The organism is Corynebacterium hindlerae (genome assembly GCF_014117265.1).
Taxonomy (GTDB): domain Bacteria; phylum Actinomycetota; class Actinomycetes; order Mycobacteriales; family Mycobacteriaceae; genus Corynebacterium; species Corynebacterium hindlerae.
Map to the genome: position 1 here is coordinate 2,353,127 of NZ_CP059833.1, position 114,336 is coordinate 2,467,462.

110 protein-coding genes, 3 tRNA genes, 1 other RNA gene and 1 riboswitch (2 of these 115 only partly in view) are annotated in these 114,336 nt (G+C 59.1%); of the genes, 74 read left to right on the top strand and 40 right to left on the bottom strand.

Annotated features, from left to right (window positions below):
• The 11 genes from hemW to HW450_RS11385 all read left to right on the top strand — a co-directional run.
• On the top strand, positions 1-79 hold the 3' portion of the coding sequence (gene hemW, locus HW450_RS11335; RefSeq protein ID WP_182385722.1) for a radical SAM family heme chaperone HemW. The gene continues 1,028 nt to the left of window position 1, outside the view; only the last 79 of its 1,107 coding nucleotides appear in the window; the start codon falls outside the window, past its left edge; its stop codon occupies positions 77-79.
• A gap of 14 nt (positions 80-93) precedes the next feature.
• Complete coding sequence (gene hrcA, locus HW450_RS11340; protein ID WP_182385723.1) at positions 94-1,098, top strand: heat-inducible transcriptional repressor HrcA; 1,005 nt, start codon at positions 94-96, stop codon at positions 1,096-1,098.
• Positions 1,099-1,114: 16 nt separating this feature from the next.
• Positions 1,115-2,236 (top strand): molecular chaperone DnaJ, encoded by a 1,122-nt coding sequence (dnaJ, locus tag HW450_RS11345; RefSeq protein WP_182385724.1) that lies wholly within the window; start codon positions 1,115-1,117, stop codon positions 2,234-2,236.
• Positions 2,233-2,991 carry a 16S rRNA (uracil(1498)-N(3))-methyltransferase gene (locus HW450_RS11350; protein WP_182385725.1) on the top strand — a complete coding sequence of 253 codons (759 nt, stop codon included), beginning with the start codon at positions 2,233-2,235 and terminating at the stop codon, positions 2,989-2,991. Before dnaJ ends, HW450_RS11350 begins: the two co-directional genes overlap by 4 nt.
• A 70-nt stretch (positions 2,992-3,061) precedes the next feature.
• Positions 3,062-4,048 (top strand): PhoH family protein, encoded by a 987-nt coding sequence (locus HW450_RS11355; protein WP_182385726.1) that lies wholly within the window; start codon positions 3,062-3,064, stop codon positions 4,046-4,048.
• Position 4,049: 1 nt separating this feature from the next.
• Positions 4,050-4,595: an rRNA maturation RNase YbeY gene (gene ybeY / locus HW450_RS11360; RefSeq protein ID WP_182385727.1), complete on the top strand. Its 546-nt coding sequence runs from the start codon at positions 4,050-4,052 to the stop codon at positions 4,593-4,595.
• On the top strand, positions 4,595-5,890 hold the full coding sequence (locus tag HW450_RS11365; RefSeq protein ID WP_182385728.1) for a hemolysin family protein: 1,296 nt from the start codon (positions 4,595-4,597) through the stop codon (positions 5,888-5,890). The genes ybeY and HW450_RS11365 overlap by 1 nt, the downstream gene beginning before the upstream one ends.
• Positions 5,887-6,807 carry a GTPase Era gene (era, locus tag HW450_RS11370; RefSeq protein ID WP_182385729.1) on the top strand — a complete coding sequence of 307 codons (921 nt, stop codon included), beginning with the start codon at positions 5,887-5,889 and terminating at the stop codon, positions 6,805-6,807. Before HW450_RS11365 ends, era begins: the two co-directional genes overlap by 4 nt.
• Positions 6,807-7,544, top strand: a complete 738-nt coding sequence (gene recO / locus HW450_RS11375) for a DNA repair protein RecO (RefSeq protein ID WP_182385730.1) — start codon at positions 6,807-6,809, stop codon at positions 7,542-7,544. Before era ends, recO begins: the two co-directional genes overlap by 1 nt.
• A gap of 1 nt (position 7,545) precedes the next feature.
• Positions 7,546-8,280, top strand: a complete 735-nt coding sequence (locus tag HW450_RS11380; RefSeq protein WP_407926309.1) for an isoprenyl transferase — start codon at positions 7,546-7,548, stop codon at positions 8,278-8,280.
• Between the two features lies 1 nt (position 8,281).
• Entirely contained in the window at positions 8,282-9,343 is a 1,062-nt protein-coding gene (locus HW450_RS11385) for a VIT1/CCC1 transporter family protein (protein WP_232843259.1), read from the top strand.
• 5 nt (positions 9,344-9,348) lie between these two features.
• On the opposite strand, the gene HW450_RS11390 is transcribed toward HW450_RS11385, so the two are convergent.
• Positions 9,349-9,768, bottom strand: coding sequence for a Fur family transcriptional regulator (locus tag HW450_RS11390; protein WP_182385731.1), 420 nt, complete (start codon positions 9,766-9,768; stop codon positions 9,349-9,351).
• Positions 9,769-9,845: 77 nt separating this feature from the next.
• Positions 9,846-10,145, bottom strand: a complete 300-nt coding sequence (locus HW450_RS11395; RefSeq protein ID WP_232843260.1) for an ArsR/SmtB family transcription factor — start codon at positions 10,143-10,145, stop codon at positions 9,846-9,848.
• A 278-nt stretch (positions 10,146-10,423) separates the two neighbouring features.
• On the opposite strand from HW450_RS11395, the gene HW450_RS11400 reads away from it, so the two are divergent.
• Genes HW450_RS11400 through HW450_RS11410 form a run of 3 tightly spaced genes read left to right on the top strand, consistent with a single transcriptional unit; the run spans position 10,424 to position 12,780 of the window.
• The gene (locus HW450_RS11400; protein WP_182385732.1) at positions 10,424-11,803 is read left to right on the top strand and encodes a glycine--tRNA ligase; all 1,380 of its coding nucleotides are present in this window, start codon (positions 10,424-10,426) and stop codon (positions 11,801-11,803) included.
• A gap of 4 nt (positions 11,804-11,807) precedes the next feature.
• The gene (locus HW450_RS11405) at positions 11,808-12,320 is read left to right on the top strand and encodes a hypothetical protein (RefSeq protein WP_182385733.1); all 513 of its coding nucleotides are present in this window, start codon (positions 11,808-11,810) and stop codon (positions 12,318-12,320) included.
• A 10-nt stretch (positions 12,321-12,330) separates the two neighbouring features.
• Positions 12,331-12,780: a hypothetical protein gene (locus HW450_RS11410; protein ID WP_182385734.1), complete on the top strand. Its 450-nt coding sequence runs from the start codon at positions 12,331-12,333 to the stop codon at positions 12,778-12,780.
• Here the strand turns inward: HW450_RS11410 and HW450_RS11415 are convergent, their stop codons facing one another.
• On the bottom strand, positions 12,781-14,757 hold the full coding sequence (locus HW450_RS11415; protein ID WP_182385735.1) for a TPM domain-containing protein: 1,977 nt from the start codon (positions 14,755-14,757) through the stop codon (positions 12,781-12,783).
• Between the two features lie 83 nt (positions 14,758-14,840).
• On the opposite strand from HW450_RS11415, the gene HW450_RS11420 reads away from it, so the two are divergent.
• Positions 14,841-16,103: a deoxyguanosinetriphosphate triphosphohydrolase gene (locus tag HW450_RS11420; RefSeq protein ID WP_182385736.1), complete on the top strand. Its 1,263-nt coding sequence runs from the start codon at positions 14,841-14,843 to the stop codon at positions 16,101-16,103.
• Here HW450_RS11420 and HW450_RS11425 read toward each other — a convergent pair.
• Entirely contained in the window at positions 16,100-16,336 is a 237-nt protein-coding gene (locus tag HW450_RS11425) for a hypothetical protein (RefSeq protein WP_182385737.1), read from the bottom strand. The two genes, HW450_RS11420 and HW450_RS11425, sit on opposite strands and share 4 nt — an antisense overlap.
• Positions 16,326-16,757, bottom strand: coding sequence for a ribonuclease domain-containing protein (locus tag HW450_RS11430; RefSeq protein WP_182385738.1), 432 nt, complete (start codon positions 16,755-16,757; stop codon positions 16,326-16,328). Before HW450_RS11430 ends, HW450_RS11425 begins: the two co-directional genes overlap by 11 nt.
• Positions 16,758-16,794: 37 nt before the next feature.
• Between HW450_RS11430 and dnaG the strand changes: the two genes are divergently transcribed.
• The gene (gene dnaG / locus HW450_RS11435; RefSeq protein ID WP_182387529.1) at positions 16,795-18,648 is read left to right on the top strand and encodes a DNA primase; all 1,854 of its coding nucleotides are present in this window, start codon (positions 16,795-16,797) and stop codon (positions 18,646-18,648) included.
• A gap of 73 nt (positions 18,649-18,721) precedes the next feature.
• On the opposite strand, the gene HW450_RS11440 is transcribed toward dnaG, so the two are convergent.
• Positions 18,722-18,964, bottom strand: a complete 243-nt coding sequence (locus HW450_RS11440) for a hypothetical protein (protein WP_182385739.1) — start codon at positions 18,962-18,964, stop codon at positions 18,722-18,724.
• 64 nt (positions 18,965-19,028) lie between these two features.
• Here HW450_RS11440 and HW450_RS11445 point away from each other — a divergent pair, with 64 nt between their 5' ends.
• Positions 19,029-19,832, top strand: coding sequence for a cytochrome c biogenesis CcdA family protein (locus HW450_RS11445; protein WP_182385740.1), 804 nt, complete (start codon positions 19,029-19,031; stop codon positions 19,830-19,832).
• Positions 19,833-20,029: 197 nt separating this feature from the next.
• Here the strand turns inward: HW450_RS11445 and HW450_RS11450 are convergent.
• Positions 20,030-20,102, bottom strand: a tRNA-Asn gene (locus HW450_RS11450).
• 148 nt (positions 20,103-20,250) lie between these two features.
• Here HW450_RS11450 and HW450_RS11455 point away from each other — a divergent pair.
• From HW450_RS11455 to HW450_RS11470, 4 genes are all read left to right on the top strand, one after another.
• A tRNA-Ile gene (locus tag HW450_RS11455) sits at positions 20,251-20,324 on the top strand.
• Positions 20,325-20,477: 153 nt separating this feature from the next.
• Positions 20,478-21,755: a dicarboxylate/amino acid:cation symporter gene (locus HW450_RS11460; protein WP_182385741.1), complete on the top strand. Its 1,278-nt coding sequence runs from the start codon at positions 20,478-20,480 to the stop codon at positions 21,753-21,755.
• 17 nt (positions 21,756-21,772) lie between these two features.
• Positions 21,773-22,570 carry a serine hydrolase domain-containing protein gene (locus HW450_RS11465; protein ID WP_182385742.1) on the top strand — a complete coding sequence of 266 codons (798 nt, stop codon included), beginning with the start codon at positions 21,773-21,775 and terminating at the stop codon, positions 22,568-22,570.
• A gap of 160 nt (positions 22,571-22,730) precedes the next feature.
• The gene (locus tag HW450_RS11470; RefSeq protein WP_182385743.1) at positions 22,731-23,048 is read left to right on the top strand and encodes a hypothetical protein; all 318 of its coding nucleotides are present in this window, start codon (positions 22,731-22,733) and stop codon (positions 23,046-23,048) included.
• Here HW450_RS11470 and HW450_RS11475 read toward each other — a convergent pair.
• Positions 23,045-23,293 (bottom strand): acyl carrier protein, encoded by a 249-nt coding sequence (locus HW450_RS11475; RefSeq protein ID WP_182385744.1) that lies wholly within the window; start codon positions 23,291-23,293, stop codon positions 23,045-23,047. The two genes, HW450_RS11470 and HW450_RS11475, sit on opposite strands and share 4 nt — an antisense overlap.
• Positions 23,294-23,354: 61 nt before the next feature.
• Between HW450_RS11475 and HW450_RS11480 the strand changes: the two genes are divergently transcribed.
• The gene (locus HW450_RS11480) at positions 23,355-24,320 is read left to right on the top strand and encodes an alpha/beta fold hydrolase (protein WP_182385745.1); all 966 of its coding nucleotides are present in this window, start codon (positions 23,355-23,357) and stop codon (positions 24,318-24,320) included.
• 35 nt (positions 24,321-24,355) lie between these two features.
• Here HW450_RS11480 and aceE read toward each other — a convergent pair whose 3' ends face one another.
• Complete coding sequence (gene aceE, locus HW450_RS11485; RefSeq protein WP_182385746.1) at positions 24,356-27,103, bottom strand: pyruvate dehydrogenase (acetyl-transferring), homodimeric type; 2,748 nt, start codon at positions 27,101-27,103, stop codon at positions 24,356-24,358.
• A 303-nt stretch (positions 27,104-27,406) separates the two neighbouring features.
• On the opposite strand from aceE, the gene HW450_RS11490 reads away from it, so the two are divergent.
• The 3 genes from HW450_RS11490 to cbiB all read left to right on the top strand — a co-directional run bounded on the left by HW450_RS11490 (position 27,407) and on the right by cbiB (position 28,977).
• Positions 27,407-27,832 carry a DUF3052 domain-containing protein gene (locus HW450_RS11490; RefSeq protein ID WP_182385747.1) on the top strand — a complete coding sequence of 142 codons (426 nt, stop codon included), beginning with the start codon at positions 27,407-27,409 and terminating at the stop codon, positions 27,830-27,832.
• A 79-nt stretch (positions 27,833-27,911) separates the two neighbouring features.
• Positions 27,912-27,984, top strand: a tRNA-Val gene (locus HW450_RS11495).
• Positions 27,985-28,065: 81 nt separating this feature from the next.
• Positions 28,066-28,977 carry an adenosylcobinamide-phosphate synthase CbiB gene (gene cbiB, locus HW450_RS11500; protein ID WP_182385748.1) on the top strand — a complete coding sequence of 304 codons (912 nt, stop codon included), beginning with the start codon at positions 28,066-28,068 and terminating at the stop codon, positions 28,975-28,977.
• Positions 28,978-29,040: 63 nt separating this feature from the next.
• Here the strand turns inward: cbiB and HW450_RS11505 are convergent, their stop codons facing one another.
• From HW450_RS11505 to HW450_RS11515, 3 genes are read right to left on the bottom strand one after another with little or no spacing between them, the layout of a single operon-like run.
• Positions 29,041-29,928 carry an SURF1 family cytochrome oxidase biogenesis protein gene (locus HW450_RS11505; RefSeq protein ID WP_182385749.1) on the bottom strand — a complete coding sequence of 296 codons (888 nt, stop codon included), beginning with the start codon at positions 29,926-29,928 and terminating at the stop codon, positions 29,041-29,043.
• Between the two features lie 12 nt (positions 29,929-29,940).
• Positions 29,941-30,471 carry a low molecular weight protein-tyrosine-phosphatase gene (locus tag HW450_RS11510; RefSeq protein ID WP_182385750.1) on the bottom strand — a complete coding sequence of 177 codons (531 nt, stop codon included), beginning with the start codon at positions 30,469-30,471 and terminating at the stop codon, positions 29,941-29,943.
• Positions 30,449-31,102, bottom strand: a complete 654-nt coding sequence (locus HW450_RS11515) for an HAD hydrolase-like protein (protein ID WP_182385751.1) — start codon at positions 31,100-31,102, stop codon at positions 30,449-30,451. The genes HW450_RS11510 and HW450_RS11515 overlap by 23 nt, the downstream gene beginning before the upstream one ends.
• Positions 31,103-31,136: 34 nt before the next feature.
• Between HW450_RS11515 and cobC the strand changes: the two genes are divergently transcribed.
• The 6 genes from cobC to HW450_RS11545 all read left to right on the top strand — a co-directional run bounded on the left by cobC (position 31,137) and on the right by HW450_RS11545 (position 36,984).
• The gene (gene cobC, locus HW450_RS11520) at positions 31,137-32,153 is read left to right on the top strand and encodes an Rv2231c family pyridoxal phosphate-dependent protein CobC (protein ID WP_232843261.1); all 1,017 of its coding nucleotides are present in this window, start codon (positions 31,137-31,139) and stop codon (positions 32,151-32,153) included.
• Positions 32,150-33,277, top strand: a complete 1,128-nt coding sequence (locus HW450_RS11525) for a Nif3-like dinuclear metal center hexameric protein (protein WP_182385753.1) — start codon at positions 32,150-32,152, stop codon at positions 33,275-33,277. The genes cobC and HW450_RS11525 overlap by 4 nt, the downstream gene beginning before the upstream one ends.
• Before the next feature lie 11 nt (positions 33,278-33,288).
• Positions 33,289-33,996, top strand: coding sequence for a zinc ribbon domain-containing protein (locus HW450_RS11530; protein WP_182385754.1), 708 nt, complete (start codon positions 33,289-33,291; stop codon positions 33,994-33,996).
• The gene (locus HW450_RS11535; RefSeq protein WP_182385755.1) at positions 33,993-35,081 is read left to right on the top strand and encodes a bifunctional RNase H/acid phosphatase; all 1,089 of its coding nucleotides are present in this window, start codon (positions 33,993-33,995) and stop codon (positions 35,079-35,081) included. Before HW450_RS11530 ends, HW450_RS11535 begins: the two co-directional genes overlap by 4 nt.
• Positions 35,082-35,139: 58 nt before the next feature.
• Positions 35,140-35,534: RNase P RNA component class A (rnpB, locus tag HW450_RS11540), an RNA gene on the top strand.
• 46 nt (positions 35,535-35,580) lie between these two features.
• Positions 35,581-36,984, top strand: a complete 1,404-nt coding sequence (locus tag HW450_RS11545; protein ID WP_182385756.1) for an RNB domain-containing ribonuclease — start codon at positions 35,581-35,583, stop codon at positions 36,982-36,984.
• Here HW450_RS11545 and HW450_RS11550 read toward each other — a convergent pair.
• The gene (locus HW450_RS11550; protein ID WP_182385757.1) at positions 36,981-38,225 is read right to left on the bottom strand and encodes a galactokinase family protein; all 1,245 of its coding nucleotides are present in this window, start codon (positions 38,223-38,225) and stop codon (positions 36,981-36,983) included. The two genes, HW450_RS11545 and HW450_RS11550, sit on opposite strands and share 4 nt — an antisense overlap.
• 153 nt (positions 38,226-38,378) lie before the next feature.
• Here HW450_RS11550 and HW450_RS11555 point away from each other — a divergent pair, with 153 nt between their 5' ends.
• Complete coding sequence (locus tag HW450_RS11555) at positions 38,379-38,591, top strand: hypothetical protein (RefSeq protein WP_182385758.1); 213 nt, start codon at positions 38,379-38,381, stop codon at positions 38,589-38,591.
• Positions 38,592-38,594: 3 nt separating this feature from the next.
• Here HW450_RS11555 and HW450_RS11560 read toward each other — a convergent pair whose 3' ends face one another.
• On the bottom strand, positions 38,595-40,241 hold the full coding sequence (locus HW450_RS11560; RefSeq protein ID WP_182385759.1) for a CYTH and CHAD domain-containing protein: 1,647 nt from the start codon (positions 40,239-40,241) through the stop codon (positions 38,595-38,597).
• A 153-nt stretch (positions 40,242-40,394) separates the two neighbouring features.
• On the opposite strand from HW450_RS11560, the gene HW450_RS11565 reads away from it, so the two are divergent.
• The 4 genes from HW450_RS11565 to HW450_RS11580 all read left to right on the top strand — a co-directional run bounded on the left by HW450_RS11565 (position 40,395) and on the right by HW450_RS11580 (position 45,560).
• Positions 40,395-41,735, top strand: coding sequence for a glutamine synthetase family protein (locus HW450_RS11565; RefSeq protein ID WP_182385760.1), 1,341 nt, complete (start codon positions 40,395-40,397; stop codon positions 41,733-41,735).
• A gap of 12 nt (positions 41,736-41,747) precedes the next feature.
• The gene (locus tag HW450_RS11570; protein WP_182385761.1) at positions 41,748-44,834 is read left to right on the top strand and encodes a bifunctional [glutamine synthetase] adenylyltransferase/[glutamine synthetase]-adenylyl-L-tyrosine phosphorylase; all 3,087 of its coding nucleotides are present in this window, start codon (positions 41,748-41,750) and stop codon (positions 44,832-44,834) included.
• A 10-nt stretch (positions 44,835-44,844) separates the two neighbouring features.
• Positions 44,845-45,123 (top strand): hypothetical protein, encoded by a 279-nt coding sequence (locus HW450_RS11575; RefSeq protein WP_182385762.1) that lies wholly within the window; start codon positions 44,845-44,847, stop codon positions 45,121-45,123.
• Positions 45,124-45,260: 137 nt separating this feature from the next.
• Entirely contained in the window at positions 45,261-45,560 is a 300-nt protein-coding gene (locus HW450_RS11580; RefSeq protein WP_182385763.1) for a hypothetical protein, read from the top strand.
• A 1-nt stretch (position 45,561) separates the two neighbouring features.
• Here the strand turns inward: HW450_RS11580 and HW450_RS11585 are convergent, their stop codons facing one another.
• From HW450_RS11585 to HW450_RS11595, 3 genes are read right to left on the bottom strand one after another with little or no spacing between them, the layout of a single operon-like run.
• On the bottom strand, positions 45,562-46,794 hold the full coding sequence (locus tag HW450_RS11585) for an MFS transporter (protein ID WP_182385764.1): 1,233 nt from the start codon (positions 46,792-46,794) through the stop codon (positions 45,562-45,564).
• Entirely contained in the window at positions 46,791-47,480 is a 690-nt protein-coding gene (locus tag HW450_RS11590; protein ID WP_182385765.1) for a sortase family protein, read from the bottom strand. Before HW450_RS11590 ends, HW450_RS11585 begins: the two co-directional genes overlap by 4 nt.
• Positions 47,481-47,486: 6 nt before the next feature.
• Entirely contained in the window at positions 47,487-48,182 is a 696-nt protein-coding gene (locus HW450_RS11595) for a hypothetical protein (protein ID WP_182385766.1), read from the bottom strand.
• 24 nt (positions 48,183-48,206) lie between these two features.
• Here HW450_RS11595 and HW450_RS11600 point away from each other — a divergent pair, with 24 nt between their 5' ends.
• Positions 48,207-48,836: a cation transporter gene (locus HW450_RS11600; protein ID WP_232843262.1), complete on the top strand. Its 630-nt coding sequence runs from the start codon at positions 48,207-48,209 to the stop codon at positions 48,834-48,836.
• 50 nt (positions 48,837-48,886) lie between these two features.
• Here HW450_RS11600 and HW450_RS11605 read toward each other — a convergent pair whose 3' ends face one another.
• Positions 48,887-49,315 (bottom strand): hypothetical protein, encoded by a 429-nt coding sequence (locus tag HW450_RS11605; RefSeq protein WP_182385768.1) that lies wholly within the window; start codon positions 49,313-49,315, stop codon positions 48,887-48,889.
• Positions 49,316-49,624: 309 nt separating this feature from the next.
• The gene (glnA, locus tag HW450_RS11610) at positions 49,625-51,058 is read right to left on the bottom strand and encodes a type I glutamate--ammonia ligase (RefSeq protein ID WP_182385769.1); all 1,434 of its coding nucleotides are present in this window, start codon (positions 51,056-51,058) and stop codon (positions 49,625-49,627) included.
• 200 nt (positions 51,059-51,258) lie between these two features.
• Here glnA and HW450_RS11615 point away from each other — a divergent pair, with 200 nt between their 5' ends.
• Positions 51,259-51,729, top strand: a complete 471-nt coding sequence (locus HW450_RS11615) for an RDD family protein (RefSeq protein ID WP_182385770.1) — start codon at positions 51,259-51,261, stop codon at positions 51,727-51,729.
• 75 nt (positions 51,730-51,804) lie between these two features.
• On the opposite strand, the gene HW450_RS11620 is transcribed toward HW450_RS11615, so the two are convergent.
• Together HW450_RS11620 and HW450_RS11625 are read right to left on the bottom strand one after the other, a co-directional pair.
• The gene (locus HW450_RS11620; RefSeq protein WP_182385771.1) at positions 51,805-53,421 is read right to left on the bottom strand and encodes an aspartate:alanine exchanger family transporter; all 1,617 of its coding nucleotides are present in this window, start codon (positions 53,419-53,421) and stop codon (positions 51,805-51,807) included.
• Between the two features lie 4 nt (positions 53,422-53,425).
• Positions 53,426-54,205 (bottom strand): DUF4191 domain-containing protein, encoded by a 780-nt coding sequence (locus HW450_RS11625; protein WP_182385772.1) that lies wholly within the window; start codon positions 54,203-54,205, stop codon positions 53,426-53,428.
• Positions 54,206-55,033: 828 nt separating this feature from the next.
• Here HW450_RS11625 and HW450_RS11630 point away from each other — a divergent pair.
• From HW450_RS11630 to HW450_RS11640, 3 genes are read left to right on the top strand one after another with little or no spacing between them, the layout of a single operon-like run.
• Positions 55,034-56,185, top strand: a complete 1,152-nt coding sequence (locus tag HW450_RS11630) for an RtcB family protein (protein ID WP_182385773.1) — start codon at positions 55,034-55,036, stop codon at positions 56,183-56,185.
• Between the two features lie 9 nt (positions 56,186-56,194).
• Complete coding sequence (locus tag HW450_RS11635) at positions 56,195-56,827, top strand: AAA family ATPase (RefSeq protein WP_182385774.1); 633 nt, start codon at positions 56,195-56,197, stop codon at positions 56,825-56,827.
• Positions 56,827-57,531, top strand: a complete 705-nt coding sequence (locus HW450_RS11640; RefSeq protein WP_182385775.1) for an AAA family ATPase — start codon at positions 56,827-56,829, stop codon at positions 57,529-57,531. Before HW450_RS11635 ends, HW450_RS11640 begins: the two co-directional genes overlap by 1 nt.
• Positions 57,532-57,724: 193 nt before the next feature.
• On the opposite strand, the gene lipA is transcribed toward HW450_RS11640, so the two are convergent.
• The 3 genes from lipA to HW450_RS11655 are packed head-to-tail and all read right to left on the bottom strand — an operon-like array spanning position 57,725 to position 60,022.
• Positions 57,725-58,768, bottom strand: a complete 1,044-nt coding sequence (gene lipA / locus HW450_RS11645; protein ID WP_232843263.1) for a lipoyl synthase — start codon at positions 58,766-58,768, stop codon at positions 57,725-57,727.
• A 10-nt stretch (positions 58,769-58,778) separates the two neighbouring features.
• The gene (gene lipB / locus HW450_RS11650; protein WP_182385776.1) at positions 58,779-59,537 is read right to left on the bottom strand and encodes a lipoyl(octanoyl) transferase LipB; all 759 of its coding nucleotides are present in this window, start codon (positions 59,535-59,537) and stop codon (positions 58,779-58,781) included.
• A gap of 11 nt (positions 59,538-59,548) precedes the next feature.
• Positions 59,549-60,022, bottom strand: coding sequence for a MarR family winged helix-turn-helix transcriptional regulator (locus HW450_RS11655; protein WP_220463899.1), 474 nt, complete (start codon positions 60,020-60,022; stop codon positions 59,549-59,551).
• Between the two features lie 93 nt (positions 60,023-60,115).
• Here HW450_RS11655 and HW450_RS11660 point away from each other — a divergent pair, with 93 nt between their 5' ends.
• Together HW450_RS11660 and HW450_RS11665 are read left to right on the top strand one after the other, a co-directional pair.
• A complete protein-coding gene (locus HW450_RS11660) occupies positions 60,116-60,976 on the top strand; it encodes an EamA family transporter (protein ID WP_182385778.1) in 861 nt (286 codons plus the stop codon).
• A gap of 41 nt (positions 60,977-61,017) precedes the next feature.
• Positions 61,018-61,746, top strand: a complete 729-nt coding sequence (locus HW450_RS11665) for an AIM24 family protein (RefSeq protein ID WP_182385779.1) — start codon at positions 61,018-61,020, stop codon at positions 61,744-61,746.
• Between the two features lie 746 nt (positions 61,747-62,492).
• On the opposite strand, the gene gcvH is transcribed toward HW450_RS11665, so the two are convergent.
• From gcvH to sucB, 4 genes are all read right to left on the bottom strand, one after another.
• Positions 62,493-62,870, bottom strand: a complete 378-nt coding sequence (gene gcvH / locus HW450_RS11670) for a glycine cleavage system protein GcvH (RefSeq protein WP_182385780.1) — start codon at positions 62,868-62,870, stop codon at positions 62,493-62,495.
• Positions 62,871-62,875: 5 nt separating this feature from the next.
• Positions 62,876-63,949, bottom strand: a complete 1,074-nt coding sequence (gene gcvT / locus HW450_RS11675; RefSeq protein WP_182385781.1) for a glycine cleavage system aminomethyltransferase GcvT — start codon at positions 63,947-63,949, stop codon at positions 62,876-62,878.
• Complete coding sequence (gene gcvP, locus HW450_RS11680) at positions 63,950-66,790, bottom strand: aminomethyl-transferring glycine dehydrogenase (RefSeq protein ID WP_182385782.1); 2,841 nt, start codon at positions 66,788-66,790, stop codon at positions 63,950-63,952.
• A gap of 189 nt (positions 66,791-66,979) precedes the next feature.
• Positions 66,980-68,995 carry a 2-oxoglutarate dehydrogenase, E2 component, dihydrolipoamide succinyltransferase gene (gene sucB, locus HW450_RS11685; protein WP_182385783.1) on the bottom strand — a complete coding sequence of 672 codons (2,016 nt, stop codon included), beginning with the start codon at positions 68,993-68,995 and terminating at the stop codon, positions 66,980-66,982.
• A 127-nt stretch (positions 68,996-69,122) separates the two neighbouring features.
• On the opposite strand from sucB, the gene HW450_RS11690 reads away from it, so the two are divergent.
• Positions 69,123-69,509 carry an oxidoreductase gene (locus HW450_RS11690; RefSeq protein WP_182385784.1) on the top strand — a complete coding sequence of 129 codons (387 nt, stop codon included), beginning with the start codon at positions 69,123-69,125 and terminating at the stop codon, positions 69,507-69,509.
• Positions 69,510-69,590: 81 nt separating this feature from the next.
• Here the strand turns inward: HW450_RS11690 and HW450_RS11695 are convergent, their stop codons facing one another.
• Positions 69,591-71,084: a leucyl aminopeptidase gene (locus HW450_RS11695; protein ID WP_182385785.1), complete on the bottom strand. Its 1,494-nt coding sequence runs from the start codon at positions 71,082-71,084 to the stop codon at positions 69,591-69,593.
• Positions 71,085-71,212: 128 nt separating this feature from the next.
• Here HW450_RS11695 and HW450_RS11700 point away from each other — a divergent pair, with 128 nt between their 5' ends.
• Positions 71,213-72,316: a branched-chain amino acid aminotransferase gene (locus HW450_RS11700; RefSeq protein WP_182385786.1), complete on the top strand. Its 1,104-nt coding sequence runs from the start codon at positions 71,213-71,215 to the stop codon at positions 72,314-72,316.
• On the opposite strand, the gene HW450_RS11705 is transcribed toward HW450_RS11700, so the two are convergent.
• Genes HW450_RS11705 through HW450_RS11720 form a run of 4 tightly spaced genes read right to left on the bottom strand, consistent with a single transcriptional unit; the run spans position 72,309 to position 75,350 of the window.
• A complete protein-coding gene (locus tag HW450_RS11705; protein WP_182385787.1) occupies positions 72,309-73,127 on the bottom strand; it encodes an adenosylcobinamide-GDP ribazoletransferase in 819 nt (272 codons plus the stop codon). The genes HW450_RS11700 and HW450_RS11705 overlap by 8 nt on opposite strands.
• On the bottom strand, positions 73,128-74,168 hold the full coding sequence (gene cobT / locus HW450_RS11710; RefSeq protein WP_182385788.1) for a nicotinate-nucleotide--dimethylbenzimidazole phosphoribosyltransferase: 1,041 nt from the start codon (positions 74,166-74,168) through the stop codon (positions 73,128-73,130).
• A gap of 24 nt (positions 74,169-74,192) precedes the next feature.
• Complete coding sequence (cobU, locus tag HW450_RS11715) at positions 74,193-74,720, bottom strand: bifunctional adenosylcobinamide kinase/adenosylcobinamide-phosphate guanylyltransferase (protein ID WP_182385789.1); 528 nt, start codon at positions 74,718-74,720, stop codon at positions 74,193-74,195.
• On the bottom strand, positions 74,721-75,350 hold the full coding sequence (locus HW450_RS11720) for a DUF3043 domain-containing protein (RefSeq protein WP_182385790.1): 630 nt from the start codon (positions 75,348-75,350) through the stop codon (positions 74,721-74,723). It abuts the gene before it with no gap.
• A 127-nt stretch (positions 75,351-75,477) separates the two neighbouring features.
• On the opposite strand from HW450_RS11720, the gene HW450_RS11725 reads away from it, so the two are divergent.
• A complete protein-coding gene (locus HW450_RS11725; protein WP_182385791.1) occupies positions 75,478-75,822 on the top strand; it encodes a HesB/IscA family protein in 345 nt (114 codons plus the stop codon).
• Between the two features lie 1,163 nt (positions 75,823-76,985).
• Here the strand turns inward: HW450_RS11725 and HW450_RS13165 are convergent.
• Together HW450_RS13165 and asnB are read right to left on the bottom strand one after the other, a co-directional pair.
• Positions 76,986-77,111 carry a hypothetical protein gene (locus tag HW450_RS13165; RefSeq protein ID WP_269149329.1) on the bottom strand — a complete coding sequence of 42 codons (126 nt, stop codon included), beginning with the start codon at positions 77,109-77,111 and terminating at the stop codon, positions 76,986-76,988.
• A gap of 91 nt (positions 77,112-77,202) precedes the next feature.
• Positions 77,203-79,119: an asparagine synthase (glutamine-hydrolyzing) gene (asnB, locus tag HW450_RS11730; RefSeq protein ID WP_182385792.1), complete on the bottom strand. Its 1,917-nt coding sequence runs from the start codon at positions 79,117-79,119 to the stop codon at positions 77,203-77,205.
• Positions 79,120-79,467: 348 nt separating this feature from the next.
• Here asnB and ctaC point away from each other — a divergent pair, with 348 nt between their 5' ends.
• The 17 genes from ctaC to HW450_RS11815 all read left to right on the top strand — a co-directional run bounded on the left by ctaC (position 79,468) and on the right by HW450_RS11815 (position 95,989).
• Positions 79,468-80,577, top strand: coding sequence for an aa3-type cytochrome oxidase subunit II (gene ctaC / locus HW450_RS11735; RefSeq protein ID WP_182385793.1), 1,110 nt, complete (start codon positions 79,468-79,470; stop codon positions 80,575-80,577).
• 22 nt (positions 80,578-80,599) lie between these two features.
• A complete protein-coding gene (gene ctaF, locus HW450_RS11740) occupies positions 80,600-81,031 on the top strand; it encodes an aa3-type cytochrome oxidase subunit IV (protein ID WP_182385794.1) in 432 nt (143 codons plus the stop codon).
• Positions 81,032-81,437: 406 nt separating this feature from the next.
• Positions 81,438-82,052: an aa3-type cytochrome oxidase subunit III gene (ctaE, locus tag HW450_RS11745; RefSeq protein ID WP_182385795.1), complete on the top strand. Its 615-nt coding sequence runs from the start codon at positions 81,438-81,440 to the stop codon at positions 82,050-82,052.
• 63 nt (positions 82,053-82,115) lie between these two features.
• Positions 82,116-83,006, top strand: coding sequence for a cytochrome bc1 complex diheme cytochrome c subunit (qcrC, locus tag HW450_RS11750; RefSeq protein WP_182385796.1), 891 nt, complete (start codon positions 82,116-82,118; stop codon positions 83,004-83,006).
• Positions 83,003-84,217: a cytochrome bc1 complex Rieske iron-sulfur subunit gene (qcrA, locus tag HW450_RS11755; protein ID WP_182385797.1), complete on the top strand. Its 1,215-nt coding sequence runs from the start codon at positions 83,003-83,005 to the stop codon at positions 84,215-84,217. The genes qcrC and qcrA overlap by 4 nt, the downstream gene beginning before the upstream one ends.
• Positions 84,217-85,839 (top strand): cytochrome bc1 complex cytochrome b subunit, encoded by a 1,623-nt coding sequence (qcrB, locus tag HW450_RS11760; protein ID WP_182385798.1) that lies wholly within the window; start codon positions 84,217-84,219, stop codon positions 85,837-85,839. The genes qcrA and qcrB overlap by 1 nt, the downstream gene beginning before the upstream one ends.
• A 206-nt stretch (positions 85,840-86,045) precedes the next feature.
• Complete coding sequence (locus HW450_RS11765; RefSeq protein WP_182385799.1) at positions 86,046-86,456, top strand: hypothetical protein; 411 nt, start codon at positions 86,046-86,048, stop codon at positions 86,454-86,456.
• 8 nt (positions 86,457-86,464) lie between these two features.
• Positions 86,465-87,130 carry a DDE-type integrase/transposase/recombinase gene (locus HW450_RS11770; RefSeq protein WP_182385800.1) on the top strand — a complete coding sequence of 222 codons (666 nt, stop codon included), beginning with the start codon at positions 86,465-86,467 and terminating at the stop codon, positions 87,128-87,130.
• Positions 87,131-87,173: 43 nt separating this feature from the next.
• Positions 87,174-87,434, top strand: coding sequence for a hypothetical protein (locus HW450_RS13260; RefSeq protein WP_407926310.1), 261 nt, complete (start codon positions 87,174-87,176; stop codon positions 87,432-87,434).
• A gap of 431 nt (positions 87,435-87,865) precedes the next feature.
• Positions 87,866-88,026: riboswitch (cyclic di-AMP (ydaO/yuaA leader) on the top strand.
• A gap of 11 nt (positions 88,027-88,037) precedes the next feature.
• Positions 88,038-88,664, top strand: coding sequence for a C40 family peptidase (locus tag HW450_RS11780; RefSeq protein WP_182385802.1), 627 nt, complete (start codon positions 88,038-88,040; stop codon positions 88,662-88,664).
• Between the two features lie 168 nt (positions 88,665-88,832).
• Positions 88,833-89,888, top strand: a complete 1,056-nt coding sequence (locus HW450_RS11785) for a C40 family peptidase (protein ID WP_182385803.1) — start codon at positions 88,833-88,835, stop codon at positions 89,886-89,888.
• Between the two features lie 15 nt (positions 89,889-89,903).
• Entirely contained in the window at positions 89,904-91,004 is a 1,101-nt protein-coding gene (locus tag HW450_RS11790) for a glycosyltransferase family 4 protein (protein WP_182385804.1), read from the top strand.
• Positions 91,005-91,047: 43 nt separating this feature from the next.
• Entirely contained in the window at positions 91,048-91,983 is a 936-nt protein-coding gene (locus tag HW450_RS11795; protein WP_182385805.1) for an ROK family protein, read from the top strand.
• 73 nt (positions 91,984-92,056) lie between these two features.
• Complete coding sequence (locus HW450_RS11800) at positions 92,057-92,791, top strand: lysophospholipid acyltransferase family protein (protein WP_182385806.1); 735 nt, start codon at positions 92,057-92,059, stop codon at positions 92,789-92,791.
• Positions 92,792-92,889: 98 nt separating this feature from the next.
• Entirely contained in the window at positions 92,890-94,035 is a 1,146-nt protein-coding gene (locus tag HW450_RS11805) for an acyltransferase family protein (protein ID WP_182385807.1), read from the top strand.
• A 32-nt stretch (positions 94,036-94,067) separates the two neighbouring features.
• Positions 94,068-94,574 carry a polyadenylate-specific 3'-exoribonuclease AS gene (locus HW450_RS11810; RefSeq protein WP_182385808.1) on the top strand — a complete coding sequence of 169 codons (507 nt, stop codon included), beginning with the start codon at positions 94,068-94,070 and terminating at the stop codon, positions 94,572-94,574.
• A 26-nt stretch (positions 94,575-94,600) separates the two neighbouring features.
• Positions 94,601-95,989, top strand: a complete 1,389-nt coding sequence (locus HW450_RS11815; RefSeq protein WP_182385809.1) for a class II 3-deoxy-7-phosphoheptulonate synthase — start codon at positions 94,601-94,603, stop codon at positions 95,987-95,989.
• Here HW450_RS11815 and HW450_RS11820 read toward each other — a convergent pair.
• Together HW450_RS11820 and pknB are read right to left on the bottom strand one after the other, a co-directional pair.
• Positions 95,922-96,992 carry a glycosyltransferase 87 family protein gene (locus tag HW450_RS11820; protein ID WP_182385810.1) on the bottom strand — a complete coding sequence of 357 codons (1,071 nt, stop codon included), beginning with the start codon at positions 96,990-96,992 and terminating at the stop codon, positions 95,922-95,924. The two genes, HW450_RS11815 and HW450_RS11820, sit on opposite strands and share 68 nt — an antisense overlap.
• Positions 96,992-99,208: a Stk1 family PASTA domain-containing Ser/Thr kinase gene (pknB, locus tag HW450_RS11825; RefSeq protein ID WP_182385811.1), complete on the bottom strand. Its 2,217-nt coding sequence runs from the start codon at positions 99,206-99,208 to the stop codon at positions 96,992-96,994. Before pknB ends, HW450_RS11820 begins: the two co-directional genes overlap by 1 nt.
• Positions 99,209-99,264: 56 nt before the next feature.
• Between pknB and HW450_RS11830 the strand changes: the two genes are divergently transcribed.
• On the top strand, positions 99,265-99,639 hold the full coding sequence (locus HW450_RS11830) for an Rv2175c family DNA-binding protein (RefSeq protein WP_182385812.1): 375 nt from the start codon (positions 99,265-99,267) through the stop codon (positions 99,637-99,639).
• Here HW450_RS11830 and HW450_RS11835 read toward each other — a convergent pair.
• Positions 99,636-101,096, bottom strand: a complete 1,461-nt coding sequence (locus HW450_RS11835; protein WP_232843264.1) for an alpha-(1->6)-mannopyranosyltransferase A — start codon at positions 101,094-101,096, stop codon at positions 99,636-99,638. The genes HW450_RS11830 and HW450_RS11835 overlap by 4 nt on opposite strands.
• Position 101,097: 1 nt before the next feature.
• Positions 101,098-102,192, bottom strand: coding sequence for a polyprenyl synthetase family protein (locus HW450_RS11840; RefSeq protein ID WP_182385814.1), 1,095 nt, complete (start codon positions 102,190-102,192; stop codon positions 101,098-101,100).
• Positions 102,193-102,282: 90 nt separating this feature from the next.
• Between HW450_RS11840 and HW450_RS11845 the strand changes: the two genes are divergently transcribed.
• The gene (locus tag HW450_RS11845) at positions 102,283-103,209 is read left to right on the top strand and encodes a methylenetetrahydrofolate reductase (RefSeq protein WP_182385815.1); all 927 of its coding nucleotides are present in this window, start codon (positions 102,283-102,285) and stop codon (positions 103,207-103,209) included.
• On the opposite strand, the gene HW450_RS11850 is transcribed toward HW450_RS11845, so the two are convergent.
• Positions 103,206-103,745: a GNAT family N-acetyltransferase gene (locus HW450_RS11850; RefSeq protein WP_232843265.1), complete on the bottom strand. Its 540-nt coding sequence runs from the start codon at positions 103,743-103,745 to the stop codon at positions 103,206-103,208. The two genes, HW450_RS11845 and HW450_RS11850, sit on opposite strands and share 4 nt — an antisense overlap.
• Positions 103,746-103,944: 199 nt before the next feature.
• Between HW450_RS11850 and HW450_RS11855 the strand changes: the two genes are divergently transcribed.
• The 9 genes from HW450_RS11855 to mraY form a co-directional block, all read left to right on the top strand.
• Positions 103,945-104,373, top strand: coding sequence for an SAV_6107 family HEPN domain-containing protein (locus HW450_RS11855; protein WP_182385817.1), 429 nt, complete (start codon positions 103,945-103,947; stop codon positions 104,371-104,373).
• 115 nt (positions 104,374-104,488) lie between these two features.
• Positions 104,489-104,881: a DUF3040 domain-containing protein gene (locus HW450_RS11860; RefSeq protein WP_182385818.1), complete on the top strand. Its 393-nt coding sequence runs from the start codon at positions 104,489-104,491 to the stop codon at positions 104,879-104,881.
• Between the two features lie 1,072 nt (positions 104,882-105,953).
• Positions 105,954-106,385, top strand: coding sequence for a division/cell wall cluster transcriptional repressor MraZ (gene mraZ / locus HW450_RS11865; protein ID WP_182385819.1), 432 nt, complete (start codon positions 105,954-105,956; stop codon positions 106,383-106,385).
• Positions 106,386-106,530: 145 nt separating this feature from the next.
• Positions 106,531-107,544 (top strand): 16S rRNA (cytosine(1402)-N(4))-methyltransferase RsmH, encoded by a 1,014-nt coding sequence (gene rsmH / locus HW450_RS11870; protein ID WP_182385820.1) that lies wholly within the window; start codon positions 106,531-106,533, stop codon positions 107,542-107,544.
• Complete coding sequence (locus tag HW450_RS11875; RefSeq protein WP_182385821.1) at positions 107,545-108,186, top strand: hypothetical protein; 642 nt, start codon at positions 107,545-107,547, stop codon at positions 108,184-108,186. It abuts the gene before it with no gap.
• A gap of 21 nt (positions 108,187-108,207) precedes the next feature.
• On the top strand, positions 108,208-110,271 hold the full coding sequence (locus HW450_RS11880; protein WP_182385822.1) for a peptidoglycan D,D-transpeptidase FtsI family protein: 2,064 nt from the start codon (positions 108,208-108,210) through the stop codon (positions 110,269-110,271).
• Between the two features lie 31 nt (positions 110,272-110,302).
• Positions 110,303-111,814, top strand: coding sequence for a UDP-N-acetylmuramoyl-L-alanyl-D-glutamate--2,6-diaminopimelate ligase (locus tag HW450_RS11885; protein WP_182385823.1), 1,512 nt, complete (start codon positions 110,303-110,305; stop codon positions 111,812-111,814).
• Positions 111,815-111,817: 3 nt separating this feature from the next.
• The gene (locus HW450_RS11890) at positions 111,818-113,299 is read left to right on the top strand and encodes a UDP-N-acetylmuramoyl-tripeptide--D-alanyl-D-alanine ligase (RefSeq protein WP_182385824.1); all 1,482 of its coding nucleotides are present in this window, start codon (positions 111,818-111,820) and stop codon (positions 113,297-113,299) included.
• Positions 113,300-113,366: 67 nt separating this feature from the next.
• Positions 113,367-114,336, top strand: partial view of a phospho-N-acetylmuramoyl-pentapeptide-transferase gene (mraY, locus tag HW450_RS11895; protein WP_182385825.1) — the 5' portion only. The gene runs 131 nt beyond the window's last position; the window shows 970 of its 1,101 coding nt (coding positions 1-970); the start codon lies at positions 113,367-113,369; the stop codon falls past the right edge of the window.

Below are 114,336 nucleotides of genomic sequence, written 5' to 3' on the forward strand. Positions count from 1 at the left end.
CGGCGAACGCCTTGCCGTCACCGACCGTGGGCGCTTGCTTGCCGACGGCATCATTGCGGATCTCCTGGTGGGAGTCTAGCTAGACTAAGGCACATGGCTTCCTCAACCAAAGCACGCCGGCAACAGGTGCTCAACGCCATCGTTGCTGACTACATCGCATTGCAAGAACCTGTCGGATCGAAGGCTCTGGTGGAACGGCACAAGCTGCAGGTGTCTTCTGCCACGATCCGCAATGACATGGCTGTGCTGGAAGCTGAGGGGCTCATCGCCCAGGAACACGCCAGCTCAGGACGTATCCCTACGGAGAAGGGGTATCGGATGTTCGTGGATTCGATCCACGAAGTCAAGCCCATGTCGCCCGCTGAGCGTAAGGCAATCCTGGGGTTTTTGGAAGGTGGCGTGGATCTGGAAGACGTGCTGCGTCGCTCTGTTCAGCTGCTCGCGCAGCTCACTAGGCAAGCGGCGGTGATTCAGCTGCCATCGCTGCGGACTTCGCGCGTCAAACACTGCGAGGTGGTGGCGCTCACCCCGACGCGCCTGTTGCTGGTGATGATTACGGACTTGGGGCGTGTGGAACAACGCAACGTGGAGCTCATGCGGCCCATCGAGGATGTGAGTACGTTGCGGTCGCTGCTCAACAACGCGCTAGCGGAAAAAACTATGGCCGATGCATCGCTGGCGTTGGCTGATTTGGTGGAGCACACCCCGAGCGAGTTGCGGGATGAAATGTTGCGGTGCGCTACCGTCCTCATTGAGACGCTGGTAGAGGCGCCCTCGGATCGGTTGATTTTGGCGGGCACCTCGAATTTGTCTCGAATTTCGCCCTTAAGTGCATCCGTATTGGAAGCGTTGGAGGAGCAGGTAGTAGTTTTAAAGCTGCTATCACATGTGCAAGAGGGCCAAGTGAACGTCAGCATTGGTGCGGAACACCAAGAGCAAGGACTCCAATCAGCGTCCATCGTCTCCACTGGGTATGGTGACGAGGATGCCACCTTTGGTGCTCTGGGTGTGGTGGGGCCGACGTACATGGACTACACCGGAACTATTTCGAAGGTGTCCGCTGTTGCACAATATGTCAGCGAAGTGTTGAAGAATTAACGAAAGGTTTGAGTGAATGGCGCGCGACTATTACGGCATTCTTGGAGTCGACAAGGGGGCTTCCGACTCGGAAATCAAGAAGGCTTACCGTCGACTCGCCCGGAAGTACCACCCGGACGTCAACGACACTGAAGAAGCCGCGGAAAAATTCCGCGAAATCTCCCTGGCCAATGAGGTCCTGACTGATCCAGACAAGCGTCGCATCGTTGATATGGGCGGAGATCCGCTAGAGCAGCCGCAGGGATTCGGTGGCGCGCCCGGTGGTGGATTCGGTGACATCTTCGAAGCGTTCTTTGGTGGCGGTGGGCAGCGCGGCCCACGTTCCCGCGTACAGCCCGGTGCCGACGCACTCCTGCGCACCCGCATCACCCTGGAAGAAGCCTTCGCCGGCGCCAAGAAAGACATCACCGTGGACACCGCCATCCTGTGCGATGTGTGCGAGGGCACTGGCAGCAAATCCAAGGCCAAGCCGATCACCTGTAGCCATTGTGGCGGAATGGGATCCGTCCAGGAAGTGCAGCGTTCCTTCCTTGGCAACGTCATGACCACCCGCCCCTGCCACGTTTGTAACGGCACGGGCGAGATCATCCCTGACCCGTGCGAAAAATGCGCAGGTGATGGGCGTATCAAGGCACGCAAGGATCTGACCGTCAATATCCCCGCCGGCATTGCCGACGGCATGCGCATCCGCATGGCCGGTCGCGGTGAGGTTGGCCCGGGTGGCGGTCCAGCGGGTGACCTGTATGTGGAGATCAACGTGGCACCGCACCCAGTGTTCGTGCGTGAGGGCAACAACCTGCACGTCACGGCTAAGGTTCCGATGCTTGACGCAGCGCTGGGCTGCGATGTGGAACTGGAAGGGCTGGACGGAAATCCGACCACCATCACTGTTCCCGCCGGTGCGCAACCGGGGCAGCAGGTGCACATGGCTGGTGCAGGCATGCCCGTGCTGCGTGCGGAAGAAAGCTACGGCGATCTCATCGCACACGTGGACGTTCAGATCCCCACCCACCTGGATAGCCACACGCGCGAGGTGCTGGAAAAGCTCCGCGATCACCGTAATGACACCGCCGCGATCCACAGCGAGGGCGAGTCTGAGTCCATGTTTGACCGCTTTAAGAACCGCTTCCGCCGATGAGTCTGCCCGCATTCGTCTACGACCTGGACACGGTCCTTGCCGGGGGTCGTCCGGTTTTGCCGGAAAACTCCGGCGTGCTGGACGGTGCGGAAGGTAAGCACGCCGCCACCGTTAAGCGCCTGGCCGTGGGGGAGCAGCTGTTGCTTATCGACGGCCACGGCTCCGGAATCGAGTGCACTGTCACTGACGTGGCCAAAGGATCGCTCCGGTTCACCGTCGACCGGCGTGTGGAGTTTCCGCAGCGCGCCCCCGTGACGATCGTGCAGGCGCTACCAAAATCGGAGCGTTCGGAACTTGCAGTCGACCTTATGACGCAGGGTGGCGTGGATGTGATTGTCCCGTGGCAGTCCGAGCGCACGATTGCGAAGTGGGGTGCCAAGGCTGAAAAAGCTGCTGCGAAGTGGCGTTCCATGGCGGTGTCTGCGGCGAAACAATCGCGCCGCATGGTCATTCCACAGATCGCAGCTCTGGCCGATACCCGCGGCGTAGCTGACCTGGTCGCAGAACTTACCAGCCGTGGTGGTCTCGCCGTGATGCTGCACGAAGCCGCGGCAGTGCCGGTTACCTCCCTGGAGTTCGGTGACCGCGAGGTGATGTTTGTGGTGGGGCCTGAGGGAGGGCTGTCCCCGGCGGAGCTCGCCCAGCTACAGGAGGCCGGTGCCGTGACCGCGCTGCTCGGCCCGGAGGTGCTGCGCACTGCGAGCGCCGGACTCGTGGCACTCGCTGCTCATGGAGCGCTCGCCCGGTGGCGGTAGCTGCTTACGGTAAGTTTAAAGAACAATCGATCGAAGAAGCGCATCGAAGAAGCACAAGGAAAAGGTTCACTTGGCCATTTACCAGCGCAAGGACATCATCACCCAAAATTATGTCCTTGATGAAACGTACGCGCAGACCGTCCTCGGAATCTCCGACGACAATTTGCGGGTACTGGAAAACCTGATCCCCGTCGATATTTTCGTCCGTGGCACGGAGGCGACTCTCACCGGACCGGCACATGAGGTGGCCCGGGTGACCAAGGTGCTGGATGAGCTGCAAGCGATCGCCCGTCGTGGCCACGTGATCAGCCCGGTATCGGTCAAGAATGCGGTGAAGATCGTTACCCAGGAAGCACCGCAGTCCGTTCGGGAGGTTTTGGCCTCGGACATCATTTCCCGCAAAGGGAAGGTGGTGCGCCCGAAGACCCTCGGACAGAAAGAATACGTCGACGCGATTGATGAGAACACGATTGTGTTCGGTCTCGGGCCTGCCGGTTCCGGTAAGACGTACCTGGCGATGGCGAAAGCCGTGCAGGCGCTCCACGCCCGCCAGGTCAGCCGCATCATTCTGACTCGCCCTGCCGTGGAAGCGGGGGAGAAGCTCGGGTTCCTGCCGGGCACGCTGGATGAGAAGATCGACCCGTACCTGCGCCCGCTGTACGACGCGCTCCGAGACATGATCGACCCGGAGATGATCCCAAAGCTGATCGAATCGGGCATCATCGAGGTAGCACCTCTGGCCTACATGCGCGGTCGCACGCTCAGCGATTCCTTCGTCATCCTCGACGAAGCACAAAACACCACACCAGCCCAGATGAAAATGTTCCTCACCCGGCTTGGCTTTGGCTCCAAGATGGTGGTCACCGGCGACATCACCCAGGTGGACCTGCCCGGTGGTCAAAAGTCTGGTCTGCGCGTGGTGCGGGACATCCTGCGGGGCGTGAACGACGTATTCTTCATGGAGATGGGCAGCGAAGACGTTGTCCGCCACGACCTCGTGGGCCGTATTGTGGATGCATACGAAGAGTACGAAGCGCTCGCGCGAGAGGACTATTAAATTGAGCATCGAGGTTTTCAACGAATCCGGTTACCCGGGGGTCAATGAGGAGATGCTCATCGACGTCGCCTCCTACGCCCTCACCCGCATGGACATTCACTCCGCAGCCGAGATGAGCCTGCACATCGTCGACCTAGACACCATCGCTGACCTGCACGTACGCTGGTTGGACCTCGAGGGTCCCACCGACGTCATGAGCTTCCCCATGGACGAGCTCACCCCGGGTTCCGGCCGCCCCGATGCCGCTCCGATGGGACCCGCCATGCTCGGCGATATCGTGCTGTGCCCAGAGTTCGCTGAAAAACAAGCCGCCAAAGCGGGGCACGACCTCGGCCATGAGCTGTGCCTGCTGACCGTCCACGGGTGCCTGCACCTGCTGGGATACGATCACATCACCCCAGCTGAGGAGCAAGAAATGTTCGCGCTCCAAAACGAACTTCTGGCGGACTGGTATGAGGACGTCGATAAGCGCGGCGTGACGTACCAGCCGAAGCCGACCGGACCCGGTGCCTTCCCTAGCGCGGCAGATCGCGAGCAGTTGGGCTAATGCTCACTGCCCTCGGACTGCTGCTCGCCCTCGTCATCTCAGGTGCCCTCACCACCGTCGAATCCGCCGTCTCGTCCATCTCTCGCGCCCGCGTGGAGGAACTCCTCAAGGAGGAACGACCCGGCGCAGACGCGCTGCTCAAGGTGGTCACGAAGCGCGCCGAGCACATCAACCTGCTGGTGCTGCTCCGCACGCTTCTTGACGCCATTGCCGCCGTCTTCACCGTCTCCCTGTGCATCGAACTGATCGAATCCCGGCCGCTGGCCATCACGGTGGCGGTCGTGGCACTGACGCTGGTGACCTTCGCCGTGATTGGCGTGTTCGCCCGCACCGCCGGCAGACAAAACCCCTACACGGTGTCGCTCAACTCCGCGTTGATCCTGAACACCATGTCCTACATTCTGGGGCCCATTCCGAAGGTGTTGATCTGGTTGGGCAACCTACTCGCGCCCGGCACTGGCTTCCGCGATGGCCCGTACTCCACCGAAATTGAACTGCGCGAAATGGTGGATATTGCGCAGGAGCACGGCGTGGTGGAGCTGGAAGAGCGCCGCATGATCCAAAACGTGTTCGACCTCGCCTCCACCACAGCTCGCTCGGTGATGGTGCCCCGCCCGGAAATGATCTGGATCGAGAGAGATAAACACGCAGGTCAAGCGACCGCACTGTGCGTGCGAAGTGGCCATTCCCGTATCCCGGTGATCGGGGAGACCGTCGATGACATCGTGGGCGTGGTGTACCTGAAAGACCTGGTGCAAAAGACCTACCACGCCACCGACGGCGGGAAATCCGTGCGGGTAGACGAAGTGATGCGGCCAGCTACCTTTGTGCCAGACTCCAAACCGCTGGACAGCTTGCTGCACGAAATGCAGCTGCACCGCAACCACATTGCCATGTTGGTGGACGAATACGGCGGTATTGCCGGGCTTGTCTCCATCGAGGACATCCTGGAGGAGATCGTCGGCGAAATCGCTGACGAGTATGACCACACCGAGGTCGCACCGGTGGAGCGCCTGGGAGATCAGCAGTTCCGGGTGGTCTCGCGCCTATCCCTGGATGACCTCGCGCAGTTGATGGATGAGGAACTGGACCTGGACATCGACTTTGCGGAATACGCTGAACAAGTGGATACCGTCGGTGGCCTCATCGCCTATGAGCTTGGTCGTGTTCCGCTGCCAGGCGCGCAGGTTGAGGTGTGTGGTCTGAAACTGACCACGGAGGGCAGCAGAGATCGGCGCGGACGTATGCGCGTGACCTCAGCGGTTGTTGAAGTGGTTGATACACTCGAACCATGACAGAACTTGGATTTACCGAAGATGGCTTTCGTTCCGGCTTCGTCAGTTTCGTAGGCCGGCCCAATACCGGTAAATCGACGCTGACCAACGCCCTGGTGGGCGAGAAAATCGCCATCACTGCCAACCAGCCTGAAACTACGCGCCACCCGATTCGTGGTTTGGTTCACCGGCCGGACGCCCAAATCGTGGTGGTGGATACTCCGGGGCTGCACCGCCCACGCACTCTACTTGGCGAGCGGCTGAACGAGATGGTGAAAGAAACCTACTCGGACGTGGACTTGATCTGCCTGGTGATTCCCGCCGATGAGAAGATCGGGCCGGGGGACCGCTGGATCCTGGACGCTGTGCGTCAGTCCGCGCCCAAGACCCGGCTCATGGGTGTGGTGACCAAGATCGACAAGGTAAGCCGCGATGAGGTCGGCGCGCAGCTCATGGCACTGCACGAACTGCTGGGCGGCGAGTGCGAAGTGGTACCGGTATCGGCGAAGAAGGCCGAGCAGCTGGACGTGCTGGTCGATGTGATCACCTCTCAGCTGCCCGAAGGACCGAAGTTCTACCCGGACGATCACGTCACGGACGACGATACAGAAAAGCGCATGTCCGAGCTGATCCGGGAGGCGGCACTATCGGGTTTGAAGCACGAACTGCCACACTCAGTGGCCGTGGAGATTGACGAGGTTCTCCCGAACGAGGACCGTGAGGGCGTGCTGGATGTTCACGCGGTGATCTACGTGGAACGCCCAGGACAGAAGACCATTTTGATGGGCAAAGACAACCGACGCATGGGGCGGATTATTCATAACTCCCGGCAGGAGATCATGAACCTGCTGGGCCAGAACATCTACCTTGACCTGCGCATCAAGGTGCTCAAGGACTGGCAATCTGACCCGAAGGCACTGGGGCGCCTCGGCTTCTAATGCACTCTTACCGCGAACGCGCCTTGGTGGTGCGCACCTATGATTTTGGGGAGGCTGACCGCATCGTGGTGTTGCTGACTCCACGAGGCCTGGTGCGGAGTGTGGCCAAGGGCGTGCGTCGGGCGAAGTCCCGGTTTGGTTCGCGGGTGCAGCCTTTTGTGCTGCTTGACGTGCAGTTATATCCCGGCCGGAACCTTGACACGTTGACGGCGGCAGACACCGTCGAGTACTTCGGTTCCGGCATCATCGAAGACTATGACTCATATACCGCTGCGAGCGCTGTGCTAGAGGCCGCCGAACAGCTCAGTTTCCACGAGGGGGAGTTGTTTGACCTCACCGTGGCGGCGCTGCGTCGGATGCGGGATTCGGAGTTGCCCACGGCCGTTCTGGATGCCTTTTTGTTGCAGGCAATGGAGATCGCGGGGTGGGCCCCGAGTCTGTTTGACTGCGCTCATTGTGGCGCCCCTGGTCCACACCATGCGTTTCATCCAGGGGCAGGGGGCGCGCTGTGTGAAAACTGCCATCTAGCGGACTGCGCGACGCCACCGACGGAAGCCTTGCGGCTGATGTGGTGGCTGGCGCACGAGGCGTGGGATGCAGTGGAAGCTGCAGCGCAGCACCCTGGGTTCAGCGATTTGTTGTCCACGGCGCACCAGCTGACCAGGGCACATTTGCAGTGGCACCTGGAGCGGTCCGTGACATCCCTCAACTTCGTGGACTCTGGGTGGAGCAACTAAGATAGGTCGGGTGACTGCACCAAATATTCCCGCCGAGTTTCGTCCCCGCCACATCGCGCTCGTGATGGACGGCAACGGGAGATGGGCCCAAGAACGGGGCATGAAGCGTACAGAGGGGCACAAGCGTGGCGAGGCCGTGCTCATGGACGTCATCGATGCCTGCCTGGAGCTGGAGGTTCCGTACCTGTCCGCCTATGCATTTTCTACGGAGAATTGGCGTCGTTCAGCGGATGAAGTGCGATTCTTGATGGGATTTAACCGAGACGTGTTGCGTCGCCAGCGTGATGTGCTCAATGAGAAGGGGGTTCGTGTTCGGTGGGCAGGTCGCCGTCCACGGCTCTGGCGCTCGGTGATCAGGGAATTGGAGGCTGCTGAGGAGCTGACCAAGGACAACACCCGCATGACCCTGGCGATGTGCGTCAACTATGGCGGTCGGGCCGAGATCGTCGATGCGGCTCGTGAGATTGCGCGTCGCGCTGCTGCTGGCGAGCTGCGCCCGGATGACATCCATGAGAAGAACTTCGGCCAGTTCCTCGACGAACCTGACATGCCGGACGTGGACCTGTTCTTGCGCCCTTCGGGGGAGAAGCGCACCTCTAATTTCCTGTTATGGCAGTCGGCATATGCGGAAATGGTGTACCAAGACAAGTTGTTCCCGGATTTCACTCCGGAGGACTTGTATGCCGCGGTGTTGGAATATGCGCAGCGGGATCGCCGTTTCGGAGGGGTGAAGTAAGGTGCCGGACAAGGCACAACTCAAGCGCTGGCAACGCCACTTGGCTAATGAGCGCGCCGAAGCTGCGGTGTACCGGAAGCTGGCGGAGCGCAAGGAGGGCGAGGAACGCAACATTTTGCTCGCGCTTGCCGACGCCGAATCCCGCCACGAAGCTCACTGGCGACGCCTACTCGGGGATGAAGCCCGCGACATCCGCCCGGATCTTTCCACCCGAATTAAAGGGTTTTTGGCTGGTCATTTTGGTTCCGTGTTCGCGCTGGCGCTCATGCAGGCCGCGGAGACCCGCAGCCCTTATTCACATGACGCCGATGCGACGGAACAAATGTCTGCTGATGAACGCATTCACGCTGAGGTGGTGCGTGGTTTGGCGGAGCGGGGACGGGAACAGATGTCCGGCAATTTCCGCGCAGCCGTGTTCGGCATGAACGACGGTTTGGTATCAAACCTCGCGCTGGTTTTGGGCATTGTGGGGTCCGGGGTGTCCAACCACTTTGTGCTGCTAACGGGCATTTCGGGGTTGCTGGCCGGCGCGCTGTCAATGGGGGCGGGCGAGTACATCTCGGTGTCGTCGGCACGCGAGCTTCTCGACGCCTCAAAGCCGAATCCACAGGCTGCTGACGCGATCCCGGCGCTGGATGTGAACGCGAATGAACTCGCGCTAGTGTATCGCGCCCGGGGGATGAATCCGGAAGAAGCGATGCAACGGGCTTCGCTGGTGATTCAGTCGATCCATCACCCGTCGGCCTCACAGGCGTTGGACACCGACCAGAATAAGGGCGAAGTGGTCGGTAGTGGTTTGGCCGCTGCGGTCGCGTCGTTTTTGTTCTTCGCTTCGGGAGCTCTGATCCCCATTGTCCCGTTTTTCTTCGGGCTTTCCACATCGTTGGCGGCGATTATTGCCTGCGTGCTGGTGGCGATTGCGTTGATGCTCACCGGCGGTGTGGTCGGTGTGCTCTCGGGCGCGCCACCGCTGGCGCGGGCATTGCGCCAGGTGGCGATCGGGCTGGGGGCAGCCGCGATCACCTACGGGCTGGGATGGATCTTTGGGGTGTCAGTAGCGTAGGCAGGTTATGCTGCGCATTTCGGGCACAGCCCGAAGATTTCCGCGGTGTGCCCTTCGAGGGTGTAGCCGTTTTCCTTGGCCACTCGATTGGCCCACTGCTCAACTTCGCTGCCTTCGATTTCCACGGTGGCGCCACACTTGGTGCACACCAGGTGGTGGTGATGGTGCTCGGATTCACAGTGGCGGTAGAGGGTTTCCCCGGTAGACATGTGGAGGACATCCACCGCGTTGATCTCAGAGAGCGATTGCAGCGTACGGTACACCGTGGTGAGCCCTACCTTGAGGTCACGCGCGGTGAGCTCATGGTGGATCTGCTTCGCGGAAGAGAAGGTGTCAGTGTCGCGGAGCACTTCAATCACCGCGGCGCGCTGGCGGGTGCTGCGCTGGCCTAACTTAGGAATTGGAGACTCGCTGCGAGGGGTCATGGCCGACGTCATGCCTTTCCATTATGGTTAAACAGTCGTTGAAAAATTAAGTTACCACGTCTACAACCTTTGTATCATCACGATGGTGCAGATATTTTCAGGGCTGCATCCAGAATGGACATTGCGTCGATATTGGTCAGGGAATAATACATCTCCCGGCCGTGGCGGACGTTGTCGACCAACCCAGCCGTGCGCAGTACTTTGAGGTGCTGGCTGATAAGAGGTTGGCTTGATCCGAGTGTTTCAACTAGCTCGTGGACGCACTTGGGGGATTCATTGAGCAGGTACACAATCTTCATACGTAGCTCTGAATCCAGCGCACGAATGATCTGTTGGGCGCCGGAAAAATCTGTAGCAAGGTTTACAGTGTCGCTCACTGTCACTCACTCCTGACCGTAACTGAAGTGAACAGGCAAGAATTGCCTTATATGTCCAGTTAATCCCACCTTGGAATAGCAGGTCAAGGGCTAGTTGAGGGACTTTGAGCACACTTGGTTACACTTGAGAACACAAGTCAAGCTCGGCAGCCAGTCGAGTCAAACCTTAACTTCATCGCAGCCGCCGTGGAAGCATGCGTCGCCGGTTCACTCCGGAATTGGGCGAACATGGTTACCTCGGTGTGTGAAAGCGGTGGGACAACCCCTCAAGGAGTGTCGTGGCTTCAGTAATCGATTCCGTAGTTAACCTGGCGAAACGCCGTGGATTGGTCTACCCATGTGGTGAGATTTACGGTGGTACTCGTTCGGCGTGGGACTACGGCCCGCTGGGCGTTGAACTCAAGGAAAACATCAAGCGCCAGTGGTGGCGGACGTTTGTGCAGGCCCGTGAGGACGTTGTGGGCTTGGATTCTTCCATCATTTTGCCACGCCAGGTGTGGGAAGCGTCCGGCCACGTGGAGACGTTCACCGATCCTTTGGTGGAGTCACTTCACACCCATAAGAGGTACCGTGCGGATCACCTGATCGAGGCCTACGAGGCGAAGCACGGCCACCCACCGGCAAACGGATTGGCCGACATCAATGACCCTGAGACGGGGCAGCCTGGTAACTGGACCGAGCCGAAGCTGTTCTCCGGTCTGATGAAGACCTACCTAGGTGCGGTAGATGACAAGGAAGGTCTGGCCTACCTGCGTCCAGAGACCGCCCAGGGTATTTTCATCAACTTCAAAAACGTTGCTACCACTGCGCGTATGAAGCCACCGTTTGGCATTGGCCAGATGGGTAAGGCGTTCCGCAATGAGATCACCCCGGGTAACTTCATCTTCCGTACCCGCGAGTTTGAGCAGATGGAGATCGAGTACTTCGTTCACCCATCTGAGGTTGACACAAAGTTCGATGAGTGGGTTGAGGCTTGCTGGAACTGGTTCATTGACCTGGGGATTAACCCAGAGAACCTGCGTCAGTTCGACGTTCCTGCTGACGAGCGCGCGCACTACTCGGATCGCACGATTGACTTCGAGTACCGCTTCGGCTTTGGTGGCAATGAGTGGGGCGAGCTGATGGGTGTGGCGAACCGTACCGATTACGACCTCTCCCAGCACACTGAGCACTCTACCGATGACATGAAGTACTTTGACCAAGTTTCTGGCGAGAAGTACCACCCTTACGTGATTGAGCCATCCTTCGGCTTGACCCGTTCGATGATGGCCTTCCTCATCGACGCCTACACCAAAGACGAGGCACCAAACGCCAAGGGCGGTGTGGATAAGCGCGTGGTGCTGAAGCTGGACCGCCGTCTGGCTCCTGTGAAGGTGGCGGTGCTGCCACTGTCGAAGAAGGAAGAGCTGGCGGGTCCTGCAACGGAGATCGCGAACCAGCTGCGTGGCCTGTGGAACATCGAGTACGACACCTCCGGTGCGATCGGTCGCCGGTACCGTCGTCAGGATGAGATTGGTACGCCGTTCTGTGTCACCGTTGACTTCGACACCCTGGAGGACCAGGCTGTGACGGTGCGTGAGCGTGACACCATGAGCCAGGAGCGTGTCCCACTCGCTGAGTTGCAGGGCTACCTCGCGCAGCGCCTGGTTGGTTGCTAAGCGCATGACAGCAATGCAATGGGGCAAGCGTCAGGACCACGCGATCACCCTGTCCGAGGACGGGCGCGAGGTCACGACGTTCCAGCTGGAAAATGACACCACCGCCACCGCCGAGGTCGCGGGGCGCACGTGGAGCTTCGAGCTTCACGACGCCACTGCCCGCGCAACCTGTGGCGACGTGGAATGGGTTGCCGAAGCAGAAAAGGGCTTCAAGCGGTCGAAGCGTTTCGTGGCGCGCATGGGCGAGCGTTCCATCGACTTCATCAATGAACAAAAGTCCGATTGGATCATCGATGAAAACGATGTGAAGCTGGGCCAGTTTACCGGCGCCAACCACGGCGTGCGCCACGTAGCGGTGGATTTTGAGCCGGACGCGAAGTTAGATGAAGAGCAACGGGTGTTCCTGGCGTGGCTGTCACGCATCGCGCTGGAACAGCGTTTGGTGGGTTCCAGCTGGATCCTCACGGTAATCCTGCTGATCCTGAGTCCCTTTATCCTGTTGTACTTCTTCCTCTAAGGACGGCTACATGTCGGAGCAGTATCCGCGCTGGACGTGGACCGGTAATGAATTGCATGATTCGACCGGTCTGCTCCTGGCGACGGTTCGTTCCGATGTCATTGATATTGAGGGAGACAGGCTGCTCATTGAGTCGTCGCCGGGCCCTCTGCGCTTTCGGGCCCGGGCGACCTCCACGAACGGGGACGTGTACACTGTCTACCAGCGTGGTTTCACCGTGAGCACGCTGGTGGCCAATTGTGGCGACACTTCCTACGCCCTGGAGCGGACCTCGGTGTGGCGTAAAGAGCGGGTGATTCGGGGCGCTCGGGGTGTGCTGGCGCATGTGCGCCCCATGATTAGCGGCAAGGTCGAGCTGATCGGCACCGAGCGCGCTGAAATCTTACCGACGGTTCATGCGGTGTTCCTGAGCTGGGCATGCGTTCTTGTGGATTCCCCGGTTCGCAGGCCCCGGGTGTAGTTAGAATTTCCCGCCGGTTACGCCACCGCCGCCACCGAAGCTACCGCCCCCGAAGCCTCCTCCGAATCCACCACGGTTGCCACCGCTGAGCATTTCATTAATCAACATGCCGGTGATGATGCCACCCATATTGGAACCACCTGAAGACTGGCGGCGACGGTAATCATCAATATCGTTCTGAGCCGATTGAGCGGCACGTTGCGCAGCGGTCAGCGACTGGCGGGCGAAGTCAATGCCTTGGCGCGTATTACTCGTCCGAATGTTCAGGGCTTGGGCGAACAGGCTCTTGGCGTCGGCAAGCTGTGTGCGTGCCTGAGAACGCACCACCCGGCCACGCGTGGAAATTAGGTCCTCCGCGGCTTGGATGGCGCTGTTGGCGGAGCGCATGGTGTTGTCGAAGACCTGCAGGGTGCGGGCTTGGTCGGTGGCGGATGCACGGACCGCGTCGAGGTGCTCATCCAAGTGCGTGTCGGCGGTGATCAGGGCGGCGTAGGCGCTGAGCGGGTCGGTGCTGAATTGGGCTTCGGCGCTGGTCAACGCGGACTGCGCAGCGGCGACGGCCTTGCGCAGCGCCGCCCAATCGGCTTGCGTTCCCTGTTGCTTGCCTTGCTGCTCCAACTGGTCGGCTTCGGAGATCTCCGCGGTGATTTCAGCGACCAGGCTGTGGTACTTATCGCGGGCGAGCGCGATGTTTTCCTCCGCGTGCTCGACACCAGCCAGCAGCTTGTCGGCTTTCTGGACGGCGGTTTCTGTCCGGCGGATATCCTCAATCAGCCGGCCCTGCTCGCCGGCCGGCAGATGAACCACGGCTCGAGCGGATTCGAGGGACTTTTCCGCCTCGTCGAGCGCCGCAGCGGCCAGTTCAGCATTGTCGGAAATACCCGCGATGACCGTGGACTCGTAGCGGCCTTGCAGCTCAGTGAGCGTCGCCTCGGCCTGCGGGATCCGTGTCCTAAGCTCAATCGTGGTTCGGGTGAGCTCTTCCACCCTGGTATCGGCGTGAATCAGCAGGTTGCGCATTTCCGCGAACTCGGCGGCTTCCCGGTCCAACGCGTCGTCCGCCTGGCCACAGCTGGAAATAATATCTACCAGCATCGCGCGGCGCTCGGCGTCGGATTCGGGGATGGCGTCGTCAAGCCGCTGCTTCAGCCCGAAGGCGCGCTGCAGCGTGGTCGTGGAGTGGTTCATCGCCTTGGTGAACGGCCGGGCGCGCTCCGCCCCGAATTCAGCAATCGCAAGGTCTAGCTCTTCGCGGCCACGGCGGATCGACTCATCGGTAGACACGAGCTCCTCCCGGGCGCGCTCCTCCAATACTTCGATCGGCAGCTGGCCAATAGCCCGAGTATCCTTCGGATCGATCTTCCGGGCGTCCGAAACCATCGCCACGTTCGCTTTGGTTTTAGAGCGCCGGCGCATCGCGTAAGCACCGATACCGAGAGCGCCCACGGCAGCGGCGCCGCCACCCAACCAGCCGAGCGATTCCCCGTCCAGGCCGGAGCTGGAGTTACCCGCGACCTCATCCGCGGCGGTCATACCGGCACCGAAATAATCCTCATCTACCAGCTCGCTGTACACAGCCTTATCGATGCGCTTAAGGTCGGAATCACTAAAATCCTTGCCCGCCGCAATGCCATAGTCACGCGTTTGCGGGGAAATGCCTACGATCAGCACATTGGTTCCCGCATTCGCACGCTGTGCCTGCTTCGCCCACGCCGTGCCCTCTAACCCAGCGAAATCCGTGGCATACACCACGTAAATCTTCTTCTGGGTGTCCTTTTGCACCTGTTTAATCCTTGCTTCCAGCTCCTGTTTCTGCGCTGGGGACAACACATCCGCGTTATCAGTTACGGTAGAGGAGTAGGTAGTCGGGGCCTGCGCCACCACTTGATACTCTGCCGCGACGGCAGGCCACGCACACCCCAGCCCAAGGCTGATCGTGCACAAGGAAAGAGCGCTGAAAGTACGAAGGCTTCTCATACTGGTTAAGGATACTGCAGCATTTCGCCTTACGACGGCGAGGTGCGCCCCGATTTCCCAGGAAAAGGGGCACAATCTTGGGTGTGAATACGCAGTACCAGTACACCGAGGTCGATACTGAGCGACGCTTCGTTGAACCCACCAAAGGCAGCGCCATGGCCGGGGGCGACGAAGAACACCGTGGCGCTTTTTCCCGCGACAGAGCCAGGGTGCTGCACTCCGCTGCACTGCGACGCCTAGCAGACAAAACCCAGGTTGTCGGCCCGCGCGACGGCGACACCCCGCGAACCAGGCTGACGCACTCCCTGGAAGTTGCCCAAATCTCCCGCGGTATCGGTGGCGGACTGGGGCTGGATCAGGATCTGTGCGAACTCGCAGCGCTTTCCCATGACATCGGCCATCCACCCTATGGGCACAACGGGGAAGTGGCACTGAACGAACTCGCGGACCTGTGCGGCGGTTTTGAAGGCAACGCTCAAACGCTGCGCATCTTGAGCCGACTGGAGCCCAAAGTTATGCGTGGCCCCGAAAGCCTCGGCCTCAACCTCACCCGTGCCTCCCTCGACGCCGCCTGTAAATACCCGTGGACCCGCGAGCACAATCCCCGCAAATACGGGGCCTATGATGATGACGCTGACCTGCTGGCTTGGCTGCGCGCCGGGCACGAGGATCACCGCAAACCTATGGAAGCACAGGTGATGGACTGGTCGGATGACATCGCCTATTCGGTGCATGACGTGGAGGACGGCATCGTGTCCGGGCGCATCGACCTGGCGGTGCTGTGGGATTTGGTGGAGCTAGCAGCACTGGCGGAAATAGGCGCGCGAGCTTTCGGGGGAGAGCCGGAGGCACTCGTCGACGCCGCCGACCGCCTCCGCCAGCTCGCCGTGGTGCGCGCTGCTTCAGAGTACGACGCGTCGCTGAGTTCACTGGTGGCGCTTAAGGCGATGACCTCGGAACTCGTGGGACGCTACGTGGGGATCACCATCGCCTCGACGTTGGCGGGAAACGACCACATTGGGCGCCAACATGGGGACTTGATCGTTCCGGAGGCTGCGAGCAATGAAGTGAAACTGCTCAAAACGATCGCGGTGCTGTACGTGATGGATGATCCGGGGCACTTGGCACGCCAAGATCGGCAGCGCGAACGCATCTGTCGGGTGTACGACTACCTCATGCTTGGCGCCCCAGGAACCCTGGACCCGATGTTCCAGTCCTGGTTCGCGCTCGCTGATTCCGATGCGGCGCGGCAGCGGGTGGTCATTGACCAGATCGCCTCCATGACGGAAACCCGCTTGGAGCGAATCGCCCGCAACTCGGCGGAGGTCTCCGGGTTCTTTGTCTAGCGGGTTTCTACCCGTACCCCGAGGTCGCGGCACACATTAGCCAGGGCCGTGTAGTCGGCGATCTGCAGGCGGCAGCCTTTTAATACGAGTGCGGCTAGGTGGGCGTCGCGCACGAAGTCAGCGAAGCCGTCGAGGTTTCGCGGGGTGGGCTGGTGCGCGCCGGCCACCAGGGCAAAAAGCTGGGGGAGAGTGGTGGCGCGGCGGGCGTCGATAAGCAGCGTTTTATTCGGCATCGGGGATCTCACAGAAACTCTCGTAATGGTCATCGGTGTAGTACCACACCTCAGGGTCGGCCTTGGTACCGCCCCCGGTGATGATGCGGCGCTCGCCCCGGTGATTCAGGCCCGGGGTGTCCACGGTGTATTCGCGGTAGTAGTTCTTGTCTTTTTTGGGCAGGTGCCCTTCGTAGTTGCCGAAGCGAACCCCATCGTTTTCCGGGTACTTCGGCTTTTTACCGCCCAGGATGCCGTCGATCACGGGGTTGACCTCGGCAGGAAGCGTGGCGACGGGGCATTCGTTGTCACTGCGCACCACCGATGTCTGCTTCGGCTCCTGGTCTGGTGCGTTCTCTCCCAGATCAAGGCCGAAAAACGCGGCAGCCAGCACAACGGCCGCGCCGCCGAGCCCAGCTAATGTTTTAAAGGTTGATGCCATGACTCCCATTTTGACACAACCAACTATGGTAGAAGCCATGGCCAAAGGCAGGATCCCACAAAGCGACATCGAAGCGATCCGTGAACGAACTCCCATCGAAGAGATTGTCGGCGAATATGTGCAGTTGAAGCCTGCCGGCGCAGACTCCATGAAGGGGTTGTCTCCGTTCAAGGACGAAAAGACCCCGTCTTTCCACGTTCGCCCCAACCGTGGCTACTTCCACTGTTTTTCCTCCGGGGAAGGCGGCGATGTCTTTGCGTTCCTGATGAAGATGGAACATATTTCCTTCCCGGAAGCGGTGGAAATTTGTGCGGACAAAATCGGGTATCACATTAACTATGAGGGTGGGGGACCGGGGCGTCGTGAAGAGCCCGGCACTCGGCAGCGCCTTATCTTGGCTAACCGCTACGCCCACGAATACTACGTCGCCCAGCTGGAAACCCCGGAGGCCGCTCCTGCCCGCGACTTCCTCACCCAGCGCGGGTTCTCCGCGGACCACGCCCACCAATTCGGCTGCGGCTACGCGCCCGCCGGCTGGGACACCATGACCAAATACATGCTGCGCAAGGGCTTCACCTTCGAAGAACTTGAGGCGGCGGGCCTGTCCAAAATGGGCAAACGCGGTCCCATCGACCAGTTCCACCGCCGCCTGCTGTGGCCAATTAGAAACACGGCTGGTGACGTCATCGGCTTTGGTGCGCGCAAGCTTTTCGACGACGATAAGCTCGGCAAATACATGAACACGCGTGACACCCTGCTTTACAACAAGTCACGCGTCCTCTTCGGACTCGACATGGCCAAAAAGTCCATCGCGGCTGGCCACCAAGCAGTAGTGGTGGAGGGGTACACCGACGTCATGGCAATGCATGCCGCCGGCGTGACCACCGCCGTCGCCTCCTGCGGTACCGCGTTCGGCGACGAACACCTGCAAATGCTGCGTCGCATCATGCTCGATGACAACTACTTCCGTGGCGAGCTGATCTACACCTTCGACGGCGACGAAGCCGGCCAAAAAGCCGCGATGCGCGCCTTCGAGGGCGACCAGAAATTTACCGGCCAATCGTTCGTGGCTGTGGCCCCTGAAGGGATGGACCCGTGCGATCTGCGCCTCGCGCGTGGCGACGGCGCCGTCCGTGACCTCATCGCCTCCCGCATCCCGATGTTTGAATTCGTGCTGCGGGCCACCATTTCCGAATTTTCACTCGACTCAGCGGAAGGACGACTGCAAGCGATCCGCCGCGCCGTCCCCGTCGTCGCCGGGATCCGCGACACCACCTTGCGCAAAGAATATGCCCGACAGCTCGCCGGCTGGGTGGGCTGGGCAGACCCCACTGATATCGTGCGCCAGGTAGAAAAGGAAGCGCGCCGACCGGGCGCCGCCGTGGTTTCTGCCCCCGCAGCCCCCATAGGCCTGCCAGATCCCCGTGATCCCGCGCTGTGGCCCGAACGAGAATCCTTAAAGATCGCCCTGCAGTACCCGCTGCTAGCCGGAGAATACTTCGACGGACTAGCTGCAGAATGCTTTACGCAGCCCCAATATTCCGCACTCCGTGCCGCGATCATGGCTGGTGGCGGAGTTGTCGCGGGAGCAGCGCAAGGCATGGAGTGGTTGCCAACCATCGCAGAACAGCTAGACCTGCTCGGCCGATCACTACTGTCTGAGCTTGCCGTCGAACAGATCAATTGCTCCGAAGAAGAGCTGGAAAAGTACACCGACAGCGTGCTCTCACGCTTGCAGGAAGTCCGCGTCGGGAACCAAATTGCGCAGCTCAAAGGGCAATTGCAGCGCATGCGCCCCTCCGACGACGAGGAAGCCTACAACTCCCTCTTCGCGGACTTATTAGCACTGGAGCAGGCCCGACGAGAGCTGTTGGCGCGAGCTTTTAGGTAGGTCGAATTTGTGGTTCTATTTGGCCACAGCGGGGGTGGTTTTTGGTCAATTGAAGCCACAAATTCGCCAGCGGTTAATCGTGGTCGGGCTCGAGGATCTGGGAGCCGTCGTCCCGGCGCAGGTTCTTGACTTCCTTCATGCGCGGTTCTGGGTCAAGTTTGTTGGCGATGGCGCGGCGGGTGGCGCGTACCGCAGCCTTGGATGCGGGGGAATTGACGGCGAGTTCGTAGCCTTTTTTGATTTGTTCGAATCGGCGTCGTCCTGCTTTTGTGCCTAAGACGTAGCCGGCGGCGGCACCAACAACAAACTGAATCATGCCAGCCAGCGTACCTCACGACGCAACGCGTCGGCACCTGGGTGGGTGCTCTATGGTGAGTGTCATGATTGAAATAGGTATCGTTGGGGCGTTGGTAGCGGGGGTGTTTTCGCTGCTTAGCCCGTGTTCGGCGTTGCTGCTACCGGCGTTTTTCGCGTACGCGTTCAGCTCGAAGCGTCAGCTTGTGGCCCGTACCGCCGTATTTTTCCTGGGGCTTGCGGCGGTGCTTGTCCCGCTCGGTGCAGGTGTGGGGTGGTTCGGGCAGGCGCTGTTGGTGCACCGTTCGACGCTGATCTTGATCGGTGGCCTCATGATGATCCTCTTCGGCATCATCTCTTTCTTCGGCAAAGGCTTCAACATTCCAGGCCTGTCCCGCCTCAACAGCCGAGTGCGTGGCACAAGCTGGCTGGCGGTATGTGCGCTAGGTGCGGTGTACGGCTTCGCGGGCTTTTGTGCTGGCCCGCTGCTCGGCGCGGTGCTCACCACTGCCCTTGTCTCCACCAGCGCGCTTTATGGTGCCCTCATCATGGCGATGTATGCGCTGGGCATGGTAGTGCCCCTGTTTCTGCTGGCGTGGGCGTGGGACGCACGCAAGCTTAACGACGCCCGCTGGCTCCGAGGCCACGAATTCTCCGTTGGATCGCTTCGGCTAAACAGTATTTCGATGGCTTCCGGGCTGTTGTTTATTGCTATCGGGGTACTCTTTATCCGCACGAACGGAACCACCGGACTGCCCAGTTTCTTAAGTGTTGAGGCGCAGCACGCAGCGCAGACCTGGGTGCTGCAGAATCAGCTGATCATGGTGCTCGGGGTGCTAATGCTATGCCTGATTGGGGCAGTAGTGGCTTTTGTGAAATCCGAGAAGTGATTTGAAGTGGGAGTGTGTTGCTGAACCTTTGTTTGGCTCTTGGCCCCGACATTACCCTCCCGAAGTTCGGGCTCGTTGAAGCGTTTTTGGAGCAACCTCGGGGGAGTAATGTCGGGGTTAACTGGTTTTAGGCCAGGAGAGCGCTGGTGCTCAGAGAATTAAAAAAACCGCCTCTAAACAGAGGCGGTTTCAACTTGCTCCTCCAACTGGGCTCGAACCAGTGACCCTGCGATTAACAGTCGCATGCTCTGCCAACTGAGCTATGGAGGAAGGTGTTTTCAAGGTCTCCCTTGCAACGAGTAGTAACTATATAGGCTGGCGTCGTTTTAAATCAAATCGCCAGGTAGTTGCCGGTTTTATGACAATAGGGGGGTGGTTTTTATTTTGGCTATCTTTACTGGATATACTCATGTGCGTTGGGGCTATAGCTCAGTCGGTTAGAGCCGTGGACTCATAATCCATTGGTCGCGGGTTCGAGCCCCGCTGGCCCCACAAGGTTAAAAAGGGTTAGGTCAGAAGGCCTAGCCCTTTTTCTGTGCCGCCCAATGTAGACCAATAGGTCTAGTATATGAATTGCAATTGCTGCATAACAGGCGTACTCTCCATTTTACTAAAACGGAAATAAGTAGACAGAATGGTCTAAAAATGCAGAAGAGTAGGTTCACGAGCTTCGGTGCTCAAATCATTTACGGTCTCATCGCCGGCCTCATTCTCGGCTTCATCGCACGGCAGCTTGGGGAGGGAAACTGGCTCACCAAGGGGCTTACAGAAATAGGCAGCGCCTACGTCAGTTTGCTGAAGGTGCTCATTCCACCTCTGATCGTCACCGCGGTGGTCACGTCGATCGCAAATCTGCGCCAGGTCACCAATGCGGCCCGGTTGGCATGGCAGACCATCCTGTGGTTCGCCATTACCGCTTTCGCTTCGGTTGTTGCCGGCATTGGGGTGGGGCTGCTGATTAACCCAGGGCAGAACACCAGTGTCGATGTGGCGAACGCCAAGGCCCCGAGCTCTGTTGGCTCATGGTGGGCGTTTGTCCAGGGCCTGGTGCCGAGCAATATTATGGGTCTTGGGGTGACCCTAAAGCAGGATGCGGCAGCGGTGAACTTCAATGTGCTGCAGTTGCTGCTGATCTCCATCGTGTTTGGCATCGCGGCGATCAAGGTGGGGCAGAAGGCTGAACCGGTGCTGGAATTTACTTCCAGCCTGCTAGAGATCATCCAAAAGGTGCTGTGGTGGATCATCCGCCTGGCGCCAATCGGTACCGCGGCGCTGATCGGTAAGGCCGTTGCCGTGTATGGGTGGGAAGCATTGGGCTCGCTCGGCAAGTTCGTACTGGCTATTTACCTAGGCCTGGCCATCGTGATCGCGGTGATTTACCCCGCAGTGTTGAAGATGCACGGCATTCGGGTGATGCAGTTCTTCCGCAAGGTATGGCCGGTGACCTCTCTTGGTTTCGTCACGCGTTCATCCATGGGTGTCATGCCTGTGACGGAACGAGCCACTGAGCAGGCCCTCGGTGTGCCACGCTCCTATGCATCCTTCGCGGTGCCTCTGGGTGCCACCACCAAGATGGACGGCTGTGCCTCGATCTACCCGGCGATTGCCGCGATCTTCGTCTCCCAGTTCTACGGCATTCCGCTGAGTGCTACGGATTACTTACTCATCGCGTTCGTGTCCGTCATTGGTTCGGCTGCCACCGCTGGTACCACGGGTGCCACGGTGATGCTCACCCTTACCCTGTCTACTTTGGGTTTGCCTCTGGAGGGTGTTGGTCTGCTGCTTGCTGTTGATCCGATCGTAGACATGGGGCGCACTGCGGTGAATGTGACTGGTCAGGCGCTGGTTCCGTTGGTGGTATCGAAGCGTGAGGGAATTTGGGAGAAGAACGTTTTTGATGACCCCAAGGCTGTTGCGAGCTAGCTACTACACTTAAGGCCATGAGTTTCTTTGCTGGCCTGGAAAACTGGCCGGTAGACAATGTGTCCGCCGGCCTTGTTGGTGTTCATGATGAAACCTTTGGTGATATTGACCGAGTGTATGAGTTGGCCAGCGTCACAAAGCTCCTGAGCGCCTACGGTTTCCTCGTCGCGTTGGAAGAGGGCGTGTTTGAACTAGATACCCCGATGGGGCCGGCGACAGTCGAGCACCTGCTCGCCCATGCCTCCGGCGTTGGCTTTGCCACCCGTGAGAGCGAGCGGGCCCCGGAGGATCGGCGCATCTACTCTTCTTCGGGCTTTGAGATTCTGGCTGACGGCGTCGAAAAGCTAGCTGGCATCGCCTTTCCCGACTACCTGCGCGAGGCCGTCTTTGAACCGCTGGGCATGACGGCCACGCAGTTTCACGCGTGGGCGGGGCACGGCGCAAAGTCGACGGTGCGGGACCTGCAGCGGTTCGCCACCGAGCTGCTGTCGCCGCAGCTTATCGACGCCACCACCCTCCATGACGCGTTCACCCCACACTTCCCGACGCTGGCCGGCATCGTGCCAGGCTATGGGCGTCAGGTGCCCTGCCCGTGGGGCTTGGGCTTTGAAATCAAGGGAGAGAAATCGCCTCACTGGACGGGGCCTTCGATGCCTGCGGAAGTGGTGGGGCACTTCGGGCAGGCCGGCACGTTTTTGTGGGTGCATCCCGAATCGGGGCACGGCTGCGTGGTGCTCACGAACCGTGTGTTCGGTGATTGGGCTAAACCGCTATGGTCTGATTTCAATGAACAGCTGTGGCTAACCCTGAACTAAAGCTTGAATAAATGGGGGATTCAAGCACTACTTGAGGGTTGCTGGCGTGATTTCTGGTGCGTAAAAATGCGGGTGTCATCTAGAGTTTTTTGAGCGATGCGCCGAGTCCGTTGGGGAAGACGTTCTCGTCTTAATCTGTATCTCTACAAAAGGACTCGCTTTGACTACATTTGTCACCCACGCACCCGTTGCCTGCACCGCGGTGCTGCTTATCGACGCCATGCCCCGGAAACTGCGGCCCGATGTCGAAGAACTCATGGTGCGTTGCATTCCCAGCGCGCCCGAATTAGAAATCCCCGGGATCGACCCACTCGAGGCCGCATGGTTCACCCGCTGGGAGCGTTCCATTCTGCCTGGAACCATCGGAACGCGCCAGGTTATCACTGGGACCGCTGAAGAACTAGAGCTGTTTATGCGCGAGCTGACGCAGTTGCGCCAGCGCTACGAGTTCGACGTCTCAATGCGGTTAGTGGACTAACTTTCGCGATGTTCGTCGATAAAAGTGACGAAGTCCCCGACCGTCGTAAAGCCTGCTGCGTCCTTATCTCCGATGTACACTCCGAAGGCGTCCTCGGCGCGGACCGCGATCTCTACAATGGAGAGAGAATCCACCGCGAGGTCGGAGACGATGTTGGACTCGAGGGAGACATCGTCAGGGTCATATCCAGTGCTTTCAACGATGATGTTGCGAAGCGTAGTGAACGTACTCTGAGAGTCAGACATGAAAACCCCTCATCCGGCGACTAGTTGGTTCCTCAAGAATACCCTGAGAAAGTAGCTCACCATGGCAGTGCCCCAGTTCTTGGCTCGATTCGTCCGCGGCATCCTCCCCGGGCATTCCGACGTGCCACGGCTGAGCGACATCAGCGCACGCCATAACGTCGATTCCGGGGACTTAAACGTCGCAGCCTACGTTGCAGGACCCGACGACCCATCCGCCACTGTCGTCTTTATTCACGGGTTCACTCTCGCTGCAGAATCGTACTTCCTCCAAGTGCAACACCTCATCGCCCACCACCCCACAGTGCGCAGCCTCCTCATGGACCTACGCGGGCACGGAGAAACCGGGGAAGTCCCACCAGAGCTTTGCACCATCGACGCCACCGCCGATGACGTCCTCGCGGTCATTGAGTCATTAGCGCCGGAAGGCCCGCTGTATCTGGTAGGCCATTCGCTCGGAGGACACGTCGTCCTCAACGCTATTCGCAGGAGCTCGCCCGAAATCTACAGCCGAATCAAAGGCGTCATGCTGATCGCCACCTCCATCGACTCTTTGTCAGCACAAGGCACCCCGCAGCTGCTGACCACGCAACTTGGGGACACCGCATTGGAAGCGATGCAAAATGCACCAGAAATGGTGAATCAATTCCGCGATGAAATGGGAAAGCTGCTAGCACCGGCGCTGGCAGCCACCGTCTTCAAACGCATCTCCACCCCGTACAACCTGGTGAAATTCCACGCAGAAATGATTCACCGGACCCCGCTAGCCACCTTCATCGGGTTCTTCGACGACCTAGAACATCACTCCGAAGTAGCAGCCGCCGAGCGACTGTCATCCCTGCCCGGTTTCGTGCTGGTGGGCAATGACGACCACGTCACGCCACTATCTCAAAGCAACCGCATCATGGAGCTGTGGCCCTCAGCAACGCTGCGCAAATGCGACCGCTGCGGCCACATGATGATCCTCGAAGCACCCACCATGGTCAACGAAGCATTGGACGACCTGCTCAGCCAACAAGAAAACCCCTAGGAGAGGATTCTCCCAGGGGTTAGCTCGTCAAGCTCCTAGACGGCTGTTGGGTCGGTCAGTTGGAACTTCTCCGCAGCCTGCGCTGCCACGGACATATCGATCTTCCCCTCGCGGGCCAGGCCAGCCAGAACCGCAACGACGATGGATTCCGCGTCGATGTTGAAGAAGCGGCGGGCCGCAGCGCGGGTGTCGGAGAAACCGAACCCATCGGCGCCGAGGACGGTGTAGTCGCCCGGAACCCACTTGCGGATCTGCTCTGGGACGGCCGTCGCAAAGTCAGAGACCGCGACAAATGGGCCGGACACCTTCGACAGCTGCTTGGTGACGAACGGCTCCTCCAGCTCAGCTGCCGGGTTGCGCAGCTGCTCCAGATCACGGGCTGCGCCCTCACGTGCCAGCTCGTTCCAGGAAGTGACAGAGAAGATATTGGCCTGTACACCGTAGCTCTCGCGCAGCATTTCAGCGGCGCGGAGGGCTTGCTGCATACCAATACCGGAGGCGAGGATGTTGGCCTCATGGCCGGTGCCTTCGCCCACGGCGTACTGGTAGATACCCTTGTGCAGGCCCTCCACATCCAGGTTCTCTGGCTCCGCCGGCTGGGACACAGGCTCGTTGTAGATCGTCAGGTAGTAGATGACGTTCTCACCGCGGCCTGGGCCGTACATGCGGTCAATGCCTTCACGCACGATGTGCGCAATTTCGTATGCGAAGGCAGGGTCGTAGCTGACCACCGCGGGGTTGGTGGAAGCGAGCACAGGGGAGTGACCGTCCATGTGCTGCAGGCCTTCACCGGTCAGGGTGGTGCGACCAGCAGTGGCGCCGAGCAGGAAGCCGCGGGCCATTTGGTCAGCAGCAGCCCAGATGGAGTCGCCGGTGCGCTGGAAACCGAACATCGAGTAGAAGATGTAGAGCGGGATCATGGCGTGACCGTGCGTTGCGTAGGAGGTACCTGCCGCGATGAAGGACGCCGTGGAACCAGCCTCGTTGATGCCCTCGTGCAGGATGTGGCCGTCGGTGGCCTCGCGGTAGGACAGCATCAGGTCGTGGTCCACCGGGGTGTAGTTCTGGCCGTGCGGGTTGTAGATCTTCAAGGTTGGGAACCAGGAGTCCATACCGAAGGTACGTGCCTCATCTGGGATGATCGGCACCAGGCGCTCGGCGAGGCTCTTGTCACGCATGAGTTCCTTGAAGGTACGTACCACCGCCATGGTGGTGGCTACCTGCTGCTTGCCGGAGCCCTTACGCATGGACTTCAACGCATCGATGTCAGGGACAGCGATCGGCTCGTACTTGTCGCGACGCTCTGGGAGGAAGCCGCCGAGCTCTTTACGACGCTCCAGCATGTACTTAATTTCAGGAGCATCCTTACCTGGGTGGAAGTATGGCGGCAGGTATGGGTCCTTCTCCAATTCCTCATCGGAAATTGGGATGCCCTGCTTGTCGCGGAACAACTTCAGATCATCCAGAGTCAGCTTCTTCATCTGGTGGGTGGCGTTGCGACCCTCGAAGTTGTGGCCGAGGCCGTAGCCCTTAATCGTGTGTGCCAGGATGACCGTTGGGCGACCCGTCTCTTCCATCGCACGCTTGTAGGCTGCGTAGATCTTGCGGTAGTCGTGACCACCACGTGGAAGTGCCCAGATCTCCTCGTCGGTCATGTCCTCGACCAGCTTCAGGGTGCGTGGATCACGGCCGAAGAAGTGCTCGCGGACGTACGCGCCGTCGTTAGCCTTGAAGGTCTGGTAGTCGCCGTCTGGCGTGTTATTCATGATGTCAACGAGCGCGCCATCCTTGTCCTTTTCCAGGAGGGCATCCCACTCGCGACCCCATACCACCTTGATGACTTCCCAGCCGGCGCCGCGGAAGAAGGACTCGAGTTCCTGAATGATCTGGGTGTTACCGCGGACCGGGCCGTCGAGACGCTGCAGGTTGCAGTTGACCACGAAGGTGAGGTTATCGAGGCCGTTGAGAGCAGCCATCTGGATCAGGCCACGGGACTCCGGCTCGTCCATTTCGCCGTCGCCAAGGAAGGCCCACACATGCTGCTGGGAGGTGTCCTTGATGCCACGGTTGTGCAGGTACTTGTTGAAGCGTGCCTGGTAGATCGCGTCCATTGGGCCAAGGCCCATGGACACGGTTGGGAACTCCCAGAAATCTGGCATGCCGTGTGGGTGGGGGTAGGAAGGCAGGCCACCTTGTGGGCGCGATACTTCCTGACGGAAACCATCCAAATCATCCTCAGTCAGGCGACCCTCTAGGAACGCACGGGCGTACATGCCAGGGGAGGCGTGGCCCTGGAAGAAGATCTGGTCGCCACCACCTGGGTGGTCCTTACCGCGGAAGAAGTGGTTAAAACCGACCTCGTACAGTGGGGCAGCACCTGCGTAGGTGGAGATGTGGCCACCGACGCCAATACCTGGGCGCTGTGCGCGGTGCACCATGATCGCCGCGTTCCAACGCATCCAGCGGCGGTAGCGTTTCTCAATCGCCTCATCGCCAGGGAACTCAGGCTCCTGTGTCGTTGGAATGGTGTTGACATAGTCCGTGGATGTCAGAGGAGGCAGCTCAACGCGCTTTGCGGTGGCTCGTTCCAGCAGGCGCAGCATCAGGTAGCGTGCACGTTCTGGGCTGGACTCATCGAGCAGTCCGTCCAGGGAATCCATCCATTCTTGGGTTTCCTCTGGATCGCTGTCGTTGAGGTAGGAAGCAACACCGTCGCGGATCAGCGCGATGTTGGAATCATCTGGTGAGTGGCCACCGAATTTTTGTTCAGCTGCATCAGCCATTGCATACCTCCGTAGTGGTTCTGTCAGGTGTTTGACTCGCGAGAGTCGGTCTGTGATTAAGGATACGGGTTTCCGGGTTTTTGTGTGAAGACCGCTGTTATTTGTGCAGGTGAACGGCGAAATTTAGTAATTATGTGGTTCTGGTTACGAGTATTTCTGGTTCTGTTTGTTTGATGACCGAAAAGAAAAATTTTTCAGCTATTTGAGACTTAGCAGGTAATCCCGCGTCGGAACTGGTATTTTCGTCCATTGAGTACATTTTCACCAGCTCACACGGGCTGATACAAAAGGAGGTTCATCACAGTGGTCGACGTTCCGGGCGCGACTAAAGCAGGCGCCCAGGATTACGCCCAACTCCTGGGCATTGAAGCAGGGCAGATCGTTCAAGAAGTAGGTTGGGACGAAGACTGCGACAGCACCATCAGTGAAGCAGTGGAAGACCGTATCGGCGAAGAACTGCTCGATGAAGACACCGATGAAATCTGCGACGTCGTACTGCTGTGGTGGCGCGAAGAAGATGGCGATCTTGTCGACGGCCTTGTCGACTCCATCCGTCCGCTTTCCGAAAACGGTCGGATCTGGCTCCTCACCCCAGGCGCCGGTAAGCCAGGGCACCTCGTAGCCGGTGAAATTGCCGAGTCTGCGAAGCTCGCAGGCCTCGTCCAAACCAGGGCGACCCGGGTCGGCCAATGGCAAGGCTCCTGCCTGGTGCAGCCTGGCAAGAAATAAAAACACCTTCTGAACTGGCGATTTTGGAAGAGTTACACATGCGTGATACGCTTCTTCGAGTCGCACAGTGACGAAGCATGCGCCTTTAGCTCAGCTGGAAGAGCAGCTGGTTTACACCCAGCAGGTCGGCGGTTCGAGCCCGTCAGGGCGCACAGACGAACACCCTCTCCTGAACCACCAGGGGAGGGTGTTTTCTTTACTTCACTCCAGCAAGATGTGGTTACCTTGAAGCTGTGCACGCAATAGCAATTATTGGCGGATTGACGCTGGACCGAATTTTTGGAGACCCGCAGCGTTATCACCCGGTCGCCTACTTCGGCACCGCGGTGACCAAAGCGGAGAAGATTTTGTACCGAGACGCCAAAGCTGCGGGAGCTGCGCTGGTCGCGGTGACGACACTGCCCGTCGTCATGGCAACGCATGCGGTTTATCGAAAAGCTCCCACGGTCACGACAGCACTTGCACTGTGGGCTGCGTTGGGAGGGCGCACCCTTGAGGAAACTGGCCGCAAATTGGCGCAGGATCTGGACAACAACGATCTTGACTCAGCTCGCGCTTGGATCCCGTGGCTGTGCTCTCGCGACCCACATTTGCTCGATAAAGCGGGCATGGCCCGCGCCGCTGTGGAGTCCATCGCCGAGAACACGTCGGATGCAGCGATCGCTCCGATCGTGTGGGCAGCCATCGCCGGGGCGCCGGGCGTCGTGCTGCACCGGTGTGTGAACACGCTGGATGCGATGGTCGGGTATAAAAGCGAGAAGTACCGGAATTTTGGTTGGGCAGCAGCCAAGCTTGACGACGTCCTTGCCTACCTTCCTGCTCGTCTCACCGCAGTAACGCATGTTGTGTTAGCAAAGGACAAACAGGCTGCGATCGCCGCCTGGAAGAACGACGCCCCGCAGCACCCCAGCCCCAATGCCGGCCCTGTGGAAGCGACAGCAGCCGTGGCGCTCGGAGTTCAACTTGGGGGAGAGACTCACTACTCATACGGGGTAGAAATGCGACCAACCTTGGGAACCGGTCCTCGCCCAACAGCACAAACGATTTTTGAGGCCGTACAGCTGGCACAGCGAACTCAGCTGATTATGGGGGCAGTAGCCGTCGGACTGCGGAGCCTCATTTTTCGGGGTGGTAACAAAATTTAGCGTACGGATGGGATTTTGAAGGCCCGAAAAATCCCATCCGTACGCTAAATCCCGTGGCTCTTACTAGAACTTCTCCTCATCATCGCGCTGCCAGCTGGTTCGATGATTTTTGGCGTTGCCGTAGCGGCTGCGGCGCGGAGCAGGTGCCGAAGAAGGAGCAGGCGCAGGGGAGCGGACTTCCCCAGTAGTCAGGGCTTCCTGTTCTTCCTGTTCACGGCTACGTTCGCGCAGTTCGGCGAACACAAAGTAGCCAAGGCCGATGGGGGCGAGGATGCCGAAGGCTATCCATTGGATGCCGTAGGACAGGTGGGGGCCGTTGTCGAGCCTTGGGAGTGGGAAGGCGGTGAGGACTCCGGGTTCGCCGTCGGCAAGCTGCACGTAGTCTTGGGCTAGCGTTACGCCGGTGAGCTCGGAGATCTCTTCGGTGTCGATGCCGGTGACCATTTGGCGGTCGGCTTCGATGGTGGGGGCGATCTGTGGCTTGGGCTCGTCGATGCGGGCGTAGCCGACGATGGTGTGTTCGCCTGTCGGTGGGGCGGGGAAGTCGCTGGGCAGGTGCCCGTTTTCGGGGCGAGTCCATCCGCGGTTGACCAAGACGGTCGTGCCGTCGGTCATCATGAACGGGGTGAGGGCGTGGTACGCGGGCCCGGATTCGACGGGGCGCACGCGCATGATCACTTCGCTTTCGGGCAGGTAATGCCCGGTAATGGCGACGCGAAGGTATTCGTTGTCTGGGGGGAGTACCCCGCCAGCGGTAAAGACGGAATCGAAGGGGGCTGGTTCCTTGTCAAAGTGCTCCGCGATCAGATCATTCCGGTGGCTCACTACCTCGCTTTTACCTAGCTGCCACGGGGCAAGCACAGTGAAAGCCACGTACGTGAAGGTGATGATGAGGATGAAGGTGAAAATCCACCCGGGGTTCAGGAATGCTTTCCACGCTTTGCCGTTCATAATCTGTTTATTCTACCGCGCGGAGGCGCTTGCTAGCATAGTCTTCACCCACGTAAGCATGCCAGGGACCGCAGCTTCGATCTGGGCGCGAGTGGTGGCGAACCCGGTCTCGTCGCCGTAGTAGGGGTCTTGGACGTCAGCGTCCTCGGGGGAGGCTGGGTCGAAAGAACGGAGGAGCCGGATGCGTTCGGGGAAGATCCCGGCGTTCACCAGGTCGGTTACGTGGCCACCATCTAGCGCGACGAATAGGTCCGCAGAGCGGTGACGGTCACCGAGCTGGGCTGCTCGGTGGTGGGAGCCATCGTGGCCGGCGTTGCGGAGTTCGGCAATAGCGCGTCGATCCGCGCCTTGCCCCACGTGCCAGCCACCAATGCCACAGGATCGGATGCGCACGAAGCGGGATAATCCGGCGTTTTCGACGGCATCACGGAAAATCACTTCAGCCATCGGGGAGCGACAGATGTTTCCCGTGCACACAAAAACGACATAAAGGCTTTCGGTACGTTCGAAGTCGAAATCTCTAGTGGATCCGCGACCATTCATCGACAATGTTCTCCAACTGGGCTGGTGTTGCAGCCTCATAGCGGGCTGCGTTTCGTTCTTCTGTCGTGCCATATCCCCAGGCAACGGCAACTGTTTCGATTCCGAATTCTCCCGCGCCATCAATATCGTGGATACGATCACCGACCATGAGGATAGTCTCTTCCTTGCCACGAAGCTGCATTGAGTCCAACACATGGGCAATGACGGCGGCTTTTGAACGTCGCGGACCGTCTTCCTGCGCAGCCCCCATGAAGTCAAAAAATTCCCAAAAGCCGTGGTGACGCAGCGCTTGCTCGGCGAAGAATTCCCCTTTGGATGTTGCCGTGCACAGCAAGAAGCCGGCGGAGCGGGCCCACGAAAGAAACTCGTGCATGCCGGGGAACGGGGAGCTCATTTTCCACCCAGTGTGTCCGTAATAGTCGAGGTAGTGGGCAAGCGCGAGCTGTGCTTGAGGCTCAGGCATCCCCAGGTCGCGCAGCGTCTCGATCATTGGAGGCCCGGCAATAGCGCGGATGCGTTCTTCCGGGGGAACTGGCCAGCCCGTTTGCTGCAGGGCATGCAGAAAACTAGCGCGAATGCCGGGGAAGGAGTCAATCAGGGTGCCATCGACGTCAACAAGGAGGATATTCACACACTCCAGTCTGGCAGACAATAAAGTGGAACGGGTGAGTGTTCCTGACCCCTACCGTTTCCACGGCGACAGTGAAGCCATTGGCGCCACCACCGATTTCGCGGTCAACGTCCGCGGCGCCAAACCGCCTGAGTGGCTACAGCGCGTGCTTATCGACGCCCTGAGCGACCTCGCCCAGTACCCCAGCGAATCGGATACCAAGCTCGCTAAAAGAGCGATTGCGCAGCTCCACGACGTCCCAGAAGAATCAGTGCTGCTGCTCTCCGGAGCCTCAGAAGGATTCACGATGCTGCCGAAGCTGGCGCCGCGCCACGTCGCCATCATCCACCCCGGGTTCACTGAACCCAACGCTGTCTTCGCCGAAGCGGGGATCGACGTCCGCAACGTGATCGTGCCACCGCCGTTCGAACTGGATGTGGTGCTCGACCTCGGGGACTCGGACATGGTAGTAATCGGAAACCCGACCAATCCGACGGGCGTGCTACACGACAAGGGGGACCTACTGGAACTAGGGGCCGGACGGACCCTCGTGGTCGATGAAGCATTCCTCGACGTGACCGACGAATCCGAAAGCCTCACTACAGAAGCAGCACAGCGCGAGGACGTGATCGTGATCCGAAGCTTCACCAAAACCTGGGCGCTAGCCGGATTGCGCTGCGGGTATCTGATTGCGCATCCACGGGTCGTCGATAAGCTTGCTGCGGGGCGACCACACTGGCCACTGGGCACGCTACAACTGCGAGCCATGGCGGCGATCGCCCTGGCCGCCCGCGACGAAACCGAAAAGGAACGCGGCATCATCGCAGCCGAACGCGCCACCATGACAGAAGCGCTCGGGCGCGCCGGATTCGAAATCGTCTCCGCAACCCAAGCCCCCTACGTGCTCGTACGCCCGCCAGGCGACGACCCAGAAGCACTCCGTATGAAACTACGTGACGCCGGGATCGCCATCAGACGCTGCGATACCTTCCCCGGCCTAGACTCGGGGTACTGGCGCCTGGCAGTGCGCCCCGCAAACTATGTGGCGAAGCTACTAAAGGAGTTGGCATGACAACAGTGGCAGACATCCGCACCGTAATGGAACAGGCCTACCCACCGCACCTGGCGGAATCCTGGGACAAAGTCGGCCTGATCTGCGGCGACCCAGACGCGACCGTGAACCGAGTGGCCTTCGCTCTGGACTGCACCCAGGCCGTGGCGGAGCGTGCCGTCGAACTGGGGGCGCAGATGCTCATCGTGCACCACCCGCTACTGCTACGGGGAGTGAACTCCGTGGCCGCCGATACTCCGAAGGGCAAGGTCATTCACACCCTCATCAAGGGCGGGGTCGCGCTGTTCGCAGCGCACACCAACGCGGATTCCGCCCGGCCAGGGGTCAACGATCGGCTGGCGGAACTGGTAGGAATCACGCCCGGCCGGCCCATCGCCCCCAAAGCGTCAAAGGGCACCGATAAGTGGGGTTTCATGGTGCCCGTCGCGCAGGCAGCAGAAGTAAAAGCTGCCGTGTTCTCCGCCGGGGCCGGATCCCTCGGCGAGTACTCTGAATGCGCTTTCTCCATGCTGGGCGAAGGTCAATTCCTACCCGGCGAGGAAGCAAACCCCACCCTGGGAGAACACGGGAAACTACACACAGTGACCGAAGTTCGAGTGGAATTCGTCGCGCCCGTGGCCCTGCGACACAAAATCAAAGAGGCGCTGTGCGCCGCGCACCCATACGAAGAACCCGCCTTCGATTGCGTCACCGTCGCCTCGTTTGACGACCCCGAGACCGCCTGCGGACTCGGGCGTATCGGCGAACTACCAGAACCAATGACCCTGCGGGAATTCACACAACAAGTGGCCAACGCCCTCCCCGTCACCGAATGGGGTGTCCGCGCCGCCGGAGACCCAGAAGCAATGATCCAGAAAGTGGCGGTCTCCTCCGGGGCCGGAGACAGTTTCCTGGACACAGTGGCCGGACTCGGAGTGGACGTCTACGTCACCTCCGACCTTAGGCATCACCCGGTAGACGAGTACCTGCGCGCCGGGGGACCCGCAGTCATTGACACCGCGCACTGGGCCAGCGAATTCCCCTGGTGCGAGCAAGCCGCGGAGATCGTTTCCGCAACAGGCGTTGCCACCGATATCATCGACATCCGTACCGACCCGTGGACCTTGTCCGCACACGCTCAGTAGGAGAACACCTCATGAAGATCAGCCGAGCCCAGCAACAACTCCTCCTGGAGCTGGCGAACCTCGAGCGAACCCAAGACTTGGGAATCCAGCCGGGACGGGAAGAACAGAAAGAAGTCGACCGCCTCACCGCCGAACGCGACCGTCAGCAGGAGGTGGCTGCTTCCGCTCAACTCAACGTGGCTGACGTCGAACTGGACATTCGTCGAATTCAAGATGACATGGCCAAGCTGCAGCGTCGGCAAGCTGCAGACCGGGAAGGCCTCGGCGCGGCCACCGACATTGACCAGCGTCGCGACCTCAAGCACGATCTGGCCACCGCCTCCCGTCGCATGTCTGACCTGCAGCAAGAGCTGAAGGAAGCCCACGACGAAATCGCAGCCATGCGCGCCAACGTTGATCGGCATGGCGCGCTTCTCGACGACATCAACCGCAAACTCGAAGCCGCACAGCGAGCCCTAGAAGCCGCGGTTTCTACCACTGTGGGGACTGACAAGAAATCTCGCATCAGCGAACTCCGCTCCGAATTGAGTGTTTCCATCCTGGAGGAATACGACGAACAACGCGCCATCTTCGGCGTCGGCGCCGCCCCATTCAAAGGCCGTGCCTGCGGAGGCTGCCACATCGTGCTCCCACCAGCTGCCCTCTCCGAAATCCGTAACACCCCAGCAGACGAGATGCCTCGCTGCCCAGACTGTGGAACATTCCTGGTGCGCGTATGAAACTGATCATCGAAGCAGACGGCGGATCCCGCGGCAACCCCGGAGTCGCCGGGTCCGGCACCGTGGTGTACTCCGACAGCCGGGAAGTGCTGCGCGAAATCGCCTACGTTGTCGGCAAAGCCTCAAACAATGTCGCTGAATACCACGGACTGTTGCGTGGTTTAGAAGCTGCTGCGAAACTAGGGGCCACGGACGTAGATGTCTACATGGACTCCAAACTTGTAGTCGAGCAAATGTCCGGGCGCTGGAAAATCAAGCACCCTGACATGAAAGAGCTAGCGCTCCAGGCGCAGCAACTCGCACGTGGCTTTGACCAAGTGACCTACACGTGGATCCCGCGCGAAAAGAACAAAAAAGCCGACACCCTGTCCAACGTCGCCATGGACGCGTGCGCCGAAGGGAATCCAGTCGGAGTTTTGGATGCAGAAAAGCCTGCCGAGAAACCTGTAGAAAAGCCTGCCGAGAAGAATTGGCACGGGGCAAGCATGCGACCCACCCGTTTCATCCTCATTCGGCATGGGCAAACCGAGATGTCCGTGGCCAAACAATACTCCGGGTCCTCCAACCCACCTTTGACACAGACCGGCGTGGAACAGGTAGAAAAGGTAGCGCAGCGTCTGGCCAACAGAGGCGGGATCGACGCCATCGTGTGCTCCCCATTGACCCGAGCCCGACAATCAGCCGACATCATCGCAGCCCAGCTCGGGCTCCCCGTCCGCGAAATTGACGCACTTCGCGAGCTGGATTTCGGAACCTGGGAAGGTCGCACCTTCGCTGAAGTGATGGAGGCAGACCCCGAAGCACACGCCGCGTTCCTTTCTGACACCAAAGCCTCCCCTCCAGAAGGTGAATCCGTTCAAGCTGTCGCCCGACGAGTGAAAAAAGCCATCGACGCGCTGGCTGAAGAATACGGAGAAGCGAACATCGTCCTGGTGTCCCACGTGACCCCAATCAAGTGCGTGCTCAAGCAGGCCCTCGATGTTCCAGCGAGTGTAGTAAACAAAATTCATCTGGATCTAGCTTCCATGTCTATCGCGGAGTTTTACGCCGACGGCCCTAGCATCGTGCGGCTCGTCAACGGTTGATCAGGAGAGGCTATTTTTCGGACTGGAACCCTGCGCGACTACACTAGGAAAACGCGAACGAGTCGACCGGGTAATCGCGGCGCCACGTATCGGCCTTTTAAGGTGCTGACGTGGGTCGAGGAAAGTCCGGACTCCGCAGAGCACGGTGGTTGCTAACAGCAACCCAGGGTGACCTGAGGGAACAGTGCAACAGAGAGTAGACCGCCTGGGTAACTAGGTAAGGGTGAAAGGGTGCGGTAAGAGCGCACCGGCATTACGGGTGACCGGAATGGCCAGGTAAACCCCACCGGGAGCAAGGCAAGAGGCCGCACCTTTGTGGTGTGGCTGCGCGGGTTGGGCTGCTCGTCCAACAACCCGCGGGTAGCTGCTTGAGGCATCGTGGCAACACGGTGTCCAGATAGATGATTACCGCCCGCGAGGGAACATAATCCGGCTCATAGGTTGGCTCGTTCGCCTTTTCTCGCCGTCCCCAGAAAAGCCTCCTCTACAATGGCAGAGCATGAAGCTGTATGCGGCCACGTTGAATTTCCGCCCTATTGCGGAGGAGTTTTCTGTCCCCACGGAGTTTCTTGCCGAGTTGCACCAGGAGGCGGCCCAAGCTGTGGACAGGTACCAGGCAGAACGCCGGGACTGCCGGGATATCGAACTGGTCACCATTGACCCGGTGGGGTCGATGGATCTGGATCAGGCAGTGTGCATTGAGCCGCAGGGCGAGGGTTTCCGGGTTTACTATGCCATTGCTGATGTGGCGGCGTTCATCGCGCCGGGTAGCGCGCTGGAGGCTGAGTCTTTTCGTCGTGGCCAGACGATTTATCTTCCTGATGAGCCGGCCCGGCTGCATCCGGCGGAGATTTCTGAGGGGGTGGCTAGTTTGCTCCCAGAGGTGGATCGTCCGGCGGTGTTGTGGACTTTTGACCTGGATGAGCGTGGTGAAGTGGTCAGCCATGCGGTGGAGCGTGCTGTGGTGCGCAGCAGGGCCCGGCTGGACTATGACGGGGTGCAGCGGGATGTTGAGGCTGGCACTTTGCACTCTTCGATTGTGTTGCTTCCGGTCGTCGGGAAGCTGCGGCAGGCAAGTGCGTTGCGTCGGAGCGCCGTGAATTTGCGACTGCCGAGCCAACGGGTGGAGCGTCGGGACGACGGTCGCTATGAGTTGGAGCTAGAGCCCCGGTTGGAGGCGATGGAGTGGAATTCGGAAATTTCACTGCTCACCGGCATGGTTGCGGGGCAGATGATGGCAGCTGCGAAGGTAGGGATCTTACGGACACTGGGGCCCGCGGACGAGAAGGCGTTGCGCGCGTTTGCGGTGGAGGCGCAGGCCCTGGGCTTTGATTATCAGCCCGACCAGCCGGTGGGTGAGTTTATTGCCGGGCTGGACGTGACCACGCGCCAGGGGATGGCGGTCATGCGGGAAGCTCAGAAGCTGCTGCGGGGAGCGGACTACCACGTGTTGGACGGGGAGGCCCCCACGGAGCAGGACGTACACGCCGGGGTCGGTGGCTACTACGCGCACGTCACTGCGCCGTTACGACGCCTTGTCGATCGGTTCGCTACCGAGACCTGTTTGGCGATTGCCACGAATCGGCCCGTGCCGGAGTGGGTAACTACGCGATATGACGAGCTATGTGAGGCGATGCAACGCTCCGGCGCGATTGCCGGGAATGTGGATCGTGCTTGCCTGCGGCTCACAGAAGCCACCGTGCTGAAACCACACGTGGGAGATACTTTCACCGCGGTGGTGCTGGCGTCCATGCCGGAGCGTAACAAATCCCGCATATTTCTGGACGAACCACCAGTGCTGTGCGGTTGTACCGGTAGTCCGGAGGAAGCGACTGAGGTGCAGGTCAGGCTGGTCGATGTCGACATTTCCCAACGCACCGTCACCTTCGAGTGGCCCGCTTAGCTGTTATCCAGCAGCACCACAGTAAACCCATCATCAGCAAGGTCCGCGATGAGATTCGTGGCTTGCTTAACTGGGGCATGCACGATCACAGCGTGAGCGAGACCTGCTGAGGCACTGCGCGCGGCGACCGCACCTCGGGCCACACACAATTCTGCGAGTGCCTGCTCACGCTCCGGAACCACCCGGTACAGGGAGGACAGCTCGTTCTGAGACTGATTCAGATGTGCCACAGCATCGTGAGCCTTGCGGGCACGCAGCGCCATCGCAGTGCGTTGCGCCCGGACGATTTCCTGATCATAGAACGTCAGCCAGCGGTGGGCTTCCTCGATCCCGGGCAGGCCGGCTGCCTCATCAGCCTTGTGGACCGCGGTTAACCACTGAATAGCGCGCGGCGTGGCGTCGGGGAGCCTACGCAGGCAGTCAACACCAAAGGCATCGCCCGCGGCAGAAAGGAACCGCTCCCGCGCAGCAATATCTGCCAGGCGGGCATCGCGATCCGGGAGGGCGACGAGGAACGAAGTATGGACGTCGTTAAGCATGGGCGCGTGGGTGACGCTACCGTCGGCATAATCGACGATGTTGAACGCATCCGCCGACCCCCGCAGCGCCGCCGTGTAGCGAGACCGGAAACTCGGCGCGGCAGAAAACAACCGAGCAGACGAAGCACACAGCTCAGCCAGGCGGGCACGCAGTGGCGGATCCAACTTGTGACCAGACGCCTCGGCAAGAATGGTGGCGAAAGCAACCTCGGTGGCTACTTCATCGCCCAACCCCACGCCATTGGGGACCTCGGACAGCACCGTGATGTTGTATCCACGCGTGTCACGGCTCAAATACTGCCGATTCACCATCGACCACACCACGCCGCCGAGGCGCACCTCAAGACCCCCGAGCGGAAGACCAGCGGAATCACCCTCCTGCGGGTGCTGCATGTAACTCGCGTGCTGCGTGATCTCGCTCAGCGTCACGCTGCCCGTGAAATTGACCAGGTCTCCGTGCGGATCCAGCTCGTGCATCGTGACCGTGAGAGTATCGTCCGTCCGGGGAGCCGCGGCCACCGCCACCCGCAGTGGAGCAGTGGCATTAACCACCACACCGCCCACGTAGTCAGTATGCTCGCCCAGAAAATTCCAGGTGGCGGGCGCAGAAGCAACAAACGGCTCCGACGCATCGAAGGCGGATTGGTGCAGCTCAATTGCCTTTTCGGTCAGTTGGGCGTCAGGGGAAGGCCACACCGGCATGGAAACAGCAGCTCCTTTAAACTTCTGGCAACAGGAAGGACGTAGATTCACACCACTTTACCGGCACAATGCGGAAGGGGCGGTGCCAAGTGGAGAAAAAACAGTAGCGTGGAGGTACCCGAAGACACTTCACACAAGGTAAGGAACACTCCAATGGATAACGCAGATCTGAAATGGTACTTCAACCCCGCCACCGGTGAGGTCACCCAGGGCCCAGAGGGCAGCTGGGATGACCGGATGGGCCCCTACAACACTCGTGAGGAAGCAGCTCACGCCCTGGAAACGGCAGCCGCCCGGACGAAGGCTGCCGATGCCTACGACGAGAAGGACGATGACTGGGGCGTGAAGCCCTCCTGGGAGAAGTAGCTCCTAAGAAGTGGACTTGCGGGCCTTCGCCGCTGCGCGGGCCGCTTCCTTCTTCTTAGACTTCGCCAGCTTCTTGTACGCTGCCTCAATATTCTTGACGGCTTCGGCGTACCCTCTCAAGGCCTCCATGCCTAGCTCGCGTTCCCGCTGGTACAGCACGCCATAACAGAACGTGTCCTCGCCGCGTGCGCGGGCATGGCGGGACAGCTCCAGGAGTTCGTCTCGGGAGGTAACCGAGTCCTGGAAGTCACCCAGCACTGACTGCATCGTCTTGCAGGCAGCGTAGAGGTCCTTGGTCTTCAGTCCCGTGGCGCGGCCGACGGCGTCAGCGGAGTACCGCAGTTTCTTGGCGGCTTTGCGCATGTTGTGGAAGTTTTCTTCCCGCTTCCGGAGTGGGATCTCGGTGTCATCCCACTTGGCCACGGCCGCATTGTGGCGCTTCATCAGCTTCTTGTAGGCGGCGTCCAGGTGTTTAAACAACGCGGACTCTTCTTCATATTTCACCTGCTCCTTGGTCGGAGTGGTGTCCGCTTCCTCGCTGGTGGCCAGTGGCGGATTGGCAATCAACTCCTCCAGGCCCGCGAGCAGCGCAAAATAGCGTGGCGAATTCAGGCCTTTCAGGATCGTGCGGTGCGCGCGAGCGTATTTGCGCTGCATATCGCCAGCCAAATGTTCGCGGGCGGCCTCGTCGATGATGTTGTCATCATCCAAGCCGAGCAGCATCTCAAAGCGTTCTGCCACCACCTCCGCATCACGAGCGACCCCCAAGGTAGCAGCGAGCAGCTTCAGCTCCTCCTCGAGCTTGAGGTATTCCTCGCCCACCAAAATCCCCTCAAAGGTCTGCATGAGGCTGCGCAGCTCGCGGGTGGCCACGCGCATCTGGTGTACCGAGTCATATTCATCGCGACGCACCATAGGATCAACTTCCAGGAGCCGATCTCTATTGACGCGCAGGGCATTAACGACGGCATATGCCGCAGTATCCGGATCCAGCTCCGCCATCGCCGGTGGTAGGGGAGCATAGTTAATCGAATTGCCCAGCGCCGCAACCAGCTTGGATGGACTATCGGACGTAACCGCACCGGCTTCTTGCAGGACAGACTGCGCGGATTCGAAGAACTCGGGGCTGGCCTCAATTTCTGGGGTGATTTCGAGTTCCCATTCGCGCCACTGTTGCTTCGTGCCGGCGGGCAGCAGAGACCAGGCGGTGACGTGGTCGTCGCAGAATTCCGCGATCGCCACGCCATTGTCGTCAGCAAGGATGGATTCGTGGCGCTCGTTGTCTACCTGCGCGATGACCTGCAAAGGAAGGTCACGCACGATCGCGCGGATGGGGTTCAGGATGTCCGCTGGGGGGACGTCGCCGTCGGTAAGTGGCGCGCCTATTTCGATGCGGCCGTGGTCAGACGGGAGTTTAATGTGCCAGCCCTCGTCTTTGCCGCCGGTACGACGCCGCAGGGTAATTTTTGCGCGGGTCAGCCGCAGATCGGCGGTGTCAAAATATCGGGCGGAGAGGTGATGCACCGCCTGCGATGCCACCTCATTGACTCCGATGATGCCGGTGAGATCCGGGACCTCAGCGGTAGTGGAGGCAGCGTACTTCACTTCTACCTCCAACGCGCGGGTTAGTGGTTCTGGTGACTTGCTCATGGTTATACCTCTATTGGCAGTACGAAAAATGTTGGAAAAATCGCTGGTTAATTCACCCTCCAGGGTATCGGACAACCCCGGTCGGTGGTAATAGCCAGTTGCGTAATGCCAAGAGTCTGCGCAGGCCCGGGGTAGAACCGTAATCTAGACATTATGAACAGCCAACAGGAATTTGTGCTCCGGGCATTGGAAGAGCGCGACATTCGCTACATTCGACTCTGGTTTACCGACATTCTCGGCTACCTCAAGTCCGTGGCCGTGGTTCCCGCGGAAATCGAAGCAGCCTTCGAAGAAGGAATCGGGTTCGATGGCTCCGCCATCGAAGGATTCTCCCGAGTTTCCGAATCGGACACTGTGGCACGCCCCGACCCATCCACCTTCCAAGTGCTCCCGTTCGAGCATGATGATCCCCAACCGCATTCAGCTCGCATGTTTTGCGACATCACCATGCCCGATGGGGAACCATCCTGGGCGGACCCGCGGCAGGTGCTGCGGCGCAATGTCGATGCGGCCGCCAAAGAGGGATTTACCTGCTACATTCACCCCGAGATTGAGTTCTACCTGACCAAGAACCTGCCCACCGATGGCACTCCACCGGAGCCGACGGACTCCGGTAGCTACTTCGACCAGGCGATGCACGAAGAAGCACCGCACTTTAGGCGTGACGCGATCGCAGCGCTGGAATCGATGGGGATCTCTGTGGAGTTCTCCCACCACGAGATTGGTCCTGGCCAGCAGGAAATCGACCTGCGGTACGCCGACGCTCTGACCATGGCGGACAACATCATGACGTTCCGCTACCTGGTGAAAGAGGTCGCGCGCCGCAACAACGTCTACGCCACTTTCATGCCGAAGCCCTACCAGGAGCATGCTGGCTCTGCGATGCACTCGCATATGTCCCTGTTCGAGGGGGATACCAACGCGTTTCATGATCCGGACGACGAATACTTGCTCTCGCGAACGGCGAAGCAGTTCATCGCAGGTATTTTGACGCACGCACCGGAGATTTCCGCTGTCACCAACCAGTTTGTGAATTCCTACAAGCGGATCATGTTCGGTAATGAGGCCCCGACCGCGGCCACCTGGGGCATTTCGAACCGTTCCGCGATGGTGCGGGTGCCGTCGTATAGCCCAGGCAAGGCGAACTCGCGGCGCATCGAGATCCGCAGCTTGGATTCCTCCGCGAATCCCTACCTGGCCTACTCGGTGCTGCTGGCGGCAGGACTCAAGGGAATCAAGGAAGGGTACGAACTCTCCGATCCCGCAGAGGACGACATTTCCCTGCTCACCCGCCGCGAACGCCTGGCCATGGGGTATGAAGATCTCCCACAGAGCCTGGATGATGCGCTGCACCTGATGGAAAAATCCGAACTGGTGGCTGACGCCCTCGGCGAGCACGTGTTTGAGGTCTTCCTGCGCAACAAGTGGCGCGAATGGAAGGACTACCAGGCGCAGGTTACTCCCTGGGAACTGCGCACTGACCTGGGCTACTAGCGAAGGAGAACCATGTCCAGCCCCCGCTCATCCCGTTCTAGTCTGCCCACGCCCGGCGCCCTAAGTCTGCATTCGCGCACCGCGATCGCAGATCTGGAGCTGCTTGGCTGGTACAACCGGGATTCCCTCGACGTGCTCTGGGCGCTCTCCGGCGCGGGTGACGGTGACCTGGCGCTCAACAACTGCGTACGGCTCCACAGCGCCCTGCAAGAAAGCGGGCAGTGGCAGCTTTTCGACGCCCTCCTGCGCGAAAATCTCGCCTTTCGGGTCCGCTTCTTCGCACTGCTGGGCTCCTCCTCTGCACTAGGGGACCACATCGTGGCGAATCCGCAGGTGTGGCCCCTGCTAGGGGAGGAGCTGCCCACCCCGGGTGATCTCATGCGGGAGATGCTCAGCTGCGTGGAAGCAACCCCTGCCGGGTTGGAGGGGGACACCGCCGCCGACTCCCTGGAAACCCCGGGCACCTACGTGTCCCACATGAAGGTGGCGGAGGCCGAGCGACGGCTGCGTACCACCTACCGCACTTTGCTGATGCGGATCGCGGCACACGATGTGGCGGGCACGTATCCTTCAAACTCGCGACGCCCCGGCCAGCCCGAAGTTCCATTTACTGTGGTCTCTGGGCTGCTCGCAGATCTCGCCGACGCGGCCCTGACCGCGGCCCTCGCGGTGGCGGTGGGGGCTGTGTGTGGCTCTGCTTGTGGCGAGGACGCGCCGGGGCAGCTCGCCGTGATGGCCATGGGCAAATGTGGTGCCCGGGAGCTGAACTACATCTCGGATGTCGACGTCATTTTCATCGCGGAGCCCGCTGATGCGAAGGCCACCAAGATCGCGGGCGAAATGATGCGCATCGGCTCCAAGTGTTTCTTCGAAGTAGATGCTGCGTTGCGGCCGGAGGGCAAAGCAGGAGCGCTGGTACGCACCTTGGAATCTCACGTCACGTATTACAAGCGCTGGGCGCACACGTGGGAATTCCAGGCGCTGCTCAAGGCTCGCCCGATGACGGGCTACCTGCCGTTGGCAGAGGAATACGTGGCGGCGTTGGACCCGATGGTGTGGGTAGCGTCTGAGCGGGAGAGTTTCGTGGCGGACGTGCAGGCGATGCGCCGACGCGTGATTGACAACGTTCCGCAGGGGCTGCGGGAGCGCGAACTGAAGCTGGGCATTGGTGGGCTGCGCGACGTAGAGTTCGCGGTGCAGCTCTTGCAGCTGGTGCATGGGCGTAGCGACGAGAACCTGCGCGCCAAGTCCACGATCAACGCTCTAGAAGCTCTCGTTGCGGCGGGATATGTGGGCCGGGAAGACGGGCGCGTCCTGATCCAGGACTACGAATACCTTAGGCTGTTGGAACACCGCCTGCAGCTGCAGAAACTCAAGCGCACCCACACCATGCCTCCCGAAGAGGACTCGGCGAATCTGCGCTGGCTTGCCCGTACGACGGGCACCGTGGGAACCGGGGCGCGTCGCAGTGGCGAGATCCTGGCCGACGAATTCCGGCGCGTGCGCATGGACATCTCGGGGCTTCATTCCAAGCTGTTTTACCGTCCGCTGCTGGAATCTGTGGCAGCGTTGTCCGTCGATACGCTGCGGCTCTCCCCAGAGGCGGCAAAACGCCAGCTGGCCGCCCTGAACTACCACTTCCCGGACCGTGCCTACGAGCATCTGATCGCGCTGGCGTCCGGGAAGTCCCGCAAAGCGAAGATCCAAGCCATGCTCCTGCCTACGCTCATGGGCTGGCTGGCCGATTCACCCGACCCCGATGCTGGCCTGCTGAACTACCGCAAGCTTTCCGACGCCGCCCTGGACAAGCAGTGGTTCCTGCGGATGCTGCGCGACGAGGGGATCGTGGGGCAGCGACTCATGCATATCTTGGGCACGTCGCCGTACATCTCTGATCTGTTGATCTCCACGCCCGACGCCGTAAAACTGCTGCGTGACGGCGCGAACGGTCCGATGCTGCTACAAACCGACCCCGACACGGTGTCCACATCGTTGGTCGCGGCGGCATCGCGCCACCCCGACCCCGACAAAGCGGTGAAGGTAGCGCGCAGCCTCCGGCGCGTGGAGTTGACCCGCATCGCGGCCGCCGACCTTCTAGGCCTGATGAATGTGAAGGACGTGTGCGTCAGCTTGTCCCGGGTATGGGACGCAGTGCTCGATGCTGCGTTCAAGGCAGAGATCGCGGCGTCGACACCGGAAAGGCAGGAACCACCCGCCAGGATCGCGGTGATCGGCATGGGCCGCCTGGGCGGCCAAGAGTTAGGCTTCGGGTCGGACGCTGATGTCATGTTCGTCTGCCAGCCGCACGCAGGGGCTGAGGAAAACGACGCGATCAAATGGGCAATTGGCGTCTGCGATCGCGTCCGCAGCAGGCTATCCAAACCATCGCAAGATCCAGCATTGGAAGTGGACTTGGGGCTGCGACCGGAGGGCCGGTCTGGGGCAGTGGTTCGCACCATGGAATCCTACGAGCAGTATTACGAACGCTGGGGCGAGACGTGGGAGATCCAGGCCCTGCTGCGCGCTGATTTCATTGCCGGGGACGAACAACTCGGTAAAGCATTCATCGCGATGATTGATCGCTTTCGGTACCCAGCGGAAGGAGCATCCCGCAAAACCGTGCAGGAAGTGCGCCGCATGAAAGCCCGCGTGGACAACGAGCGGCTCCCTCGCGGCGCCGACAAGAACATGCACACCAAACTTGGGCGCGGCGCCCTCACAGACATTGAGTGGACCGTGCAACTACTCACCATGCAGCACTCGCACGAGGTACCAGGACTGCGGACCCCATCCACATTGGAGGCACTCGATGTCCTTGGCGCACAAGGCGTGCTGGAGCCCTGGAAAGTAGACACCCTGCGCTCTGCATGGCTCACAGCGACCAAGGCCCGCAACGCATTGGTGCTGATCCGTGGCCGACGTACCGATGAAATCCCGCCGTCCGGGCCACACCTGGCCGCGGTGGCGGGTGCTGCTGGGTGGGGCAGGCACCAATCGCAGGAATTCCTCGACCACTACCTCAAAGTCACCCGACGGGCCCGATCCGTGGTAGACGAGGTGTTCTGGGGAGAACCAGCGTCCATCAGCGGATTGGACTAGGGTGGGGCGCATGGGAATCTCAATGTCACTGGACCTATCCACAGCAACCCTGGCCGAGTTAGCAGCCCTGGTGAACGCCGCCCAAGCAGCCGGTGTTGATCCGGAGACCGCCATCCGGGTCACCGATGACCAGCTCACCATCGACGTGGGCGTCGTCACCCGCCCTGCTCCGCAACATGTGTCCCCGGTGGATCCGCTGCGCGACACGGTGCGTCAGGTCCTCGGCGAGGAAGCAGTGCGCGGCGTGCTGGATTCTTTCATCACTAAGAACCCGCCACGCAAACCATAGTTGCTGGCAAACCGGAAGGCTTTTCGGAGCCAGCTCGAAGGTTATTGTTGGCCTTTGAACAACTAAGTGGCGTGGAATGGATATCGATGTATCCAGCACGAAAACGATTCCACCGCCCCTCTGGCACACTCGTTGCCGTGGCTATCGTTGCCTTGGTGCCCCTCGCAGGACTAGCAGGAATAGCCGCTACCGTTGGCCGGGAAGGCGCAGCGATCGAGCACTCGATGCGTAGCGACGAAGAAGAGGCAACCTATGCGGAACATCTGACGGAGATCCGCCAGGAATTGGTCGTTCGCATAGACAGAGCAGTCGAAGCAGGAGAACTTACCCTAGCCGACAAGGAAGAGATTCTGGAGGACTTTGACGCAGGAACGCTCGCACCCCAGGGGCTGGCTGAAATGGGACTGGAACCAGCACTGGTCACCGTAGCGCGATAGGTTAGCGGGCCCTCCCACGGTTGAACCACACTCGGGTGGCTGCTAATCCTACGATTCCCAGGCCCCACACCACGAACATCGAGATCCACGCCACTTGGAACGCGCTCCAGGACCAGTGACCATCAGAGACTTGCGCCAGCACCGTGCCGATACCCTGCGCCGCAACCATGGCAGCCAGGAAACCACCCATGTTCGCCAGCCCCGTACCCGTTGTCACCACGGAATGAGGCAAGTTCTCCCGCACCGAATCAAAACCGTAGTTCGACGCCGGGCCGAGCAATCCCAGCAACCCAGCCAACAGGGCAATAGCGACGAAACCCCGGGGCTGCGATGGCCAGAAAAACACCGCTGTGGCACAAAACAGAATCACGGAGTAGGACAGGGAAAACAGCTCTCGGCGTCGTCCCGCGCGTGCCGACACAATTCCGTGCAGCGGACCGGCCAACACCGTACACACCGTGTTAATAACCAGCACCGACGCCGCGGTCGAAGCAGACAGCCCCATGCCTTGCGTCATCGTCGGCATACCCCAAAGCAGATTAAACACAATGAGCGGCATGAGCATGGTGAAGTGGTTGAAAAACCCCATCCAGCACACCGGCAGACGCAGCACATCGCGCAACGAACCGCTCTGCTGTTTCCGGCGCTCCGCAGGCGCATCAGAGATCAGGATGCTGGCAGCAATCGCCACCAACATGCCCACCGCGCCCAGCGAAATAAACGCAGTCTGCCAGCCTCGCGCCCCCAGCAACGCAAGGAACGGCACCGCCGACAGGAACTGGCCAGCCTGACCGATCGCGGCGCTGAGCTGGGTAAATAGCGGAGTATGCTTCAGTGGGAACCAGAACGGCAAAATCCGCATGACGGACAGAAACGCTGTCGCATCGCCCGCACCGATCAGCACACGCGCGACAATCGCCACCGCATACGACGCCGTCAGCCCCAACATCAACTGGCCGACCGCCATCACCAACGCGCCTGCAAACAGTAACCGGCGCGCTCCAAATCTGTCGATCAACATGCCCGTCGGGATCTGCACCAATGCGTACACCCCCACCTGCACGGAGGTGAACACCGCCAGCTGAGAGGCGTCAATGTGGAAGTGCTCGGTAGCCTCCACACCCGCGACCCCCAGGGACGTCCGGCCGGTAATCGCCATGACGTACACCAACACCGCAGCGGTCCACACCACCAGGGCGCGCCGGGTTAATTGTGTTCGGGGATCGACGTTCATTTGGCGAGTCGGGCGGAGACGATCACGTTGTATCCCAAGTCTTGCGCGCCGGATACTGAGCAGGCGATGAGGATCATGCGCCCCGGATCATGTTCGTCGACGAGCTCTTTATCTTCGATGGCGTCGTATTTGTCGACCAGCCACGCATTATCTACGATCCACTGGCGGTTGTTGCCGGCGCTGTCAGTCATGGTGATGCGCGAGCCGTTCAACTTGTCGCTGGAGTATCGGCCGACCGTGCCGCCCGATACCGCAGGGACCTGTTCGGCTGGCTTATTGAGGTCCACAGCCGCCGTGACAACCTCAGAGATCGAGTTGAAGACGAGCTTCTGCTGCCCCCAGGCATGCCCGAGCACATACATGGTGCCGGCTTCCGGCTTGCTGGGGTCCACACCCCAGCCTTCTACCCAACGCACCATGGTGTCCTGTGGGCCTGCGGGGTTGAGCGGCAGGACGTAAGGCATGGAGTCGTAGGTCGCGCCCGTCACGGCAGCGGGGCCGTCCATGGTGAATGAGCCAGTGGCTGCGGGCGGTGGCCCCACGTTCACGGTGGGGGTGGGGGTGGGCGTTGGCGTTTCGCTTATCGACGGCTGTGGCGCTGGCGCAGTCTCTTCTTCCTTCTTGCCACAGGATGCAAGGGTGGCGGTGGTAATCAGGATGAGTGCGGCAGCAGTGATTCGTCTCATAGCTGGCTACGTTACCGAATATTCCCAGCCTTGGTGTCCATAGCGCAGTGTTTCCCCAGGTTGTGTTTGATGAAAGAACAACCTTGACCCGTGGATCTGGGGCAGCAACTCGAGTGCTGGGTGGGGTTCGAAGTCCTCGTATCCTGCGGGTTCTTCGTCCGTGAGCGCTCGGATAGTGCCGTCCTCGGTGGTGTGGAGCGATCGCAGTGGCGCGGTGCGGGCGAGCAGTGAAGTGGCGACGGTGATGGCCTCCAGCTGCGTGTCGCTAACCTCTGGGAAGGCATTGGCGCGGAACAGATCGCAGAACGCACGTGGATTTCTTCCGTGCATGATAGTGATGGCAGCGAGGGTTTCCCTGGCCACCAGCTCCGCTTCCGGGACAGTGAGCGGGTAGACCGGCGCCCAGTCGCCCTGGCCGATGACGAGCGCTTGAATTCGTGTGCCCTCCAGGAGCGGTACGTCATTGATCCATACCCGGCCCGGAAGCCACGGGGATTCCGTGCGGCCGAGCACCACGTTGAGCAGCGCCACCCCGGCCACCAGGTCAGGCTCATACACATCCAACCGATAATTCTGAGGCAGGTCCACGGTACAGAGCGACACCATGCCATCGTGGCGAAAGGCCCAGATGTCTGTGCCATGGACCTGCACGTATTCTGGCCCCAACTGTGCGACGAGGGTATCCAACTGCTGCGAAGTCATGAGCCCAGTCTAAACTGCAATGGTGTGGAGACCAGACAACTAACGCGCACCGCCCTCGGCCTGGCACTTTTCACCATCTGCTACAACGTTGCGGAAGGTGGGCTCTCCGTATGGTCGGGAAGGTCTGCCGGGCTGGAGGTCATGATTGGATTCGGGCTGGACTCGTTTATTGAGTCGCTCGTCGCAATCCTGGTGGCCCTGCGCCTGGCCGGCCGGCTACGTGGCGAGCCCGAAGGGGTGGGGGAGCGCAAAGAGCTCATCACCCTGCGCGCAGTAGCCGTGAGCTTTGTTGTGCTCGCGGTGTACCTCGTGGTGGAAGGTTTTGCCGGGATTATCTCTGGGGAAACTCCCGAGCGCTCCTGGCTCGGCATCGCCGTCCTGATCGCGTCTGCCGTGGTAATGCCGGTGCTGTGGTGGGCGAAGGTGCGCGTCGGTAAGGCGCTGGGTGGCGACCAGCTCATCCTTTCCGACGCCGGTGAGACCAAAATCTGCCTCATGATGACGGCCGCCGCCCTCATCGGGATAGCCCTCCTCGAACTCACCGGCTGGGGCGGATTCGACGCCCTCGCCTCCTTTGTCATCGCCTGCTTCGCGCTCGGCGAAGCCAAGGAAGCCTGGGAAGGCGAACTAGAGGAAAGCTGCAGCTGCCCCTAACTGGCGACTACTTCTCCTTATCGCCCTCTACCTTTGGCTTTTCTGGTTCCTTAGGCTTCTCTGGCTCCTTTGGTTGTTCTGTTTCTTTCGGTTGTTCCGGTTTTTTTCGTCGGGTCCGCCTCTACGGAAGGAACACCGGGCTTCTTGTCGATCTCGCCCTCAGGAGCCTTCGAAGTTGGCGCCTGATCCTGTTGCGCTGGTGCGGCTGGCGCAGGAGCAGGAGCAGGAGCAGGGGCTGGAGCTGGTGCTTGCTGGCCAGGATTATTTTGTGAGCTGCCAGGCTTGTTCTCCGGCTTCTTTTCATCCGATTTTTCTGGGGTTGGTTGTGCCGTGCTCGTCGCAGGCTTCGATGCGCTGGTGGTAGGGGTGCTGGTATCTTCAGCAGGCTTGGAATCATCTTCCTTACCGCACGCCGTGAGAGTGAGAGCAGCTGCGGTGAAGGCTGCCAGGGCAATGCGAGTGCTGTGACGAAGAGACATGGTTCCCTTTCTAGGTAATTGGCAACATCAAATTAGTTATAGCTGCTCCTTTCTGCTGGCGCGTGGGGAAATTGTTGTTTGTGGTGAAGTTGTGATTTTTAGGGTGGGTGGGGGTGCTGGTTGTTCTGGGGGTTTCTTCTAAAACCCGGGAAGCATTCCCCGGGTCTCGGGAGAAAAACGTGGAAATAGCAAGTGTGAAGTAGGGAAAGTTGCCGAAACCCGGGAAACGCTTCCCGGGTTTTATGGCTGGGCTAAGCTCTCGTCGAAGAATAATCCCCGAGCCAAAAGGCTCGGGGATGCTCCTAGAAACTAGCAGTCGAAGTAAAGCTCAAACTCTTGTGGAGTTGGGCGGGTGCGGTTCGGGATGATCTCGTTGTCGTACTTGTACTTGATGTACGTCTGGATGAGGTCATCGGTGAACACATCGCCTTCGGTGAGGAACTCGTGGTCGGCAGCCAGGGCCTCGAGGGATGCTTCCAGGGAGGTTGGGGCTGTCGGGATGGAGGCAGCTTCCTCTGGCGGGAGCTCGTAGAGGTCCTTGTCCACTGGGGCGTGTGGCTCGATGCGGTTCTTAATGCCGTCGAGGCCGGCCATCATCATGGCTGCGAAGCCGAAGTAAGGGTTGCCGGATGGGTCCGGTGCGCGGAACTCGATGCGCTTTGCCTTCGGGTTGGAGCCAGTGATTGGGATGCGGACCGCGGCGGAGCGGTTACGTTGCGAGTACACCAGGTTGATTGGTGCCTCGAAACCCGGAACCAGTCGGTGGTAGGAGTTCAGGGTCGCATTGGAGAATGCGAGCACTGCACCTGCGTGGTGCAAGATACCGCCGATGTAGTAGCGGGCCATGTCGGACAGGCCTGCATAGCCGTTCTCGTTGTGAAACAGCGGCTTGCCGTCCTTCCACAAAGACTGGTGAGCGTGCATACCGGAGCCCGCGTCGCCAGCCAGCGGCTTTGGCATAAAGGTTGCGGTCTTCCCGTTGGCCTTAGCGGTTTGCTTGATGATGTACTTGAATGTCTGCAGATCATCAGCCGCGTGCAGCAGGGTGTTGAACTTGTAGTTGATTTCCTGCTGGCCCTGGCCGCACTCGTGGTGGAACCGCTCGATCTCAAACCCGGCGTTCTTCAGGTGGCGGGCCATTTCATCGCGGATCTCCACTGCGCCGTCGTAAGGGGCGTTAGGGAAGTAGCCCTTCTTGGTGCGGTTCTTGTAGCCGGTGTTCCGGGAACCGTCCAGGTTGTATTCTTCGCCGCGGTTCCACCAGCCCTCGTCGGAATCTACTTCGTAGAAGGAAGCGTTAACGTCGGCGTGGAAGCGGACGGAGTCGAAGAGGTAGAACTCGGCTTCCGCGCCGAAGAAACAGGTGTCGGCGATACCGGTAGAGGCGAGGTATTCCTCGGCTTTGCGGGCGACGTTGCGTGGGTCGCGGGAGAAAGGCTCGCGGGTGAAGGGGTCGTGCACGAAGAACTTCATGTTCAGAGTCTTCGCGCTGCGGAACGGATCCAGCATTGCGGTCTTCACGTCCGGCAACAAGTTCATGTCGGATTCTTCAATGGTGGTGAAACCACGGATAGACGATCCATCAAATGCGAGGCCGTTCTCAGCAGCTTCCTCATCGAACATCGAAGCCGGGATGGACAGGTGGTGTTCCGTGCCCGGGACATCGGTGAAACGGATGTCCAAAAATTCGATGTTTTCGTCCTTGATGTACTTCACTACATCTGCGACGTTCTCAAATGCCACGTGGTGCTCCTCGCGGGTGTGGCCCGACAGGGGAGTAGCTCGTCGGGCCGGGCTGTTAATTGTCGAGCTAGGTGAACTCTATCGGTACAGCTAGCTACAGCACAGCTTTTATTCACTGGTGCATGTGTATCAGTGTACAAAGTTCACTACCGCTTACGCTAAATTGCGCTGGCATTTCGTTCACGGATACATTGCTAGGTATGTCAGAACCCAAGCGCAGCTGGATTGAAGGCCCTTCCATCCCCGGTGATTACGACGACCTTGGCCCCGGAAAGTGGCCCGGCGAAAAACTCGGCCTCCCCGAATCAGGTCCTGGAGCACTGGCATCTGTGCTGAGGCGATGCGGTGGCATCACTCTGGACTGGTTCTTTGCCATGTTCATCGCCGTGATCATTCGTAATTCCACCGATGCGCTGGGTGGTGTGCCGACCCTAACGCTGATCATTTTCTGTGTGCTCTCCGTGGTCGGTGTCGTCTTGTTTGCTCGCACCCCGGGGCAGGCGATGCTTCGCATGGGGGTGGCGCGCGTGGACGCCGAGGAACGCGTCGGACTCTGGCGCGCCCTGGTGCGCATCGCCCTCACCGTATTCTTGCTGCCCCCGATCCTGGTGGACTCCGACGGTCGCGGGCTGCACGATCGCGCGACTGGCACCGCGGTAATCCTAGGGTAGCGGGATCGAAATCGAGCGTACGGATGGGACGAAATTTGCTGAAAACGTCCCATCCGTACGCTAAATCCGGCGCTCCTACACTAAAGCGAAAAGCAAGATCTGCGCCATGATGATTTTGAGCACCATGGCTAGCGGGTAGACCGTGGTGTAGCCGATCGCTGGGAGTTCGTTGCGGGCTTGGTCGCTCGAGTATCCCAGGATCGCTGGGTGCGTTTGCACTCCGGAGAAAATTCCCGACACGATGCCGAACGGCAGCCGGAGTACCAGGTGCCCCACAACGAGGGTGAAGAGGCACATGAACAGGGTGAGGATTGCGCCCAATCCGATGATGGTCAGCGAAGTCGGGTCTGACAGCGCCGTCGAAAAGCCTGCGCCCGCGGTGGTGCCAATACCGGCGAGGAATAGCGTGAGCCCCAGGGTCTGCAGGATTTTCAGGGCGGAGTAGGGCGTTTGCCAGACGAACGGGCCGGTGCGTCCGAGTGCGCCGAGGATCAATGCGACCAGCAGTGGGCCGCCCGCGTTGCCGAGTTTCAGGGTCATTCCGCCGGGGAGTGGTACTGCGATCATGCCGACGAGCACGCCGATCGTCAGGCCCATGAGCAGCGGGATCAGGTTAATGTCTGAGACAAGTTTGTAGGAGTCACCGAAGAACTTGGTGGCGCGATCCATCTTTGCGGCGGAGGTGACTACTCGGACGCGGTCACCGAGCAGGAGCGTCATGTCTGGGGTGGCGACCATGTCATCGTCACCGCGACGGATGCGGGTGATGAGCATGTCGGACATCTTGGGGCGGAGTTTGCTTAAAGGGATGCCCACGACATCCGGGTTGGAGACGAAGATGCGTCGGTAGTCGAGGCCGTCGTCGTGCGTCGGTTCGCCTGGTAGCGGGGTGCCAATTGCCTCGATGGCGCGCTCGATCTCCTCCGGGGTGCCCACCACGCTGAGGATGTCGCCAACGCGGGCGCGATCTCCCAGGTCGGGAACGTGCAGGTCGCCATCACGTTCGCGGCGGGAGACGATCACTTCCAGCTCCAGAATGTAGGGAATGTTCGTGATCGCTGGCAGTCCGGGTTTATCCACCCGAATCCGCTGCGTGATCAGCTCCTGCATCGCCACGCCGGCCGCGACCGCCTCGGCATCGTGATCCACCCGGAACAGCTTGCCCAGCACGCCGATCATGATGATGCCCACCAGCACACCCAGCGGGTACGCCAGCGAATACGCCACCACCGGCAGGTCCGACATCGCAGCCAGCTCAGATCCTTGGAACAGCAGGGGCAGGGATTCCTTCGCCGCCGCCATCGCTGGGGTGTTGGTCAGCGCGCCGGTGAACATGCCTGTGCCGGTCGCCGCGTTAAGCCCGCCAAGCTTCACGACGCCATAAGCCAGAGCCGTGGTTGCAACAATGATGACCACGGCAAACAGGTTGTATTTCAGGCCCGTGGTGCGGAGCGAATGGAAGAAGTCCGGTCCCGCTTCCAGGCCGATCGTGTAGACGAAGAGAGCGAGCCCGATGATGTACACCATCGGCGGCAGCGTCACTGCGGGTTCTATGGTGGCGAATCCGAGTCCCACAAAGAGCACGGCGGCGACACCTAATTTGAAGGATCCGATCTGGATCCGACCAAGCAAAAGCCCTAGCGCCATGATGACGACTAGGGCTAGTAGCTGGTTCTCAACAAAGAACTGCACTTTTTTATTTTCCTCGTTCAGCCTGACGGCGGGCACGTCGGTTCATACCAGAGACCTTAGCTCCCTTCGGGAGTGGTCCCTTGGGCAAACCGGGCTGGCCGGACGCATTGCCCACACTATCCATGGCTTCAATGCGCTGGGCCAGGGCGTACACTTCGTCCTTCTTGTAATTACGTGGAAGCTTCATCAGTTCCTTCTGCAGGTTACGCAGCGGAACTTGCCCCTCTCCTTCACCAGCGTACATCTCATAGATAGGAACGCCACCGGATACTCGGTTGAGGCGTCGTTTAGCCTGCGCCATCATCGGCTTCACGCGGTGCATTTCGCCTTCGCCCACCAGGACAATGCCTGGATTGCCGATAACACGGTGCACAGCGTCCATGTGGGTATTGGCAGCCACAGCAGTCTTGGCGCGCCACACCATGCCCACGCCGGACTTCAGATTCTCCAGCGCCCAACCAGCAGCACCCGGCTGGTCCTTGGCCTGGTCATACACGGAATTTTCCACGCGACGTGTAAACACGAACATGGCGAGCATAAACCCGAGTGCCAAGCCGATCGGGAGCATGAACCACTGCGCCTTGAAAAGCAACCCGATGCCGAAGAACACCAGGCCCACACCGAGGATCGACAGCAACATAAGCGGCACAAGAGCCTTATCGTTCTTGCGCTGCATCTGGAACGCCTGCCACATCTGGGCGTAGTTCTGCTTACGTTGGGCCCGCTTAGCGGCCTTCGCTTCCTTCTCGGCGGCCTTGAGTTCAGCCTTCTTTGGATCTGCCATGACACCTACTTTAGGCCACCGCGCCTGAATTTCTATATTGCGGGCACGCGTAGGTTGAGTTTTGGTTCGTACTCGCGGCCGGGCGCGCCTAAAAGCAGCAAGGTGAAACCCGGCAGGTCGAGAGACTGCGAGCGAATTAGTGCCCTATGGCGTGAAAAGCAGATGTATTGAGAGTGTGTGGCGGCCCCTTTGATCCCGACATTGGTGGACCGGTGCCCCGACCCCGACATTACGCCCCCGAGGTTGCCCCAAAAATGCCTCCACCAGCCCGAACTTCGGGAGGGTAATGTCGGGGACAACGGATTTCCCCGCAGCCCCTCAACCCGGCTTGTGAACGTTGTGGATGAAGTGGTTAATGGGCCATCATGGCGGCCCTTTTGATCCCGACATTGGTGGACCGGTGCCGCGACCCCGACATTACGGCCCCGAGGTTGCCCCAAAAATGCCCCCACCAGCCCGAACTTCGGGAGGGTAATGTCGGGGACAACGCGTAAACGACCCGAAATCCTCAACATATTGGGTTTCACCCAGCTGCTTTTCGGGCCAAGCACACCGCCTCGCAAAACCAACCCCTTGCGCTTCGGCCGCAAACCAGCTAGCGTCACTAAGCGGACTATTCATGGAAGGAAAGGGACGACGTGAGTTACATCGTTACCTTGAAGCTACACCTGCAGCGCGAATTTACGCGACCTGACAGGTGCATGTAGTCTACGAATTTTTCATTCTCAGTGCTGCCTGTCGATGTTGCAGGCGGCACTTTTTGGGTTTCTAGGGTGACGGCTTGTGGCGTCGATAAGCCTGCGCTGACCTATTTTGGAAGGAATCCTGATGTGCAAAGTGATCAACTTTGCTTCGATCGTGGAGGATGAGGCGCTGCGGCAGGCACAGATCACCGCCGAGCTGCCGTTCATTTATCCGCACGTGGCGCTGATGCCTGATGCGCACGTGGGCATGGGCTCCAGTATCGGTACGGTGTTCGGCACGATCGGTGCGGTGATCCCGGCGGCAGTCGGCGTGGATATTGGCTGCGGCATGATCGGCGTGCGGACGTCGCTGGTGAAGGACGACCTGAAGGGCGACCTGACGCAGCTTCGCGACGCCCTGGAGGCCATCATCCCGCTCTCCCCAGGTAACTACAATTCGAAGGTCCGCTTCACCGCCACGAAGAATCGGGTGCGTGAGCTGGAGGATCTCGCTGCCGAGGGTGGGGTGAACCTGGAGCACTCACCGAAGTGGAAGGTGCAGCTCGGATCCCTGGGCGGCGGTAACCACTTCATCGAGCTGTGCCTTGATGAGCTGGATCGGGTGTGGATGTTCCTGCACTCCGGGTCCCGGGGAGTGGGCAACAAAATCGCGCAGAAGCACATTCGGGCGGCGAAGGCAGACATGCGAACTCGGCGTCGAACCGTGGTGGATCCGAACCTGGCCTACCTTAGCGAGGGAACCCCAGAGTTCGACTCTTACCTGCGGGATCTGAACTGGGCGCAGCGCTTCGCGTACCTCAACCGCGAGGAGATGATGGACCGGTTCGCCTTCGCGCTCCGCGAGTTCGCCGGCGACTTTGAGGAAGTCGAACGGATCAACTGCCACCACAATTACACCGTGCAGGAAGAACACTATGGCAAGCGGGTGTGGCTGACCCGTAAGGGCGCGATCCGGGCAGACGAGGGCGTGTCCGCACTGATTCCCGGTTCGATGGGCACGGCATCGTACGTGGTCGAGGGCCTGGGAAACCCGGAGGCGCTGCGCTCTGCGCCACACGGTGCGGGCCGGGTGCTGTCGCGTACCCAGGCGCGTGCCGCCTTCACCGCAGCCGACCTTGAGGCGCGGATGGGTGACATCGTGCACCGTCCAGGTGAGGAGTTCATTGACGAGATCCCGGATGCCTACAAGGACATTGATCAGGTGATCGTCGATGCAGCTTCGCTGGTGAGGGTCCGCCACAAGCTGCGGCAGGTGCTGAACGTCAAGGGCACCTAGACTGGTTTTATGTTTGTCGATCGCATTGCTGCCAGGACTGCGCCGGTGCGCGGGTATGCCTGTGGCTTGCCCGTCACCAGGTGCCTGGCTAAGCAGCGGCTGTGGCTGCGCAGCCCAGTGACGATCTTCACCGGCGATAATGGGTCGGGTAAATCCACCCTCATCGAGGCTCTGGCCTGCAAGCTGGGTTTCAATGCGGAGGGCGGTCGCCAGTTCGAGTTCCTGACCACCGAATGGACCACTTCTGAGCTGCATAAAGGCTTAGTGGTGGTCGGTTCGGAAACCATCCTGGGAGGCTATTTCCTGCGCGCGGAAACGCACTACAATGTCTCTCCCCAGTCGCGGATTCGTTCCCACGGCGAGTCCATCATGGACGTGGTGGAGGACAACTTCTTCCACAAGTGGCTGTACATTCTGGACGAGCCCGAGGCGGGGCTGAGCCCCATCCACCAGATGGCGTTGCTCGGCTACATTCACCGCATCGCCACAGGTGGTGGGCAGTTCATCATCGCGACGCACTCGCCCATCATCTTGGGGATTCCGGGCGCAGACATCATCCACATCACACCCGCGGGCTTTCAGCGGATGACCTTCGATGACCATCCGCTCTACCGCAATTACGCCAGCTACCTGGGGGTGTGATGTTTGTTTCCAGCGTTTCCGTCCCGGAGTTCACCTCGGGCACCTACGTTGATGACCTCCCGGTGGTCGCGGCGTTGCGCGAGCACGGGGCACTGCGCTTCACGACGCCCATCACCTTCATCGTGGGCGAAAACGGTTCCGGGAAGTCGACGCTGCTGGAAGCTATCGCCGTCTCGCTCGGTTTCAGCCCAGAGGGCGGCTCCCGAAATATGAACTTCTCCGGCCTCGACGCGGTATCTGAGCTGCATAAATATCTGGCGGTGACGCGGCCTAGGAACCCGCGTGATGGGTACTTTGTGCGTGCGGAGTCTATGTACCGCGCGTACACCTACCTAGACACGATCAACGACGGTCGGCAACCCTTCATGCACCCCAACTCCCATGGTGAGGCGACGATGGAGCTGGTGCGCCACCGCTTCCACGGCAACGGGTTGTTTCTGATGGATGAGCCGGAGTCCGGGTTGAGCTTTGACACCAGCGTCGAACTAGCAGGGAAGATTGAAAAGCTCGCAGATCAAGGAGCTCAATTCATCATTGCGACGCATTCGCCGATTCTGCTGGGGATTCCAGGCGCTCGGATTCTGGAGATCACGGAAAACGGTCTGGGGTTTGTTCCCTACGATGAGTGTGAACTCGTCCAAGCCTACCGAGAGTTTCTCGCTGATCCGCACGGGACCGCGCAGTACCTGGTGAATGGGGAGTAAGAGCGGGGCCGAAATCTAGCGTACCGATGGGATTTTTCGCGCATGATTCGTCCCATCCGTACGCTAAATCCCGCGCGTTATCTGGTCGCTGAGGCGGGGTCGAAATCGAGCGTACCGATGGGATTTTTCGCGCATGATTCGTCTCATCCGTACGCTAAATTCCACGCGTTATCTGTTTGCCAAATCCCGCGCGTTATCTGGTTGCTACTGGGGTTTCCTCTGAAGCGCCGTACTTGTCCAGCAAGGACTGTGCTTCCTGGGCGGTGGATCCTTCGGAGGTTTCTTCCAGGTGCTTGAGGTTTTCTGGTAGTTCCTCGCCTCGGGCCTTGATGGTCTGGGCGTAGAGTCGGCCTGCGCGGTAGGAGGAGCGAACCAACGGTCCAGACATAACGCCGGAGAAGCCGAGCTCCTTCGCGTATTGGGAGTGTTCCACGAATTCCTCTGGGCGGACCCAGCGGTCGATGGGGTGGAACTTGATGCCTGGGCGCAGGTATTGGGTGATGGTGATGATGTCGCAGCCTGCGTCGTGAAGCTCGCGGAGTGCTTCCCGGACCTCGTCGACAGTTTCACCCATGCCGAGGATCAGGTTGGATTTAGTGACCAGACCGAAGTCACGGGCTTGGCGAATCACGTCGAGGGAGCGCTCATAGCGGAACGCTGGGCGGATGCGCTTGAAGATGCGGGGCACGGTTTCCACGTTATGCGCGAAGACTTCTGGGCGGGCCTCGAAAACTTCCTGCAGCAGGTCAGGCTTGCCGGAGAAGTCTGGTACGAGGTTTTCCACACCGGTGTGTGGGTTGAGTGCATGAATTTGGCGCACCACCTCGGCATAGAGCCAGGCGCCTTGGTCAGGAAGGTCATCGCGGGTGACGCCGGTGATGGTGGCGTAGTTGAGTCCCATTTCCTTCACCGATTCTGCCACGCGGCGTGGTTCGTCGCGGTCCAGTGGTTCCGGTTTTCCGGTGTGGATTTGACAGAAATCGCAGCGTCTCGTGCACTGGTCGCCGCCGATGAGGAACGTGGCCTCACGGGACTCCCAACATTCGTGGATGTTCGGGCAGCCTGCTTCCTGGCACACGGTGTGCAAGGAAGCGCCCGAGACGCGCTGCTTCATGTCCTGGTATTCCGGCCCGGTTTTGACGGAGGTGCGGATCCAGCGTGGCTTGCTCTCGATCGGAGTCTCAGCATTGCGAGCCTCGACGCGGAGCATCTTTCTTCCATCGGGTGCAACAGTCACGTAGGCCACCCTACACCTTTCGGCTGCCTAACCCCTTGCACGGGTCGGGAGCGCTACCAAAAGTATGGTCAGCGACGGTGAGTTTGCCGTTCAAGGCGTCGGTAAGCGCGGTGGCAAGGGGGGCGATGCACTCTGCGACGGTGACGTCCCGGCTGAGCTCCTCACTGAGGGTGGTGACCCCGGCGTCGCTGATGCCACAAGGGACGATGTGGTGGTAGTGCTCCAGCGTGTTGTTGCAGTTCAGTGCGAGGCCGTGCATGGCGACGCCTCTGGTGATGCGGATTCCGATGGCGGCGATTTTTCGGTCCGCACGCCCGTTGGAGGCGGGGACCCACACCCCGGATCGGCCGTCGATACGCCCGGCGTTGTGGACTCCGAGCTGGCGCACCACCTGGATCAGGGCTTCCTCAACGCGCCTGACGTAATCCACCACGTCAACAGGGTCGCGCAGCTTCACGATCGGGTAGCACACCAGCTGGCCTGGGCCATGCCAGGTGATTCGGCCACCGCGGTCCACATCGATCACTGGTAGCCCGTTGGTTGGGCGGTCTTCCGGCTGAGTGCGCTTGCCGGCGGTGTAGACGCTGGGGTGTTCCAGCATGAGCAGTTGATCGGGCACGGTGTCGGCGGCCCGCTGTTCCGCGATGTCCGCTTGAGCGTGCCACATCTCTTCGTAGTCGCGCACGCCAAGCTTGACGACGTCAAGTGGTCCGTCACTAGCGCGAATAGAGATATCGGGGGCGGTGAACGGTGGGCGAGGAGCTGTCATGCTTTTGTATCCTACTCGCCAAGTGCCTTCTTAAGGAGACCGCATAGTTGATCGGCTTCGTCTGGCGAAAGTCGCTCGGCGACGGTGCGGCAGGTGCCAAGGTGGCTGGGGAGGATAGCCTCGATGAGCTGGCGGCCCTCGTCGGTGAGCTCAATGAGGCTTTCTCGCCGACTGTTGGGGTTGACGGTGCGGGAAATGAGGCCTTCGGCCGTCAACTTATCCAACCGGTTAGTCAGCGCAGACGCAGAAATGAGTACCTGCTCAGCGAGCTCCTTGGCGGTGAGCGGGGTGTTGGCGCGCCGAAGGGTAGCCAGGACATCGAATTGCCATTGGTGGAGGCCATGATGGGCCAGGTTGGCGTCGATAAGCTGGCGTGCGTGATGTGCGAACTGCGCTGTGTATGCAGTAAGTCGCATGGGCGAGGCGTCTATCTCCGGCCGCGTACTGTGCCACTGAGCTAAGAGTTTTTCCACGTTAATTGCCATGGCTGGCTCCCAAAATCCAAACTGTTTGACATCGAAGTGTTTTCCACTTTAGCGTAGGGGAGACCTGTTAACCCAAACAGCGAAGGTGAATTGATGGAGTTTCTCAAGGCGTCGGTAGTGCCAGTGATTTGGTCCACAACCTACGTGGTCACCGCACAATTCCTTCCACCAGACCGCCCGATACTTGCCGCAATCTTGCGCGCACTGCCCGCCGGTTTAGTGCTGCTGCTGATCGTACGGACACTCCCCAAAGGGCAGTGGTGGTGGAAATCCTCGATCCTCGCACTAGCGAACTTCACAGGGTTCTTTGGGCTGCTATTTCTCGCCGCCTACCAACTCCCCAACGGCGTCGCCGCCGTGCTCACCAACACCTCACCATTGGTGGTCATGATTCTTGCTCCGTTTTTGTTGGGAGTTCGGGTCACCAGGATCCAGATCGGGGCGGGACTTGTCGCCGTCCTTGGTGTCGCAGGACTGACCCTCACCGGGCCCGTCGCACTCTCACCTCTTGGGGTTGTTGCTGGCTTGGGAGCAAGTGCCTGCATCGGAGCAGGTACCGTGCTTGCGAAACGCTGGGGACGCCCTGATGACGTACCACAAATCGCGGTGACCAGCTGGCAGCTGACCCTCGGTGGGTTATTCCCCGTGCCGTTTCTTGCCTGGGAAGGGTTGCCTGAGCGTCTCACCTGGGTAAACATTGCTGGCTATGCGTATCTGTCGATCTTCGGCGCACTCATCGCCTACATCATCTGGTTCAGCGCCCTGGCACGGCTCGACGCCGTGCGGGTGGCTCTTCTCGCTCCTATCACCCCACTGTGCGCCACCCTCATCGCCGTCATTTTCGTGCACGAACGTCTGAGCGCCTTGCAATGGGCCGGAGGGGCTCTCGTGGTAGCGTCGTTGGCCGCAACCCAGCTGCTCCCAGCACTGATGAGAAAGAGGACACAACAGTAGGTTTTCTCTACACTTGGCCATGATCAGCGATGGGAGAAAACATGGCAATCTATGGCGAACTGTTTCAAAAATTCGAAGAAAACCAATCCACTGACCAATTCGTGCAGCAGAACCGGAAGTTGCTCAAGCTCAACCTGTCCCAAGGCCCCATTCAGGCCAAAGTCGGATCGATGGTCTCCTATCAAGGCGATGTTCGCTTTCAAAACAAGGGTTCTGGCATCCTCGGAAAAATGTTTAAAAAACACGTCACTGGTGAAGGCGTGGAAATGATGGAGATCTCCGGTACCGGTCAGGTGTTCCTCGCTGATCTGGCACAGGAAGTACAAATCTTCTCCTTGGACAATGACACAGTGTCCGTCAACGGCAATAACGTCCTCGCGTTTTCCTCCACCATTAATTGGGACGTCCACCGAGTAAAGGGTGGCGCAGTGATGACCGGAGGCCTATTCAACGTTTCCTTGCATGGCACCGGCTTCGTGGCCATCACCACCGAAGGTGAACCGATGGCCTTGAACGTATCCGAAGCCCCCACCTTCGCCGACCCACAAGCGGCCGTCCTATGGACCGGTGGCGTCACTATGCAGGTGAAAACCGACTTCTCCGGGGGCCTGCGCTCCATGATCCACGGCGGAACTGGTGAAGCTTTCCAACTCGCCTTTGGCGGTCACGGCATCGTGGTCATCCAGCCATCCGAAGGGGAGAAATGGAACAAGCTCGCCACAGACGCCGGAACCACGTCCGGAAAAATGCTGGGGAGCTTGTTCGAATAAAACGGCCGGAGTAGAAAGCGACGATGCTAAGTCTGAGAAGATGGCGCCGATTTCGTAGTTAATGAAGTACTGCTAGAAGGCTTGTTTCGAGCTGCTGACTGGCTCGGCACAAGCCTTCTAGGTGGGTAACAGGGCGAAGCCAAGGCCCTAAACTAGCTTAAACAGTATCATTGTGACTACTAGAACTGTCGCTGCAACAGCGCTCCACAGGAGGATAGTTCGGTCTTGTCTGGATTTTACTTCCGTAGATGCAGTGGCCTCAGAATCATTTCTGTTTCTTTCGCGCATGAAGAAAATGAACTCTCCTGCAGCAAAGTAGATAATAAATGAGACTATGACGAGCCACCATGGCATGTCATCGCCAAGGCTTTTCACAGGGAAAGCCAAGATTATTGCGATAAGTAGCGCAGTGAGGTGTTGCTCCAAAGAGATTCGAGACATTGATTTCCCTAACACGCTACGGCTTTAACTGGGGTGGCCGTGGCAGTGCCGGTAAAGAAGATTAATGGCATACATGCTGCAAATGCCATTAGCTTTGAGGCTCGCGTGAGATTCTCCTGTCATGGTTACTAAATGGACTGAAAACACAATCCTAACTTGTTTGTGATTGTGCTCTCATCACTAGGATATATGTAGTTTTTTGGCATGTAGCAAATTTGACAAAAATTTTTATTAAGAACGAAAAAGCTCGGTTGTCTCCACAACAATTCCGTGGAGACAACCGAGCAAAATTACGCGGAAATAAACTAGAGGCCGTTCTTCTCGGCGTATTCCGCAGCCGTCATCAGCGGACCAACCTCGGTGATCTGGACCTCGAAGAGCCAGCCAGCGTCGAAAGGATCGGAGTTGATGGTCTCCGGCGCGTCAGCCAGCTCCTCGTTCACGGCGGTCACAGTACCGGTGACCGGGGAGAAAATGTCAGACACCGACTTGGTGGATTCCACCTCACCAGCAGACTCGCCGATTTCGACGGTGTCACCGACGGCTGGCAGGTCAACGTAGACGATCTCGCCCAGGGCATTGGCAGCAAAATCAGTGATGCCAACCTTGGCGGTGGCGCCCACCTCAGCGGAGTCAATCCACTCGTGGTCTGCCGAGTAAGAGAAGTTTTCAGGCAAAGACATAGTTTCTAGTCCTTTGGTCGAGAGTAAAACGGAAGAGTAACCACAGTGTACGTGTGCTTCTTGCCACGGATATCCACATCGAGGGTGTGTCCCTCCGTGGCGTGTTCCGCATCCACGTAGGCCATAGCAATCGGGTAGCCGAGAGTCGGGGAGAGCTGCCCAGAGGTGACCACACCGATCTCCTCGCCAGCAGGGGAAAGCACCACGGAACCAGCGCGTGCCGCACGACGACCCTCGCCCTGCAAACCGACCAGTTTCCGGGCCGGGGCGTAGTCTGCAAGTAGCACGGCAGATCCCACGAAGTCCTCTGTCTTCTTCTTGGAGACGAGCACGCCCAGACCAGCATCCGCAGGCTGCAAATTCAGGGTCAGCTCGTGGCCGTACAGTGGCATGCCGGCTTCGAGGCGGAGGGAGTCACGGCACGCGAGTCCGCAGGGTAGCAGGTTGAAGGAAGAACCGGCGTCGATAAGCGCCTGCCACAGTGCCGGCGCCTCGGAGGCAGGGAGGAAAAGCTCGAAGCCGTCCTCGCCGGTGTAGCCAGTGCGAGCGAGCAGCACATCGTGGCCGAGGATGCTGGCCGGTGCGGAAGAGTAGTACCTCAGCTCGGGGATATCGCCGAGCATTTCGGCTGCGCGGGGACCCTGCACCGCGATGAGGGCAATGTCAGCCGACTCATCCTTGACGGTGACGTCAAAGTCCTTAGCCCGCTCCACCAACTCTGCCGCGACCGTGGTGGCATTGCCCGCGTTCGGGACCACCATGAACTCGGCCTCGCCGAGGCGGTACACGATGAGGTCATCAATGATGTGCCCCTGTTCATTCACGATCATCGTGTACTTCGCCTTGCCCACGGCGATCGCGGACAACTGCGAAATCAACGCATAATCGAGGAACCGTCCAGCCTCAGCGCCGGTGACGCGAACCTCGCCCATGTGAGAAAGGTCGAACAGGCCCACGTTGGTGCGGACGGCGCGGTGCTCGTCAAGCTCGTTGCCGTAGCGCAGCGGCATCTCCCAGCCACCGAAATCAGTGAACAGAGCGCCGAGCTTCTCGTGCTCAGCATGAAGTGGACTCAGCATTTACTCGTTTCCTTCCATATCGAAAGCCTCAGGTGGTGGGCAAGAACAGACCAGGTTGCGGTCACCGTATGCCTCGTTGATGCGGCGCACGGCAGGGTAGTACTTGGTGCGCAGCAGACCAGGAACCGGGAAGACAGCCTGCTGACGGGAGAACTGATACGGCCACTCATCAGCAGCCGCTGCGGGCGCGGTAAATGGCGAGTGCGTCAGCACGGAATCCTCGAGGGCGATCTTGCCGTCGATGATCTCCTGGATCTCTGCGCGGATACTGCGCATCGCCTCAATGAAGCGGTCCAGTTCGGCCAGATCTTCGGACTCGGTTGGCTCCACCATCAACGTTCCGGCGACGGGGAACGCCAACGTAGGGGCATGGAAACCGTAATCCACCAGACGTTTTGCTACATCGGTTGCGGTGACGCCGGACTGCTTCGTCAGCTCGCGAATATCCAAGATACATTCGTGGGCGACCAGGCCGTTCTCACCGGTGTACAGGGTCGGGAAGTGGTCCTTCAGCTGTGCGGAAATGTAGTTAGCGCCCAGGATCGCAGTGCGGGTTGCCTCCCGCAGCCCCTCGGTGCCCATCATCGCAATGTAGGCCCACGGGATCGGGAGAACGCCGGCGGAGCCATGGACAGCACCGGCGATCGGAACACCCTGTCCGGTTCCCACTGCCGCGCGCGGATCCACGTCGCGGGCATCGGTCGGCAGGAACGGAACCAGGTGCTCAGCCACGCACACCGGGCCGACACCCGGTCCGCCGCCACCGTGCGGGATGGTGAACGTCTTGTGCAGGTTCAGGTGGGAGACATCGCCACCAAATTCACCCGGTGCCGCCACACCGGTCAGGGCGTTCATATTCGCGCCGTCGATGTAGACCTGGCCCCCTGCATCATGGATCTTCTTGCACACGGTACGGACAGTGTCTTCGAACACGCCGTGGGTGGATGGGTAGGTGATCATGATGCCCGCGATGTGGTCACCGTGCTTGGCGATCTTCTCATCCAGATCAGCAAGATCAATAGACCCGTCCGGCGCGGTAGCAACCACCACAACGCGAAGGTTAGCCAGCGTGGCAGAAGCGGCGTTAGTGCCGTGGGCGGACTGTGGGATCAAGATGATGTCTCGGCCTTTGTCGCCGTTAGCCACGTGGTAGCGACGAATCGCAAGCAGACCAGCGAGCTCACCCATCGCACCACTAGGAGGCTGTACGGACACCTTGGCGTAGCCGGTGAGGCTTGCGAGCCACTGTTCCAGCTCCGAGATGAGGTCCTGCCAGCCCTGCGCGTCCTCAACCGGCGCGTATGGGTGAATGTTGGCGAACCCAGGGTAAGAAATGGCCTCCATACCGGCGGTGGGGTTGAGCTTCATGGTGCAGGAACCCAGCGGGATCATCGTGCGATCCAGAGCCAGGTCGCGGTCACCCAGCATGCGGATATAGCGCATCATCTGGGTTTCGGAGTGCACCTGGTTGAAGATCGGGTGGGTGAGAAACTCAGTGGTGCGGGCAAGGTCCGCAGGCACGGCGTCAAGCTTTTCGCTAGTGGCAGTAGCGCCGAGGACGTCGAAAAGTGCTGCGACGTCCGCGCTGGTGGCAGACTCGCCGAAGCTGACCGACACCTTGTCGTTTCCAATAGCGCGGATCAGGTAACCAGCCTCAGCAGCTTTAGCCACAATGGCGTCTGCATCTGCGACTCGCACGGTGACGGTGTCGAAGAACGTGTCATGAACCAGGTCATCTTTCACCGCTGCAGCAAATGAGGTTGCCAGCCCGTGGATTCGGTCCGCGATCGCCTTCAGCCCGGTTGGGCCGTGGTACACCGCGTACATCGAGGCAGCGACAGCGAGTAGAGCCTGCGCGGTACAGATGTTAGAGGTCGCCTTTTCGCGACGAATGTGCTGTTCACGGGTCTGCAAAGCCAGGCGGTAGGAAGGGTGGCCGTCGGCATCGATCGACACACCTACCAGGCGACCCGGCATCTGTCGCTTGAGCTTGTCAGAAACCGCCATGTACGCGGCGTGCGGGCCGCCATAGAACAGCGGAACACCAAACCGCTGAGAGGTGCCGACCGCAATATCAGCACTCAGGGTGCCTGGCGCCTCCAGGATGGTCAACGCAAGCAGATCAGCTGCCACAGTGGCTAGGCCTCCGCGCTCGTGGATAGCGTCAATCACGGCCTTCGGATTGGTGACGTCACCTTCAGTACCTGGGTAGGCAATGACAACACCGACGAGGTCTTCGCCAACCAGCCCGTCACTGAGGTCGGTGATTTCCACCTCGAGGTCAATAGCACGGGCGCGCTCGGCCGCCACAGACAGGATTTGTGGGTGCAGGCGGGAATCCAAGACAACGCGGCGCCCCTTGCGCACCGCGCGGCTCATCAGGCCCACCGCCTCGGCCACGGCAGTCGCTTCGTCCAGCAGGGAGGCGTTAGCGATCGGTAGATCGGTGAGCTCTTCCACCATCGTCTGGAAGTTCAGCAGAGCCTCCAGGCGCCCTTGGGAAATTTCTGGCTGGTAGGGGGTGTAGGCGGTGTACCAGCCCGCGTCTTCCAGCACGCCACGACGGATGACGGGTGGGGTGATGGTGTCATGGTAGCCCTGACCATAAAACGCGCGCTTAACGACGTTCCGTCCCGCGTATTCCCCAAGCTTGGCCTGTGCCTCGTGCTCAGAAAGCGGTGAAATCGTCTGCGGTAGCTCTTGGAGCAAAATGTCGGCTGGTACCGCGTCCTTGATGAGGTCATCGACGGTGGTGTAGCCGATGGCGGAAAGCATATGTTCGGTTTCTTGTGCATCGGGCCCAAGGTGTCGGGCCAGGAAAGAATGCACTTGTTGTGACATGTAGTGTGCTCCTAGCTTTCGGAGAAAACGTGTAGAAAGTTTGTTTTCATGTTTCCACAATTGGGGGTGGCTGTGGGGTAAGTTTTACAAACTATGCATGCTTGTTTTGAGTATGCAAAAGCACCCCCGCTGAGGTGGGTTTTTCAGTGGGGGTGCTGTTGTTTTATGCGTTCTGTTCTATAGAACTGCTTAGACTTCTAGGTCTGCCGTGAAGTCGATGTTCTCCAGGCGGTCGCGGACGGTCGTCATGAAGCGGCCTGCGTCTGCGCCGTCGATCAGCTGGTGATCGTAGGTCATTGGCAGGAACACCATCTGACGGATCGCGATGGCGTCGTTGCCGTCCTCGGTGACGACCACTGGGCGCTTCACGATCGCGCCGGTACCGATCATGGCTGCCTGTGGTGGAACTAGGATTGGGGTGTCGGACAGCGCGCCCTCGGAACCGATGTTGGTGATGGTGAACGTGCCACCCATCAGGTCATTTGGCTTGAGCTTGCTGTTGCGAGCCCGGTCTGCGAGGTCCACGATGGCCTTGGCCAGCTCAGGCAGGGACATGTCCTGTGCGTTGTGGATGACAGGGGAGAGGAGACCAGCAGGCGTGTCGACGGCAATGCCCAGGTTCACGGCCTCGTGGTAGGTGATCTCCTTGGTCTCAGCGTTGTAGGATGCGTTGACGTTCGGGTGGGACACCAGAGCTTCGACCACTGCCTTGGCAAAGAATGGCAGGTAGGTGAGGTTCACGCCGTGCTTGTCCTGGAAGGCAGGCTTGTTAGCCTTGCGCAGCTCAGCGATGCGGGTCATGTCAACCTCGTGCAGCTGGGTGAGCTGTGCAGCGCCGTGCAGGGACTCGAGGGTCTTCACCGCGGTGATCTCGCGAATGCGGTTCACCCGAACCGTGGTGCCACGCAGCTTGGCCTTCTCCGGATCCACAGACTTGGTGGACACGTTCTTGGCAGGGGTGGCAGCAGCAGCTGGGGCAGCGCCTTCACCTGCAGCGGCGAGAACATCCTGCTTGCGGATGCGGCCGCCCACGCCGGTGCCCTGAACCTTGGACAGGTCAACGCCGTGCTTGTCGGCGAGCTTACGTACTAGTGGGGTGACGTAAGGGGCGTCGGAGTTGTCGACCTTAGGAGATTCCTTCTTAGGGGCCTCGACCTTAGCGGCGACTTCTTCCTTAGGAGTTTCTTCCTTAGGAGCTTCTTCCTTCTTTGGTGCCTCTTCCTTAGGAGCTTCCTCCTTAGGAGCTTCTTCCTTCTTTGGTGCGGAGCCGTCGCCGATGCGGACGATGACTTCGCCGACATCGACGGTGTCGTCTTCCTCAAACAGGATTTCCACGATGGTGCCTGCTACTGGGGAAGGAACTTCGGTGTCGACCTTGTCGGTGGAGACTTCGAGCAGTGGCTCGTCGACCTCGACGGTGTCGCCGACGGACTTGAGCCAGCGGGTGATGGTGCCCTCGGTGACGGACTCGCCGAGCTCTGGCATCTTCACATCGGTGCTCTCACCGGAACCTGCGGAACCAGCAGACGCAGCTTCGTCAACGGTGGCGTTGTCGTCCTTGGTCTCGGCTTCCTTGGTTGCAGCCTCGGAAGGCTGAGCTGGCTCCTCCTTAGGAGCTTCTTCCTTCTTTGGTGCGGAGCCGTCGCCGATGCGGACGATGACTTCGCCGACATCGACGGTGTCGTCTTCCTCAAACAGGATTTCCACGATGGTGCCTGTTACTGGGGAAGGAACTTCGGTGTCGACCTTGTCGGTGGAGACTTCGAGCAGTGGCTCGTCGACCTCGACGGTGTCGCCGACGGACTTGAGCCAGCGGGTGATGGTGCCCTCGGTGACGGACTCGCCGAGCTCTGGCATCTTCACATCGGTGCTCTCACCGGATGCTGCGCCACCCTTTGGTTCTTCCTTCGGAGCTTCCTCCTTAGGGGCTTCTTCCTTTGCAGGCTCTTCCTTGGCAGGCTCTTCGCCTTCTTCGCCGATCTCTGCGATGATTTCGCCGACATCGACGGTGTCGTCTTCCTCAAACAGGATCTTGGTCAGTACGCCGGAGGCCGGTGCAGGGATTTCGGTGTCGACCTTATCCGTGGAAACTTCGAGCAACGGCTCATCGGCGGTGACGGTGTCACCGACCTGCTTCAGCCAGCGGGTAATCGTGCCTTCGGTTACTGATTCACCGAGCTCGGGCATCTCGACAGAAAACGCCATTGTGCAGGACTCCTAAACGTGTAGGTCTAAAAACGATATCGATACTTCAATAGCGTACCGGTTTGCGTCCGCGTATGTCGCAGATAGGTGGTGTCGTTTCCGAAAAAACCACTTACAATGTCTGTTTGTGTTCAACCTTTTCGGCTCTCGACGTTCCAAGCCTGGGATCAAACCTCCGCGTGCTCCTGGCGATACCATCCGCGCGGAAGACCTTGACTATCTCCGCGACTGGTCACGCGGGCGCGCTTTTGTAGAGGGCTTCGTCGAGCCGGAAACGTTGGTGAATGAAATGAGCGTCGTCTTGGTGGACGAGTCGGGCGATTTCACCCGACGACGCATCGGTGGGCCCAAGGGCGTCGACGTGGTAGCAAAGCTGGGCATTCCGCTTTACGACGTCGAGGAGACCGGTTACCCGCAGCGCATGCGGGCGCGCATCGAACGTGATCGTCTCCTGCGCAAGCGCGAAGAACAGCAGCGCCGCCGCGCTCGGTTTGACCGGGGCGAATTGCCATAGCGGAGTTAGCCCCTTAACCCGATGAAAACGTATTCCCCGCACCCAAGGCGCTGTAACTAGGGTGCGGGGAATTCGTCGTGCTTACTTAGCAGCGATATCTTCCAGTACTGCTACGACGGTGCGTACTGGTGCGCCGGTGCCACGTTTGGTGATGTAACCGTAGGGGCTGCCGGAGTTGTAGGCCGGTCCTGCGATGTCCATGTGAACCCACTGCACATCTTCGGCTACGAACTGGGAGAGGTAGTAGCCGGCCTGCATCATGCCACCGAAACGAGACTTGCCAGTGTTGCGCAGGTCTGCCACATCGGATTTCATTTCATCGGAAACTTCTTCCGGGAAAGGCATGGCCCAGGCAGGCTCGCCGACGGAGCGGCCAATCTCGGCCACGCGGTCACGGAACTCATCGGAGCCCATCACACCGGTGGTTCGGCCACCGAGGGCGACGAGCTGTGCACCAGTCAGGGTGGCCATTTCGATGAGGTAGTCTGGCTTGTCTTCGCAGGCGCGGACGATGGCGTCGGCAAGCACGAGGCGACCTTCGGCGTCGGTGTTGATGATCTCGGAGGTCTTGCCACCGTAGTGGGTGATGACGTCGCCTGGGCGGTAGGACTCGCCGTCCGGCATGTTTTCTGCCATTGGGACGGTTGCGGTGACGTTCACCTTGAGGCCGAGGCGGGCAGCGGCGAAAACGGAGGCGATGGTGGCTGCGGAGCCGCCCATGTCGGAGATCATGTCATCCATGTTGGCGGATGGCTTGATGGAGATACCGCCGGTGTCGAAGGTGATGCCCTTACCTACGAGCGCGACGGAAGGGGCGGACTTCTTCGCGGTGTAGGTGAGGCGAAGAAGACGAGGCTTCCGGGCGGAGCCGCCACCGACGGCCATGAGTCCACCGAACTTGCCCTTGGCCAGGTCCTTGTCATCGAGAATCTCCGCAGTCACGCCGTAGTCTTCGGCCAAGGCTGCTGCGTAGGCAGCGTAGGACTCTGGGTAGAGGTGAGAGGACGCGGTGTTGACCAGGTTGCGGGCCAGGACCACGGAGTCGACCAGGATGGTGGCAGCGGAGAAGTCCTTCTTCTTGTCGCTGATGAAAACGATCTCATCCACTGGCGCTTGCGCTGCTTCCAGCTCAGCGGTCTTTTGACCACGGAAGGTGTAGGCCCCGAGAGCGGATCCGAGGACGGCGTCGGAAAGCCCGAAGGTGCCCAACGTAGAGGCGACCTTGCCGAAGCCCTTCAGTGCGCGGGATGCCACGCCTGCGCTACGACGCAGCGTTTCAGCATCGAAATCATCGGAAGAACCCAGGCCAACCGCCACGACAACGGGGACGTCCGTCCCCGGAATGCCGGCGAGTTTGGTCACTTCCTGGGCGGCGCCCGTGGCGCCCACTGCAGAGAGGGCTTCGAGTACCGCAACCTGGGTTTTATCGCTGAAGATACCGGTACCGGCAATCTCCGGGCCGTTGTCACCCTTAAATACTGGGATCAGTACGGCTTCTGCCTTTTTCGGTAGCTTGGCTGAAATCGAAAGCTTAGGAACAATTCCCACTGCTGGCAACGATGGCGTTTTAGGCACGAAAAATCCTCCGATCAAGAATTGGACAGTATGAGGTTCTGTGACTTACACAGTACGTCACACCACATAATTGGGGATTAAAACATAAATTGAGACCTATGTCTCAGAGTTGGGTGTAGGTTGGTTGCATGAGTGCATTGAACTTTCGAATTGAAAAGACCTCCGCTCCGACCCCAGAGGCGGAGGTAGCGAAGATCCTGGAAAACCCGGGCTTCGGTAAGGCCTTCACTGACCACATGGTCACCATTGACTGGAACGCGGAGGAGGGCTGGCACAACGCGGCCGTCGTTCCGTACGCACCTCTCCAGATGGACCCAGCGACCACCGTTTTTCACTATGGCCAGGCGATCTTCGAAGGCCTCAAGGCGTACCGTCAGCCTGATGGTTCCATCGCGACGTTCCGCCCGGAAGCGAACGCCAAGCGCATGCAGGATTCTGCGCGTCGTATGGCAATGCCAGAGCTGCCGGTAGAGGACTTCATTGAGGCGGTACGTCAGCTGGTTGATATCGACCAAAATTGGGTCCCAGCTGCTGGCGGTGAGGAAGCCCTGTACCTGCGTCCCTTCATGATCTCCACCGAGGTCAGCCTGGGCGTACACCCAGCAAACGCCTACAAGTTCATGGTTATTGCCTCCCCGGCGGGCGCTTACTTCTCTGGTGGTATCAAGCCGGTCAGCGTGTGGCTGTGTGAAGACTATGTGCGGGCTGCTCCCGGTGGCACCGGTGCCGCGAAGTTCGCCGGTAATTACGCTGCTTCGCTGCTTGCCCAGGCGCAAGCCGTGGAAAAGGGCTGTGACCAGGTGGTGTGGCTTGACGCCATCGAGCACAAGTACATCGAAGAGATGGGTGGCATGAACCTCGCCTTCATTTACGGCGAAGGCGACAACGCCAAGCTGGTCACTCCGCAGCTCAGCGGTTCGCTGCTGCCTGGTGTGACTCGTGACTCCCTGCTGCAGGTCGCTCGCGACCTGGGCCTAGAGACTGAGGAGCGTCTGATCTCCACCGAGGAGTGGGAGAAGGCCGCGACGTCCGGTGAGATGTCCGAGGCTTTCGCCTGCGGTACCGCTGCCGTGATCACCCCGGTGGGCACCGTGAAGTCCGCACACGGTGACTTCCAGATCGCCGGCGCTAAGACCGGAGAGATCACCATGAAGCTGCGTGAAACCCTGACAGGTATCCAGCGCGGCGAAGTGGAAGACAAGCACGGCTGGAAGCACACCCTGGTTAGCTAGCAATCCCCAGCGTCACAGCGGCGACTGCAGCACCGACCTCAATGGCGGCTCCGATGCAGTCGCCGTTGAGTCCGTTAAAGCGGCGACTGCAGTGGCGGAGCAGCAGGAGGGCAGCCAGGGGCGTCGTGAAGCATGCAGCGACAGCGCCCCACGCAAGCTGCTTATCGACGCCCACTGCCACCAACACCACTGCCACACCAATAGCCACCACCCACGCGACGACCCACCACGCCTTCACCGTTCCGATGATGAGCTCCCCGAAACCGGTGGCAGAAAACGGGGAGAAGCTGCTGTGGCAGCCGATCGTGGCGCAAGCACGTGCGAGCATCGGTATCGAAGCAGCGAGGACAGCGGCGATCGGGCCCCAGTGATACAACGCTGTGAGGCCCGCTACCTGCGCTAACAGTGTCAACAGCACGGCCCCCATGCCGAGCGCCCCGGTATAGCGGTCACTTAAAATCTCTTGAGCTTTCTCCGGCGGGGCGTAGGAACCCAAGGCATCACCCACATCGCTGAGGCCATCGATGTGCATCATGCGAGAGCCCAACTCCCAGGCGATCACCGTCAGCGCGGCGACGAGGAATTCATGGCTGCCGAAGGCGAGCAGCGGGTAGGCAGTCACGGCTGACGTAAGACCCAACGCCAGGCCCGCGACCGGCAATCCCGCCATCGCGCGGGCACCGGTCACCCGGTCAAACGTGGACGCGCCCTGCACGGGCAAGACAGTTAACCAGCTCAGTGCCGTTGTTATGCCCTCGATGAGGGCGGGGCCGTGGGTGCCATCGCCGGAGTAGCCGGCCTTGCCGGACATCTAGTGGGCTTTAGAGACGCCAGCGGAGGCGAAGGTAGCCATATTCGCCATGATGTCCACAGATGCCTTCACCAGAGGCAACGCCGCCATCGCGCCGGAACCCTCACCGAGTCGCATGCCGTAATCCAGCAGTGGGGTGAGCTCCAGGTTTTGCAGCGCAAATTTGTGGGCCGGCTCCGCACCCTGGTGGCCTGCAATCCACCAGTTGCGGGCGCCAGGAGCAAGACGGGTGGCCCACAGCGCCGCGGAGGTGACCACAACGCCGTCCAGGATCACCGGGGTGCGACGGATCGATGCCTGTGCCAGGAAACCGGCCATCGCAGCAAGATCCGGGGAAGAAATTGCCTGCAGTACGCGGATCGGGTCATTGCGGAAATCTCGGACGCGGAACATCGCGTCCCGTACTATGGCAACCTTGCGCTTCCAACCCTCATCGTCGATACCGGTGCCACGGCCCACAACAGCAACGGGCTCGGTGCGGGTCGCAACACCAATCAATGCGGCAGCCGGAGTGGTATTACCGATGCCCAAATCGCCGGCCATGAGCAGGTCAGCGCCGGAATCTACCTCCTGGTCAGCGATGCGCTTACCGATCTCCAGCGCGCGCAGCACCTGCTCTTCAGTCATGGCGTCCTCCAGGTGGATCGCACCACAGGACCGGGACACCCGCTCTTCGCCCCATGCGTCGTGGTCCAGGGAAATATCGGCTACCCGCACACTCGCACCCGCTGACTCGGCGAGTACGGAAATAGCGGCGCCACCGGCCTCTATATTGGCCGCCATCTGCAGCGACACCTCGGAAGGGTACGCAGACACCCCATAGTTAGCAACGCCATGGTCGCCAGCGAAAATCACAATTCGAGGCCGCGTAATCGGCTTCGGTGGCACCTGCCCTTGGCACGCCGCGATCTGGACGCCGATCTGCTCCAATCGTCCCAAGGAACCCGCCGGCTTAGTGAGGGTGAGCTGGTACTCTTCAGCTTCCTTACGAGCAGTCAGGCTCGGCGTTTCCACGCGGGCGAAGATCTCGGCAGGTACCATCTGGTGACTCCTTCGTTGAAGAAATTAACTTTCGGATTTCAAGGTTAGCGGGATCCCAGCCACCACGAGGACGACCTCATCCGCCAACTCCGCCACGCGTGCATTCAGCCACCCCAATTCATCACGAAACAGCCGGCCAGCAGGCGTTTCCGGGATTACCCCCAGGCCAACCTCAGGGGTCACCAACACCACCCGGGCGGACGTGCGGTGCAGCGCAGCAAGCAGCTTATCGACGGCCGGAGCAATGAAGCCCCGTGGCCGCTCCCATGCCTGTGCCTGATCCAACTGGTGGGTCAGCCAGGTACCCAAATCATCCACGAGGATGTTGCCTTCTGGATGTGTAAGGAGGGCGTCGTGAAGCTCGGCGCTATCCTCGGTGACCCAATGGCTGGGGCGACGTTCCTGGTGCGCCCGGATGCGCGCAGCGAAATCCTCATCTCCTGGCCACGGGCGGGCTGTGGCCACATACAGCACCTCAGCCCCCGGCGGGAACAACGCCTCAGCCCAGGCAGACTTGCCGCTGCGCGCGCCGCCTAGGACCAGGGTGATCATTTACTTCTCGCCAACCGCAACACGAGGCTTTGGGGTACGCAGCTTACGCAGCTGAGACGCGCGGGAGTACGCGTAGAAACCGAGGCCAAACCCAGTTTCCGTCGTATCAGGGAACTTCTCGCGCACAGCTTTATTTGCGCGACGGCCAATGAAGATGCCCTCGACAAAGAACAGCACCATGATCACCATGGCAATCATCGACAACGTTGCGGCAATCTGCGGGTAAGACTGACCGATAAACATCACAATCAGCAGCAGCAACGCCACCGGCATGACGAGTTCGCTGAAGAAGCGGCGCGCGTCCACCCAATCACGCACGAATGCACGCACTGGGCCTTTATCGCGGGGGAGAAGGTAGCGCTCGTCGCCTCGATCCATCGCGGCCTGCGTTTCCTTAGCTCGCCTGTTCCGCTCCTCGCGCTGTTTCTTTTTGTACTCCTTCCACTCCTGCTTAGTCATGGACTCTTTCAACGCCTTCTCGCGAGCCTTCATCTCTTGGCGAGTTTCAGCTGGAGTAGCAGGCCCACGGCGAACGCCGCGCGCACGCTCAACCTCATTACGCTTCGGGGTGGGGCGACCCTTCTTCGGCGTATAACCCTTGGGAAGTTTTTCGTTATCTGGAGTACTCACGCCCTATAGGCTACCTTGTGGCATCCTTACGGGAACAAACTAGTATCACGTTGCGTTGGATTTGTGTACAAGTAACAAAAACCGAGTACCGTAGTGGCAAAAGTACAACGTTCCAAGGAGGAGCACCATGACCGCACCAGAAACCGCAACCGGAGTAATTCTGACTGACGCTGCTGCCGAAAAGGCAAAAGCACTCCTTGACCAGGAAGGTCGCGACGACCTTTCCCTTCGCATCGCAGTACAGCCAGGCGGCTGTGCGGGCCTGCGCTACCAGCTCTACTTTGACGACCGTGAACTTGATGGCGACAAAGTAGACGTTATCGGTGGCGTCCGCCTCGTCGTAGACAAGATGAGCGCCCCATACCTTTCCGGCGCCCGCATCGACTTCTCTGACACCATCGAGGCACAGGGCTTCACCATCGACAACCCTAATGCCTCTGGCTCCTGCGCCTGTGGTGACTCCTTCAACTAAAACGTTCCCCCCCGAAGCCTTACCGCGCCTGCACCAGCAGGGGCGGTTTTTGTTTGGTTCGCTTGCCATTTCCCTGCCGAGGCATTGGTCAGTACCGCTTGGTTAAGTAAAGAAAAGTGTGCCCGGTCGGCGTATTTGTGTTGTTACTTCACCCCTGGGTCTTTGGCCACGGCCCCTGAAGTTTCTTACTAAAACCCGGGAAGCATTCCCCGGATCTCGGACCCAAAACGGTGAAATAGCAAGTGTGAAGCCTAAAAAATCACCGAAACCCGGGGAATACTTCCCGGGTTTTGCAGTGTTAAGTAATACAAGTTGTGCCCGGCCGGCGTATCTCTAGCCGGACACTGGTGTGTTAATAGGCGGCTGGCATAGCCGTTGACGCAACAGAGCTGATCCGCGTGTTTCCTGGTTGCGTGGGTTTCGTTTGCCCAGGCAGACGGGGCATCGGGGTCGGTTTTGGTCACCGGAGTTAGGCAGCCGCACCTTTTAGCACAGGTGCGGCATCCCTCGCGGTATTGAACAAGATTTGTGGTTTCTTTAGGACCGAAACAATATACAGCACCTGTTTACATGCCCTGACCTGGCTTTACTGTGGAATTCAGGCACACATTTTGTCCCTTAACCCAAGGACGACCTGATATGTGAGCCCCTTCAAGCAAGTCCACAACCGGGAATAGCAGATGACACACCTTGCGGGTCAAGGAGCAAAAGGTGTGTCTGGTCAGCATACCGCTGCCCAGGCATTGTTGTTTCTTGATGGCCTGGTGTCGATGGTGTGTTGGCAACTGGCTAGGATAGCGTTCCAGGTGTCTCATCCCAGCGTATGAAGGGACGACCGGGGCCGGTTGGTAGAGAACGGTTGGTCGAGAAGTCGAGAGGAAGCGGCGTCAAACCTAAGCCTAGGTTGTCTTTTACTTGAACTCTCTACCAACCATTCTCTACCAACTTTTGTGGTCGTTTTTCCTGACAGTTGGGGCATCGCTTATTAGCCACCAGGATGAGTCAGTGATCAAACTTTGTGCGGTTAAAAGAACCAATAGGACTGACCTGGCTTACCACGGAATCTAGGAGCATTTCTTTGTCTTTAACCCCACTTTGCTGCTGAAATCAAAAAGCATCCCCCGCCTGTGAAAGGCCGGGGGATGCGACTTTCCGGTGGACGGTTAGCTCAGAACAACGTCTACGAAGTCAACGAAATCGTATGCGAGATCGACGAAGAAGTCGACGGTGTCCAGGATCCAGGATGGGTAGAAGGAGTAGGAAAGCAGATCGAGAGAAAGCGGGATCATTGGATGCTCCTTAAAAATTGTTGAATCTTCCTTGTACGGTCTCCTCCAGATTACCAAAACTTTAGGTTGCCCGGGGCAGCTATGAGAGACGTTACAGGGATACCGGGTAATCCTTCTCTTCGATTTTTGGGTCGATTCGGCCTTCCATGAAGATGCCGTGCCAGATCATGAAGGCAAGGACGGTCCACAGGCGTCGGGAGTGGTCGGACATACCGGCGCGGTGCTCGTTCAGCATCTCCAGAACAGCCTTCTTGTCAAAGATCCGCTCGGTTTGGGACTCGTTGATGGTGTCCTGGGCCCAGCCGAAGAGTTCATCGCCGGCGAGCCAATGGCGCATCGGTACTGGGAAACCGAGCTTCTTGCGGTGCAGGACGTGTTCCGGCACGATGCCTTCCATGGCCCGACGCAGTGCGTATTTGGTGGTGCCGTGGGAGATTTTCATGTCGTATGGGATTGATTCCGCGACATCGAAGACGACCTTGTCCAGGAACGGCACGCGCAGCTCCAGGGAGTTAGCCATGGTGATCTTGTCGGCCTTGACCAGGATGTCGCCGCGCATCCATGTGAACAGATCCAGGTGCTGCATGCGAGCCACGGGATCCATGTTTCGGGACTTGGCGTAGATAGGCGCTGTGACGTCCTTGTGGTCCCATTCGGGTTTCGCCCACGGAATCACCCGCTGGAGCTGCTCGAAGTTAAACGAGCGAGCATTGCCGTAGTAGCGTTCCTCCATGGTCATGGACCCGCGTTGTAGGAGAGATTTGCCCTTCATGCCGTCGGGAAGCAGTGCGCCGAGCTGGCCGAGACCACGTCGCAGCGGGGAAGGGATCTTCTCAAACGGGGCGAGGGACAGCGGTTCCTTATAGATGGTGTAGCCGCCGAAGAGCTCGTCGGAGCCTTCGCCGGACAGGACGACTTTGACGTGCTTGCGGGCCTCGGCCGCGACGAAGTAGAGCGGGACCAGGGACGGGTCGGCTACCGGATCGTCGAGGTACCACATGATTTTCGGGATCGCATTGGCATATTCCTCAGGCGAGACGACCTTCACGATGTGCTCTGCATCAATCGCAGCGGCCGACTCGGCAGCTACATCAACCTCGGAGTAGCCTTCGCGTTCAAAACCGGTGGTGAACGTCAGCAGGTTCGGATTGTGGCGCTTCGCCAGGGCAGCGATGGCCGTGGAATCAATGCCGCCGGACAGGAAAGAACCAACTGTGACGTCGGCACGCATATGCTTTTCGACGCTGTCCTCAAGCGCCTGAGCGATCCGCCGGAACAAATCTTGCTCGTTGCTGACCGGCTTGGTGCGAAATTGTGGCTCGAAGTAGCGCTGTGCCACGACGTTGCCGCCAGGCTTAACGACGGCAAAGCAGCCGGACTCTAGTCGTCGAATATCCGCGTGCAGCGATTCCGGTTCGGGGACGTACTGCAGATCCACATAGTGTTCAATTGCGCGCAAGTCCAAGTCATTGCTTAGGCCGATGGCAGGCCCCATGTCGAGGATGCACTTCTTTTCGGAGGCGAAGACGGTGCCAGCTGCGGTCGTCGTAAAGTAAAGAGGCTTGATTCCGAACTGATCGCGGGCGAGGAAGAGCTCCTCCTTCACCGTGTCCCAAATGGCAATGCCGAACATGCCACGCAGATGATTGACGACGTCGGTGCCCCAGTGGTGGTATCCCACCACGATGGTTTCGCCGTCGCCCTCAGTATTAAAGGAATAACCGAGGTCTTGTAGCTCTGCGCGGAGCTCCACATAGTTGTAGATTTCCCCGTTGAACGTCATTGCATAGCGGTCGGGCTGATCAGCGGGACCCCACTGCAGAGGCTGGTGAGCATGCTCAATGTCGATGATGGAGAGCCGGTTGAAACCGAAGACTGCGTGGGAATCGTGCCAGGTGCCGGCGTCGTCAGGCCCGCGGTGCCGCATGCAGGGGAGTGCGTGGCGGATCGCCGCGTCATAATCTTGGGCATTGCCAGAACTGGTCAACATGCCGAGAAGGCCACACATATGTCGAAATCCCCTTAAATGATTGAGGTAAAAAGTTAACACTGCAACTCTACGGACTTGGCCGAAAAAATGGCAGTGGCAGAGCCGAGACAAATAGAACATCAACCATTCGTAAGCCCCCGTTAGGGGAGCATAGAGTGTGAATTAGCTAACAGACATTTGCCCATGCTGGCGTTCCCACGTCGAGTAACACCTGTAGGCTGGCAAAACTCGAGCGTGGAACGACTAATCGGGTTAACCCCATTACATCCAAAAACATGGAAATCCCTGAGAAATGCGATATTCTGCACAGTTAGGAATGGGAACTTAGTGTCCTTAGGTTTGTGTGGAACAGGAAGGTAGACACACGTGGAACAGCGAAACAAGCGCGGTTTTCAACGTAAAGCGCTGCTCACAGGCGTACTTGGCGCAGGAAGCCTCGCACTTGCTGGTTGTGACGTAGCGCCACCAGAGAACGGATTCTTTGACGCACTGCGTATGGGTTGGCCAAAGGGCATCACTCCTGAAGCAACCGCAATGGGTAACTTCTGGGTTTGGGTCTGGGTTACCGCCTGGATCATCGGCATCATCATGTGGGCCCTGATGATCTACGCCATCGGCGCATTCTCTGCAAAGAAGGCAGCGAAGGCTGGTAAGGACGAATTCCCGAAGCAGCTTCAGTACAACGTTCCGTTGGAGTTGGTACTGACCATCATCCCGATCTTCATCGTGATGGCTTTGTTCTTCTTCACCGTCCCAACCCAGGACAAGGTTACTGCCTTGGACAAGGATCCAAAGGTTACCGTCGACGTCACCGCGTACCAGTGGAACTGGAAGTTCGGTTACGCCAACGTTGCACCGGAGTTCTCTCCAACCGGTTCTGAGTACTTCGGCATTGACGAAGAGCGTCAGGCTGCAGCAGAAGCATCCAAGATCGACGAAGCTTACATGGAAGAGCACGGTGTAGGTGGTCCAATCCACGGTAAGTCCAAGTCTGATGTCTCCTTCTTGCACTTCAACAAGATTGAGACCCTGGGCACTACCGACGAGGTACCAGTTCTGGTTCTCCCATCCCAGACCCCAATCGAGTTCAACCTCGCTTCCGCTGACGTTGCTCACTCCTTCTGGGTGCCAGAGTTCCTGTTCAAGCGTGACGCTTACCCTCACCCAGAGGCGAACAAGTCCCAGCGTGTGTTCCAGATCGAAAAGATCGAAAAGGAAGGCGCCTTCGTCGGTCGCTGTGCCGAAATGTGTGGCACCTACCATGCGATGATGAACTTCGAAATCCGCGTTGTATCTGCAGACAAGTTCAAGCAGTACATGGAGTTCCGTAACCAGAACCCACAGGCACCAAACTCTGAGGCGCTGAAGGCGATCGGTGAAGCTCCATACGCAACCTCCACCTCGCCATTCGTTTCTGGTCGCCTTGACACTCGCGATGGCAACAACACCGTCGACCTCAACGAAGCTGCTAAGTAAAAGGGAAGAGGCGTAACGAACCATGAAATCTAGCGCAAGAATCATGTACGGTCTCGGCACATTCCTGCTGATCATGACCGTCATCTACTTCGTAGCAACCACCAAGGTGTCCGACAGCGGCAACATCCAAGGCATCGAGTGGGCTGGTGGTACCGGCCTGGTGCTCGCGACTGGCCTGTGTGTCATGCTCGGCGGCTACTTCCACTTCACCGAACGTCGTATGGACCTGCTCCCAGAAGACTGGGAAGAAGCGGAAATTGAAGACGGAACCGGTATGCTCGGTTTCTTCAGCCCTGGTTCCATCTGGCCGGCTGTAATGTCCGGCGCTGTTGCAGTACTCGGCTTCGGCATTGTCTACATGCACTACTGGCTGATCGCCTTCGGCGCAATGCTGCTGATCTGGTCCGCAACCATGCTGAACCTGCAGTACGGCATTCCAAAGGAAAAGCACTAAAGTACCTTCCTAGAAAACGGCTCGCCCTGGTGGCGGGCCGTTTTTGTTTATGTTTCAGGTAAACCGTTGGGGGAGGGGGTCAACCCAAAGTTGTAAAAGTTGGAAGAATGTACGGTGTGGAATGTGAGATGAATCTCTTGCCGGGAACCGCCATTTTCCTGCCAACGGAAAAGTTATCGGATAAAGTAGTTGCGAGTTCTTTTGTTTGGGGAGGCAAAAGGCTGTGACAATCCCGTGACCTGCATAAAGGTGAGCGTCGGATGGTGGGGTGCTAAAGTTCCCGCGGGGGTAGAAAAACTTTTGAACTTTTTATCGGCGCTGTTTGTTGACGTGTGAAGTGCATTTACCCGCCGTGAGCGGGGGGTTCAAAGTGACTTAAGCGACGTAACCCGGCATACTAGAACGCGTGACGAGCGCAGTTGGAAATACAGGTATGGCAGCACCACAGCGTGTTGTGGCACTGAACCGACCAAACATGGTCAGTGTCGGCACGATTGTGTTCCTGTCTCAGGAATTGATGTTCTTCGCTGGCATGTTCGCGATGTACTTTGTATCTCGCGCAAACGGCCAGGGAGAAGCGTGGGATTGGGGTACTGGACACCTCAACGTTCCTTACGCATTGACTATCACCGTAATCTTGGTGTCTTCTTCTTTCACAGCCCAAGCAGGTGTCTTCGCAGCAGAACGCGGCGATGTATTCAAGCTTCGTATGTGGTACGCCCTTACGATTCTGCTCGGCGCGATCTTCTTGATCGGCCAGGCATACGAGTACATTCACCTCGTAGAGCACGGTCTGACGATTCAGAACTCCGTGTACGGCTCCGCTTTCTTCATTACGACCGGCTTCCACGCCGCACACGTCCTCGCGGGCGTGCTTGGCTTCGTGGTTGTCCTTCTTCGTATTGCGAAGTCAAAGTTCACCCCAGCACAGGCAACCGCAGCAATGGCAGTGTCCTACTACTGGCACTTCGTTGACGTTGTGTGGATCGGCCTGTTCGTAACCATTTACTTCATTCAGTAGGCCGTACCGGCCGAAATGTTCGGCCTACAGCCCTTCACTTTCCGTATACGAGTTTTAAGGGAAATGATGGATACCAACCCACAACAGCAGGAGTTAGCCGCTGAGAAGGCAACTGCTGCTAAGAAGGCCAAGAGCCGCCGGAAGATGCGTCGCACTGTCGCTGGCGCCGCAGCTCTGACACTGGGCCTTACCAGCGCGGGCTTCCTCGCCTCCGCTTTCACTCCAGATGCTCAGGTGGTTACCGCTGACGTTGATGAGAAGGCATTGGTCGCCGAGGGCAAGTCCCTGTACGACGTCGCCTGCATCACCTGCCACGGTGCCAACCTTCAGGGCCAAGAAGGCCGTGGCCCATCGCTGATCGGTGTTGGCGAGGGTGCTGTGTACTTCCAGGTTCACTCTGGTCGTATGCCAATGCTCCGCAATGAGGCACAGGCTGCCCGTAAGCAGACCCGCTACTCTGAGCACCAGACCTTGGCTATCGCAGCATACGTAGCTGCCAACGGCGGTGGCCCAGCTATCGTGAAGAACGAAGATGGCTCTATCGCCATGGAATCTCTTCGCGGTAAGAACTACGACGGTCAGATTGACCCAGCCGACGTGGCACGTGGCTCTGAACTGTTCCGTTTGAACTGTGCATCCTGCCACAACTTCACCGGTCGCGGTGGTGCACTGTCTTCCGGTAAGTACGCGCCTTACCTGGATCCTGCTAACGAGCAGGAGATCTACCAGGCAATGCTTACTGGCCCACAGAACATGCCTAAGTTCTCTGATCGTCAGCTGACGGAAGATGAGAAGAAGGACATCATTGCATTCATCAAGAATGCTAAGGAAACCCCTAGCCCAGGTGGTTACGCACTTGGTGGCCTCGGCCCAGTGGCTGAAGGCATGCTGATGTGGCTTATCGGTATCGCCGCAGTAATCGGCGCTGCTTTGTGGATTGGATCTCGCTCATGAGCAATAACGAAGTAAAGAAATACACCGCCAAAGAACTGGCCGGCATGTCCAATGAAGAGCTCGCTCGCCTCGGTACCGAGCTGGACGAAGTCACCGTTGCGTTCCGCAAGGAGCGTTTCCCGGTAGCAGGTGATCCCGCTGAGAAGCGTGCCGAGCGCGCTGTCACCATCTGGTTCGCTCTTGCTGCAATCTTCGCGTTGGCTTTCATGGCTATCTACATTTGGTGGCCATGGGAGTACAAGGGCCACGGCCAAGAAGGGCTCGGACTCTACTCCCTGTACACCCCACTGCTGGGTGTAACCATGGGATTGAGTATCCTTTCCCTGGGCTTCGGACTCACCCTCTTCCAGAAGAAGTTCATCCCTGAAGAGATTTCCGTTCAGCGCCGTCACGACGGCCCTTCCGAGGAAGTTGACCGTCAGACTCTCGTTGCACTGCTCAACGACTCTTGGGAGACCTCCACTCTTGGTCGCCGTAAGGTGCTTAAGGGCTTGGCTGGTACTTCCGCTGCTCTGGCAGGTCTCGCGATCATCTTCCCATTGGGTGGCATGATCAAGAACCCTTGGAAGAAGAACGAGGGCCCTCTGAACTACTTCGGTGACGGCACCCTGTGGACTTCCGGCTGGACCAAGGCCAACGAAGGCACCAAGGTGTACCTTGGTCGCGATACCTCCGCTATTGCGGAAAAGCATGGCGAGCACTACAGCACCGTTGGTGTTACCCGCCTCGTTCGTATGCGTCCGGAAGATCTTTCCGCTGCAGCTATGGAAACTGTGTTCCCGCTGTACGAAGAGGATGTCAACGATGGCGACAAGTATGACGAAAAGCGCGACGTGTACGAGATGCACATGCACTCCATTCACGGTCCACGCAACGCTGTCATGCTGATCCGTCTGCGTAGTTCTGACCAGGCTAAGGTTCAGGAGCGTGTCGGCCAGGAAGATTTCCACTACGGCGACTACTACGCATACTCCAAGATTTGTACGCACATTGGTTGCCCTACCTCTCTATACGAGGCACAGACCAACCGCATTCTCTGCCCTTGCCACCAGTCGCAGTTCGACGCACTGCGCTACGGCAAGCCACTGTTCGGACCGGCCGCCCGTGCTCTGCCACAGCTGCCAATTACCGTGGACGAAGAGGGCTACCTCGTCGCTGCAGGCAACTTCATCGAGCCTGTCGGCCCGGCATTCTGGGAGCGTAAGTCATAATGAGCAATAAACTCGCTGAAATTGGTAACAACGTTGACTCCCGGTACACCATCTCCGGTATGGTCCGTACCCAGATCAACAAGGTTTTTCCAACGCACTGGTCCTTCATGCTTGGTGAAATCGCACTGTACAGCTTCATTATCCTGTTGCTGTCCGGTATCTACTTGACCCTGTTCTTCGATCCTTCGATCACCAAGGTCATCTACGACGGTGCGTACGCTCCGCTCAACGGTGTGGAAATGTCCCGCGCCTACGAGACCGCACTGAACCTCTCCTTCGAGGTCCGCGGTGGCCTCTTTATCCGTCAGCTGCACCACTGGGCTGCACTGATGTTCGCAGTGTCCATCATGGTTCACATGATGCGCATCTTCTTCACCGGTGCTTTCCGACGCCCACGTGAAGCAAACTGGATCATCGGCTGCATCCTGCTGATCCTGTCCGTCGCCGAAGGCTTCATGGGCTACTCCCTGCCGGACGACCTGCTCTCCGGTGTTGGTCTGCGAATCATGTCCGCCATCGTTGTGTCCCTGCCAATCATCGGCACCTGGATGCACTGGGCAGTGTTCGGCGGCGACTTCCCATCCGACCTGATGCTGGATCGCTTCTACGTCCTGCACGTTCTGCTGATCCCAGGCATCATCCTGGCCCTGATCGCGGCACACCTTGCCATCGTGTGGTACCAGAAGCACACCCAGTTCCCTGGACCTGGTCGCGCGGAAAACAACGTCGTTGGCGTCCGTATTCTGCCAGTGTTCGCAGTGAAGTCTGTTGCCTTCGGTCTGTTCACTTTTGGTGTTCTGGCTCTGATGGCTGGTGTTACCACCATCAACGCCATCTGGAACCTTGGTCCATACAACCCAGCACAGGTTTCCGCTGGTTCCCAGCCGGACATCTACATGCTGTGGACTGACGGTGCAGCTCGTGTCATGCCAGCATGGGAGCTATACCCCGGCAACTACACTATCCCTGCAGTGTTCTGGGTAGCTGTGATGCTCGGTATCCTGGTTGTCCTACTCTTCGCCTACCCATGGATCGAAAAGAAGATGACCGGTGACGACGCCCACCACAACCTGCTGCAGCGTCCCCGCGACGTACCAGTTCGTACCTCGCTCGGTGCTATGGCGCTGATGTTCTACTTCCTCCTGACCCTGTCCGGCGGTAACGACCTCTTCGCCTATCACTTCCAGATCTCCCTGAACGCGATGACCTGGGTCGGTCGTATCGGTCTGATCATCCTGCCACCGATCACCTACCTGATCACTTACCGTATCTGTGTTGGTCTGCAGCGCTCCGACCGTGAGGTACTGGAGCACGGTATCGAAACCGGTGTTATTCACCAGCTGTCCAACGGTTCCTTCATCGAAGTTCACCAGCCTCTCGGCCCAGTGGACGAGCATGGTCACCCTATTCCGCTGCCATACGCTGGCGCGAAGGTGCCAAAGCAGATGAACGAACTTGGCTTCGCAGACTCCTTGAGCCACGGCTCTGCATTCAAGTCTGACTCCGCTGACATCGTTGCAAGCAAGAACGCAATCGCACACGAGAACCACGAGGAAGAAGTTCAGATGTTCGAGGCGCTGCAGAAGCGCACCCGCGCAGAAGACGAAGAAAACGGCCTGTAAGCCGCTTCGGCTGTAGCTCGTAACAAAATAGGCCCTACCAGCTTGGTGGGGCCTATTTTGTCGCTTAACGCAGTAATCAGCGCAAATCAAGCGTACCGATGGGACGATTCAAGCCCGAAAAATCCCATCCGTACGCTTGATTTCGTACCTGCCCCCTGTGTGCCAACCTGATTGTGAGTCAATCACACAAGGAAAGTAGGCAGGTTATGTCTTTAGTTGGATTAACCGCACAGCAAAAGATCGATTTGATCACCGAGTACCTCGGGCTACCGTATGGAACCAAAGCCGCATGGCAGAAAAAGCATGGCCTTAGCTCCAAGCACATGACACAGCTGAAGTACCAGTATTTCGCTGGTGACCTTGACCGGGGGCTTACTCCAAGGACAATGGAGGGCATGACTGACATTCCCTCCGCTAGACAATTGCAGCTGGAAAAAGAAATTGCCGCACGAGATAAGCAGATCGCTGATCTGTCCGCCGAGTTGGAGAAAGCCCGCAAGGTAAATGATGTGCTGGGAAAAGCTATCAAGCTCGTGGAAAAATTCTCCGAGCACGCACCAGCCACCCCGACCACGCCGCCTTCATCGAAGAAGAACACACCCTCGTCACGGCCCTGATCCCGCTGGTGGGATCGCAGAACAAAGCCCTTAAACTACTGGGGATTTCTACCGGTAGTTGGCACAATCGCATCTATGGTGACAACCGCAAAACCACTGATCCGATCCCGCAGAAACACCGAGTGCAACCACAGGCGTTAACCCCTGAAGAGGTCGAGCGGATCGAAAAGGAAATCAGTGCTGGGTGGGAGCGGAATCTATCGACTCAGCAGGTGTGTATCGAGTGCACCGACTCCGGTGAGCATTTAGGGTCGTTGCGCACGTTTGAGCGTATCGCCGCTAGGATGCGTGCCCGTGATGGTATCAGTGCGAAGCCTCGGGCCAAGCGTGGTGCCCGGGCGGTGCCGGTCGTGGTGGCTGATCGGCCTGATGCTGCGTGGAGTTGGGATATTAATGATCTGCCGTCACCGTGGGTGGGTGTTCATTTTAAGGCGTATGCGGTTACCGATATTTACTCACGAAAGATCGTGGCGCATCGGGTGGAGCTAAAGCAGTGTAAGGATCTGGCGGCGCAGATGTTTCAGCAGGCCTTTGCCCAGGCTATACCTGGTGTTGTGCATGCTGATAATGGGGCTGCGATGATTGCGGGCACGACGAAAAAGACGTTGAAAGCTTATGGTGTGACACCGTCGTATTCTCGTCCGAGGGTGTCTAACGATAATCCGTTTTTTTGAGGCGGTGTTCGCCACGATCAAGACGGATGAGCGGTATCCCGGTGTGTTTCACAGTCTTGAGGGGGCCAGGCAGTGGTTTGACCGGTGGGTGAGTTGGTACAACAACGAACACAAGCATACGAGGATTGGTTTTTATACTCCTGCGCAGGTCTATGACGGTACGTGGAGTAGGGCGTGGTGCGTTAGGCAGCGATCGCTTGATCGGTACTACGAGAAAAATAGGTGCAGGTTCCGGAAATGGCCCACGGCGCCGATGCCTAAGGCCGTTGAGGGAATCAATCTGACGGTGTTAAAAACCGCATAAAAAGGGAATCAGTTAGTGACTCACAACAGGTTGACAACCACCGGCCCTGACAAATTCACTGGAACTGAACTACTGCCGAATGACTCGGTCTGTGGTGTTATTGCTGTGAGTCATGGGAAGTATGTGACCACCAATTATATAGAGTGACCCAAATCACAAAAAGAATTCTCGGGCAATTTGCGGGCTAGGGTAGTGCAACATTTTTTCCGGCCTCGTCGTTAAATCGCCAGGTAGAGTACGGTATTGCTGACAGGTGTGCAATCCGCAGCTTTGCGGGAAATTCGGGACGCAGGTGTGACGCAGGTTTGATAACAGTCATATAACGGCGCTTGTTCGGCGCGTGCGTTGGACATGGGGTGTGTCCATTTCGTAATCTGTTCGAGACATTACGGGCAATGCCAATTGTTATTTGGCTGTTACCTGGAATACAAACCGAAATAATGCCTAATCGAGGAAGCGTACTAGCTGAATCGAACCGGGGAACCATCATCGTCTGGGGTGAACCACTGCGAGAGCCGCTCAGGTGGAGCAAGTGGAGGAAGCTTCCGTTTCCTAATCCGTCAGCTAACCCGGTCGGCGCAAGGGAAGATTTGGAGAATATTCATGGGTAAGCACACCCGCCGGAACACGAACATTGCTACCAAGGCTACCGCGTCTGCTGTTGCTGTAGGCGCAGCGGTTTCTCTCGCGCAGCCAGCAGAGGCTGCACCAGTCGTTATTCCTAACACTGGCCTGACTGTGGAGATCCCAGGTCTGGAAAATGTTCCGAATCTAGCAGCCATTCCTGGCGCTCAGGACTTTGTTCCAGGGCTGGCTGGCCAGGCTGGTGACGTTAACTTTGGTGCTGTCGATGCTGCAGCGGCTCTGGGTACCTCCTCTCAGGCGCCCACCGGGCAGGCAATCGTGGACGCTGCTCGCAGCAAGATTGGTTCCCCATACGTCTACGGTGCAACTGGCCCTAATGCCTTTGACTGCTCTGGCCTGACCTCCTGGGCGTACGCTCAGGTGGGCAAGTCCATCCCTCGCACCTCCTTTGCTCAGGCTGCTGAAGGTGCTCAGGTTTCCCGTGACCAGCTTCGGCCTGGCGACATTATCGCCTTCTACGGTGGCGCTTCTCATGTCGGCATCTACACCGGTAACGGTACCGTCATTCACGCAATCAATGAAGGTACGCCACTTTCTGAGTCTCCAATCGACTACATGCCGTACCACTCTGCAGTGCGCTTCTAAAAGTGCGCTAGATCAATAGGGTTAGTCCGAATGGTTTCCGGACTGACCTTTTTGCGTTTAGGAAACTCTCAGCTTTTGGGCTGGATTTTTAAATCTGATTAAGGTAGGGTTAGTGGCTAGTAGTCTGGCGTACCCCGGCCGGAACAGAGATGAAAAGGGCTCCCACCAGTGTTTTCTCCGCACCTTCGTCGTGCTGTCCTAGCGGCAATCATTGCTACCACTTCAACCGTAACCGTCGCGGTCTCCCCGCACGCTATCGCTGAACCTGCAGTTCCTGCTGCTGCGCCTGCAACGATGGATGACCTGATGAAGGAACTTGGCGAATCCTCTGAGCAGGTATCAGCGCAGAACGAGGAATTCAAGCAACTGCAGGAAGATATCAAGGCCAAGGAATCTGAGCTGGAAGGCATCAAGCAACGTGCCAAGGATGCGACTGCGGCGGGGGAGCGCGCTCGAGAAGAAGAAAAGGTGGCTAAGGAAGTCGTCGATAAGCTTGCTGCTTCCAAATACCGCGGTTCCATGCGTGACCCGCTGACCACCATCATCAACGCTGAGGGGCCTCAGAATGCGATTGATCGTTCGGCATACATGTCTGGGTATGTTCGCAAGGCGAAGGCTGCTTTGGCGACGCAGCGGGAAAAGTCTGCGGAGGCTGGCCGTTTGCTCAGTGAGGCAGCTCGCCTCCAAGCGGAATCGCAGTACAAGATTAATGAACTGGCTGCCCGCAAGGTCCAGCTGGAAAAGCAGGACAAGGAGCTGCAAGACCGGATCCGGGACATCAAGGCGCGTATCGATGCGCTGAGCCCAGCCGACCGCCAGGCGTGGGAAAACAAGAACGGTCCTGTCGCATACGACCTGGTCGGCGTGACGTCCACCAACGCAGACGGAATGAAGGCCTTGGAAGCGGCGATGACCAAGCTTGGTGCGCCGTACGGTTGGGGAGCAACCGGCCCGGATGTTTTCGACTGCTCTGGTCTAGTCGTCTGGTCCTACGCACAGCAGGGCAAGACGGTGCCTCGCACGTCTCAGGCGCAGATGGCTGGCGGTACGCCGGTGAGCCGGGAGGATCTGCAGCCCGGTGACGTGGTCGGTTTCTACCCAGGTGCTACCCACGTGGGCATTTACGCTGGCAACGGCAAGGTGGTGCACGCGTCTGACTACGGCATCCCGCTGCAGGTGGTGGGCATGGATTCTATGCCGTTCTACGGGGCGCGTCGTTACTAGCTAAGCTTTTGACTCATGCCCCGAGTCTTAGTCGTGACGAATGACTTCCCGCCGACTGTTGGCGGGATTCAGTCGTATGTGAGGGATTTCCTGGCGACGCTTCCTCCCGAAGAGGTTGTTGTCTTTGCTTCCACGCAGGATTCACCTGCTGCTGCGGCGTGGGATAGGCAAGCGCCGTACCGTGTAATCCGGTGGCCTCATCGAATAATGCTGCCGACCCCCGGGGTGGCAGCTGAAATGCGGCGGCTCATCCGGCACGAGCAGATTGAAGTGGTGTGGTTCGCCGCTGCTGCGCCCCTCGCAGTGCTGGCCTCCGCTGCGAAACGAGCCGGGGCGACGCGGGTGGTGGCGTCGACGCATGGGCACGAAGTGGGGTGGTCGATGCTGCCGGGCGCGCGCCAGGTATTGCGCCTCATTGGCTCCCAGTGCGACGCCGTGACCTACATTTCCAAATACACGCTGCGCCGATTCCGACGGGCTTTCGGTCGCCACACGAATTTTGTGTATCTGCCGTCGGGCGTAGACGCTGCAGCTTTCCGACGCCCCGTCCCCGCCACCCTCGACCCCGCTGAGCTGACGGTGACTTGTATATCCAGACTGGTTCCCCGCAAAGGCCAGGACTCCCTCCTCGCCGTGTGGTCGCAGCTCCAAGCGAAGCATCCTACTGCGCGTCTGGTGATCGTGGGGGAGGGGCCCTACGAATCAAAGCTACAGAAGCAGGCGGAGGGTCTGAACAATGTGTGCTTTACGGGGCGGGTGAGCGATGCAGAGCGCCTGCGGTGGCTGCACGCATCTGATATTTTCGCCATGCCGGCGCGCACCCGTGGCGGGGGCCTTGATGTCGAAGGGCTGGGCATTGTGTACCTCGAGGCACAAGCGGCGGGAATCCCAGTGATAGCGGGCGATTCCGGGGGAGCGCCCGAGACCGTCACTGCAGAGTCAGGCATCGTTGTGCCTGGCCGGGACAGGCAGGCTCTTGAAAATGCCCTGGACGCGCTGCTTTCCGACGTCCAACTCCGCACCCGCATGGGCGCCGCCGGCCGTGCTCATGTGCTGCAGCACTGGACATGGGAGCACAAGGGCGCAGATTTCGCCCAAGTCCTAGGGATGACGTGACGGAAGATATACTAAGTTTTTACCCTGCGGAAAAGGAGCTGGCTTGAATACCCCGGTAGCCATCGGTTTCGATATCGGCGGTACAAATGTGCGTGCCGCTGCCATTACCGCAACCGGCACAATCATTGACCGTGAGCACAAGCAGTCTCACGGCGAAGCCGCCAGCATGGAGGATGCTATCGTCGCGATGACCCAAACGCTTTCCTCTCGGCACGAGGTTGCTGCAGTGGGGATTGCTGTCGCCGGGTTCCTCGATGAACATCGCCAGAATGTACGCTTCGCGCCACACCTGCCCTGGCGAGACGCTCCCTTGCAACAGCGCTTGTCGCAGCGCCTTGGCATTCCCGTCTCGCTGGAACACGACGCTAATTCCGCAGCACGAGCTGAAGCAGCGTTCGGCGCTGCTCAGCAGGCAGACACCTGGGCTTTTATTTCTATCGGGACCGGTATCGGTGGTGCAGTGATGACGGGCGGTGAGATTTATCGCGGCGCGTTTGGCACTGCCCCGGAGATTGGGCATCTCCCAGTAGTGCCTGGTGGCAGGCCCTGCCCGTGTGGGAAACGCGGCTGCCTTGAGCGATACTGCTCCGGGACTGCACTCGCGGCGACCGCGCAAGAGATCGCCGTGGCTGAAGGAGCCCCAGAACAGCTGTGGACAGGCGAAAGCGTGATCGCGGCGGCACGGGCAGGAAACAGCATCGGAAAGCGAGCAATCGTGGAGTTTTCCTCCTGGCTCGGCGTGGCGCTGTCCATCATGAGCGATATGTTTGATCCGGAGCTCATCGTAATCGGGGGCGGAGTCGCCCAAAATCACGACTTGTTCCTGGTTGACGGCGTCGAGAAGGCCCGTGGCCTGGTCGTCGGGGCAGGGCACCGGCCGTTCCCACAGGTGGTACCAGCAGCGCTCGGGGCCGATGCCGGAATGATCGGTGCCGCGCACCTCGCGCTGACGGAATCTCGCCAAGACACGGCGCGATAACTGCCTCCACAGCCATGTGGCGCCATGTAAAGTGGAACGGGTTACAACAACAGATCGGAAGGCCGAAGCGACGATGCAGAATAAGTGGTACTGGACGTTCAAGAATATTCTTTTTGGCCCACTACTGCGCGTGTACAACAGGCCGAGCATCACCGGGCTGGACAACATCCCAGCCTCTGGTGGCGTGATCCTTGCATCCAACCATCAAGCCGTGATGGATTCTTTCTATCTTCCGTTGCTGTGTCCACGTCAGATCCAGTTCCCGGCGAAGCAGGAATACTTTATCGGGGAAGGGTTCGTCGGAAAGCTGCAAAAGTGGTTCTTCACTAGCGTGGGGCAAATTCCGATCGACCGCAGCTCGGGCGACACGGCGCAAGCTGCGATGGAGGCTGGCAAGAAGGTCGTCGAAAATGGTGACGTGTTCGGAATCTACCCGGAAGGGACGCGTTCCCCTGACGGTCGCATTTACCGTGGTAAGACCGGAGTCGCTCGAATCGCGTTTGCGACTGGTGCCCCTGTGGTTCCGGTGGCAATGATCGGATCGCGTAACGCCAACCCCATCGGATCGTGGGTGCCTCGCCCCGCGAAAGTGCGGATTAATGTGGGGGCGCCGATCGATCCCCTCAAGTTCGCGCGTGACCGTGGCATCGACCCGGAAAGCTACGAAACTCTACGGGCATTCACTGACCATGTAATGCACACGCTCGCTGATCTAGCAGGGAAGCCTTACGTTGATGTGTACGCTGCAGAGGTGAAGAAATCACTCGAGGCTGGGCTCGGGTACCCACCCAACGCACTGCCCGAATAACACCTAACTTTTGCTTACCTGTTGCTTCGTTGGGTAAGCTGTCCTTTCGTGCATGGCACGTGCAAGTTGCCACGAGGGCACGCGACTAACGGAAGTGAATGAAGGTAGCTGTGGAAAAGAAGCAGTATTTGGAATGGCCGGATGCTGCCCGAGGGCTTTCAATCTTGGGAGTTCTTTTCCTACACGCCACCCTGGCTGTGCCAAACGGCGAATTCAGCCTCCCCGCTCGGATCAACGAGTTTTTGGACCCCATGCGCATGCCACTGTTTTTTGTGGTCAGTGGCTTTCTAGCTGCCAAGGTCCTCCACTTTTCGCTTCGGGAGCTACTGTTCAAGCGTCTGTGGTTCATCGGTCTGCCTTACTTCATGTGGGCTCCCGTGGAACTATGGCTCAAATACCGCGAATGGCACCACTTCCTCGATGACAAAGCCCCCACCCTTGAGATGGTGCTGGATGCCACCAAGGAAGGCGCGAATCTGCTGTGGTTCCTGTACTGCTTGGTCATCGTGACCGCGTTCGCTTGGATCACCCGGAGACTCTCCACACCGTGGGCCCTAGCCGTCAGCTTTGTGCCGCTGGTGTTTCTCCTGATCCCAGAGCGCCCCATCATTGTTAACCACGTGATGTTGTACCTGCCGATCTTCATGGTTGGTGTGCGGCTGAAGTCGCTCATCATTAGCTTCACCGAACACATCTTCCACCCACTGAGCCTGGCAGCCACAGCCGTGACCTGGTGGATGTACTTGGAACTGCACAACATCTGGCTGACGAAGTGGAGCGTCGATTTCCAGGGGTGGTTGCTGCCTGGGCACGTGGTCCTTAGCTTTGATGACTCGGAACTCGTTGTACGCCTGGTACTGCGGATCCTCGCGCTTCCGGCCGCACTGACGCTAGCGGTGCTGCTCACCAAGATTCCTGGCGTGTTCCCGCTCCTACGGTTCTTCGGACGCAACACCTTGGTGCTGTACATTGGGCACGGATTCGGCCTGACCTTGCTGTTTAACTACCAGTTCCTGTTCAGCGGACTGCCATTTGAACTGGGCGCAACTAACCCGCTGCATAACACGACGGTGTGGGTGTGGGCCTGCGTCGCCTTCAGCTTGATTGGTGGTGCCGCTTTCCACGGGATTTCTCGCATTCCGGTTCTGGGTTGGACCGTCAAGCCACCAGCGGTCTACCACCAGTTGGTTAGCACCAAGGCCCCAGCGCAAGCTCGTTCCGCGCACCGGCTACTGTTGAAGTAACTTGCGTGTAACGAGCTAGGAAGAAGTTACCTGTGCGTTTTTTCTACGACACCGAATTCATTGAAGACGGTGAGACCATCGAGCTTGTCTCGATCGCGATCGTCGCCGAGGACGGTCGGGAATTTTATGCGGTGTCTACTGAGTTTGATCCGGCAAAGGCGAACCCATGGGTACAGGCGCACGTGCTGTCGCAGCTTCCAAACCCGAGCGACCCGGCCTGGAAATCCCTCGCTGATATTAGACAAGGCGTGTACGAGTTTCTTATGGCGAGTGGCACACAGGTGCAGCTGTGGGCATGGGTTGGTGCCTACGATCATGTCGTGCTGGCGCAACTGTGGGGCGACATGGCAGGGCTGCCCAAGGCGTTGCCACGATACACCAGGGAACTGAAACAATATTGGGAAATGGCAGGACGCCCCAAGCTGCCTCCTACGCCGCAAGGCAACCACGACGCACTCATTGACGCCCGACACAACCTCGCCAAGTTCCGCGCGTGCATGGAAGCGTTGCCCCTACAACCCAACAATAGAGTGCGTTAACCTGCGACTGTGGTAGCTTTTGGGATGTGAGTTGGACTGTTGATATCCCCGTACATGAGCTTCCGAGCCTCCCGCCCCTGCCACCAGGATTGGAGGAGCGATTCCGCGATGTCATTTCCCGGGACGCTAAACAACAGCCATCCTGGGATGAAAAGCAAGCGGTAGCAGTGCGCCGCATCCTCGAGACGGTGCCACCGATCGTCGTTCCGCAGGAGATCCGCGAACTGAAGACCCTCCTGGCAGACGTCGCACTGGGCAAGGCATTTTTGCTGCAAGGTGGCGACTGTGCGGAAACCTTCGAAAGCAATACCGAACAGCACATCAAAGCAAACATCAAGACGTTGCTCCAGATGGCTGTTGTGCTGACCTACGGTGCCTCCACCCCAGTGGTGAAGATGGCCCGTATCGCCGGGCAGTACGCAAAGCCACGTTCTTCCGATCTGGATGCCAACGGTTTGCCTAATTACCGTGGTGACATTGTCAACGGCGTGGAAGCAACCCCAGAGGCCCGTAGGCACGACCCAGCACGAATGATTCGTGCCTACGCGAACTCTTCGGCTGCCATGAATCTGGTGCGAGCATTGACCAGCTCTGGCACAGCGGACCTGCGTAGCCTCCACGAGTGGAACCGCGAGTTTGTGCAAAGCTCCCCAGCTGGTGCCCGCTACGAGGCGCTGGCTCGGGAAATTGAAGCCGGACTGCGTTTCATGGACGCCTGTGGCGTGGACGATCCGGGCCTGCGCTCAGCGAATATTTTCGCTTCCCACGAGGCACTTCTCGTGGACTACGAACGTGCGATGTTGCGCCTGGACGACAACAACGAAGAACTCTGGGACTTGTCCGCACACCAGCTGTGGATCGGCGAGCGCACGCGTGGCCTTGATGATTTCCACGTGAACTTCGCTGCCCTGATCGCTAACCCGGTTGGAATCAAGATCGGACCAACGATCACTCCTGAAGAAGCTGTGGCTTACGTCGAACGACTCGACCCGAACAACGAGCCAGGCCGGGTCACCATCGTGGCACGTATGGGCCACGACAAGATCCGCGAGGTCCTGCCCGGCATTGTCCAAGCAGTAGAGGACAGCGGTCATAAGGTCATCTGGCAGTCTGACCCGATGCACGGCAACACCTACACCTCCTCAAACGGTTACAAGACGCGCCACTTTGACAAGGTCATCGATGAAGTTCAGGGCTTCTTCGAGGTACACCGCGCACTGGGCACCCACCCGGGTGGCATCCACATCGAGCTCACTGGCGAAAACGTCACCGAATGCCTCGGTGGTGCAGAGGACATCACCGACGTTGACCTGCCAGGCCGTTACGAGTCTGCGTGCGATCCGCGTCTCAACACCCAGCAGTCTCTGGAGCTGTCGTTCCTCGTTGCGGAGATGCTCCGCAACCAGCACCGGTAATAACAAAAGACACCACCACGATCAGGGGATATTGGGCCACCGCGAAAGCGCCCAGTATCCCCTGATTGCTTGTCAGTAGCATTCCCGCTGACATGGCCACCAGTCCCCACCACCGCAGCCACGAAGGGCACTGGGGGAGTGCAATTAGCACGATCAACCACGTGAAGTGGTGCGTCCAACTAATTGGACTCAGCAACAACCCGAGCCCCGCGGTAAGAACCAAGGACCACACCGCGTCCGTGCAGCGCCAGATCACCACTCCTGCACCGATCAACACCACAGCCAGCACGACCGGAACTAGATCGCCTCCACCCATGCGCACCAACACGCCCTGCAGGGAAGCGTTCTGAAGGTAGGCGACATCTCCGACCCGGGCCGGCGTCCACAGCGCCTCGGTGAAGTAATACCAGGAATCGTGGGGCTTAAGAACGGCGGCAAGGGACGTCGTTAAGCCTGCTGCTCCCGCCATGCCGATGAGACCTCGCGTATCGCGGCGCAGCAAGAACCACAGCAGGAAAATCGCTGGGGTGATTTTGATGGCGGCCGCGATACCGGTCAGTGCGCCACGAGGCAACCAGCGTGGTCGGTGGCCGTAGGCGTCGGCGAGGACGAGCGTCATGAGGAAGAAATTGATCTGGCCAAAGGTTAAAGAACCGAAACTCGGCTGCAAGAGCAACATCAGCACCAGCCAATAGGGTGACAGTCGCAGCCACCGAACCACCAACCATGCGCACGCCACCATCCCCGCATGGTGCAGCACGATCACCAGTGGCATCGGCAACCACGCCACCACGGCGAAGACCACCGCAGCAAATGGCGGGTAGGTAAACGGAAGCTCGGTACCGGTGACGGGGACGTCAGCTGCATACAAATTCTGTCCCGACAACAGCAACCGACCACCTTGGACGTACACTTCCACATCGATCGGCGCGCGGAACCCCTGCCACGAAAAGCGCGCTGCCGCGAGGACTGCGCCCACCGCCACCCATACGAACACTGGCATTAGCGCAGTGCTGTGAGCTCGACAGTACTTCCAATATCCACCTTCGCTCCCGCGCGTGGCGACTGCGTCAGCACCCTACTGCCATCACGACGTGTGTTCACCGACAGTCCCATGTTGGTCAGGATTTGTGTCGCATCCTCCATCGTGCGCCCCACAACGGACGGAACTCGCACCCGATTGGCCACCTGCAGGGTGACCTCTGGGGAGGCGGGATCAATGAGCGCGCCGGCGCGCGCTGAGGTGCCCACGATCTCGTACGGCACCGTACCGGCATCTGAGGTATCTTCGAGCATCACCACAAAACCAAGGCTTTCTAGCTGGGCGACAGCCTCAGTGGAGGTTTTCCCGATCACACTCGGCATCTCCAACGCGTTGGAGACCTTCAGATTCACCTCCGACCCGCGGGCGAGCTTTGCGTGCGAACCCGGGCTCGTGGAAATCACATGCCCTGGCTTGTGCCGCTGGGAGAACTCCTGCTGCACGCTGCCAACTGTGAGCCCCGCATCCGTTAACGTACGGGTCGCGTCCTCCTGTGACATCCCTGCGACGTCCGGAACGTCCACGGGGGCGGCGCCTTTGCTTATCGACGCCGTTACCACAGATTCCGTCTTCACCGTCACGCCCGGTGACGGCGAAACACTCACAATCTGACCTTTAGGGACGTCATTGGAGAAAACATCACCCCCAATTTCCAGGATCAAGGTACGTTCCTCCACTGCGCGCCGGTACTCCGCTATGTCGCCACTGGCCGGCAGCACCGGAACAGTAGGAAGCCCTTTGGAGATGAGTACCTCAACCTGGTCAGAGCGAGGTACTCGACTTCCAAAAGGGGGCGCGGTTCCCACCGCCTTGCCCACGGTCACGTCGTCGGAAAAGACCTCGGTGACCACCGGGTCAAAACCCGCGTCGCTCACCAGCTGTACTGCGGTAGGGCGATCCTCACCAAGGATCTGGGGGATTTCCCCATACCTGCCGGAGCCGAACCACCAGCCACCTACCGCCACGGATGCAATGAGCAATGCGACAACAAGGAACCAAGCAATGAGCTTCGCGGTCGAGCGGTTGCTTACCGGCGTGGGGGCCTCGAACGCCACCGATTGGTCCTCACGGACGGCGGGAACATCCCTGGTCTCTGGCTCCGGGGCGATGGGTGGCATGATGGGGGGCGTGACCTGTGGTGCCGCCGGGAACGCCTCGGTGGGAGGCTCAGTGATCGGAGCTGGGGCTGGCGTCGGTTCTAGCGGTGGCAAGATACTGGTCGATTGGCTCTCCGCAGGCCGGGCCAGTGGCGGAAGGGGAGCAACCACCTCAGTAGCGCCCGTGACCACTTCTGTAGCGCGCGCCACGGCGGTATTCGTCGGCACTGGCACTTTGAAGGACGGCAGCTCCAATTCGGTAGCGACATCTTCGAGCGCTGCGAGAAACTCTGCTGCGGTAGGGAAGCGCTCCGCCGGGTCGCGGTGCGTCGCGGCGGCCACGAGTTCGTCGAAAAGCTGCGGAACGCCGTCGATCCGGGAGCTGGGCGCGGGAACATCATGGGAGAGGCGCTGCATGGCGTGCGCGATTTGAGTGTCGCCGTCGAAGGGTGTGGTGCCGGTGAGCAACTCGAAGAGCAGCACCCCCGCCGAGTAGACGTCCGACTCTGGCCCAATATGGCCACCGTCAACCTGCTCTGGAGACAGGTAGGACACGGTACCGATGATCTTGTCTGACGTGTGTTCGGATTGAGCCACGGCACGCACCAGGCCGAAGTCGGTGAGCTTCACCCGATGATCCTTATTGATCAGCACGTTGTCCGGCTTAATGTCTCGGTGCACGAGTCCTTGCTTGTGCGCCACCGACAGGCCGGTGAGGAGGCCACGCATCACTTGGGTAGCGGCGTGGGGAGGCATGGGGCCACGCTCCGCGAGGAGTTCCCGCAGCGTGCCTCCGCTAATCAGTTCCATCACCAGGTAGGCGTGGTCTCCGGTGGAGTTGAAGTCATACACGTCGACGATGTTGGGGTGGCCCAGTTGCGCCATTGACTTAGCTTCTCGCACGAAACGAGAGCGGAAGATTGCGTCATCCAGGTAGCGGTCATCCATCACTTTCACAGCCACGCGACGGCCCAGGCGCACGTCTTCACAGCGGAACACTGTGGACATACCGCCTTTAGCGATCACCGCTTCAACCCGGTAGCGACCGTCGATGATCTCCCCAACCTGTACATTGCTCATGCCAATAAGTATGGCGTACCGGACTCGGTACTTGCCAGATACCCCGGGTAGACTGCATGGATGTGAGTTCTATTCCATCCGCACATGATGTGCTCCCTGCAGATGAGCCAGTACTGTCCGTCCCGGATTTTGCCGAAAAAATGGGCGTGGTTGTCACCCGCGTCATGCACCTGCTCCGCGATCACCAGTTGATCGCCGTCAAGCGCGACGGTGTGAAGTACATTCCGGCTCGTTTCCTTTCCGACGACGGCCAGCTCGTCAAGTTTGTCCCAGGCGTCATCGCCCTGCTTTCCGACGGCGGGTTCACCGATGATGAAATCCTCCGCTACCTCTTTACCGAAGACGACTCCCTGCCCGGAAGGCCAGTTGACGCCCTCCATGGCCATTTGGCCCGTGAAGTGATGCGACGCGCGCAGTCGATGGGTTTCTAATCGCCCTTGTTTGGGGCGGGACGCTCCGCCCCAAACACATAACTGGTGAGCAGCCACGCCAGCACCGCAACCGAGGTCATCCAGACGAAGTTGTACAGCATGTGGTTGCCGCTGCCAGCAAATGATGCCGCGATCACCATGGATAGCAGCGCAGTGATGCGTCGGAGTTTTTCCTGCGCGGGGAACGTCCCCACCACATTCAGCAAACTGGTGTAGTACCAGGGCAGGGTGACGGCGTTGAACAGCACCGCAACGGTGTAGGCTGCCGCGATTCCCATCACCGCCCGCACGCGGTCCTGGCGGAACAACCACCACACCGCAACGAGCCCGGCCAGCATCATCACCTGCGATAGCGGTCTGGTGATTACTAGGAAGTTGTTGTAGTCCAAGTTCTCATTGATCAGCTGCCCCACAGGGGTCATGAGGCTGGCCAGTAGCGACGGGATCGCGAGTGGATTGATCACCTTGGAGTTGCCCGAAATCTGGGAGACCCACCCCCACGAAGCACCCGACGCCCAGGTCACAGCGCTGACCACGGCGAGAGTCAACGCCGTCATCCACGTTCCAGACACCACGAAGGACACGAAGTGGTGCCACCGCGACGTGCCGCCCTTAACTTCCAAAAGTCGGCGCGTTGCCATCCACACGAGGAACGGCAGTACGAACACCGCGGTGGCTTTCAACGAGACCGATATTGCGACGCAGACTACGGCGAGGGCGAACCGGAGTCGTAAAGCTGCATAAATGCCGACGCTGACCAGCCCCACCATCAACGACTCGTTGTGCATTCCACCAACTAGGTGAAAGACCATCACCGGGTTCATCACGCCGAGCCACACAGCCCAGCATGGGTCCGCGCCCAGCGCGCGCGCGATTTGTGGCACTGACCAGGCGATCATGAGGAAACCGATGAGGGAGACCAGCTTGTATAGCACTACGCCTGCAGTGACGTTGTCGCCCACGATGCTGGTGATGATCTCGCCCAACCACAGGTGAAGCGGGCCGTACGGGGTGGTCGTGTTGCGCCAGTCATGGCTGACTTCGAGCAACATCGGGCCAGGGTTGACGGCAGCGCCTTGAGTGTAGGGGTCGAAGCCGTCGCGAAGCATGGCGCCCTGCATGAGGTACGAATACACGTCGCGCGACAGTATCGGGGCGGCGAATACCAGTGGCAGCACCCACCACAGTAACGTCCGGTTGAGGCTGCGCACGCTGTGCAGCCCAGGCGACAAGCGCAGCGAGCGCCCCACCAGAGCCCATGCCACGATGAAACAGAACATCGCCGTCCACAGCGTTGCGTTGCTGATACCGGCGCCGTGACCGTAGGACAGGAAGGATAAGCCCAGCGCTTCGAGGACACCACCGCGGTTGCGGATCGCGCCTGCGCCGAAGGAAGCGAGCGTCATGAAAACCGTGGCGAGGATACCCAGCCACTGTGCGCGTTGAAGTAGCTTCACGTTAGACCGCACGTTTCGTCGCCCGGATCGCAAGCTCATGGAGCGCGGCCCGGATGTGGTCGGGGAGCGGAGCATCGTCCAGGTGGGCGAGACCGGAGGCAGTCAACTCTGCAATGCGCTTTTCGACGACCTGTTGCGCGCCCATCTCATCAATAATCGCAGCTAATGTAGCAAGTTCCTGCGGATCAGCCGTCTTGCCAATTCCCTGCCGAAGCTGCTTGGCTTTCTCCGGCGCAGTGAGATCTGCCTGCCTTAGGGCTTGGGCCAGCAGCACCGTCCGTTTGCCTTCACGCAGATCATCGCCGGCGGGCTTACCAGTGATCGCTGGATCGCCAAAGACCCCGAGGATGTCGTCTTGGAGCTGGAACGCGATGCCAATGTCCTGACCGAAGCCGCGGAAAGCCTGCACGAGATTGTCGTCGGCGTCGGCGATGGCTGCGCCGATGTGCAGCGGGCGTTCGATGGTGTAGGCGGCGGTTTTGAACCGGTTGACCTTCTCCGCTATTTCGGCGCTTTCGTTCCCTGAGCTTTCCACCGTGATGTCAAGAATCTGGCCGGAGATCACCTCCGTCTTCATCGCGCTCCACGGACCGCGGACACGTGCGAGGGCAGCCGGGCTGAGACCCGAGCTCTGTAGCATTTCCTCTGCCCACGACAGTGCCAGATCGCCGATCAAAATCGCGACCCCTATGCCGAAATCTGCGGCATCGCCGTTCCAGGTGTTGTCTTTGTGAAGCGCTTCGACCCGGCGGTGTACCGTCGGGGAGCCACGTCGAGTGTCTGACTCATCGATAATGTCATCGTGGATAAGTGCACAAGCTTGAATAAATTCCAATGCGGAAACGGCGCGCAAAACGGCAGCGGGATCTTCTATCTCCGTGCCGCCCGCTCCCAAATATCCGGCCCATGCGAACATGGGGCGCATGCGCTTTCCGCCACCGAGAACCATGTCCTCTAAGTAGGAAACTGCCTGTGTAATGACAGGATCGATGGTGTTGATAAGGGGGCGCTGGGAGTCGAAAAACTCTTTCAGGCATTCCCCGACGGCGTCGGGAAAATCTGCCAAGGTGAGAGTTCGAGCGTCCAAATTAGTCACAGCGCATCCCTTTAAGATCTGTAAAATTTGTGAATATTTTTCGGTGAAGTTGCCGTAAAAGGAACCTCTCTAAGAATAAGATACCTAGCCATGGCAATAACACGACAGAAACCAATCTCATCCCTGCTAGCTGAATCCAACAAAGTCATGTTTTCTGTCGAATTCATGCCACCGCGGGACGACGCCGCTGAAGCTCGACTCTGGAAGGCCGCTGGCGCATTCAAGGACCTCGGAGCCTCCTTCGTCTCAGTGACCTACGGCGCGGGCGGATCCACGCGAGACCGTACCTTCCGCATCGCCGAGCGTCTGGCAGCACTGCCCTTAACGACGCTCGTCCACCTGACTCTGGTGGAGCACTCACGCGCCGAACTGCTGGAAATCCTGGAGACCTATGCGCAGGCTGGGCTCACCAACCTCCTCGCCCTGCGCGGCGACCCACCAGGCGACCCGTTGGGGGAGTGGATCAAGGCAACAGACGGCCTTGAATTCACCAGCGAGCTGATCGAACTGGTTCAAACAACTGAGGCGTCCCGGCACTTCGACATCGGTATCGCGGCCTTCCCTGAAGGACATCACCGAGCTGACACCTTGGACATTGACACCGAAGTCACGCTTACAAAGCTGCGTGACGGGGCAGAATATGCCATTACGCAGGTCTTTTTTGATGTGGAGCACTTCCTCCGGCTGCGTGATCGTCTGGTGGCAGCCGATCCTGAGCACGGTGCCAAGCCCATCATTCCCGGCATCATGCCTATTACCTCGCTGCGTTCCGTCCACCGACAGATCGAACTGTCCGGTGCAACCATGGCGCCCGAGGTGGGGGCGCGCCTGGAAAAGGCTGCGCTCAGCGGTGACGCCGCAGTGCGTGCGGAAGGAATCCAAATCTCCAGCGAGATGACCCAACGCTTGATCGACGAAGGTGTACCGGACGTGCACTTCATGACTATGAACTTCGCCAAAGCAACGCACGAAGTGCTGCACAACGTAGGAATGGCTCCTGCCTGGGAAAAGTCCTAGTTGGTAAGCGGGAGATCAGCGATCAAAATGGCGAAGGGGCGCTGATCTCCACTGAAATGGAAACCGCGTAACACATCACGGAACCCACATTTGCGATACAGCCCAAACGCGCCATTGGATTCATTATCTACCTCCGGCGTGGAGAGCATGACCCATGGCTGGGGCACGCCTTCTACGAGAGCATTAAGCAGCGCCTCGCCAATACCGCGGCCCTGCTGTCCAGGGCGAACATGGATTTCCGACAGCTCAAAACAATGAGAAAGCTGAGGGCGGAACTCGTCATACTGGTCAATACTGATGAGCCCCTTCTGAACTTGCAGATGCCACCAGTTCATGGGCATTCCTGCATGCCCATGGGCGATGCCTAGGATCCCGCTGTCATCGTAGGCGACGACAGCGCGAAACCCTGCGCTAGCGCTCAATCGACGCCATGAGTTGATCCACTGGTCACGCAGATCCGGCGCATAATCCATCGCTGCCATGTAGAGATCCACCAGCTCGGGGACGTGGCGGACGAACTCAATGCGACTGAGCATTCGGATAGTAATGGGCACCCTTCTATCGAAGCATGTCTGTGGTTGTGGTGTGTGAAAAACAAATTCTTACCCCTGCTAAAAATGTTTTAACCAGCAAAAACATCCCCAAATTAGAAAATATGTGCTAAAATATGGCTAGGTTGTCCGGGTCGACTTTTAAGGTGTGGTTACAGCAAGGAAATGTGAGGAGGAGCGGCAAATGTCAACCATCGTTTCAGCAACAACAAGGTCCATCGGGCGCGGTCAAGGTAAGCGAGCGAAGTTCATTGGTCGCTCATCTGTCCTGCTTCGGGAGGCAATGCAGCACTACCGCGACGCAAACTATGCTGACGCGTTGGAGTGCGCCTACCAGGCTGCCCTCCGAGCTGCAGGTGCGTACATTGCAAGCTCGCCAGTAGCAACCCGTAGGCGTCGCCCCACTGGCGCATGGAAACAGCTGGCGCTTGTGGACTCCACTGGCAAGCAGTGGGCAGATGTTTTCTCTACCTATTCACGGATGCGCTCGCGCGTCATGACGGGGCTGGATAGTGAAGTGTCCGCTACCGTGGTGAAGGAGCTCTTGATGCGGGTTGAAGAGTTTTTGGATGTCGTCGAAAGTGCTGATCAGGGAGGAGCCCTCGCAGCGTAGTGCAGTTTGTAGCTACTTTTTCGCTCGCCGGGAACTTTCCCGATATTCTGGACGTTAAAGTCTATGTATCGGCAAAAGGCCCGATGGGTAGCTTGCACTATCGAAGGAGGAAACGGTGTCGCTCTCTGAACAGGAACTGCGTGCACTGCGTGAGATCGAACAGTCCTTGATGGCTGACGATCCAAAATTTAGCGCCTCGGTTTCGGGCGCCGGCGTGGACGGCCGATTCTCCTTTTCCCTACAAGGAGTGGCGCTCTTTGTACTTGGGCTTGTGCTCCTCATTGGTGGTGTAGCTCTCAGTCAGGAAACGCTCTGGTTCGTCGCCCTGAGTGTGGTCGGATTCCTGCTCATGCTCGGCTCGGGCATCTGGATGCTCCGCTCTAACGACTCCGGCATTTCGCTGTCCTCTCCATCGCGCCCCAAGAAGGCGAAGGGCTCCGGATCTGGCTCGGGATTTACCGGCCGGATGGACGAGCGCTTCCGTTCCCGCTTCGACGACGGGCGCTAACCCTCCTATAACCTCCATAAACCCCTTCCGGTAATGGTCGGAAGGGGTTTTTCTTACCAGGGTTGCCCCTCTTGGTTCGTGTTGACGAATACGCGCGTGGGGGAAGCATCTCAGGCGTGTCTAGGAGCCAGTCAGTGTTTGCGTTCGTAGCACTGTCGTGAGGGGTCGTGGCTGCGTTTTGCAGTGAACGCTTCAGTGAATCATCGCGGTTTTTGTGCTTGTGCTGATATTGGATTGACGATGTTCGCAGGTCATGGTAGTGAAAATGGGTGGCATCGGGGGATTATCGTCAATCTAACATCGTCAAAACACCGAGCCTGGGAGCCTTGGGGGCGTGCCAGTATGGTTTGCGTGAAAGGCTCCACTGTCTCGTGGGAAGTGGTCTTCCTATCATTGGCGCCCGGCGGCGACAGTACGTGTAGATCTTGAAAGTTGTCTGGGGGTGGGGGCGCCTACGGGTTATCGCGGTTTTTGTGCTTGTGCTGATATTGAATTGACGATGTTCGCAGGTCGCGGTAGTGAAAATGGGTGGTATCGGGGAATCATCGTCAATCTAACATCGTCAAAACACCGAGCCTGGGAACTTTGGGGGCGTGGAACCCGTGGGGCCTGGGAATCCTGGAAGCCAATGTCTAAGGCTGTTGAAACCGCGGTTAGCTCGTAATTTGAGTGACTCGTCCTGGTTTTTGGGGAGGTGGTGAGAAAAGTTCCCCACTTTGCCCCACTCAACCTCATTGTGGCAGATTTTCGGTGCTTCTCTTGGGGTTTCGCTGATACTTTCCCCACAGCAACACTGAAACTATTGAGGCAAATGTTGCTAGAGGGATTAAAGTGAAAATTGTCGCAACAAGTTGTAAAATTTGTTTCTGAGAAATAAAAAGCCTCTACCTGCATTTATTGCTAAGTGTGGGGCGTAAGTGGGGTGTTGGGGGTTGTTAGTGGGGGAAAGTGGGGTATTGTGGGTGTCGGTAGTTGGGATTGGTGACTCTTCGTTCGCGGAGGGGAACAAAACCCCAAAGACCTCGAGAAAGTTGCATCTCCCAATCGCCAACTAAGGAAGGTAGGTCCGGGAATGTTCCTTGGTACCTACACGCCGAAGTTGGATGACAAGGGGCGATTGACGCTTCCAGCGAAGTTCCGCGAGGAGCTGGCTGGTGGTCTCATGGTGACCAAAGGGCAGGATCACAGTTTGGCGATCTACCCCAAGGCGGAGTTTGAGGAACGTGCTCGCAAAGCGGCGCGGGTTTCGCGAACTAACCCTGAGGCTCGCGCGTTTATTCGTAACTTGGCTGCTAGTGCTGACGAGCAACGTCCTGATGGTCAGGGGCGTATCACGCTCTCGGCGCCGCATCGGACGTATGCGGGGCTCACCAAGGAGTGCGTGGTGATTGGGTCGGTTGACTTTCTTGAGATCTGGGATGCCCAAGCATGGGCTGATTACCAGGCGGAAACTGAAGATTCGTTCTCTTCCGCAGAGGGCGACATCTTGGGGGGACTGCTGTAGTACTCGCGGGTGCGTGTAAGGACTCTGCTTGGGGGTTGATCTGCTCTGGTGTACTTCCCCGACATCAGAGCGATCCCTCCAGGTAGGGCCCTATACGTACCAGCGGACGGTCGATAACGAGAAGCAGTAGGAGGTGTAACAATTCATGGAAAGCTTTGAGATCAAAGACAATCACGGCCATGTGCCAGTGATGCGCGATAGGATGGCCGAATTGTTGCGCCCGGGCGTCGAAAAGCTTGCTGCTCACGCCGTGCTTATCGACGGCACATTAGGTGCCGGAGGCCACACCGAGCATTTTCTTAAGACTTTACCGCAGGTCAGCGTCATCGGGATTGATCGTGATCCCCAGGCCCTAGCCGATGCAACAGAGCGACTCAGCCCATTTAAAGACCGGTTTGTGGGAGTGCAAACGCGGTTTGATGGCCTGGCACAGGCTGTCGATAACGGTGAGGGTGAGATTTTTGAGCGCGCTCGTGAGTATGGAATCGCGGGCGCGTTGTTTGACCTCGGCGTTTCCTCGATGCAGTTAGACCAGGCTGAACGCGGTTTTGCCTACAAAGTAGATGCGCCATTGGACATGCGCATGGATCCGACGAAGGGGATCACCGCGGCGGATGTCCTCAACACATATGACCACGGCCAGCTGGCCCATGTATTGAAGGCATACGGCGACGAGCGATTCGCCGGGAAGATCGCCTCGGCGGTCCTACGAGAGCGCGAAAAGGAACCATTTACCAATTCGGCTCGACTCGTGGAGCTACTGTACGCCACGATTCCAGCGGCCACCCGACGGGCCGGCGGGCACCCCGCCAAGCGCACCTTCCAGGCGCTTCGCGTGGAGGTCAACGGCGAACTCGATGCACTGCGGAACGTGATTCCGCAGGTGTGTGACCGGTTAGCGGTAGGCGGTCGGGTGGTGTTCATGAGCTACCAGTCCCTGGAGGACAAGATTGTGAAGAAGGCGCTTGCCGAACTTACCACCTCAAAGACGCCTCCTGGGCTGCCGATGGACCTGCCAGGTACTGCACCTCAGTTCACTCTAGTGACCCGCGGGGCGGAAACCGCGACTGAATCCGAAATTGCCGAAAACCCACGTTCCGCACCGGTTCGAGTGCGGGCCGCCGAACGAATCCAGCGACCTGACGGAGGAGAATTCTAAATGAGTGTCATCACCCCGCCACGCATCCCTAATCGCGCGCAGTCCACGGCACTGCTGGATCGCCCGAGCCGCCCGCTGACGCAGCCAGCTCCCCGCAAATTCCAGCGCAAACTGGGCTCCCAACAGGTCGTTTCTGTTCGAGGGCGTCGGGTAGCTGTAGAAAAGGCGAACCCGCACCGGGTGAACATGGGAATTGCCGTGATTGTCTTCATGTTCCTCACGGTTGCTGCCGCGATGGTGCTGTCGGGTAAGTCGACGGAACAGTCGTTCCAGTTGCAGAAGTTGGTGGCGCAGGAGCAGCAGCTCGATAACCAGCTAGAAACGCTCAACCGTGATGTCGAGCAGGCAAAAGCTGCAGCTGAGGTAGCTCGTGTGGCTGCTGATAACCGGATGGTGGTCGCAGAGCAGCCGGGCATTCTGGCTGTAGAAAAAGATGGATCAGTTTCGGAGCAGCGTCCCAGTAATCCGGAAGCTGTTCGGCCTATTATTGATGTTAACGGTGCTCAAATTCGCCCAGAACAGGCGTCAAGCAACCCGAATGAAACCAAGGCCGTAACCGATACTATTGAAGCCATCCCGCAGAACTCTTCCGTACCAGCGGTAGCGCCTTACGCACCTCGCGCGCGGGGAGCTCAGAACTAAAGGGATGGGGCAAGGAGCTCGATGACCCCGCCTCGAAACGGTCGGTCACATGAACGTGCTACCTCACCCTCCGGCAGAGGGTATTCGTCTCGTGATCTGTCAGCAGACCGGGTAGCTGCGGATGCGCGTCGTGAAGCTGCGGAAAAATCCAACGCACGGCGAAACATCTCCTTCGGCGCAAGCTTTCGACCGCACCTTCACGACGCCCCGGAGTCTCGCACCCGGCGCCGCCTCAGCATCGCACGAGGCACGGCCGTAGTGATCGCCGCGGTGCTAATCGCACGTTTGGGCTGGGTACAGATCGTGTGGGGCCCTGAGTTCCAAGCGAAGGCGGAAGCGCAACGCACGCGTGTCTTCGTCGATCCCGCACGACGTGGTGCAATTACTGATCATGAAGGCGATCTGCTGGCCTACACGATGCAGGCGCGCTCGTTGACGGTATCGCCGATTCGACTGCGCCAGGAGCTCCGGGAGCAGGCGCGACAGCAACTCGCCATCGACGGCGAGTTGTCGAAGATCCCGAAAGAGCAATTAGACGGGGTGCTGAACGACAAGCTGTCGAAGAAGTTCGACCAGATGGCGACCGAGATCCCGAAGATCATCAGCGAATCTGGGGCGTCGGCATCCAAAGTGAATCCCGACGAGATCAAAGACAAGCTCACAGCGGACACCCACTATGAAGTGCTGGTCCGTAACGTAGACCCGGACGTGGCGGCGCAGATCGCGTCGACGTTCCACGGTGTAGCAGCGGACCACCAGGACATTCGGCAATACCCGAACGGTGCCATCGCGGAAAACATCGTGGGCAAGATTTCCATGGATGGTGAAGGACAGTTTGGGCTGGAAGCAAGCTCTGACGCTTTACTAGCCGGGGTTGATGGGCGACGAACTCAGGATTACTCAGCGGACGGCCAGGCTATCCCCGGCACGAATCGCGATCAGATTCCGGCTACCGACGGGTCGAAGATCCAGCTCACCCTGGACCTTGATCTACAAACGTATGTGCAGCAGCAGCTTGAGCAGGCCAAGGCGAGTTCGAAGGCGAAGGAAGCCTCCGCGGTGGTGCTCGATGCCAAAACCGGTGAGATCCTCGCGATGGCGAACACGGACACGATTGACCCGATGGGGGATATTGCGAAGCAGATTGAGAAAGGCAAGAGCTTTGACAATCCTGCAGTAACGCACCCCTTCGAGCCTGGTTCGGTAGCCAAGATCATCACGGCAGCGGCGGCAATTGAGATGGGCCTGACTACACCGGATGAGGTACTTACGGTCCCCGGATCGATCCACATGTCCGGTGTGACGGTGCGTGACGCGTGGGATCACGGCGATGTTAATTACACCACCACGGGTGTGTTTGGTAAGTCCTCTAACGTCGGAACGCTCATGTTGGCAGACCGCGTTGGGGAGGACGCGTTTGCGGAGTACCTGGAAAAGTTCGGACTCGGTCGCACGACCGGAGTGGAGCTGCCGAGCGAATCGGAAGGCCTGGTGCCAGCGCGTTCGCAGTGGTCGGGCGGTACTTTTGCGAACCTGCCGATCGGGCAGGGCATGTCGATGACACTGCTGCAGATGACCAGCATTTACCAGACCATGGCTAATGGAGGTGAGCGGATTGAACCGCGCATCGTGAAACAAGTGACGAACCCGGATGGCTCGGTGCAGGAACAGCCGGCGCCAGTGCGCACGCGTGTTGTCAGTGAGCAGACTGCGCGGGTGGTGACCGACATGTTCCGGTCGGTGACGCAAAGCGACCCGACGGGTGTGCAGCAGGGTACTGGTACCGGCGCTGCCATCGAGGGATACCAGGTATCTGGCAAGACCGGTACTGCGCAGAAGGTTGACCCCGTGACGCAGGCGTATTCCAACAGTAAGTACTGGATCACGTTCGCCGGTCTGGCTCCTGCGGATGACCCGCGGTTTGTCATTGGCATCATGCTGGACGAGCCAGAGCGGGGCGTCCACGGGGAAGGCGGCCAGAGCTCCGCCCCGCTATTCCACGACATTGGCTCTTGGCTTCTGAATCGCGACAATGTGCCACTATCCCGGCCGGTCGAAGGTTCACTAATTTTACAGGCAAATTAAAAAGCTTCACTCTTAAAAGGAGAATCCGATCATGTCCATCACAGTGAACGAGTTGGTCACTCTCAGCCAGGGCCGCTTGTGTGGCGACAGCACCCCGAATCTTAGCTTCAGCCACATCACGTTGAACTCCACGGAGCTTAACGATGGATCCTTGTTTGCCGCGCTACCGGGCCTGCATGTGCATGGTGCACAGCATGCGGAAGGAACTCCGGCTGCTGCGATCCTGACTGATGAGGACGGCTACCAGATTCTCCGGGACAAGGCCGAGACTCGTCCGGTGATTGTGGCCCCCGATATTCGTGCCGTGCTGGGTGAAATCAGCGCAGCGGTGTTCGGCCACCCGTCCCATGAACTGCAGGTGTTGGGCGTGACGGGCACGTCAGGTAAAACCACCACGACGTACCTGCTTGAGGCAGGACTCATCGCCGAAGGCCACAAGGTGGGGCTGATCGGAACCACAGGAACACGGATCAATGGGGTGGCAGTGCCCACTAAACTCACGACGCCGGAAGCCCCGAAGCTGCAGGAGCTGTTCCGCATGATGGTGGACGAGGGATGCACGCACGTGGTCATGGAAGTATCCAGCCACGCCATTTCCCTGGGGCGCATCGCCGGCACCCGGTTCGCGGTCGGTGGCTTTACTAACCTGTCGCAAGATCACCTGGACTTCCACAACACGATGGAGGAGTACTTCGAGGCCAAGGCTGGTTTCTTCCACGTCGGTTCGCCACTGCGGGCTGAGCGGGCGGTGGTCATGGTTGATGACGAGTGGGGTCGCAAGATCGCCGAGATCGCGGGCGCAGGAACGGTGACGGTGTCCGCGACAGGTGACGCGGAGGTGAGCGTCGGCGAGGTGCAGACGAACGCGGCGGGGTTCCAGGAATTTGCCCTGCTTATCGACGGCCGGTCCCACCGCATCCAGCTCGCCCTACCGGGGCAGTTCAACGTGGCTAACGCCGCGTTAGCAGTGGCGATCGCGGCTACCGCCGGCAGCGATGTGGAAAAATTCAGCGCCGGGATCTCCGAAGTGGGTGTTCCAGGGCGCATGGAGCGCATTGATGAGGGCCAAGACTTCCTCGCCGTGGTGGACTACGCGCACAAGCCCGCTGCCGTAGCAGCGGTGCTGGAGAGCGTGAAGGCCCAAACGAAGGGTCGGGTGGGCGTTGTTCTGGGCGCCGGCGGCGATCGAGACGCCACCAAGCGCCCATTGATGGGTGCGGCTGCCGTGAACATCGCTGACTACGTGCTCGTAACTGACGACAATCCTCGCTCTGAAGATCCTGCCCTCATTAGATCCGCCGTGATGGAAGGCGCGAAGAACGCCCTCGCCACCGTCACCCACAACCCGGTAGTGGAGGAGATCGGCGATCGTGGCCAAGCCATCATCGCGGCCGTTGAATGGGCACAGCCGGGTGACGCCATTATTGTGGCAGGTAAAGGCCATGAAAATGGTCAATTGGTTGCGGGTGTCAACCACCCGTTTGATGATCGGGAACATGTCCGGGACGCGCTGCGTGCCCGGGCGGAACGAAGCGGAGCTTAGCTCATGATTCAGCTCAACGTGACAGAGATAGCGCAGGCGGTTGGGGGCACCCTCGCCGGTGGTGTGGATCCAGCAGCGATGGTGACATCCAGCGTGGAATTTGATTCCCGCAAGATCACACCGGGGTCCTTGTTCGTTGCACTTCCGGGACAGCGGGTGGACGGCCATGACTTCGCCGGCGCCGCCGTGGAGGCGGGCGCGGTGGCCGTACTCGCGGCACACGACGTGGGTGTTCCGGCAATTATCGTGCCAGCGACCGAAGTACCGGCGTCTAACGCCGATGCTTTTGCTATGGCTGGGGATAAGGCCCAAGAAATGGCATCAGTGCTGGCAGCCATGGGTAAACTGGCTCGCCTGGTGATAGATAAGTGCGTAGCCGAGCAGCAGCTGACCGTGGTGGGAGTGACCGGTTCGGCAGGTAAAACGTCCACCAAGGATTTGTTGGCTACCGTGCTAGCACGGGCGGGGGAGACTGTCGCACCTCCCGGCTCCTTTAACAACGAAATCGGGCACCCCTACACCGCACTCCGGGTAGACGAGCAGACTAAGTTCTTGGTGTCTGAAATGTCAGCGCGGGGGATTGGGCATATTGCGCATCTGGCAGAGATCGCACCGCCATCCATCGGCGTGGTGTTGAATGTCGGCTCAGCACACCTCGGCGAATTCGGCAGCCGGGAGAACATCGCCCGGGCGAAAGGCGAGCTGGTAGAAGCATTGCCGAAACAAGGCCTCGCGGTGCTCAACGCCGATGACGAGTTCGTCTCGGCTATGGCGTCGCGTACCGCAGCACGAGTAGTGTCCACGTCGTTAAGCGGGCCTGCAGACTTTTATGCCACGGATATTCGCCTGGATGAGGTTGCTCGCGCCAGCTTCCGTCTTCACCACAAGGGAGAGCCGCAGTCATACCCGGTCAAACTGCAGGTTTTTGGGGAGCATCAAGTCTCCAATGCCCTCGCAGCAGCAGCCGTCGGAGTGGCAGCGGGGCTCAGCACGGCAGAGGTTGCGGATGCGCTGTCCTCTCACCGCAATGCCTCGGCTAACCGCATGGATGTGCGCACCCGGGAAGACGGGGTCACGATCATTAACGATTCGTACAACGCCAACCCAGATTCCATGCGCGCCGGGATCGCGGCTCTCGCGTACACAGCACACGGTCGCGTAGAGTGCACCAGCTGGGCGGTACTCGGCCAGATGGGTGAGCTCGGCGAGGACGCGGTGGCGGAGCATGAAGCCGTGGCAGAAGTATTGGAGAAGATGCGAATTGACCGGCTCGTTGTGGTTGGGGTAGATGTCAACAGTCATGTCTTAGCCACTTCTGCGGAACAACGGGGTATAACTACCATGACTGTTGATTCCGCGGACGCTGCAGTGAATGTGGTCGACCGTGAGCTGCGGCCAGGGGATGTTGTCCTGGTCAAGGCATCAAATTCGGCTCGGTTGTGGCGCGTCGCGGAAGGTCTGCTTGGCACGCCTAACGCTCACTAAGTAGGAACACTCAATTTTGCAGCCACCACCTTTGTGGGGGCACGATCCAAGGACAAGTAGAACAATCGTGACTCAGATCATTATTAGCGGAGCAGTGAGCTTTCTCGTTGCTATTTTCATGACTCCGTTGTTGATCCGATACTTCAGCGCCGAGGGCCTAGGCCAAGAGATCCGTGAGGACGGACCCCGTTCACACATGCGCAAGCGCGGTACCCCAACGATGGGTGGCATCGCAATTCTGACTGGCATCGTGGTCGCCTATCTGGTGGCGAACCTTTATGCGTTTTACACCGGCACACAGGCATTTACTGCGTCCGGCCTCATCGTGCTGTTGCTCACTGTTGCACTGGGCGGGCTCGGTTTCGCCGATGACTACATCAAACTGGCAATGGGCCGGAACTTGGGGCTGAACAAGACTGCGAAACTGGTGGGCCAGCTCGTTATCGCGCTTGCTTTTGGGTTTGCTGTGTTGCAGTTCCCGGATGACAACGGCTTAACTCCAGGGTCCACTCATTTGTCCTTCCTTCGTGATATCGACACGTTTGACATCGCCGTCGGTGGCCCCATTATCGGCACGGTTATCTTCTTGGTGTTCATCTATATTCTGATTTCGGCGTGGTCTAATGCGGTGAACCTGACCGATGGGCTGGATGGCCTAGCAGCTGGTACGACCGCGATGGTGATGGGCGCCTACACCGTCATCACGTTCTGGCAGTTCCGTAACTCCTGCGACGTGACGGTGGAACCAGGTTGTTTCGCGGTTCGTGACCCGCTTGACCTTGCGATCCTGGCAGCGGCCGGCCTGGGGGCGTGTACAGGCTTCCTGTGGTGGAATGCCGCCCCGGCAAAGATCTTCATGGGCGACACCGGTTCCTTGGCGCTGGGTGGTTTGGTCGCTGGCCTGTCGGTGGCGTCCCGAACCGAGCTGCTCATGGTGGTCATTGGCGCGCTGTTTGTGATCGAGGCTGCGTCCGTGGTCATTCAGGTGGCCGTGTTCCGTACTCGTGGCACTCGTTTCTTCCGGATGGCTCCGTTCC

What these genes read in the sequence shown, in the direction of transcription:
- hrcA (WP_182385723.1), top strand. Translation starts at nt 94, where the DNA reads ATGGCTTCCTCAACCAAAGCACGCCGGCAACAGGTGCTCAACGCCATC.
- dnaJ (WP_182385724.1), top strand. Translation starts at nt 1,115, where the DNA reads ATGGCGCGCGACTATTACGGCATTCTTGGAGTCGACAAGGGGGCTTCC.
- HW450_RS11350 (WP_182385725.1), top strand. Translation starts at nt 2,233, where the DNA reads ATGAGTCTGCCCGCATTCGTCTACGACCTGGACACGGTCCTTGCCGGG.
- HW450_RS11365 (WP_182385728.1), top strand. Translation starts at nt 4,595, where the DNA reads ATGCTCACTGCCCTCGGACTGCTGCTCGCCCTCGTCATCTCAGGTGCC.
- era (WP_182385729.1), top strand. Translation starts at nt 5,887, where the DNA reads ATGACAGAACTTGGATTTACCGAAGATGGCTTTCGTTCCGGCTTCGTC.
- recO (WP_182385730.1), top strand. Translation starts at nt 6,807, where the DNA reads ATGCACTCTTACCGCGAACGCGCCTTGGTGGTGCGCACCTATGATTTT.
- HW450_RS11390 (WP_182385731.1), bottom strand. Translation starts at nt 9,768, where the DNA reads ATGACCCCTCGCAGCGAGTCTCCAATTCCTAAGTTAGGCCAGCGCAGC.
- HW450_RS11405 (WP_182385733.1), top strand. Translation starts at nt 11,808, where the DNA reads ATGACAGCAATGCAATGGGGCAAGCGTCAGGACCACGCGATCACCCTG.
- HW450_RS11410 (WP_182385734.1), top strand. Translation starts at nt 12,331, where the DNA reads ATGTCGGAGCAGTATCCGCGCTGGACGTGGACCGGTAATGAATTGCAT.
- HW450_RS11415 (WP_182385735.1), bottom strand. Translation starts at nt 14,757, where the DNA reads ATGAGAAGCCTTCGTACTTTCAGCGCTCTTTCCTTGTGCACGATCAGC.
- HW450_RS11425 (WP_182385737.1), bottom strand. Translation starts at nt 16,336, where the DNA reads ATGCCGAATAAAACGCTGCTTATCGACGCCCGCCGCGCCACCACTCTC.
- HW450_RS11430 (WP_182385738.1), bottom strand. Translation starts at nt 16,757, where the DNA reads ATGGCATCAACCTTTAAAACATTAGCTGGGCTCGGCGGCGCGGCCGTT.
- dnaG (WP_182387529.1), top strand. Translation starts at nt 16,795, where the DNA reads ATGGCCAAAGGCAGGATCCCACAAAGCGACATCGAAGCGATCCGTGAA.
- HW450_RS11440 (WP_182385739.1), bottom strand. Translation starts at nt 18,964, where the DNA reads ATGATTCAGTTTGTTGTTGGTGCCGCCGCCGGCTACGTCTTAGGCACA.
- HW450_RS11445 (WP_182385740.1), top strand. Translation starts at nt 19,029, where the DNA reads ATGATTGAAATAGGTATCGTTGGGGCGTTGGTAGCGGGGGTGTTTTCG.
- HW450_RS11460 (WP_182385741.1), top strand. Translation starts at nt 20,478, where the DNA reads ATGCAGAAGAGTAGGTTCACGAGCTTCGGTGCTCAAATCATTTACGGT.
- HW450_RS11465 (WP_182385742.1), top strand. Translation starts at nt 21,773, where the DNA reads ATGAGTTTCTTTGCTGGCCTGGAAAACTGGCCGGTAGACAATGTGTCC.
- HW450_RS11475 (WP_182385744.1), bottom strand. Translation starts at nt 23,293, where the DNA reads ATGTCTGACTCTCAGAGTACGTTCACTACGCTTCGCAACATCATCGTT.
- HW450_RS11480 (WP_182385745.1), top strand. Translation starts at nt 23,355, where the DNA reads ATGGCAGTGCCCCAGTTCTTGGCTCGATTCGTCCGCGGCATCCTCCCC.
- aceE (WP_182385746.1), bottom strand. Translation starts at nt 27,103, where the DNA reads ATGGCTGATGCAGCTGAACAAAAATTCGGTGGCCACTCACCAGATGAT.
- HW450_RS11505 (WP_182385749.1), bottom strand. Translation starts at nt 29,928, where the DNA reads ATGAACGGCAAAGCGTGGAAAGCATTCCTGAACCCCGGGTGGATTTTC.
- HW450_RS11510 (WP_182385750.1), bottom strand. Translation starts at nt 30,471, where the DNA reads ATGAATGGTCGCGGATCCACTAGAGATTTCGACTTCGAACGTACCGAA.
- HW450_RS11525 (WP_182385753.1), top strand. Translation starts at nt 32,150, where the DNA reads ATGACAACAGTGGCAGACATCCGCACCGTAATGGAACAGGCCTACCCA.
- HW450_RS11530 (WP_182385754.1), top strand. Translation starts at nt 33,289, where the DNA reads ATGAAGATCAGCCGAGCCCAGCAACAACTCCTCCTGGAGCTGGCGAAC.
- HW450_RS11535 (WP_182385755.1), top strand. Translation starts at nt 33,993, where the DNA reads ATGAAACTGATCATCGAAGCAGACGGCGGATCCCGCGGCAACCCCGGA.
- HW450_RS11545 (WP_182385756.1), top strand. Translation starts at nt 35,581, where the DNA reads ATGAAGCTGTATGCGGCCACGTTGAATTTCCGCCCTATTGCGGAGGAG.
- HW450_RS11550 (WP_182385757.1), bottom strand. Translation starts at nt 38,225, where the DNA reads ATGCCGGTGTGGCCTTCCCCTGACGCCCAACTGACCGAAAAGGCAATT.
- HW450_RS11555 (WP_182385758.1), top strand. Translation starts at nt 38,379, where the DNA reads ATGGATAACGCAGATCTGAAATGGTACTTCAACCCCGCCACCGGTGAG.
- HW450_RS11560 (WP_182385759.1), bottom strand. Translation starts at nt 40,241, where the DNA reads ATGAGCAAGTCACCAGAACCACTAACCCGCGCGTTGGAGGTAGAAGTG.
- HW450_RS11565 (WP_182385760.1), top strand. Translation starts at nt 40,395, where the DNA reads ATGAACAGCCAACAGGAATTTGTGCTCCGGGCATTGGAAGAGCGCGAC.
- HW450_RS11570 (WP_182385761.1), top strand. Translation starts at nt 41,748, where the DNA reads ATGTCCAGCCCCCGCTCATCCCGTTCTAGTCTGCCCACGCCCGGCGCC.
- HW450_RS11575 (WP_182385762.1), top strand. Translation starts at nt 44,845, where the DNA reads ATGGGAATCTCAATGTCACTGGACCTATCCACAGCAACCCTGGCCGAG.
- HW450_RS11585 (WP_182385764.1), bottom strand. Translation starts at nt 46,794, where the DNA reads ATGAACGTCGATCCCCGAACACAATTAACCCGGCGCGCCCTGGTGGTG.
- HW450_RS11590 (WP_182385765.1), bottom strand. Translation starts at nt 47,480, where the DNA reads ATGAGACGAATCACTGCTGCCGCACTCATCCTGATTACCACCGCCACC.
- HW450_RS11595 (WP_182385766.1), bottom strand. Translation starts at nt 48,182, where the DNA reads ATGACTTCGCAGCAGTTGGATACCCTCGTCGCACAGTTGGGGCCAGAA.
- HW450_RS11605 (WP_182385768.1), bottom strand. Translation starts at nt 49,315, where the DNA reads ATGTCTCTTCGTCACAGCACTCGCATTGCCCTGGCAGCCTTCACCGCA.
- HW450_RS11615 (WP_182385770.1), top strand. Translation starts at nt 51,259, where the DNA reads ATGTCAGAACCCAAGCGCAGCTGGATTGAAGGCCCTTCCATCCCCGGT.
- HW450_RS11625 (WP_182385772.1), bottom strand. Translation starts at nt 54,205, where the DNA reads ATGGCAGATCCAAAGAAGGCTGAACTCAAGGCCGCCGAGAAGGAAGCG.
- HW450_RS11630 (WP_182385773.1), top strand. Translation starts at nt 55,034, where the DNA reads ATGTGCAAAGTGATCAACTTTGCTTCGATCGTGGAGGATGAGGCGCTG.
- HW450_RS11635 (WP_182385774.1), top strand. Translation starts at nt 56,195, where the DNA reads ATGTTTGTCGATCGCATTGCTGCCAGGACTGCGCCGGTGCGCGGGTAT.
- HW450_RS11640 (WP_182385775.1), top strand. Translation starts at nt 56,827, where the DNA reads ATGTTTGTTTCCAGCGTTTCCGTCCCGGAGTTCACCTCGGGCACCTAC.
- lipB (WP_182385776.1), bottom strand. Translation starts at nt 59,537, where the DNA reads ATGACAGCTCCTCGCCCACCGTTCACCGCCCCCGATATCTCTATTCGC.
- HW450_RS11655 (WP_220463899.1), bottom strand. Translation starts at nt 60,022, where the DNA reads ATGGCAATTAACGTGGAAAAACTCTTAGCTCAGTGGCACAGTACGCGG.
- HW450_RS11660 (WP_182385778.1), top strand. Translation starts at nt 60,116, where the DNA reads ATGGAGTTTCTCAAGGCGTCGGTAGTGCCAGTGATTTGGTCCACAACC.
- HW450_RS11665 (WP_182385779.1), top strand. Translation starts at nt 61,018, where the DNA reads ATGGCAATCTATGGCGAACTGTTTCAAAAATTCGAAGAAAACCAATCC.
- gcvH (WP_182385780.1), bottom strand. Translation starts at nt 62,870, where the DNA reads ATGTCTTTGCCTGAAAACTTCTCTTACTCGGCAGACCACGAGTGGATT.
- gcvT (WP_182385781.1), bottom strand. Translation starts at nt 63,949, where the DNA reads ATGCTGAGTCCACTTCATGCTGAGCACGAGAAGCTCGGCGCTCTGTTC.
- gcvP (WP_182385782.1), bottom strand. Translation starts at nt 66,790, where the DNA reads ATGTCACAACAAGTGCATTCTTTCCTGGCCCGACACCTTGGGCCCGAT.
- sucB (WP_182385783.1), bottom strand. Translation starts at nt 68,995, where the DNA reads ATGGCGTTTTCTGTCGAGATGCCCGAGCTCGGTGAATCAGTAACCGAA.
- HW450_RS11700 (WP_182385786.1), top strand. Translation starts at nt 71,213, where the DNA reads ATGAGTGCATTGAACTTTCGAATTGAAAAGACCTCCGCTCCGACCCCA.
- HW450_RS11705 (WP_182385787.1), bottom strand. Translation starts at nt 73,127, where the DNA reads ATGTCCGGCAAGGCCGGCTACTCCGGCGATGGCACCCACGGCCCCGCC.
- cobT (WP_182385788.1), bottom strand. Translation starts at nt 74,168, where the DNA reads ATGGTACCTGCCGAGATCTTCGCCCGCGTGGAAACGCCGAGCCTGACT.
- cobU (WP_182385789.1), bottom strand. Translation starts at nt 74,720, where the DNA reads ATGATCACCCTGGTCCTAGGCGGCGCGCGCAGCGGCAAGTCTGCCTGG.
- HW450_RS11725 (WP_182385791.1), top strand. Translation starts at nt 75,478, where the DNA reads ATGACCGCACCAGAAACCGCAACCGGAGTAATTCTGACTGACGCTGCT.
- HW450_RS13165 (WP_269149329.1), bottom strand. Translation starts at nt 77,111, where the DNA reads ATGATCCCGCTTTCTCTCGATCTGCTTTCCTACTCCTTCTACCCATCC.
- asnB (WP_182385792.1), bottom strand. Translation starts at nt 79,119, where the DNA reads ATGTGTGGCCTTCTCGGCATGTTGACCAGTTCTGGCAATGCCCAAGAT.
- ctaF (WP_182385794.1), top strand. Translation starts at nt 80,600, where the DNA reads ATGAAATCTAGCGCAAGAATCATGTACGGTCTCGGCACATTCCTGCTG.
- qcrC (WP_182385796.1), top strand. Translation starts at nt 82,116, where the DNA reads ATGATGGATACCAACCCACAACAGCAGGAGTTAGCCGCTGAGAAGGCA.
- qcrA (WP_182385797.1), top strand. Translation starts at nt 83,003, where the DNA reads ATGAGCAATAACGAAGTAAAGAAATACACCGCCAAAGAACTGGCCGGC.
- qcrB (WP_182385798.1), top strand. Translation starts at nt 84,217, where the DNA reads ATGAGCAATAAACTCGCTGAAATTGGTAACAACGTTGACTCCCGGTAC.
- HW450_RS11765 (WP_182385799.1), top strand. Translation starts at nt 86,046, where the DNA reads ATGTCTTTAGTTGGATTAACCGCACAGCAAAAGATCGATTTGATCACC.
- HW450_RS11780 (WP_182385802.1), top strand. Translation starts at nt 88,038, where the DNA reads ATGGGTAAGCACACCCGCCGGAACACGAACATTGCTACCAAGGCTACC.
- HW450_RS11790 (WP_182385804.1), top strand. Translation starts at nt 89,904, where the DNA reads ATGCCCCGAGTCTTAGTCGTGACGAATGACTTCCCGCCGACTGTTGGC.
- HW450_RS11800 (WP_182385806.1), top strand. Translation starts at nt 92,057, where the DNA reads ATGCAGAATAAGTGGTACTGGACGTTCAAGAATATTCTTTTTGGCCCA.
- HW450_RS11805 (WP_182385807.1), top strand. Translation starts at nt 92,890, where the DNA reads ATGAAGGTAGCTGTGGAAAAGAAGCAGTATTTGGAATGGCCGGATGCT.
- HW450_RS11820 (WP_182385810.1), bottom strand. Translation starts at nt 96,992, where the DNA reads ATGCCAGTGTTCGTATGGGTGGCGGTGGGCGCAGTCCTCGCGGCAGCG.
- pknB (WP_182385811.1), bottom strand. Translation starts at nt 99,208, where the DNA reads ATGAGCAATGTACAGGTTGGGGAGATCATCGACGGTCGCTACCGGGTT.
- HW450_RS11830 (WP_182385812.1), top strand. Translation starts at nt 99,265, where the DNA reads ATGGATGTGAGTTCTATTCCATCCGCACATGATGTGCTCCCTGCAGAT.
- HW450_RS11845 (WP_182385815.1), top strand. Translation starts at nt 102,283, where the DNA reads ATGGCAATAACACGACAGAAACCAATCTCATCCCTGCTAGCTGAATCC.
- HW450_RS11850 (WP_232843265.1), bottom strand. Translation starts at nt 103,745, where the DNA reads ATGCTCAGTCGCATTGAGTTCGTCCGCCACGTCCCCGAGCTGGTGGAT.
- HW450_RS11855 (WP_182385817.1), top strand. Translation starts at nt 103,945, where the DNA reads ATGTCAACCATCGTTTCAGCAACAACAAGGTCCATCGGGCGCGGTCAA.
- mraZ (WP_182385819.1), top strand. Translation starts at nt 105,954, where the DNA reads ATGTTCCTTGGTACCTACACGCCGAAGTTGGATGACAAGGGGCGATTG.
- rsmH (WP_182385820.1), top strand. Translation starts at nt 106,531, where the DNA reads ATGGAAAGCTTTGAGATCAAAGACAATCACGGCCATGTGCCAGTGATG.
- HW450_RS11875 (WP_182385821.1), top strand. Translation starts at nt 107,545, where the DNA reads ATGAGTGTCATCACCCCGCCACGCATCCCTAATCGCGCGCAGTCCACG.
- HW450_RS11880 (WP_182385822.1), top strand. Translation starts at nt 108,208, where the DNA reads ATGACCCCGCCTCGAAACGGTCGGTCACATGAACGTGCTACCTCACCC.
- HW450_RS11885 (WP_182385823.1), top strand. Translation starts at nt 110,303, where the DNA reads ATGTCCATCACAGTGAACGAGTTGGTCACTCTCAGCCAGGGCCGCTTG.
- HW450_RS11890 (WP_182385824.1), top strand. Translation starts at nt 111,818, where the DNA reads ATGATTCAGCTCAACGTGACAGAGATAGCGCAGGCGGTTGGGGGCACC.